The sequence below is a fragment of the Gordonia sihwensis genome (genome assembly GCF_029632925.1).
GTDB lineage: Bacteria > Actinomycetota > Actinomycetes > Mycobacteriales > Mycobacteriaceae > Gordonia > Gordonia sihwensis.
This window is the reverse complement of sequence record NZ_CP121248.1, coordinates 3,302,665-3,415,398: the sequence shown is the minus strand read 5'-3', so window position 1 is coordinate 3,415,398 and position 112,734 is coordinate 3,302,665. Positions and strand designations below refer to the sequence as shown.

General features: G+C 68.3%; 111 protein-coding genes and 1 tRNA gene (2 of these 112 cut by a window edge). 74 read left to right on the top strand and 38 right to left on the bottom strand.

The window, feature by feature from the left end; translation table 11 throughout:
* A protein-coding gene (locus tag P5P27_RS16340; protein ID WP_222111782.1) for an AMP-binding protein crosses the window boundary here: on the top strand, positions 1-1,292 show its 3' portion. It extends 244 nt beyond the left edge of the window; 1,292 of the gene's 1,536 nt are visible here — the last part of the coding sequence; its start codon lies beyond the left edge, outside the window; it ends in the stop codon at positions 1,290-1,292.
* Between the two features lie 60 nt (positions 1,293-1,352).
* On the top strand, positions 1,353-1,706 hold the full coding sequence (locus P5P27_RS16335; RefSeq protein ID WP_231650100.1) for a hypothetical protein: 354 nt from the start codon (positions 1,353-1,355) through the stop codon (positions 1,704-1,706).
* A gap of 19 nt (positions 1,707-1,725) precedes the next feature.
* Here P5P27_RS16335 and P5P27_RS16330 read toward each other — a convergent pair whose 3' ends face one another.
* Positions 1,726-3,270 carry a FadD3 family acyl-CoA ligase gene (locus P5P27_RS16330; protein ID WP_278125027.1) on the bottom strand — a complete coding sequence of 515 codons (1,545 nt, stop codon included), beginning with the start codon at positions 3,268-3,270 and terminating at the stop codon, positions 1,726-1,728.
* Between the two features lie 42 nt (positions 3,271-3,312).
* Between P5P27_RS16330 and P5P27_RS16325 the strand changes: the two genes are divergently transcribed.
* The 9 genes from P5P27_RS16325 (at position 3,313) to P5P27_RS16285 (ending at position 14,751) form a co-directional block, all read left to right on the top strand.
* On the top strand, positions 3,313-4,581 hold the full coding sequence (locus tag P5P27_RS16325) for an acyl-CoA dehydrogenase family protein (RefSeq protein ID WP_222111779.1): 1,269 nt from the start codon (positions 3,313-3,315) through the stop codon (positions 4,579-4,581).
* On the top strand, positions 4,578-5,420 hold the full coding sequence (locus P5P27_RS16320; protein ID WP_278125025.1) for an SDR family oxidoreductase: 843 nt from the start codon (positions 4,578-4,580) through the stop codon (positions 5,418-5,420). The genes P5P27_RS16325 and P5P27_RS16320 overlap by 4 nt, the downstream gene beginning before the upstream one ends.
* 31 nt (positions 5,421-5,451) lie before the next feature.
* On the top strand, positions 5,452-6,606 hold the full coding sequence (locus tag P5P27_RS16315) for an acetyl-CoA C-acetyltransferase (protein ID WP_278125023.1): 1,155 nt from the start codon (positions 5,452-5,454) through the stop codon (positions 6,604-6,606).
* A gap of 385 nt (positions 6,607-6,991) precedes the next feature.
* Positions 6,992-7,738, top strand: coding sequence for a hypothetical protein (locus P5P27_RS16310; RefSeq protein ID WP_278125021.1), 747 nt, complete (start codon positions 6,992-6,994; stop codon positions 7,736-7,738).
* An 89-nt stretch (positions 7,739-7,827) separates the two neighbouring features.
* The gene (locus P5P27_RS16305; protein ID WP_278127456.1) at positions 7,828-8,808 is read left to right on the top strand and encodes an alpha/beta hydrolase; all 981 of its coding nucleotides are present in this window, start codon (positions 7,828-7,830) and stop codon (positions 8,806-8,808) included.
* Positions 8,805-10,577, top strand: coding sequence for an ABC transporter ATP-binding protein (locus tag P5P27_RS16300; RefSeq protein ID WP_278125019.1), 1,773 nt, complete (start codon positions 8,805-8,807; stop codon positions 10,575-10,577). The genes P5P27_RS16305 and P5P27_RS16300 overlap by 4 nt, the downstream gene beginning before the upstream one ends.
* Positions 10,574-12,424 (top strand): ABC transporter ATP-binding protein, encoded by a 1,851-nt coding sequence (locus tag P5P27_RS16295; RefSeq protein WP_278125017.1) that lies wholly within the window; start codon positions 10,574-10,576, stop codon positions 12,422-12,424. Before P5P27_RS16300 ends, P5P27_RS16295 begins: the two co-directional genes overlap by 4 nt.
* 109 nt (positions 12,425-12,533) lie before the next feature.
* Positions 12,534-14,045 (top strand): aldehyde dehydrogenase family protein, encoded by a 1,512-nt coding sequence (locus P5P27_RS16290; protein ID WP_278125016.1) that lies wholly within the window; start codon positions 12,534-12,536, stop codon positions 14,043-14,045.
* Between the two features lie 106 nt (positions 14,046-14,151).
* Complete coding sequence (locus tag P5P27_RS16285) at positions 14,152-14,751, top strand: TetR/AcrR family transcriptional regulator (RefSeq protein ID WP_006896206.1); 600 nt, start codon at positions 14,152-14,154, stop codon at positions 14,749-14,751.
* A gap of 10 nt (positions 14,752-14,761) precedes the next feature.
* Here the strand turns inward: P5P27_RS16285 and P5P27_RS16280 are convergent, their stop codons facing one another.
* Positions 14,762-15,886 carry a class I SAM-dependent methyltransferase gene (locus P5P27_RS16280; protein WP_278125015.1) on the bottom strand — a complete coding sequence of 375 codons (1,125 nt, stop codon included), beginning with the start codon at positions 15,884-15,886 and terminating at the stop codon, positions 14,762-14,764.
* A 66-nt stretch (positions 15,887-15,952) separates the two neighbouring features.
* Here P5P27_RS16280 and P5P27_RS16275 point away from each other — a divergent pair, with 66 nt between their 5' ends.
* Positions 15,953-17,179, top strand: a complete 1,227-nt coding sequence (locus P5P27_RS16275; protein WP_278125013.1) for a multidrug effflux MFS transporter — start codon at positions 15,953-15,955, stop codon at positions 17,177-17,179.
* 16 nt (positions 17,180-17,195) lie between these two features.
* Here P5P27_RS16275 and P5P27_RS16270 read toward each other — a convergent pair whose 3' ends face one another.
* Positions 17,196-18,074 carry a LysR family transcriptional regulator gene (locus P5P27_RS16270; protein ID WP_278125012.1) on the bottom strand — a complete coding sequence of 293 codons (879 nt, stop codon included), beginning with the start codon at positions 18,072-18,074 and terminating at the stop codon, positions 17,196-17,198.
* A 71-nt stretch (positions 18,075-18,145) separates the two neighbouring features.
* On the opposite strand from P5P27_RS16270, the gene P5P27_RS16265 reads away from it, so the two are divergent.
* The 5 genes from P5P27_RS16265 (at position 18,146) to P5P27_RS16245 (ending at position 22,309) form a co-directional block, all read left to right on the top strand.
* Positions 18,146-18,520, top strand: a complete 375-nt coding sequence (locus P5P27_RS16265) for a nuclear transport factor 2 family protein (protein ID WP_278125010.1) — start codon at positions 18,146-18,148, stop codon at positions 18,518-18,520.
* A gap of 4 nt (positions 18,521-18,524) precedes the next feature.
* Positions 18,525-19,055 carry an MOSC domain-containing protein gene (locus P5P27_RS16260; RefSeq protein ID WP_006896211.1) on the top strand — a complete coding sequence of 177 codons (531 nt, stop codon included), beginning with the start codon at positions 18,525-18,527 and terminating at the stop codon, positions 19,053-19,055.
* A gap of 109 nt (positions 19,056-19,164) precedes the next feature.
* The gene (locus P5P27_RS16255; protein WP_278125006.1) at positions 19,165-19,605 is read left to right on the top strand and encodes a VOC family protein; all 441 of its coding nucleotides are present in this window, start codon (positions 19,165-19,167) and stop codon (positions 19,603-19,605) included.
* A gap of 51 nt (positions 19,606-19,656) precedes the next feature.
* Complete coding sequence (locus P5P27_RS16250) at positions 19,657-20,628, top strand: sigma-70 family RNA polymerase sigma factor (protein WP_222111777.1); 972 nt, start codon at positions 19,657-19,659, stop codon at positions 20,626-20,628.
* A 136-nt stretch (positions 20,629-20,764) separates the two neighbouring features.
* Positions 20,765-22,309, top strand: a complete 1,545-nt coding sequence (locus P5P27_RS16245) for an HNH endonuclease signature motif containing protein (protein WP_278125003.1) — start codon at positions 20,765-20,767, stop codon at positions 22,307-22,309.
* A gap of 36 nt (positions 22,310-22,345) precedes the next feature.
* On the opposite strand, the gene P5P27_RS16240 is transcribed toward P5P27_RS16245, so the two are convergent.
* The gene (locus tag P5P27_RS16240) at positions 22,346-23,131 is read right to left on the bottom strand and encodes a TetR/AcrR family transcriptional regulator (RefSeq protein ID WP_278127455.1); all 786 of its coding nucleotides are present in this window, start codon (positions 23,129-23,131) and stop codon (positions 22,346-22,348) included.
* Between the two features lie 142 nt (positions 23,132-23,273).
* Between P5P27_RS16240 and P5P27_RS16235 the strand changes: the two genes are divergently transcribed.
* Genes P5P27_RS16235 through P5P27_RS16215 form a run of 5 tightly spaced genes read left to right on the top strand, consistent with a single transcriptional unit; the run spans position 23,274 to position 27,233 of the window.
* On the top strand, positions 23,274-24,491 hold the full coding sequence (locus tag P5P27_RS16235; RefSeq protein ID WP_346077371.1) for a DUF445 domain-containing protein: 1,218 nt from the start codon (positions 23,274-23,276) through the stop codon (positions 24,489-24,491).
* 60 nt (positions 24,492-24,551) lie between these two features.
* Entirely contained in the window at positions 24,552-25,025 is a 474-nt protein-coding gene (locus P5P27_RS16230; protein WP_006897350.1) for a helix-turn-helix domain-containing protein, read from the top strand.
* A gap of 9 nt (positions 25,026-25,034) precedes the next feature.
* Positions 25,035-25,361, top strand: a complete 327-nt coding sequence (locus tag P5P27_RS16225; protein ID WP_006897349.1) for a DUF2516 family protein — start codon at positions 25,035-25,037, stop codon at positions 25,359-25,361.
* A 19-nt stretch (positions 25,362-25,380) separates the two neighbouring features.
* Positions 25,381-26,157: a MerR family transcriptional regulator gene (locus tag P5P27_RS16220; protein WP_006897348.1), complete on the top strand. Its 777-nt coding sequence runs from the start codon at positions 25,381-25,383 to the stop codon at positions 26,155-26,157.
* On the top strand, positions 26,154-27,233 hold the full coding sequence (locus P5P27_RS16215) for an alpha/beta fold hydrolase (RefSeq protein ID WP_222111006.1): 1,080 nt from the start codon (positions 26,154-26,156) through the stop codon (positions 27,231-27,233). The genes P5P27_RS16220 and P5P27_RS16215 overlap by 4 nt, the downstream gene beginning before the upstream one ends.
* Here the strand turns inward: P5P27_RS16215 and P5P27_RS16210 are convergent.
* Complete coding sequence (locus P5P27_RS16210; protein ID WP_278125000.1) at positions 27,211-28,308, bottom strand: UDP-N-acetylmuramate dehydrogenase; 1,098 nt, start codon at positions 28,306-28,308, stop codon at positions 27,211-27,213. The genes P5P27_RS16215 and P5P27_RS16210 overlap by 23 nt on opposite strands.
* Before the next feature lie 24 nt (positions 28,309-28,332).
* On the opposite strand from P5P27_RS16210, the gene P5P27_RS16205 reads away from it, so the two are divergent.
* The 6 genes from P5P27_RS16205 (at position 28,333) to P5P27_RS16180 (ending at position 33,133) form a co-directional block, all read left to right on the top strand.
* A complete protein-coding gene (locus P5P27_RS16205) occupies positions 28,333-28,821 on the top strand; it encodes a DUF2505 domain-containing protein (RefSeq protein WP_006897345.1) in 489 nt (162 codons plus the stop codon).
* A 22-nt stretch (positions 28,822-28,843) separates the two neighbouring features.
* The gene (locus P5P27_RS16200) at positions 28,844-29,356 is read left to right on the top strand and encodes a DUF2505 domain-containing protein (protein WP_006897344.1); all 513 of its coding nucleotides are present in this window, start codon (positions 28,844-28,846) and stop codon (positions 29,354-29,356) included.
* Positions 29,353-30,141 (top strand): class I SAM-dependent methyltransferase, encoded by a 789-nt coding sequence (locus P5P27_RS16195; protein WP_222111004.1) that lies wholly within the window; start codon positions 29,353-29,355, stop codon positions 30,139-30,141. The genes P5P27_RS16200 and P5P27_RS16195 overlap by 4 nt, the downstream gene beginning before the upstream one ends.
* Positions 30,142-30,248: 107 nt before the next feature.
* A complete protein-coding gene (locus P5P27_RS16190) occupies positions 30,249-31,133 on the top strand; it encodes a hypothetical protein (RefSeq protein WP_278124996.1) in 885 nt (294 codons plus the stop codon).
* 25 nt (positions 31,134-31,158) lie between these two features.
* The gene (locus P5P27_RS16185; protein ID WP_222111002.1) at positions 31,159-31,983 is read left to right on the top strand and encodes a carbon-nitrogen hydrolase family protein; all 825 of its coding nucleotides are present in this window, start codon (positions 31,159-31,161) and stop codon (positions 31,981-31,983) included.
* A complete protein-coding gene (locus tag P5P27_RS16180; RefSeq protein WP_062366032.1) occupies positions 31,976-33,133 on the top strand; it encodes an LmeA family phospholipid-binding protein in 1,158 nt (385 codons plus the stop codon). Before P5P27_RS16185 ends, P5P27_RS16180 begins: the two co-directional genes overlap by 8 nt.
* Before the next feature lie 31 nt (positions 33,134-33,164).
* Here P5P27_RS16180 and deoC read toward each other — a convergent pair whose 3' ends face one another.
* Positions 33,165-33,842, bottom strand: a complete 678-nt coding sequence (gene deoC, locus P5P27_RS16175; protein ID WP_278124993.1) for a deoxyribose-phosphate aldolase — start codon at positions 33,840-33,842, stop codon at positions 33,165-33,167.
* A 27-nt stretch (positions 33,843-33,869) separates the two neighbouring features.
* Here deoC and purU point away from each other — a divergent pair, with 27 nt between their 5' ends.
* On the top strand, positions 33,870-34,757 hold the full coding sequence (purU, locus tag P5P27_RS16170; protein WP_006897338.1) for a formyltetrahydrofolate deformylase: 888 nt from the start codon (positions 33,870-33,872) through the stop codon (positions 34,755-34,757).
* Positions 34,758-34,774: 17 nt separating this feature from the next.
* Here purU and P5P27_RS16165 read toward each other — a convergent pair whose 3' ends face one another.
* The gene (locus P5P27_RS16165; RefSeq protein WP_278124990.1) at positions 34,775-35,533 is read right to left on the bottom strand and encodes an SDR family oxidoreductase; all 759 of its coding nucleotides are present in this window, start codon (positions 35,531-35,533) and stop codon (positions 34,775-34,777) included.
* Between the two features lie 81 nt (positions 35,534-35,614).
* Here P5P27_RS16165 and P5P27_RS16160 point away from each other — a divergent pair, with 81 nt between their 5' ends.
* Positions 35,615-36,748: an ROK family transcriptional regulator gene (locus P5P27_RS16160; RefSeq protein ID WP_006897336.1), complete on the top strand. Its 1,134-nt coding sequence runs from the start codon at positions 35,615-35,617 to the stop codon at positions 36,746-36,748.
* An 855-nt stretch (positions 36,749-37,603) separates the two neighbouring features.
* Here the strand turns inward: P5P27_RS16160 and otsB are convergent.
* Genes otsB through P5P27_RS16135 form a run of 5 tightly spaced genes read right to left on the bottom strand, consistent with a single transcriptional unit; the run spans position 37,604 to position 42,249 of the window.
* Entirely contained in the window at positions 37,604-38,368 is a 765-nt protein-coding gene (gene otsB, locus P5P27_RS16155; RefSeq protein WP_006897335.1) for a trehalose-phosphatase, read from the bottom strand.
* Positions 38,365-39,804 carry an alpha,alpha-trehalose-phosphate synthase (UDP-forming) gene (locus tag P5P27_RS16150; RefSeq protein ID WP_278124986.1) on the bottom strand — a complete coding sequence of 480 codons (1,440 nt, stop codon included), beginning with the start codon at positions 39,802-39,804 and terminating at the stop codon, positions 38,365-38,367. Before P5P27_RS16150 ends, otsB begins: the two co-directional genes overlap by 4 nt.
* A 5-nt stretch (positions 39,805-39,809) precedes the next feature.
* Positions 39,810-39,974, bottom strand: a complete 165-nt coding sequence (locus P5P27_RS16145) for a hypothetical protein (RefSeq protein ID WP_006897333.1) — start codon at positions 39,972-39,974, stop codon at positions 39,810-39,812.
* A gap of 23 nt (positions 39,975-39,997) precedes the next feature.
* Positions 39,998-40,789, bottom strand: a complete 792-nt coding sequence (locus tag P5P27_RS16140) for a MerR family transcriptional regulator (RefSeq protein WP_278124984.1) — start codon at positions 40,787-40,789, stop codon at positions 39,998-40,000.
* Entirely contained in the window at positions 40,786-42,249 is a 1,464-nt protein-coding gene (locus P5P27_RS16135) for a threonine/serine exporter family protein (protein WP_411815890.1), read from the bottom strand. The genes P5P27_RS16140 and P5P27_RS16135 overlap by 4 nt, the downstream gene beginning before the upstream one ends.
* A 181-nt stretch (positions 42,250-42,430) precedes the next feature.
* Between P5P27_RS16135 and P5P27_RS16130 the strand changes: the two genes are divergently transcribed.
* Positions 42,431-42,502: transfer RNA gene (locus P5P27_RS16130), tRNA-Thr, on the top strand.
* A gap of 62 nt (positions 42,503-42,564) precedes the next feature.
* Here P5P27_RS16130 and P5P27_RS16125 read toward each other — a convergent pair.
* Entirely contained in the window at positions 42,565-43,041 is a 477-nt protein-coding gene (locus P5P27_RS16125; protein WP_006897330.1) for a GyrI-like domain-containing protein, read from the bottom strand.
* Positions 43,042-43,116: 75 nt separating this feature from the next.
* On the opposite strand from P5P27_RS16125, the gene P5P27_RS16120 reads away from it, so the two are divergent.
* Genes P5P27_RS16120 through P5P27_RS16095 form a run of 6 tightly spaced genes read left to right on the top strand, consistent with a single transcriptional unit; the run spans position 43,117 to position 49,054 of the window.
* Positions 43,117-44,688 carry a carboxylesterase/lipase family protein gene (locus P5P27_RS16120; RefSeq protein WP_222111001.1) on the top strand — a complete coding sequence of 524 codons (1,572 nt, stop codon included), beginning with the start codon at positions 43,117-43,119 and terminating at the stop codon, positions 44,686-44,688.
* Positions 44,685-45,119 carry a RidA family protein gene (locus P5P27_RS16115; RefSeq protein ID WP_222111000.1) on the top strand — a complete coding sequence of 145 codons (435 nt, stop codon included), beginning with the start codon at positions 44,685-44,687 and terminating at the stop codon, positions 45,117-45,119. The genes P5P27_RS16120 and P5P27_RS16115 overlap by 4 nt, the downstream gene beginning before the upstream one ends.
* The gene (locus tag P5P27_RS16110; RefSeq protein ID WP_062366022.1) at positions 45,116-46,312 is read left to right on the top strand and encodes a winged helix DNA-binding domain-containing protein; all 1,197 of its coding nucleotides are present in this window, start codon (positions 45,116-45,118) and stop codon (positions 46,310-46,312) included. Before P5P27_RS16115 ends, P5P27_RS16110 begins: the two co-directional genes overlap by 4 nt.
* Before the next feature lie 52 nt (positions 46,313-46,364).
* Positions 46,365-47,072, top strand: coding sequence for a response regulator transcription factor (locus P5P27_RS16105; protein ID WP_006897326.1), 708 nt, complete (start codon positions 46,365-46,367; stop codon positions 47,070-47,072).
* Positions 47,069-48,607 carry a sensor histidine kinase gene (locus tag P5P27_RS16100; protein ID WP_006897325.1) on the top strand — a complete coding sequence of 513 codons (1,539 nt, stop codon included), beginning with the start codon at positions 47,069-47,071 and terminating at the stop codon, positions 48,605-48,607. Before P5P27_RS16105 ends, P5P27_RS16100 begins: the two co-directional genes overlap by 4 nt.
* Before the next feature lie 21 nt (positions 48,608-48,628).
* Positions 48,629-49,054, top strand: coding sequence for an HIT family protein (locus P5P27_RS16095; RefSeq protein ID WP_006897324.1), 426 nt, complete (start codon positions 48,629-48,631; stop codon positions 49,052-49,054).
* Positions 49,055-49,071: 17 nt separating this feature from the next.
* Here P5P27_RS16095 and P5P27_RS16090 read toward each other — a convergent pair whose 3' ends face one another.
* Positions 49,072-51,168 (bottom strand): RecQ family ATP-dependent DNA helicase, encoded by a 2,097-nt coding sequence (locus P5P27_RS16090; RefSeq protein WP_278124979.1) that lies wholly within the window; start codon positions 51,166-51,168, stop codon positions 49,072-49,074.
* Between the two features lie 107 nt (positions 51,169-51,275).
* Between P5P27_RS16090 and P5P27_RS16085 the strand changes: the two genes are divergently transcribed.
* From P5P27_RS16085 to P5P27_RS16060, 6 genes are all read left to right on the top strand, one after another.
* A complete protein-coding gene (locus tag P5P27_RS16085) occupies positions 51,276-52,547 on the top strand; it encodes a bifunctional glycosyltransferase family 2/GtrA family protein (protein ID WP_006897322.1) in 1,272 nt (423 codons plus the stop codon).
* Complete coding sequence (locus tag P5P27_RS16080) at positions 52,544-54,667, top strand: ArnT family glycosyltransferase (protein ID WP_062366018.1); 2,124 nt, start codon at positions 52,544-52,546, stop codon at positions 54,665-54,667. The genes P5P27_RS16085 and P5P27_RS16080 overlap by 4 nt, the downstream gene beginning before the upstream one ends.
* A gap of 72 nt (positions 54,668-54,739) precedes the next feature.
* Positions 54,740-55,657, top strand: coding sequence for a LysR family transcriptional regulator (locus tag P5P27_RS16075; RefSeq protein ID WP_278124975.1), 918 nt, complete (start codon positions 54,740-54,742; stop codon positions 55,655-55,657).
* 93 nt (positions 55,658-55,750) lie between these two features.
* Entirely contained in the window at positions 55,751-56,950 is a 1,200-nt protein-coding gene (locus P5P27_RS16070) for a low temperature requirement protein A (RefSeq protein WP_308128695.1), read from the top strand.
* A gap of 79 nt (positions 56,951-57,029) precedes the next feature.
* Positions 57,030-58,283: a phosphoribosylamine--glycine ligase gene (gene purD, locus P5P27_RS16065; RefSeq protein ID WP_278124973.1), complete on the top strand. Its 1,254-nt coding sequence runs from the start codon at positions 57,030-57,032 to the stop codon at positions 58,281-58,283.
* Between the two features lie 95 nt (positions 58,284-58,378).
* A complete protein-coding gene (locus P5P27_RS16060; protein WP_278124970.1) occupies positions 58,379-59,113 on the top strand; it encodes an LppP/LprE family lipoprotein in 735 nt (244 codons plus the stop codon).
* 25 nt (positions 59,114-59,138) lie between these two features.
* Here P5P27_RS16060 and P5P27_RS16055 read toward each other — a convergent pair whose 3' ends face one another.
* From P5P27_RS16055 to P5P27_RS16040, 4 genes are all read right to left on the bottom strand, one after another.
* Complete coding sequence (locus P5P27_RS16055; protein WP_006897316.1) at positions 59,139-60,098, bottom strand: alpha/beta hydrolase; 960 nt, start codon at positions 60,096-60,098, stop codon at positions 59,139-59,141.
* 91 nt (positions 60,099-60,189) lie between these two features.
* Positions 60,190-60,327 (bottom strand): hypothetical protein, encoded by a 138-nt coding sequence (locus tag P5P27_RS16050; RefSeq protein WP_006897315.1) that lies wholly within the window; start codon positions 60,325-60,327, stop codon positions 60,190-60,192.
* Between the two features lie 47 nt (positions 60,328-60,374).
* Positions 60,375-60,779, bottom strand: coding sequence for a DUF302 domain-containing protein (locus tag P5P27_RS16045; protein WP_006897314.1), 405 nt, complete (start codon positions 60,777-60,779; stop codon positions 60,375-60,377).
* Between the two features lie 47 nt (positions 60,780-60,826).
* Complete coding sequence (locus P5P27_RS16040; RefSeq protein ID WP_006897313.1) at positions 60,827-61,087, bottom strand: metal-sensitive transcriptional regulator; 261 nt, start codon at positions 61,085-61,087, stop codon at positions 60,827-60,829.
* 110 nt (positions 61,088-61,197) lie between these two features.
* On the opposite strand from P5P27_RS16040, the gene purB reads away from it, so the two are divergent.
* From purB to P5P27_RS16025, 3 genes are read left to right on the top strand one after another with little or no spacing between them, the layout of a single operon-like run.
* A complete protein-coding gene (purB, locus tag P5P27_RS16035) occupies positions 61,198-62,625 on the top strand; it encodes an adenylosuccinate lyase (RefSeq protein ID WP_006897312.1) in 1,428 nt (475 codons plus the stop codon).
* 9 nt (positions 62,626-62,634) lie between these two features.
* A complete protein-coding gene (locus tag P5P27_RS16030) occupies positions 62,635-63,531 on the top strand; it encodes a phosphoribosylaminoimidazolesuccinocarboxamide synthase (RefSeq protein WP_222110996.1) in 897 nt (298 codons plus the stop codon).
* Positions 63,524-65,668, top strand: coding sequence for a S9 family peptidase (locus P5P27_RS16025; RefSeq protein ID WP_278124962.1), 2,145 nt, complete (start codon positions 63,524-63,526; stop codon positions 65,666-65,668). The genes P5P27_RS16030 and P5P27_RS16025 overlap by 8 nt, the downstream gene beginning before the upstream one ends.
* Before the next feature lie 76 nt (positions 65,669-65,744).
* Here P5P27_RS16025 and P5P27_RS16020 read toward each other — a convergent pair whose 3' ends face one another.
* Together P5P27_RS16020 and P5P27_RS16015 are read right to left on the bottom strand one after the other, a co-directional pair.
* Entirely contained in the window at positions 65,745-67,301 is a 1,557-nt protein-coding gene (locus P5P27_RS16020; RefSeq protein WP_006897309.1) for a DHA2 family efflux MFS transporter permease subunit, read from the bottom strand.
* 12 nt (positions 67,302-67,313) lie between these two features.
* Entirely contained in the window at positions 67,314-67,793 is a 480-nt protein-coding gene (locus P5P27_RS16015; protein WP_222110994.1) for a MarR family winged helix-turn-helix transcriptional regulator, read from the bottom strand.
* Between the two features lie 81 nt (positions 67,794-67,874).
* Between P5P27_RS16015 and P5P27_RS16010 the strand changes: the two genes are divergently transcribed.
* The 4 genes from P5P27_RS16010 to P5P27_RS15995 all read left to right on the top strand — a co-directional run bounded on the left by P5P27_RS16010 (position 67,875) and on the right by P5P27_RS15995 (position 70,684).
* Positions 67,875-68,375 (top strand): glutathione peroxidase, encoded by a 501-nt coding sequence (locus P5P27_RS16010; protein ID WP_062366016.1) that lies wholly within the window; start codon positions 67,875-67,877, stop codon positions 68,373-68,375.
* An 80-nt stretch (positions 68,376-68,455) separates the two neighbouring features.
* Positions 68,456-68,695, top strand: a complete 240-nt coding sequence (purS, locus tag P5P27_RS16005) for a phosphoribosylformylglycinamidine synthase subunit PurS (RefSeq protein WP_006897306.1) — start codon at positions 68,456-68,458, stop codon at positions 68,693-68,695.
* A 7-nt stretch (positions 68,696-68,702) separates the two neighbouring features.
* Positions 68,703-69,383, top strand: coding sequence for a phosphoribosylformylglycinamidine synthase subunit PurQ (gene purQ, locus P5P27_RS16000; RefSeq protein ID WP_006897305.1), 681 nt, complete (start codon positions 68,703-68,705; stop codon positions 69,381-69,383).
* A complete protein-coding gene (locus P5P27_RS15995; RefSeq protein WP_278124957.1) occupies positions 69,383-70,684 on the top strand; it encodes a M18 family aminopeptidase in 1,302 nt (433 codons plus the stop codon). Before purQ ends, P5P27_RS15995 begins: the two co-directional genes overlap by 1 nt.
* 11 nt (positions 70,685-70,695) lie before the next feature.
* On the opposite strand, the gene P5P27_RS15990 is transcribed toward P5P27_RS15995, so the two are convergent.
* Complete coding sequence (locus tag P5P27_RS15990) at positions 70,696-71,553, bottom strand: SDR family oxidoreductase (protein ID WP_278124956.1); 858 nt, start codon at positions 71,551-71,553, stop codon at positions 70,696-70,698.
* 131 nt (positions 71,554-71,684) lie between these two features.
* Between P5P27_RS15990 and P5P27_RS15985 the strand changes: the two genes are divergently transcribed.
* The gene (locus P5P27_RS15985) at positions 71,685-72,080 is read left to right on the top strand and encodes a winged helix-turn-helix transcriptional regulator (RefSeq protein ID WP_278124955.1); all 396 of its coding nucleotides are present in this window, start codon (positions 71,685-71,687) and stop codon (positions 72,078-72,080) included.
* A 12-nt stretch (positions 72,081-72,092) separates the two neighbouring features.
* Here P5P27_RS15985 and P5P27_RS15980 read toward each other — a convergent pair whose 3' ends face one another.
* Positions 72,093-73,403 (bottom strand): outer membrane protein assembly factor BamB family protein, encoded by a 1,311-nt coding sequence (locus P5P27_RS15980; protein ID WP_278124952.1) that lies wholly within the window; start codon positions 73,401-73,403, stop codon positions 72,093-72,095.
* Positions 73,404-73,657: 254 nt separating this feature from the next.
* Between P5P27_RS15980 and P5P27_RS15975 the strand changes: the two genes are divergently transcribed.
* The 3 genes from P5P27_RS15975 to P5P27_RS15965 all read left to right on the top strand — a co-directional run bounded on the left by P5P27_RS15975 (position 73,658) and on the right by P5P27_RS15965 (position 78,184).
* A complete protein-coding gene (locus P5P27_RS15975) occupies positions 73,658-76,198 on the top strand; it encodes an ATP-dependent Clp protease ATP-binding subunit (protein WP_006897300.1) in 2,541 nt (846 codons plus the stop codon).
* A gap of 260 nt (positions 76,199-76,458) precedes the next feature.
* Positions 76,459-77,175 (top strand): hypothetical protein, encoded by a 717-nt coding sequence (locus P5P27_RS15970; protein ID WP_278124951.1) that lies wholly within the window; start codon positions 76,459-76,461, stop codon positions 77,173-77,175.
* Between the two features lie 106 nt (positions 77,176-77,281).
* On the top strand, positions 77,282-78,184 hold the full coding sequence (locus P5P27_RS15965) for an SGNH/GDSL hydrolase family protein (RefSeq protein ID WP_278124949.1): 903 nt from the start codon (positions 77,282-77,284) through the stop codon (positions 78,182-78,184).
* Positions 78,185-78,324: 140 nt separating this feature from the next.
* Here P5P27_RS15965 and P5P27_RS15960 read toward each other — a convergent pair whose 3' ends face one another.
* The gene (locus tag P5P27_RS15960) at positions 78,325-79,782 is read right to left on the bottom strand and encodes an acyltransferase (protein ID WP_082781236.1); all 1,458 of its coding nucleotides are present in this window, start codon (positions 79,780-79,782) and stop codon (positions 78,325-78,327) included.
* 245 nt (positions 79,783-80,027) lie between these two features.
* Between P5P27_RS15960 and P5P27_RS15955 the strand changes: the two genes are divergently transcribed.
* The gene (locus tag P5P27_RS15955) at positions 80,028-81,059 is read left to right on the top strand and encodes an alpha/beta hydrolase (RefSeq protein ID WP_411815636.1); all 1,032 of its coding nucleotides are present in this window, start codon (positions 80,028-80,030) and stop codon (positions 81,057-81,059) included.
* A 24-nt stretch (positions 81,060-81,083) separates the two neighbouring features.
* Here the strand turns inward: P5P27_RS15955 and kstR are convergent, their stop codons facing one another.
* Positions 81,084-81,710 (bottom strand): cholesterol catabolism transcriptional regulator KstR, encoded by a 627-nt coding sequence (gene kstR / locus P5P27_RS15950; RefSeq protein ID WP_085950754.1) that lies wholly within the window; start codon positions 81,708-81,710, stop codon positions 81,084-81,086.
* 168 nt (positions 81,711-81,878) lie between these two features.
* Here kstR and P5P27_RS15945 point away from each other — a divergent pair, with 168 nt between their 5' ends.
* The 11 genes from P5P27_RS15945 to P5P27_RS15895 all read left to right on the top strand — a co-directional run bounded on the left by P5P27_RS15945 (position 81,879) and on the right by P5P27_RS15895 (position 93,329).
* Positions 81,879-84,050, top strand: a complete 2,172-nt coding sequence (locus P5P27_RS15945; protein WP_278124947.1) for an acyl-CoA dehydrogenase family protein — start codon at positions 81,879-81,881, stop codon at positions 84,048-84,050.
* A 116-nt stretch (positions 84,051-84,166) separates the two neighbouring features.
* Positions 84,167-85,258, top strand: coding sequence for an acyl-CoA dehydrogenase family protein (locus tag P5P27_RS15940; protein ID WP_278124945.1), 1,092 nt, complete (start codon positions 84,167-84,169; stop codon positions 85,256-85,258).
* Positions 85,249-86,415: an acyl-CoA dehydrogenase family protein gene (locus tag P5P27_RS15935; RefSeq protein ID WP_006897292.1), complete on the top strand. Its 1,167-nt coding sequence runs from the start codon at positions 85,249-85,251 to the stop codon at positions 86,413-86,415. Before P5P27_RS15940 ends, P5P27_RS15935 begins: the two co-directional genes overlap by 10 nt.
* Before the next feature lie 9 nt (positions 86,416-86,424).
* Complete coding sequence (locus tag P5P27_RS15930; protein WP_278124943.1) at positions 86,425-87,459, top strand: bifunctional MaoC family dehydratase N-terminal/OB-fold nucleic acid binding domain-containing protein; 1,035 nt, start codon at positions 86,425-86,427, stop codon at positions 87,457-87,459.
* On the top strand, positions 87,456-87,857 hold the full coding sequence (locus P5P27_RS15925; protein ID WP_006897290.1) for a hotdog family protein: 402 nt from the start codon (positions 87,456-87,458) through the stop codon (positions 87,855-87,857). The genes P5P27_RS15930 and P5P27_RS15925 overlap by 4 nt, the downstream gene beginning before the upstream one ends.
* Positions 87,857-89,035 carry a lipid-transfer protein gene (locus P5P27_RS15920; protein ID WP_006897289.1) on the top strand — a complete coding sequence of 393 codons (1,179 nt, stop codon included), beginning with the start codon at positions 87,857-87,859 and terminating at the stop codon, positions 89,033-89,035. Before P5P27_RS15925 ends, P5P27_RS15920 begins: the two co-directional genes overlap by 1 nt.
* Positions 89,036-89,075: 40 nt before the next feature.
* Positions 89,076-90,701: an AMP-binding protein gene (locus P5P27_RS15915; protein ID WP_006897288.1), complete on the top strand. Its 1,626-nt coding sequence runs from the start codon at positions 89,076-89,078 to the stop codon at positions 90,699-90,701.
* 134 nt (positions 90,702-90,835) lie between these two features.
* Complete coding sequence (locus tag P5P27_RS15910) at positions 90,836-91,204, top strand: DUF732 domain-containing protein (RefSeq protein ID WP_278124940.1); 369 nt, start codon at positions 90,836-90,838, stop codon at positions 91,202-91,204.
* 35 nt (positions 91,205-91,239) lie between these two features.
* Positions 91,240-91,653, top strand: a complete 414-nt coding sequence (locus tag P5P27_RS15905) for an elongation factor Tu (RefSeq protein ID WP_231650061.1) — start codon at positions 91,240-91,242, stop codon at positions 91,651-91,653.
* Between the two features lie 572 nt (positions 91,654-92,225).
* Positions 92,226-92,921: a hypothetical protein gene (locus P5P27_RS15900; RefSeq protein ID WP_006897285.1), complete on the top strand. Its 696-nt coding sequence runs from the start codon at positions 92,226-92,228 to the stop codon at positions 92,919-92,921.
* 135 nt (positions 92,922-93,056) lie between these two features.
* Positions 93,057-93,329, top strand: a complete 273-nt coding sequence (locus P5P27_RS15895; RefSeq protein WP_006897284.1) for a hypothetical protein — start codon at positions 93,057-93,059, stop codon at positions 93,327-93,329.
* Positions 93,330-93,339: 10 nt separating this feature from the next.
* Here P5P27_RS15895 and P5P27_RS15890 read toward each other — a convergent pair whose 3' ends face one another.
* Both P5P27_RS15890 and P5P27_RS15885 read right to left on the bottom strand, forming a co-directional pair.
* A complete protein-coding gene (locus P5P27_RS15890; protein ID WP_278124938.1) occupies positions 93,340-94,962 on the bottom strand; it encodes an ABC-F family ATP-binding cassette domain-containing protein in 1,623 nt (540 codons plus the stop codon).
* 161 nt (positions 94,963-95,123) lie between these two features.
* A complete protein-coding gene (locus tag P5P27_RS15885; protein ID WP_006897282.1) occupies positions 95,124-95,762 on the bottom strand; it encodes a TetR/AcrR family transcriptional regulator in 639 nt (212 codons plus the stop codon).
* Between the two features lie 117 nt (positions 95,763-95,879).
* Here P5P27_RS15885 and P5P27_RS15880 point away from each other — a divergent pair, with 117 nt between their 5' ends.
* Positions 95,880-97,208 (top strand): flavin-containing monooxygenase, encoded by a 1,329-nt coding sequence (locus tag P5P27_RS15880; protein ID WP_278124937.1) that lies wholly within the window; start codon positions 95,880-95,882, stop codon positions 97,206-97,208.
* On the top strand, positions 97,205-98,347 hold the full coding sequence (locus P5P27_RS15875; RefSeq protein WP_278124935.1) for a serine hydrolase domain-containing protein: 1,143 nt from the start codon (positions 97,205-97,207) through the stop codon (positions 98,345-98,347). Before P5P27_RS15880 ends, P5P27_RS15875 begins: the two co-directional genes overlap by 4 nt.
* A gap of 7 nt (positions 98,348-98,354) precedes the next feature.
* Here P5P27_RS15875 and P5P27_RS15870 read toward each other — a convergent pair whose 3' ends face one another.
* The gene (locus P5P27_RS15870) at positions 98,355-98,807 is read right to left on the bottom strand and encodes a MarR family winged helix-turn-helix transcriptional regulator (protein WP_278124933.1); all 453 of its coding nucleotides are present in this window, start codon (positions 98,805-98,807) and stop codon (positions 98,355-98,357) included.
* 97 nt (positions 98,808-98,904) lie between these two features.
* On the opposite strand from P5P27_RS15870, the gene P5P27_RS15865 reads away from it, so the two are divergent.
* A complete protein-coding gene (locus P5P27_RS15865; RefSeq protein ID WP_006897278.1) occupies positions 98,905-99,288 on the top strand; it encodes a DUF5313 family protein in 384 nt (127 codons plus the stop codon).
* A gap of 5 nt (positions 99,289-99,293) precedes the next feature.
* On the opposite strand, the gene P5P27_RS15860 is transcribed toward P5P27_RS15865, so the two are convergent.
* From P5P27_RS15860 to P5P27_RS15850, 3 genes are all read right to left on the bottom strand, one after another.
* Positions 99,294-99,896, bottom strand: coding sequence for a hypothetical protein (locus P5P27_RS15860; RefSeq protein ID WP_006897277.1), 603 nt, complete (start codon positions 99,894-99,896; stop codon positions 99,294-99,296).
* 100 nt (positions 99,897-99,996) lie between these two features.
* On the bottom strand, positions 99,997-100,848 hold the full coding sequence (locus tag P5P27_RS15855) for an SDR family oxidoreductase (RefSeq protein ID WP_006897276.1): 852 nt from the start codon (positions 100,846-100,848) through the stop codon (positions 99,997-99,999).
* Positions 100,849-100,906: 58 nt separating this feature from the next.
* Positions 100,907-102,454 carry an MFS transporter gene (locus tag P5P27_RS15850; RefSeq protein ID WP_006897275.1) on the bottom strand — a complete coding sequence of 516 codons (1,548 nt, stop codon included), beginning with the start codon at positions 102,452-102,454 and terminating at the stop codon, positions 100,907-100,909.
* Between the two features lie 118 nt (positions 102,455-102,572).
* Here P5P27_RS15850 and P5P27_RS15845 point away from each other — a divergent pair, with 118 nt between their 5' ends.
* On the top strand, positions 102,573-102,710 hold the full coding sequence (locus P5P27_RS15845) for a hypothetical protein (RefSeq protein ID WP_156150444.1): 138 nt from the start codon (positions 102,573-102,575) through the stop codon (positions 102,708-102,710).
* 39 nt (positions 102,711-102,749) lie between these two features.
* Here the strand turns inward: P5P27_RS15845 and P5P27_RS15840 are convergent, their stop codons facing one another.
* From P5P27_RS15840 to P5P27_RS15820, 5 genes are all read right to left on the bottom strand, one after another.
* Positions 102,750-103,181 carry a DUF6918 family protein gene (locus P5P27_RS15840; protein WP_006897274.1) on the bottom strand — a complete coding sequence of 144 codons (432 nt, stop codon included), beginning with the start codon at positions 103,179-103,181 and terminating at the stop codon, positions 102,750-102,752.
* A 14-nt stretch (positions 103,182-103,195) separates the two neighbouring features.
* Complete coding sequence (locus P5P27_RS15835; protein ID WP_006897273.1) at positions 103,196-104,056, bottom strand: MaoC/PaaZ C-terminal domain-containing protein; 861 nt, start codon at positions 104,054-104,056, stop codon at positions 103,196-103,198.
* A gap of 3 nt (positions 104,057-104,059) precedes the next feature.
* Positions 104,060-105,775, bottom strand: coding sequence for a 3-oxosteroid 1-dehydrogenase (gene kstD / locus P5P27_RS15830; protein ID WP_006897272.1), 1,716 nt, complete (start codon positions 105,773-105,775; stop codon positions 104,060-104,062).
* Between the two features lie 134 nt (positions 105,776-105,909).
* A complete protein-coding gene (locus P5P27_RS15825) occupies positions 105,910-106,767 on the bottom strand; it encodes a class I SAM-dependent methyltransferase (RefSeq protein ID WP_006897271.1) in 858 nt (285 codons plus the stop codon).
* A gap of 48 nt (positions 106,768-106,815) precedes the next feature.
* Positions 106,816-107,613: a VOC family protein gene (locus P5P27_RS15820; RefSeq protein ID WP_278127453.1), complete on the bottom strand. Its 798-nt coding sequence runs from the start codon at positions 107,611-107,613 to the stop codon at positions 106,816-106,818.
* Positions 107,614-107,813: 200 nt separating this feature from the next.
* Here P5P27_RS15820 and P5P27_RS15815 point away from each other — a divergent pair, with 200 nt between their 5' ends.
* Together P5P27_RS15815 and P5P27_RS15810 are read left to right on the top strand one after the other, a co-directional pair.
* Entirely contained in the window at positions 107,814-108,437 is a 624-nt protein-coding gene (locus P5P27_RS15815; RefSeq protein WP_006897265.1) for a ClpP family protease, read from the top strand.
* Positions 108,434-109,021, top strand: a complete 588-nt coding sequence (locus P5P27_RS15810; RefSeq protein ID WP_006897264.1) for a ClpP family protease — start codon at positions 108,434-108,436, stop codon at positions 109,019-109,021. Before P5P27_RS15815 ends, P5P27_RS15810 begins: the two co-directional genes overlap by 4 nt.
* A gap of 2 nt (positions 109,022-109,023) precedes the next feature.
* On the opposite strand, the gene P5P27_RS15805 is transcribed toward P5P27_RS15810, so the two are convergent.
* The 3 genes from P5P27_RS15805 to P5P27_RS15795 form a co-directional block, all read right to left on the bottom strand.
* Positions 109,024-109,338, bottom strand: coding sequence for a helix-turn-helix domain-containing protein (locus tag P5P27_RS15805; protein WP_006897263.1), 315 nt, complete (start codon positions 109,336-109,338; stop codon positions 109,024-109,026).
* Between the two features lie 86 nt (positions 109,339-109,424).
* Positions 109,425-109,808 carry a hypothetical protein gene (locus P5P27_RS15800; RefSeq protein ID WP_006897262.1) on the bottom strand — a complete coding sequence of 128 codons (384 nt, stop codon included), beginning with the start codon at positions 109,806-109,808 and terminating at the stop codon, positions 109,425-109,427.
* Entirely contained in the window at positions 109,808-110,974 is a 1,167-nt protein-coding gene (locus P5P27_RS15795) for a 3-ketosteroid-9-alpha-monooxygenase, oxygenase component (protein WP_039867754.1), read from the bottom strand. Before P5P27_RS15795 ends, P5P27_RS15800 begins: the two co-directional genes overlap by 1 nt.
* A 157-nt stretch (positions 110,975-111,131) precedes the next feature.
* On the opposite strand from P5P27_RS15795, the gene hsaA reads away from it, so the two are divergent.
* Both hsaA and hsaC read left to right on the top strand, forming a co-directional pair.
* Positions 111,132-112,316, top strand: coding sequence for a 3-hydroxy-9,10-secoandrosta-1,3,5(10)-triene-9,17-dione monooxygenase oxygenase subunit (gene hsaA, locus P5P27_RS15790; protein WP_006897260.1), 1,185 nt, complete (start codon positions 111,132-111,134; stop codon positions 112,314-112,316).
* 38 nt (positions 112,317-112,354) lie between these two features.
* Positions 112,355-112,734 carry the 5' portion of an iron-dependent extradiol dioxygenase HsaC gene (gene hsaC / locus P5P27_RS15785; RefSeq protein WP_062366003.1) on the top strand. 535 nt of this gene lie beyond the right edge of the window, so 380 of the gene's 915 nt are visible here — the first part of the coding sequence; its start codon is at positions 112,355-112,357; its stop codon lies beyond the right edge, outside the window.

Here is a 112,734-nt window from a genome sequence, read left to right as displayed (position 1 = left end):
GTCGTGCGCTGGTGGTGACGCTGCTCGGGCTGTGGCGGCTCGGCGCAGTGCACGTGCCGCTGTTCACCGCCTTCGCGACCGGGGCCATCGAACTGCGGACCGAGGGCTCGGGCGCCCAGTTCGTGATCACGGACGCCTCGCAGCGCGACAAGGTGGATCCGATCGATGCGGTGACGGTCCTCGACGTCGACGAGCTGGTCGCCGAATCGGTCTCGGCCGAGCCGTTGGCCGAGTCGGTCGCCATCGGCGGCGAGGCCACGCTGGCGCAGTTGTACACCTCCGGCACCACGGGCAAGCCCAAGGGTGTCCCGGTTCCGCTCTTCAGCCTCGCGGCGTTCCAGACGTATCTGCACTACTCGCTCGACGTGAACGCCGACGATGTGTTCTGGAACGCCGCCGATCCGGGGTGGGCGTACGGCCTGTACTACGCGCTGCTGGCGCCCATGGTGGCGGGCCGGACGAGCCTGCTGCTGAACCAGGGCTTCACCCCGGAGTCGACCGTCGCCGTCATCCGCGAGTTCGGCGTCACCAACTTCGCGGCGGCGCCGACCATCTATCGCGCGATGCGTGCGAGTGCCGACCTCGACGGGATCGTCCTGCGACGGGCGTCGTCGGCGGGGGAGCCGCTGACGCCCGACATCGTGTCGTGGGGAGTCGAGAACCTCGGCTGCGAGGTGCGCGACCACTACGGGCAGACCGAGCTCGGCATGGTGATCGGCAACCACTGGCATCCGGAACTGGCCGAGCCGCTCAAGCCGGGCTCGATGGGGCAGGCGATGCCGGGCTTCACCGGCGGCATCGCCGAAGGGCAGATCGCGCTCGACGTGCAGGCCAGCCCGCTGCTGTGGTTCTCCGGCTACGACGCGGCTCCCGAGAAGACCGCCGAACGCTTCACCGCCGACGGCAAGTGGTACCTGACCGCCGACACCGGCAAGGTCGACGACGAGGGCTACTTCTCTTTCACGTCGCGCGACGACGACGTGATCCTGGCCGCCGGTTACCGGATCGGCCCGTTCGACGTCGAGAGCGTCCTCGCGGGCCATCCCGCGGTGAACGAGGTCGCGGTGGTGGGCCGGCCGGATCCGGAGGGGATCCGCGGTGAAGTGGTCGAGGCCTTCGTCGTGCTCTCGGAGGGCTACGCCGCGGGCGACGCTCTCGCGACCGAGCTCAAGAACCTGGTCCGCGACGAGTACTCCAAGCACGCGTATCCGCGGACGGTGCACTTCGTCGACGCGCTCCCCAAGACGCCGAGCGGAAAGATCCAGCGCTTCGTCCTGCGCCGTGAGGGGTGATCACTCGCCGAAGATGGTTACGTACCGGTTGACCGGTTTTGGATGTGGCACAGTTGTCATGTGCAGAATGTCTGGATTCGGACCGGTATCGCCGCGTTGTTCGGATCAGTGGTCGGAGCCATCGCGTCGGTGGGCGGCCTGATCCTGATGGACGACGGGGTCGATCGCTGTCTGCCGGCTCTGCAGGATTCGCATACCGATGCCGCGGCGCGCGGGGCGTGGATCGCGTGGACGGCCTATCTCGCCGTCGTCGTGGTGGGGTCCCTGGCTGCGGTCTCGCTGTCGCAGCGCACGCGGACGTGGGTGATCGTCGGTGTGGTGACACTGATCGCGATGGGCGTCGCCGTCCTCGGGATGCACGACTTCGGCGTCTCGATGTGCGAGACGGAGTTCTCGCGCTCGCAGCGCGGCTGACCGGCCGCGCTGCGAGCGGTCAGTGCATCTCGCGCTTGAGGATCTTGCCCGCGGCGTTGCGGGGGAATGCGTCGACGATCTCGATGACGCGCGGGACCTTGAAGTTCGCGAGGTGGTCGCGAGCGAAGGCGATCACCGCCTCGGGCTCGACCGACGCTCCGGGGCGGACGGTCAGGAAGGCCTTGCCGACCTCGCCGAGGCGCTCGTCGGGGACCCCGATGACGGCGGCCTCGGTGACGTCGGGGAACCGTGAGAGCAGTTGTTCCACCTCCGCGGGGTACACGTTGAAACCGCCGCAGATGTACATGTCCTTGAGGCGGTCGGTGATGGTGAGATTGCCGCGGTCGTCGAGGGTGCCGATGTCGCCGGTGTGCAGCCAGCCGTCGGCGTCGATGGTCTCCGCCGTGGCCTCGGGGTTGTCGAGGTAGCCGCGCATCACCATGAGTCCGCGGGTGAGCACCTCGCCCTGCTCCGACAGTGTCACCTCCATGCCCGAGAAGGCGCGGCCGCAGGTCTCGGCGACGGTCTGCGCGTCGTCGTCCGGGCGGCAGGTGGTGATGAATCCGCTCGTCTCGGTCTGGCCGTACGCGGTGATGACGGTGTCGACGCCGAGTTCGGACTGCAGTCGCTCCACCAGCACCACGGGAACGATGGTCGCACCGGTCACGATGAGCCGCAGGCTCGAGAGGTCGAAGTCCGCGCGAGCCGGGTCGTCGAGAATCGTCTGGAAGATGGTCGGGGCGCCGGGGAACACCGTGATCCGCTCGCGTGCGACTGACTCCATGGAGGCGCTCGGCGAGTAGACGGCCAGGGGGAACATCGTGGCGCCGAACAGGATCGACGGCAGAATCCCCGCCTTGTAGCCGAAGGTGTGGAAGTACGGGTTCACCATCAGGTAGCGGTCGGTGTCGCGGAGGCCGCCGTTGTCGCCCCAGGCATGTGATCCGTGCAGCGTCTGGCGGTGCTCAGCCATCACGCCCTTCGGGGCCCCGGTGGTTCCGGAGGTGAACAGGATGTCGGAGAGGTCGTCCTCCCGCACGGCCTCAGCCCTTGCCCGGGCCTGTCGGACGAGGTCGTCGGTCGCGGACTCCAGCAGCGACTCCCACGGCACCGCGCCCGGACTCTCGGCAGCGTCGCCGAGCGGGATCGAGATCACGGTACGACCTTCGGGGATCGACGACGACAGCACTTCGCCGAGGCGGTCGATGCCGGCGAACTCACCGGAGACGACGACGACGCTCGCGCCGGAACGGTCGATGATGTCACCGGCCTCGCTTGTGGTGTAGCGAGTGTTCAGCGGGACCAGAACGGCGCCGGCGTACTGAATTCCGAGCGCGGCGATCGGCCAGTGGTGACTGTTGGGCGCCCATACCGCGACCCGGTCGCCGTGTTCGACGCCGAGTCCGATGAGGCCCGCCGCGAACCGCCGGACGCGGTCGGCGAACTGCGGCCAGGTCAGCGAGACGCGCTCGCCCCACTGGTCGTCGACGATCGCGACGCCGTCGGGCCACTGCCTCTCGGCGCGATGCAGGGCGGCGGGAGTGGTGAGCGGATTCGGGAGCATATCCAAAACCTAGCAAATGCTTGGTAGGTTAAGCTAGCGGTCATGACGACGATCAATCTCGCCGATCGCAGCGTCGATCTGGGCGAATGGGCAGCGGCGACGCCGAACGCCGCGGAAGTCTTCGCGGCAGCGGTTCGGGACTGGCTCGAAGCCAATCTCGTCGGCGACTTCGCCGAGCTCCGCGGTCGCGGCGGCCCCGGAAGCGAACACGAGTTCTTCGCCGAGCGGCTGGAGTGGGATCGCCATCTCGCAGCGGCGGGCTGGACGTGCCTCGGCTGGCCGGTGCGCCACGGCGGCCGCGGCGCGACCATCGAGCAGCGCATCATCTTCCACCAGGAGTATGCGCGTGCCAACGCTCCGGCGCGGGTGAACCATCTCGGCGAGGAACTCCTCGGCCCGACGCTCATCGAGTACGGCACACCGGCCCAGCAGGCGCGCTTCCTGCCCGGCATCGTCGACGTGACCGAACTGTGGGCGCAGGGCTACTCGGAACCGGGCGCGGGAAGCGACCTCGCCGGGGTCGCGACCACCGCGGTTCTCGACGACGCGTCCGGCGAGTGGGTGGTCAACGGCCAGAAGATCTGGACCTCGCTGGCGCATCTGTCGCAGTGGGCGTTCGTGATCGCCCGCACGGAGAAGGGCTCGACGAGGCACCGGGGACTGAGCTTTCTGCTCGTCCCGCTCGACCAGCCCGGCGTCACCATCCGGCCGATCCAGCAGATCACCGGAACCTCGGAGTTCAACGAGGTGTTCTTCGACGACGCGCGCACCAGCGCCGACCTGATCGTCGGCGAACCCGGCGACGGATGGAAGGTCGCGATGGGACTGCTGCAGTTCGAGCGCGGCGTCTCCACACTGGGTCAGCAGGTCGGCTTCCGGAGGGAACTCGACGACATCGTCGCCGTCGCCCGGGCCAACGGGTCGATCGACGATCCGGCCGTCGCCGAGCGGCTGCGCCGGGCCAAGGTCGGCCTCACCGTGATGGAGGCCAATGCGCGGCGCACGCTCGCCGGCGACATCGTGTCGGAGGCCGGCGCGGCGTCGGTGACCAAGCTGCTCTGGGGCAACTGGCATCGCGACCTCGGCGAGCTCGCGGTCGCGGTGGTCGGTGCGCCCTCGTTGATCGGTCCGCCCGCCACCACCGAGGGTCGCGCGAACGACATCACCGACCCCGAGAACGTCGAACTCGACGAGTGGCAACGACTTCTGCTCTTCACCCGCGCCGACACGATCTACGGCGGCTCGAACGAAGTGCAGCGCAACATCATCGCCGAGCGAGTGCTCGGCCTTCCCCGAGAGGCACGCGCATGAGTGATACCCGACCTGTCTCGCCGCTGGCGACCGCGCCCGAGGAGGTCGGCGGCCACGGCCTGCTGACAGGCAGAAAGGTGATCGTCACCGCGGCCGCCGGCACCGGTATCGGGTTCTCGACCGCACGTCGGGTCCTGCTCGAAGGCGCCGACGTCCTCGTCTCCGACTTCCATGAGCGCCGCCTCGGCGAGACGGTGGAGAAGCTGTCGGCCGAGTTCCCCGAGCAGCAGGTGGCCTCCTTCGTCTGCGACGTCTCGAGCACCGGACAGGTGGATGCGCTGATCGCCGATGCCGCCGAGCAACTCGGCCGCATCGACGTCCTGGTCAACAACGCCGGCCTCGGCGGCGAGACACCCGTCGCGGATATGACCGACGAGCAGTGGGACCGCGTCCTCGACATCACGCTGAACAGCACGTTCCGCGCCACGCGCGCCGCACTGCGCTATTTCCGCGACGCGGCGCAGAACGACGCGGCGCAGTCCCGGTCGCCTCGGGGCGGGGTGATCGTGAACAACGCCTCAGTTCTCGGCTGGCGGGCGCAGCGCGGTCAGGCCCACTACGCCGCGGCCAAGGCCGGCGTGATGGCGCTGACCCGCTGTTCGGCCGTCGAGGCCGCCGACTACGGAGTCCGCGTCAATGCGGTCTCGCCCTCGATCGCCAAGCATCCCTTCCTGGCGAAGGTCACCAGCGACGATCTCCTCGATGAACTCGCCGCGCGGGAGGCCTACGGCCGCGCCGCCGAGGTCTGGGAGATCGCGTCGGTGATCGCGATGCTCGCGAGCGACTACACCACGTACATGACCGGTGAGATCGTGTCCGTCTCCAGCCAGCGTGCCTGACCCGACCCCGTGATTCTCTAGGAGCTCTCCCATGACCACTTCCGCTTACATCGTCGACGCGGTCCGCACTCCCGTCGGCAAGCGCAACGGCTCACTCGCCGCCGTCCACCCCGCCGACATGGGCGCACACGTCATCAAGGCGATCGTCGACCGCACCGGCATCGACCCCGAGGTGGTCGATGACGTGGTCTTCGGCTGTGTCGACACCATCGGTCCGCAGGCCGGCAACATCGCACGTACCGCATGGCTCGCGGCCGGACTGCCGCTGGGAGTCCCCGGCACCACCGTCGACCGCCAGTGCGGCTCGAGCCAGCAGGCCATCCACTTCGCCGCACAGGGCGTGATGAGCGGGACGCAGGACGTCGTCATCGCCGGCGGTGTGCAGAACATGAGCGCGATCCCGATCAGCCAGGCGATGATCGCCGGCCAGCCGTTCGGCTTCACCACTCCCACGGCCGAGTCGAAGGGCTGGACGCAGCGCTTCGGCGATAAGGAGATCAGTCAGTTCGTCGGAGCCGACATGATCGCCAAGAAGTGGGACATCAGCAGGCGGGAGATGGAGGAGTTCGCGCTCGCGAGCCATCAGCGCGCCAAGACGGCCATCGCCGAGGGTCGCTTCGACAACGAGTACGTGCCGCTGGGCGACTGCGTGGTCGACGAGTGCCCGCGCGAGACCTCCCTGGAGAAGATGGCTTCGCTCGACGTCCTGGCCGAGGGGTCGCAGCTCACCGCGGCCGTCGCGTCGCAGATCTGCGACGGAGCGTCGGCCACTCTCGTGGTGTCCGAGCAGGCGTTGAAGCAGTACGGTCTCACCGCCCGCGCGCGCATCCACCACATGTCGGTGCGCGGCGACGATCCGGTGATGATGCTCTCGGCGCCGATTCCGGCCACCGAGTACGCGCTGAAGAAGACCGGAATGAGCATCGACGACATCGACGTCGTCGAGATCAACGAGGCCTTCGCGCCCGTCGTGCTCTCGTGGCTCAAGGAGACCGGAGCCGATCCGGCTCGGGTGAATCCGAACGGCGGCGGGATCGCGCTGGGGCATCCGCTCGGCGCGACCGGAGCCAAACTGTTCGCCACCATGCTGAACGAGTTGGAGCGCACCGGCGGCCGATTCGGACTGCAGACCATGTGTGAGGGCGGCGGTACCGCCAATGTCACCATCATCGAGCGCCTCGGCTGAGCTGAGACGGCGCACGGATTTGATGTTCCGCGCTCTCGGGCGTGTCTCGAGCGCACGGCGGCGAAACGCCGGTGTTAGCCAAGATTTGTGACAATTCATCGTGTCTTAATCACGTCCGATTTACCGGCCGAGCCCTACTCGTGAGTATCGTCCGAACAGATGCTTTAGAAGTGAGTCACAGCGCACCACTGCGCCGTGTATCGCGTGCATCACGTACGAAGTCTCCATTTGAAAGGAAACCACGATGGGCAACATCGACCCGCTGCTCGACCTCGCGAAGACCATCAACGCGGTGCTGGCCGACGCCGGCTCCACCAACGAGGGTGGCAGCTACGGCATCAGCAACGACAACGGCAAGGCCTGAGGCCTCAGTCGCGGTAACGCCATGATGTCCACGGACAGCCGGGCCGTGACTCCCACGCGGAGTCACGGCCCGGCCGCGTGCGCAGTCGCGCGGCCGGCGGCGACAGTACTGACCCCGGACGCACTGCCGGAGGCCGCTGCACTGGTCGGGGACGCGCTCGGTGAGGTGCCGATCTTCAACTGGGTGCTCGGCGATACGGTCGACGACCCGACAGTCCGGAGGTTGCTGGCGACGGTCCTGCTCCGGCCGATGGTCCGGTCGGGATGCGCGGTCGGCGTCCGCGGTGACGAGCGCGATGACGAGTGCGCCGGACGACTCCGCGGAGTCCTCGGCTGGTACCCCGCGGACGGCAGGGATCCGGCGGATCCGGTCGAACTGCGCGCCGACGCCGAGCGGCTGGCCGCTCATCCCGCCGTGGCGCGCCGCCTCGTCGAGCTGTCGCGTATGGACCTCATGCCCGCGCCCGAGGAGGGCTCGGTGAGCATTCCGATCGCCGCACTGACACCGGATTCCCGCGGAGCGGACCTGTTGCCTGCTCTGGTGCGGCCCGTCGAGGAGTACTGCTCACTGCACGGTTGCTCGTTCTACGTCTGGACCGGTGTCGAACGACTGCGGGATGCGTTCTTCCGGGGATGGCGGCTGAGGCAGTTCGCCACAGCGGAGTTCCCTCCCGCCGGACCGAGCGGCGCGCATCCCGGCGGGACCACGCTGTACGGCCTGATCTGCGAACCGGGACCGACAGGCTTCCGGCGCGCGGCGGACCGATGAGATCGACAGGTCTGCGCGGCGTCGCTGCCGCGCGGGGCCGTGAGAAGGAAGTCACGCGACACGTCGCGAGGAGGAGAGAAACAGTGAAGTTGACCGAACGCCGACGGATGTCGGTCGCGCTGGCAGCCGCAGTCGCACTTGCGGGCTCGATTGTGAGCGGAGGCGTAGCCCACGCCGCGCCCGGTGCCTCGTCTGCGGTCACGAGTCCGCGGGAGTCGAACATCAGCGTTCACTCGGCGGCGATGGGCCGCGACATCCCCCTGACCGTGCTCTCTCCGAAGGACACCTCGCGGCCCGCACCGGTGCTGTATCTGCTCAACGGAGCAGGGGGCGGCGAGGATACCGCCACCTGGCAGCGGAACACCGACGTGGTCAAGTTCTTCCAGAACAAGCACGTCTACGTGGTCATTCCGATGCAGGGCGCCTTCTCCTACTACACGGACTGGATCAAGCCCGACGAGAAACTCGGCGTCAACAAGTGGTCGACCTTTCTGGCGAAGGAACTGCCCGGCGCCATCGATGGCCGGTACCGGACCACGGGAAAGAACGCGATCGCCGGCATCTCGTCGTCCGCCACCTCGGTGCTGAACCTCGCCATCCAGAACAAGGGGCTGTACAAGGCGGTCGGCTCGTACAGCGGCTGTGCCAGCACCTCCTCGCAGCACGGCCAGCTGTTCATCCGGATCGTCACCGAGGTGCGCGGTGAAGCCGATGCCCGCAACATGTGGGGACCGTACAACGGTCCCCTGTGGAAGAAGAACGATCCGCTGATCCACGCGGCCGGTCTGCGCGGACTGTCGCTGTACTTGAGCACGGCGACCGGCCTGCCCGGCTCCCACGACAACCTCACTGAGGTTCCAGATCCGCAGGTGCTCGGTGATCGGTTGCTGGTGGGCGGTGGGATCGAGGCCGCGACCAAGTTCTGCACCGAGGAGCTGGCGGCCCGGTTGCAGCAACTGCACATCCCGGCCACCGTCGACCGTCCGCTGGGCGGAACCCACTCCTGGCCGTACTGGCAGGACCAGCTCCACAAGTCCTGGCCACAGCTCGGCCGCGCCATCGGCGCGTGACCTCCGGGCACGCCGCCGTCGCGCTCGTCCGGTCGGCGATCTCCGACCATAAACGGCTGTGCGCGGGGATCATCGCCATGCAGTTGGTCTCGATGATCGCCGTGCTCAGCCAGCCGGCGCTCAACGCACGGATCGTCGATTCGGGCGTCATCGCCGGAAACGTCGGCTACATCGAGCGAACCGGTCTGCTGATGGTCGCGATCGTGGCCTGCGGAGCCCTCTCCTCGGTGGTGGCGGTGGCGCTGAGTTCGCGGCTGGCGGCGGACGCCTCGGCCGAACTGCGGTCGCGGATGTTCCGGAAGTCGGCGCGCATGGACGCCGAAGAGTACCGCGGATTCGGAACCCACTCGCTGCTGACTCGGTCCACGGTGGATGCCAACGCGGTGGGGCAGGCGGTGTTCGCGTTCGCGGCGACGGCGGTCACCGCCCCGCTGATCACGGTGGGCGCGGTGGTCGGATCGTTCCGCCAGTCGTGGCGGCTGATGCCCGTCGTCGCGCTCACCGCGGTCTTCCTGGCCCTGGTCATCGGAGGCTTCGTCCTGGTGGTCGCACCGCTGGCGGCGCGACTGCAGCGCGCGATCGACCGGGTCAATCTCACGCTCCGCGAACAGCTCGTCGGCGTCCGGGTGATTCGACTGTTCCGGAGGGAACGGACTGTCGGCGTCCGATTCCGGGAGGCGAACGACGACCTCACCGGGTTGGCGCGCCGGGTGGGAGCAGCGCAGGCGCTGCTGTTCCCGGTGGCGCTCGCGATCACCAACATCGCGGTCGCCATGACCACGATGTGGTCGGCGGACCTGATCGGTGCCGGGAAGATGACGATCGGTGATCTCACCGCGTTCACCGGCTACCTGTCGCAGGTGGTCTCGGGGCTGGTCTTGTTTCTGCCCGTGATCATGCTGTGGCCGCGAGCCCAGGCCAGCGGCGGGCGCATCCGCGAAGTCCTCGATTCCGCGGAGGCGGACGCCGGAGGCACGGCCCAGTCGCCGGCCTTCGGTGAAGCGGTGCCCGTCGACTTCGCCGGGGTCGGGGTCCGATACGCCGGGGCGCACCAGTCGTCGTTGGCCGAGATCACCGTCGACTGTCCGGCGGGCGGTATCACCGGCGTGGTGGGCGGCACCTCCAGCGGCAAGTCGACCCTGATGGCGATCGTGGTGCGGCTCGTCGACGCCACGTTGGGACACGTCGATCTCGGCGGTGTCCGGGTGACCGATCTGCCCCTGGCCGCACTGCGGCGAGACGTGGTGCTGATCCGCGGCGATCATCAGCTCGTCGCCGGAACTGTGCGGTCGAACCTGCGTCTCGCCGACGGCGACGCGGCCGATGACCGATTGTGGCGGGCCCTTGACGCGGCTCGGATCGGGGGCGCGCTACGCGACCGCGACGGACTCGACACCGCTGTCGCGCAGGGCGGACGTAACTTCTCCGGCGGACAGCGGCAGCGGTTGGCTCTCGCCCGCGCGATCGTCCGAGCACCCCGTGTCCTGTTGCTCGACGACGCGCTGTCCGCGATGGACCGGCCGACGGCGGCCGCGGTGCTGCGTGGCCTGCGTGAGGCCCTGCCTGACACGACGCTGCTGATCGCGGCGCAGCAGGTCGCGACGGTCGCAGACGCCGACCGGATCGTGGTGCTCGACCGGGGCCGCACGGTGGGCGTCGGCACTCACGGAGAACTCCTCGACAGCTGCGAGGTGTATCGCGAACTCGCCGCGGCCCAGGGGCGTCGAGTACCGGACGCCGACGCTCGGGTGCCGGAGGCGGCACGATGACCGGGCCGATCCGCGTCTACGGGATGCTCATGCGGGAACTCGGTCGCGTCTGCGGGCGGGGCCGCAGGCAGCTACTGCTCGCGCTGCTGTGCTCCGTGATCGGGACGCTGTGCGGCGTGCTGCTGCCCGCGGCGCTGGCCAAGCTCACCAATGCGGTCTTCGCCGGCGCTCTCGGAGCCGCACTGCCTGCCGACCGCACTACCGAGCAGGTCGTCGCCGAGTACCGTGCCGAGGGCGACACGGCGACGGCGAATCTGATCGAGCGCAGCGGAGCCGTCCCCGGCCACCGGATGAACTGGGACGTCATCGATCACTGGGTGGGCTGGTCGATCGTCCTGATCATCGTCATCCTCGTCGCTCGTTCGGCCGGCGGACTGCTCCTCAACTCGTTCGTTCAGGACACGGTCCGGGGTCTGCGTACGGAATTGGAGCAGAAGATCCATCGGCTGCCGCTCAGCGCGGTCGACGGCGGGCGTCGGGGTCACGTCGTCAACACCACCACGGTCGACGTCGACAATCTGGCGACGATGATCGGTCCTGCGTTCGTCGCAGTACCGGTGATCGTGCTGACGTGCCTCGCGGTGATCGTGGCGCTCGGACTGGTGTCGCTGTTCTTCCTGGGCGTGGCTCTCGCGGTGATTCCGGTGATGGTCGCACTGTCGGTGTTCGTGATCCGGCGCGCCCGTCCGCACATGCAGACGCAGTGGGCCACCACATCGTCGCTCACCTCGCACATCGAGGACGTCTACAGCGCGCGGGAGATGCTCACGGTGTACGACGCGTACGAGCGACCAGTGCGCGAGTTCGACCGACTGAACGGCCGACTCGCACACGCCACTCGGTCGGGGCAGACGTGGAGCGGCACGTTGTCTCCTGCGATGTCGCTCTGCAATGCCCTCGTCTTCGTCACCATCGCGGTACTCGGCGCACTGAAGATGCTCGACGGTGCGCTCACCCTCGGTGCGCTGCAAGCGATCGTGATGTACACCCAGCAATTGTCGAATCAGGTCTCCGAACTGGCGTCGAACCTTCCGCGGATCCAGTCCGGGATCGTATCGTTCACTCGAGTCCGCGAGTTCCTCGGCGCTGCCGATGAGGTCGGTCCGGCCGTCGACGACGTCGCACCGTCGCCGGTCACCGACGACGCACCGCCGCCGCACATCCGCTTCCGGAACGTGTCGTTCGAATACGAACCCGGCGGCCCGGTTCTGCGCGGGGTGGACCTCGAACTCCCGCCGGGACGGACGCTGGCGCTGGTCGGTGCCACCGGGTCGGGGAAGACCACACTGACGTCGTTGCTGCAGCGCTTCTACGAGCCCTCCGGCGGGGAGATCACGATCGACGGCGTCGACATCACCACGATGAGCAGGTCTCAGGTGAGGTCGCAGATGGCTGTCGTGGCACAGGAGCCCTGGCTCTTCACCGGGACGGTCCGCGAGAACATCGCGTTCGGTTCCGCCGACGGAGGCACGCCGACGTCGTCGGTGATGGAACGGCTCGTCGGTGCTCTGCCGAACGGCCTGGACACCGAGGTGTCGGGAGACCACGAGAGTCTCAGCTCCGGGGAGAAGCAGTTCGTGACGGTGGCCCGGGCGCTCGCCGCACGCCCGCGCATTCTGATCCTCGACGAGGCGACGAGTTCGGCCGACCCGCGGTCGGAGGTCCTGATCCAGGAGGGCGTCTCAGCGCTGCGTGAACACACCACGACCATCGTGGTGACCCACCGCATGTCGACTCTCGCGATCGCCGACGTCGTCGCTGTGCTCGTGGACGGCCGTGTCGCAGAGGCCGGGACAGTCGATGAACTCCTCGCCGCGGACGGCGAGTTCGCCAGGATGTACCGCTGACCGGCGCCGTACCGCCCGCCCTGTGATTCGCGCCACCCGGTGGCTACACTTGGGATGACTACGAGAATTTGTCTCACAGAACGTCAGTGACTCACGAGTGGAGAGTGGAATGACCAAGCCGGCAGATGTGGCAGTGCGTGCGGGAGACAAGGTGTCGTCAGAGGCGCACACCATGGAAGAACTGGTCGACATCCAGAAGGCCGCATTCCTGCGCGACGGCATTCCGGATGCGAAGACGCGCATCGACCGGATCAATCGCCTGGGCCAGTTGCTGCTCGACCACGCCGACGAGATCACCGCCGCCCTGACCGAGGACTTCGGGTCCCGGCCCGCAGATCTCTCGATCGCGGCCGACGTGGCCGGCTGCATGATCGACCTCGCGCACCAGCGCCGCAGTGCCGAGAAGTGGATGCGCGAGACCAACGTGGCGAGGGTGGCCGGGATGGTCGGATTCACCCAGCGGCTGCGCCGCGACCCGCTGGGTGTCGTCGCGATCATGGGGCCGTGGAACTTCCCGCTGCAGCTGACGATCGTGCCCGCCGCGTCCGCGTTCGCCGCGGGCAACCGCGTCCTCATGAGGCCGTCGTCGATCACCGCGAAGACCACCGACGTCATCGCCCGGGTGGCCCCCGACTACTTCTCGATCGAGGAGCTCGCGGTCATCACCAGCAAGCACGGCGGCGGTTCGGACTTCGCGAAGCTGAAGGTCGACCACATGTTCTTCACCGGTTCGCCGGAGGTCGGTTCGTCGGTGGCGCAGGAGGCCGCGAAGAACCTCGTTCCGGTCACTCTTGAGCTCGGCGGCAAGAATCCGGCGATCGTCGACCGCGGCACCGACATCACCAAGGCGGCGCACTTCCTGGCCGACGCCCGCATGATCAACGGCGGCCAGGTGTGCCTGTGTCCCGATTACGTCTTCGTACCCGAGGACAAGGTGGGCGAGTTCACCGACAAGGTGATCGCGCGGTGGACGGCGAACTTCCCGACGATCGTCGGGAACGGCGACTACACCTCCACCATCAACGAGAAGAACTACCAGCGGATCGTCGGCCTCATCGACGACGCGGTCAGCCTCGGCGCCACCAAGCGGCAGGTGGTGCCCGCCGGCGAGGAACTGCCGAACGCGCAGGAGCGCAAGATTCCGCCGACTCTGCTGACCGGAGTGAAGCCCGGAATGAAGATCGAGGACGACGAGGTCTTCGGCCCGGTCTTGACTGTCTACCCGTACCGCGAACTGTCGGAGGCGATCGACAAGATCAACTCGGCGGGTCACCCGCTGACCCTTTACTGGGCCGGGGACGACAACGCGAATCTGCGGACGGTCGCCGACAACACCCGCAGCGGTTCCATCTCCGGCAACGACTTCGGACTGCACATGCTCTCGCAGGGCCTGCCCTTCGGCGGCGTCGGACGGTCGGGCATGGGCAACTACCACGGTGAGTTCGGGTTCAACACGTTCAGTCATGCCCGCGCCGTCACCGTGTCGTCGCTGCCGATTTCCTTCGCCGAGGTCATGACTCCGCCGTTCACCAAGCGGGACGCGCGGATGACCGCGATGCAGATGAAGGTGTGGCGGTTCCTCAACCGTCGCGCGATCAAGAAGTCGAACAAGAAGCGCTGAGCCGGCGGCCGCGCGCGCAGCGTGTTCGCGCGCGGCCGTATCCCGGCGACGTTCCCCAGCCAAACAAGCACTTGCTAGGGTGGGGGAAGTCGTACGAGGAGGCACGTTGGCGTCGAAGACATCCACGACCGGACCCACCCGCCGCGACGAACTGCTCGGGATCGCCGGTCAGCTCTTCGCCGAACGCGGGCTCCGCTCGACGACGGTCCGTGACATCGCCGACGCCGCAGGCATCCTGTCCGGCAGCCTGTACCACCATTTCGACTCCAAGGAGTCGATCGTCGACGAGTTGCTCCGGAGCTTCCTCGACGCGTTGTTCGCACGCTATCGGGAGATCACCGAAGCCGGGCTGTCCGCGACAGATACTATCCGTCGGCTCGTGATCGTGTCCTTCGAGGCCATCGACTCCCAGCACACCGCCGTGGCGATCTACCAGAACGAATCCCGGCAACTGATCGGGCAGGAGCGGTTCGACTACATCGCCGAACGGAACGTGGAGTTCCGCGCCCTGTGGGCGGCGGTCCTGCGGCGCGGCGTCGAGGAAGGTGACTTCCGCGAAGACCTCGACGTCGAACTCGTCTATCGGTTCATCCGCGACACGGTCTGGGTGGCGGTGCGCTGGTACCGGCCTGGGGGTGCCAAGACCGTCGAGCAGATCGCCGACCAGTACCTGTCGATCGTGCTCGACGGAATCCTTCCGCGCTGAATCGGGCGGGTCAGCGCGCTACCGACGCGGTGACGGTGAACTTCGGATTCCGCGCGATCTGCCTTGTGGGGCCGACGATCTGCTCGAGTGACCGGCGGTAGCGCAGGTGCGAGTTCCACACGCACCACAGCTCGCCACCGGACCGCAGGGCGCGGGCGGCCTCCGCGAAAAGGTGATGGGCGATACCCGTCGAGAGAGCGGCGTCGCTGTGGAACGGCGGATTCAGCACCACGAATTCCTCGGTCCCGTCCGGGGTCGTCTCCAGACCGTCGGCCTGAACCGCGAGGACGCGGTCGGCGAGGCCGTTCGCTTCGGCCGTCGCTCGTGCGCTCGCCACCGCGGCGGCCGACCGATCGGTCGCGAGAACGGTGAGTCCGGGCCGCGACCGCGCGAGCGCGGCGCCGACCACGCCGTTGCCGCAGGCGAGGTCCACCGCGGTGGCCGCATCGGGTCGTGCGCCGTCGAGTACCGAGAGCAGGAATCGAGTGCCGACGTCCACGCGGGCTCCGGCGAACACGCCGCCGTGGGCCGCGACGGTGAGACCGAGGTCGCCGTCCCGCCGGGTCTGCGGCCACGAACGGGCTCGTTCGTCGGCGAGCCGGGCGCGCGGTCGGCGGGCGAACAGAACTCGCGACTTCTGCCGGGCGTGGCTGACGTCGACGCGATCGAAGAACTCGCCGAGCACGTCGTTCATCGCGACCGACATGTGCTTGATCCGGCCGCCGGCCACCACGGTCACGTCCGCGTCGGCGTGGGCGGCGATCAGCGCAGCCACCTCGGCGAGCCGGTCGAGGCCGCGGGGCAGGCGTACCAGCACCACCCGGGCGCCGGCGACGGCGTCGGCGACAGAGGGCAGACGGCGGATGTCCGCACCCGCACCCATCGCCTCGGCGTTGCGCTGCAGAGCGCGTTCGCCGGTGATCAGGTCCTGATGACTGCGGACGTCGGTCGCCCCCGCGCCGACCGCGCCGAGTGCGAGGGCGCCGTAGGCGTCGTCGATCACCGCCACCGTGCCGTCCGGTGCGGCCGCGAGCAGATCGGCCGCCTCGTCCAGGATCAACCGGTCGGCGGCATCGGCTGCGACGAGACCGGGGCCTTCGACGTCGGGGGCACGTCGCAGCAGGGAGAAGTCCACGCCCGCAGGTTACCGGCCCGCGGCGGCGGATCCGGCATCACCGGCGGTGGCCGGTAGCTTCGACTCATGTCATCGGATACGTCTGACCGGACGTCCCGCCTCGACGGTGCGAGCGCTCCCGGCAGCGGCATCGGTCTGGCGATGCTGCTCAGCCTCGCCCTGCTGTCGGCCATCGCTCCGCTCGCGACGGACATGTATCTGCCCGGACTCCCGCGGGTGGCGGACGATCTTCAGGCGTCGCCGTCGTCGGTTCAGCTCACGCTCACCGCCTTCATGCTCGGGCTGGCGGCGGGGCAATTGCTGGTGGGACCGCTCTCGGACGGACTCGGACGCCGCGGGCCGCTGATCGTCGGTACCGTTCTGCTGGCCGTCGCGGGGCTCGGGTGCGCACTCGCACCGTCGATCATCGTCCTCATCGCCTGCCGCTTCCTGCAAGGAGTCACCGGCGGGATCGGTGTCGTGGTCGCTCGTGCAGTGATCGCGGACCGGACCTCGGGGGACCGCTCGGCGAAACTGTTCAGCGTGATGATGATCATCACCAGCGCGGCGCCGGTGGTCGCGCCGCTGCTCGGCGGAGCGCTGGTGGGGCCGATCGGGTGGCGCGGTGTGTTCTTCGTCCTCGCCGGCCTGGCGGCGGTGATGCTCATGGCCGTCGTCGCCTTCGTCCCCGAGACGCTGCCCGCGCCGCGCAGGCATCCGATCGAGCCGCGGGCGATCGGCTGCGGCATCGGGGCGGTTCTCGGCAACCGCCGTTACCTCGGCTACACGTTGACCTTCGGCATCGGGTTCGGTGCGATGTTCGCGTACATCTCGGCCTCGCCGTTCGTGATCCAAGAGGTGATGGGATTCTCGCCCGGGATGTACTCGGTGCTGTTCGCCGTGAACGCGGTGGGCATCGGTATCGCGGGGTGGACCAACAACCGGCTTCTCGGGCGGTTCCGCCCGCACGCCCTGCTCGCCGCGGGAGTGGCCGTGCTCTCGGCTGTGGGCGTCGCGATGCTGGTCGTCGCACTGGCCGCGCCCGGCGTCCACTGGCTGCTGCTCGTGCTGATGTTCTGCCTCACCTCGAGTTTCGGTTTCACTGCGGGCAACGCGACCGCGTTGGCACTCGGCGAGGTCCGGGAGCGCGCGGGCACCGGCTCCGCGGTCCTCGGGTCCCTTCAGTTCACAGTCGGTGCGATCGTCTCGCCTCTGGTCGGTATCGGTGGGGAGGCCAGCGCGACGCCGATGGCGATCGTCGTGTTCGGCTGCACCGTTCTGGCCGCGGGGTCGTTCGCGACTACGATCCGCTGACCGCCGGGTCCGGAGATCACTGCGCGGGGGTGAGCCGGCGGGCGAGCGCTGCGGTCATGGCCCGGGCTGCCGCGGAGGGGTCCGGTCGGCGGGCCAGCGAGAGCGACGTCCGCCGCGAGCGCGCCACCGGGATCGCTACCACCCCCGGATGGCCGGCGGCCATCGACGCGGTGAGCAGTCCGACGCCGCTGCCGAGTTCGGCGAGCGCCAGCACCGCGGAGGGCGAATGCGCTGCCACGGCCGGAACGATGGGCACCTGCTCGGCTGCGGCGGTCTCGGCGAGGGCCGCCCGGACACCGGTGCCCTCGGGGAGCGAGAGCACGGTGACGTCGGCGAGTTCCGACAGCGGGACACGGTCGTAGTCGGCCCACGGATGACGGTTCGGAACCACGGCCGCCAACGGCTCGCGAATCAGGGTGCGAGGTCCGAGGGCGGCCGGCAGCGGTTCGGCGTGCGCCACCACCGCGACGTCGAGCCGGCCGCGTTCCAGACCGGCGATCAGCCGGTCGGAGTTGTCCTCGGTGACGGTGACCGAGACGTCGGGATGGGCACTCCGGAAGTCGGCGAACCCACGCAGGTAGCCGGGGATGGTGCAGCCGATCACGGTGCCCAGCCGAACGTGCCCGCGGACGAGACCGGTGAGCTCGTCAGCGGTGGTCCGGACCGCCTGGACCGCCCGCGCGACTGCGCGCGCGTGGACCAGGATCTCATCGCCTTCCGCGGTCGGGACGACGGTCCGGCCGGAGCGGTCGAGAAGGCGATGCCCGAGTTCCTTCTCCAGCTTGGCGACCTGGGCGCTGACTCCCGATTGGCTGACCAGCAACTCCTCGGCGGCGGCGGTGAACGAGCCGTGGTCGGCGACCGCGACGAGATATCGCAGCTGGTGCAGCTCCATAATCAGTGATTCTAGTTCGCAGAAGTACCAGCTGTTGGACGTATACCCGTTTGCGGGCGGACAGTGAAGACATGACTGATACATCATCTGCCGTCCCCGCACGCACTCCGCTCCAGATCGCGGAACTCTACGTCGACTGCTGGCGGCGCAAGGACTTCTCCGACCTGCGGCCTCATCTGGCGGATGACTGCGAGTTCGTCGGAGTTCTCGGCACGGCATCCGGACCCGATGAGTTCCTGCAGGGGCTGAACGGCATGGCGGCCGGGACCGACAGCCTCGAGATCCGCAAACGGCTCGCCGACGACACCGACGTCATCACCTGGTTCGATCTCGGCATGGCCGGGGCGCCTCCGACCGCGGTCGTGAACTGGACGCATGTCGAGGCCGGCCTCATCACTCGTGTGAACGTCACCTTCGATCCCCGGGAGATCCTCGCCGTAGGCTGACCGCATGGCCGAAGTCACCGCGATCTGCGTCGTAGCAGCCCTGCATCCCGATCCAGGCAGTGTGGGGACCACGGCCATCGACAAGCGGCCGGTCAGCGGGCCGGTCCGGATCGGCGAATACGGGGCGTTCGCCGATGTGCAGGCCGATCGCAAGCATCACGGCGGCCCGGACAAGGCGCTGTACGTCTATGCGCAGGAGGACGCCGACTACTGGGCGGCCGAGCTCGGCCGGGAGATTCCGCCCGGCTTCTTCGGGGAGAACCTGCGGACGGTCGGAATCGATGTGAACGGTGCGCGGATCGGTGAGCGATGGCGTATCGGCGAGAAGGTGATCGTCGAGGTCACGTCGCCGCGCATCCCCTGTCAGACGTTCGCACGATGGATGGGCGAAGACGGCCGTGGGTGGGTGAAACGATTCGCTCAGGCCCGCCGCGTGGGGCCCTACCTGCGCGTCGTCGAGCGAGGAACGATCACCGCGGGCGATCCGATCGAGGTGCTGACCGTCCCGGACGCCCCCGCGATCCGGGATCTGTGAGCTCTTCGCGGAAATAGATCTCGCGTCGACCGATCAGTTCTGCCGGGCCGGGCTGTCTATCTCTATGACGGCCTCCGAGAGGGACGCCGCAGACTGCAAGGAGACCCCGATGCACAAGATGATCTTCGTGAACTTGCCCGTCGCCGACCTGGACGCGTCCCGGGAGTTCTTCGGGAAGATGGGATACACGTTCGACGACCGCTTCACCGATGAGAACGCCGCCGCGATGGTGCTGGGCGAGACCATCGTCGCGATGCTGCTGCGCCGCGGCTTCTACCAGAGTTTCGTGCCCACCAAGCAGATCATCGACGCCACGACCACCAGCGGCGCGATCCTGTGCCTGAGCGCGGAGAGCCGTGAGGAGGTGGACGGCATCGTGAGCAAGGCCCTCGAAGCCGGTGCGACGGCCGGGGACGTGGAAGACCACGGGTTCATGTACGGAAGCTCGTTCTACGATCTCGACGGCCACGGCTGGGAGATCATGTGGATGGATCCGGCCGCGGTGGAGACCGGACCCGAGGCGTACGCCGCGCAGCAGCAGGCGCAGTGACGACCGGGACATCAGTGGCCGCCCAGGAGCGGCGGAGGAGTTGACGAGGCGATGACCGACGACCGTGACTTCGAAGCGGCCACCGGTGCCCTGCGCGCCGAGCTTCTCGTGCACTGCTATCACATGCTGGGATCGGCCACCGACGCCGAAGATGTGCTGCAGGACGTGTATCTGCGTGCGTGGCAGGCCTTTCACAGCTTCGAAGGACGGTCGTCGGTCCGCACGTGGATGTATCGGATCGCGACCAACACCTGTCTCAACGCCCTGGAGAGCCGGGCGCGGAGGCCTCTGCCGAGCGGGTTGGGCACCGAGGCCTCCGATCCCCGTGAACCGGTGATCCCGAACCATGAGATCCCGTGGCTGCAGCCGCTGCCGGACGGCGCGCTGGGCGATCCCGCGTCGACGGTGACGGCGCGGGAGTCGGTGGGGCTGGCGATGGTCGCCGCCATGCAGGAGCTTCCGGCGCGTCAGCGCGCGGCGTTGATTCTGCGCGACGTGCTCGCGTTCAGTGCGGCCGAGACCGCCGAAGCACTCGACATGACAGTCGCGGCGGCCAACAGCGCGTTGTCGCGCGCACGCAGGGCGGTCGGCGAGGGCACCCGGCTCGAGGGCCGGCGCGTCGCAGAGCTGTCCGACCACGAGCGGCAGGTGTGGGACGAGTTCTGCGCTGCTTTCGAGCGGCACGACATCCCCGGCGTGGTGGACGTGCTCGCCGCCGATGCGGTGTGGGAGATGCCGCCGTTCCCGGGCTGGTATCTCGGCGCCGAGAACATCGGAGTGCTCACCCTCAGCCAGTGCCCGGCCAAGGAAGCCGGCGACATCAGGATGATCAAGACGTCCTGCAACGGGTTGCCGGCGGCCGGGATGTTCATGCGCGACGGCGACGTCTGGCGTCGTTTCCAACTCGATGTCCTGACGATCGTCGACGGTCGGGTGGCGCACGTCGGTGCCTTCTTCGAGCCCGAACTGTTCTCGCTGGCGGGCCTGCCGGAGACGCTGTCGGGCGCCGCTGAGGACCGGTGAGGGTGGGGACTGGCTGAGGCAGATTGGCACATATGATCGATTCCCTAATGTGTTCTGTCATACCCCGTTGGTAGAGTTCTGGTAGGTCAAGAAAACATGGTTTGACCAGCTGAAACACTCGGGGGAGGTGGCAGTGATGAGCGGTCCGATCACCGATTCGATCGCGACTGTCGTTGCCACCGGTGCGCTGCCGGAGCGGCCCGCCGAACTACTCGCACTGATCGATGCCGCGGCGGTCAAACTCGCCGAGACCTCCCTGTCGCCGGAGACCGAACCGGAACTGCTGGCCCACACACAGACTGCCGAACGGATCCGGCGACGCTGGGACGGCATCTCCGCAGCACTCCTGGTGGAAGTCTCCGACCGCAACGCGCACCGCACCGCCGGCTATCTGAATCCGCACCAATACCTCTCACAGGGCTTGCGGCTCGGAACCCGCGAGGCGGGTCGGCGGTCGCGGATGGCTGAGGCGATCGGCGAGTTCTCGAACTTCCAGGGGCAGACGCTGCCTCCGCGGAAGCCGGCGACTGCTGCGTCGGTGGCGGCCGGGACTGTCGGTGCCGAACACGCGTTGGTGATCTCCGCGGTGTTGGCGAAAGTACCGGGCTGTATCTCGCCGGAGGTCAAAGCGCGTGCTGAGGCGGAGTTGGCCGACGCTGCGGCTGGGTTGAATCCGGATGATTTGGGCAAGGTCGGTGAGCGGCTGCTCGCTCACCTGGACCCCGATGGTCAGGAGAGCGATCACGTCGACCGGCAACGCCAGCGCGGAATCACGATCCTCCCGCAGGATCGTCAGTTGATGAGCAGAGTCCGTGGCGCGATGACTCCGGAGTTGCGGGCGAAGTTCGAGGTGATCTTGACCGCCTGGGCCGCACCCGGGATGAACAATCCCGCCGACCCGGATTCGCCCACCGGAACGATTGACGCCGACGGCATCGACGCCGAGGCTTTGGCGGCGGCGCGGGGTCGGGATCTGCGTAGTGCCGCTCAGCGCACGCACGATGCGTTGCTGGCGTTGTGTGATTACGTTCTCGCCCACGGCGGGCTGGGTGCACCGAGTCGGATACCGGCGGAGTTGGTCATCACCGTCACCGATCAGGAACTCGCCGCGCATGCCGGAATCGCGTTGACCGCGACAGGTAGCCGTGTTCCGATCGGTGAACTCGTGCGGCTCGCTGCCGAGGCTGTGCCGCATTTGGCGGTGTTCCGGAATCACACCAGCGAGGTCCTCTACCAGGGCCGCGGGGCTCGGTTTGCGAGTAGAGCGCAGCGGTTGGCGTTGTTCGCCCGCGACCGCGGTTGCACCGCCCCCGGCTGCGACCGCCCCTTCGCGCAAACTCAAGCCCATCACGCACCGGACTGGATCACCCCGGGAGGGCGCACCGACATCGATGCTCTCGGCGCCGCGTGCGGGCGCCACAACCGCGCCGTCGGCACCAACCGCGGCCAATGGGAGACCACCATCCTCACCGACGGACCCGATGCCGGACGCATGGGCTGGCGACCGGCCACCACCGATCAACCTTGGCGCCTGAACCCCGTCCACCACGCCGGGCAGGTACGGCATCTGCACCCACGGGAAGATCAACAAGTTCCCGTTCCGCATCGCCGCGAGCATCCGCCGCCGGAGGCCGCGGCCCAACCCGATCGCGAGTCCCGGCCGGGACACGCGGCGGCCTGAGCCGTGGTCGCGGAGAGCCTCCCGGTCTGCGCCCGGTCACCCGGCGGGCGTCTGCCCTTCGTCCGGAGGGAGCTGTGGGGGATCGGCTGCGAAGCAGGCCGGATCGCCACCCGCGCCCACCACGCCGACGATGCCGCCCCAGACGAGCATCGTCAGTTCCTCGGCCAGATCCTGCGAGGTCCGGTCCGGGACGGCGATCCACTCCTCAACGGCGACGGTGGTGGCCCCGACCATCGCGCGTGCCCAAGTGCGGGCGCCGCGAGTCTGGGCGCCGCGGGCCGCGAATCGCGCCTCGAGCGTCGATTCGAGGGCCCCTGCGAAGATCTTCTCGGCCTCGGCGGCGACCGGACGGCTGCCCGACGGCCGCGCCATCGTGAACCGGTAGACATTGGGATCCGACGACACCGTCTCCACGTACACGCTGATGACGGCCTGAACCAGGCGGTAGTCGCCGATGTCGCCCGACAGCGCGTCGATGAGTCGCGGCATCACGGTCGTCTCCACATACCAGAGCGTGACGGCGGCGGCGAGGTCGTTCTTGTCGGCGAAGTACCGGTAGAGCACGGTCTTCGACACCCCGATGTGGCGGGCGATGTCGTCCATTCCGACCTCCGGGCCGAGAGCCCGGATCGCTTCCACCGTGCCCGCGGTCAGCTCGGCGCGTCGCTCCTGCTTGTGCTTCTCCCAGCGCTGCTTACGGCCGTCGGAGGCGACGGCTTCCACCGCAGGCGTCAGGATGCGTTGTTCGAGCTCGCGCGTCAGCGTCGCCGCCGCGTTGACGGCGGCGCGCGCGGCACTCGTGGGTATCGGAGGGTTCGGCATCACCTGGAAACCCTAGTAGCTCGTACGGAACACTGGACGAGTGTCGTCAACCTTGGACCATCGACAGCGCACCCCGAAGTCTCCGGCGGTGCCCGCGGGACTGACGCAGGCGGACGCGAAACGAGCCCACGACCTGCGGCGGATGAAGATCGTGGCGACCGGCCTGCTGGTCGGCGCCGCGGTGATCTACTTCTGCATGCGCTGGCTCGAACACCGGGACGGAGCGGACGTGGCCGCGTGGGTCGGATTCGTCCGCGCCGCATCCGAGGCCGGAATGGTCGGTGCGTTGGCCGACTGGTTCGCGGTCACCGCGCTGTTCCGTCAGCCGCTCGGACTGCCGATTCCGCACACCGCGCTCATCCCGCGGAAGAAGGACCAGATCGGCGACCAGCTCGGCGGCTTCGTCCAGGAGAACTTCATGACCCGCGAGGTGATCGAGGATCGTGTCGCCTCGCTCGACCTGCCGCGCAGAGTCTCCACGTGGTTCGCCGACCCGGCGAACAAGCCGCGGGTGAACGACGAGGTCTCGAGGATCTTCAAGCTCTGCTCGGAGATGCTGCGCGACGAGGACGTCGAACGCCTCATACAGGCCGCCCTCAAATGGGCGGCGGAACCGCTGTGGGCACCGCCCGCCGGGCGCATCCTCGAGCAGCTCGTCGCCGAGAACCGTCTCGAACCGGTGATCCAACTCGCCTGCGACCGCGCGCACGAGTGGGCGCTGGGCAGTCAGCCGCTCATCGACCGCGTGGTGGACCGCGACGGTCCGGCGTGGGCACCGCGCTTCGTGACCCATCTCGTCGGCGACCGGATCTACCGCGAACTGACCGAGTTCACCTACAAGGTCCGCGCCGATCCGCAGCATGAGCTGCGGATCGCCATGCACGATTTCGTCGAGGACTTCGCCCGGGAACTGCAGGAGGACGAGGCGACGATCGCCAAGTTCGAGAACCTCAAAGAGGAACTCCTCGGACGAGACGAGGTGACCGGAGCGGCGTCGACCGCGTGGCAGGCGGGCAAGGCGGTCATCGAGCAGATGCTCGACGACCCGGAGTCGACGCTGCGTACCTCGCTCTCCGACGCGGTGGTGCAGTTGGCGGAACGGATCCGCGACGACGAACCGCTGCAGGCCAAGCTCAACGGCTGGGCGGTGCGGGCGGCCCGTCACGTGGCCGACAACTACTCGGCGGAGATCATCTCGGTGATCACCGAGACGGTCCGGGGATGGGATGCCGCGGAGACCAGTCGCAAGATCGAACTGCAGGTCGGGCGTGATCTGCAATTCATCCGCATCAACGGCACGGTGGTCGGATCGCTGGCCGGCCTGGCCATTTACACGGTCTCGGTTCTGCTGTTCCCCTGACGCGCTTGCACTTGTTAGCGCCCGGTGCGGATAATGGAATCCGGGAGGCACGAGTTTCGTATGACATCCGAGCATGATCACCAGGACGGCCAGTCCGAGACGGGAACCGTCGAGGCCATGGCCACCGCTGCGCAGGACATCGGCGAGTTCATCCGCAGTCAGCGGCTGTCCGCCAAGGTCTCACTCCGGCAGCTGGCCGAGCGAGCGGGCGTCAGCAACCCGTACCTCTCTCAGATCGAGCGCGGGCTGCGTAAGCCGTCGGCCGACGTGCTCTCGCAGATCGCCAAGGGACTCCGCGTCTCCGCGGAAGTGCTCTACGTGCGCGCCGGAATCCTGGAGGCGCGGCCGGCGAGCCCGGTGCGCGACGCACTGCTCGCCGACAGTTCCATCAGCGAGCGGCAGAAGCAGATGCTGCTGGAGATCTACGATTCGTTCCGCCGAGAGAACGGAGCGAGCGAGCAGTCGGACGGAGCGTCCGCGGCCGGCACGGTCGACGTCCTCCGGGCCGATTCGGCCGAGCCGGCGCGTGATTAAGGTGGAGTCGTGAGCGCAGCGAGTTTCGTCATCTACGCCCAGCAGTACATCCTGCTGGCCATCACCGTCATCGCGGGCGTCACCGCGGCCGTGGCCCTGGTGCACGCCGCGATCACGCGACCCGATGCCTTCACCGCCGTCGATGCGCAGACGAAGACCTTCTGGGTGGCCGTCCTCGCGGTGTCGACGCTGCTGATCTGGCTGGTGCAGGCATCGCTCGGCTTCGGACTGATGTTCTTCCTCGCCGCGATCACCGCGGTCCTCGTCTACGTCGTCGACGTCCGGGTTCGGACCGACGAGATCCTGGGCCGCTCGTGGTTCCGGAAGAACGCGTAGGGACGCGGGGACCCCACCGGTGAGCGAATACCGCATCAACGACCTCGCGCAGGTCTCCGGAGTCAGCGTCCGGAACATCCGCGTCTATCAGGACCGGGGACTGCTCCCGCCGCCGACGATCCGTGGGCGCACCGGCTGGTACTCCGACGAGCACCTCGTCCGGCTCAACCTGATCTCACGCATGCTGGAACGCGGCTACACGTTCGCGACGATCAGCGAACTCCTGCATGCCGCGCATTACGGAATGAAGGTGGAGCACGTGCTGCGCGCGGCTCCGAAGGGCGGAAGGTTCCGCAACATCAAGCGGGCCGCCACCATCACCTTCACCGAATTGAAGAAGACGCTGGGCGCCGACGAGCGGTCGATCAATCTCAGTCAGAAGCTGGGACTGCTCACGAAGGACGGCGCCCACTACGCAATCCGCAATCCGGAGCTGCTCGAAGGCGCCGAAGTGCTGGTGAAGGGCGGCATCGACATCGATGACCTGCTCGATCGATGGATGCGAGTCGAGTCGGATCTGACCGATGTCGCTCGGAGCTTCGTATCCATCATCACCGACAAGTACTTCGACGAGAATCTGCCGAACCTCGGCGAGGAGAAGCTGGCGAAGATGGCCGAGCTGATCCAGACCGTTCGGCCGATGGCCCACGAGATCGTCGAGACCACCTTCAGCCGGGCTCTCGATAAGGAGATCTCGCGGGCGATCGGCGAGGCCAGTACCTATTTCGATGCGACGCAGCAGCAGTCTGCGCAGAGCAGCCGGGCGACCGGCGGCCAGACGGAGGTCGACGAATGACGACGAAGAATACATGGACGCGAGCGCGCCGTTGGGCGACGATCGGCGCGGTGGGCGCCGCTGGAGTGGCGGCTGCCGAACTGGCGGTCGCCGGCGGATTCATGGTCCGCGAGGTGTTCAAGTACCCCGATCCCGTTCAGGACGGCCCCGACCCGATGCTCGCTCCGCCGACGCACCCCATGCGGTCGTCGGTGGTCGGCACCCCGGACGGCACGCTGCTGCACGTGGTGGCCTCCGGTGACGTCGAGGACGCCGACGAGATCGTCGTGCTGATTCACGGCTGGACCTGCAACACCGGATTCTGGAACGCACAGTTCAACCACTTCGGCAGCGGCCGCCCGATGGTGGCCTACGACCAGCGCGGCCACGGCCTCTCGGAGATGGGAACGGCCGCGGCGACCATCGAGATGCTGGGTCAGGACCTGCAGGCGGTCCTCGAAGCGATGATCCCCGAGGGCAAGCGCGCGGTGCTGGTGGGACACAGCATGGGCGGCATGACGATCATGTCGTGGGCCAAGCAGTTCGGTGCGGGCATGGAGGACCGGGTCTCGGCCATCGTCCTGTGTTCCACGGCTGCACGCGGAGTGGTGCAGCGACAGCATCTGATCCCCGAGGACATGCCGGCCGTGGCCGGTCCGGGCAAGCGAGTGCTGGAGCGGACCTTCACCTCCTCGCGGCTGCCCCTGCCGAGCAACTCGTTGACCGAGAAGTTCTCCCACTATGTGACGACCGGTCCCGTCGCCCGCCAGGCCCACGTCGACTTCACCGACGAGATGATCGCTTCCTGCTCGCCGAAGGCGCGCGGTGCGTGGGGCTCGGCGATGTACTCGCTCGACGTGCTGTCCGGACTCGACAAGGTGACGGTCCCGACGGCGGTGGTCGTCGGCAGCGCCGACCTCCTGACGCCGGTGGAACACGCCCAGGAGATGGCCAAGGTGCTGAGCCGTCGCGGTTTCCTGTACTCGTACAACGTGTACGAGGGTGCGGGACACATGGTTCCCTACGAGCGGTCCGCTGAGTTCGACGCACTGCTCGACGATCTGCTCTCCGGAGTCAGCGCGGCAACCGGCAGTTGACGAAGACGGGTTCGGGGTGCAGTTCGACGCCGAAGACGTCCCGCACCCCGTCCCGCACCCGCCCGGCGAGTTCGAGTAGGTCCGCCGTGTCGGCGCCGCCGCGGTTGGTCAGCGCCAGCGTGTGCTTGGTCGACAGCCGGACGGGCGCTCCGTCGCCCGGGAAGCCCTTGGTGAAACCGGCGCGTTCGATCAGCCACCCCGCCGACAGCTTCACACCGGCGTCCGCCGGATAGCGGGGGACCGCGACGTCGGCGCCGACGTGCGCCGCGATGCGCTCGAGAATCGCCTCCACACGCTCTTCGGGAACGATCGGGTTGGTGAAGAACGATCCCGCGCTCCAGGTGTCGTGATCGGCGGGGTCGAGCACCATGCCCTTCGCGGCGCGGAGCCCGAGCACCCGGTCGCGCACGTCGCGGGCGCCGGCGGTGCCGCCCTCGTCCACGCCGAGCGTGCGGGCCAGTTCGCGGTACCGGATCGGCGCCGATACGCCGCCCGGATTGAGCCAGAACGAGACGGCCAGCACCACCTGATCGTGGCGGCCCTTCAAGTCGCTCGTCCGGTAGGCCAGGCCCAGTGTGTCGGGCGCGGCCCAGCGGATGTCTCCGGTGGCGCGGTCGAGCAATCGCACGCTCCGCAGAACGTCGGCGACCTCGACGCCGTAAGCGCCGACGTTCTGAACCGGTGTGGTGCCTGCGGCGCCGGGGATGCCCGAGAGGCACTCCAACCCGCCGAAGCCCGCGGTGACGGTGTCGGCGACCAGGGCGTCCCAATCGGTTCCGGCCTCAGCCGTCACGTACGGCCGTCCGTCCTCGTCTCCGTACTCGATTCCGGCGCTCGCGATGACGACCGCGGTGCCCTCGAAACCGTCGTCGCCGATCACGAGGTTGGAGCCGCCACCGATCAGCAGCACCGGCTCGCGCCGGGCGTCGAGACCGGCGACCGTCGCGACCAGTGAGTCGGTCGTCTCGCACCGGACGACGGCGCGTGCGGGTCCACCCAGCCGCAGGGTGGTGAAGTCGGCCAAGAGGACGCTCGAGGCGTCGCGCACACGGGTGGTCTGCTGTGGGTCGGTCACGTCAGTAACGGTAACCTGGCTGCCATGTCGAGCAAGTTCGAGCATTCGGTCAGCTATCCGTTCTCCGTGTCCGCACTGTGGTCGCTGATCAGCACCGAACAGTACTGGCGGGACCTGGTGCAGGCGACCAACGCCGGGCACGGCTCGATCGAGTCGTTCGCACTCGACGGCGATCAGGTGACGGTGGTGAGCAAGCAGGGCGTCGGTGCGGAGAACCTGCCGTCCGTCGTGACCGCAGTCCGGCCCGGCGACCTGGAGATCCCGCGGACCAGCGTGTTCCGGCTGGCCGGAGAGCAGATCACCGGCTCGATGGAGGCGGCGGTCTCCGGTGCTCCGGCGAAGATCCACGGTGACATCGTCATCAGCGGGGACCCGGCGGTCGCGCGGTATTCCGGACAGGCCGATGTCTCGATCCCGTTCGTCGGCGGCAAGATCGAGAAGGCGATCATCGAGCAGGTCGGACTGCTGCTCGACGCCGAACGTGACGCATCCGTCGAATTTCGGCAGGGTTGAATCTGACGTTACGCTGTCCCACATGGCACGACGGCTCAGCTACTCAGCTCGGTACCCGCACTCGGCCGAGAAGATCTACCAGGCACTGTCGCAGAAGAAGTACTGGGAAGATCTCATGGTCGAGTTCCGCGAGCTGACCCCGATCTCGAACGTCGAGGAGTTCGAGACCGGTGACGACGGGATCCGCGTGGTCCTGCAGCAGACCATCACGCGGGACATGCTGCCGCCCATCGCCCAGACCGTCATGCTCAAGGACATGATGATCACGCGCACGGAGAACTACGGCGTGTTCGATCCGGTGAACACCGACGGCAGCTACAGCGCGTCCATCCCGGCCGGTCCGGGTTCGCTCACCGGGCGTCAGGAACTGTTCCCGACCGACACCGGGTGCACCATCCGCAAGACGACCGAGGTGAAGGTGTACATCCCGTTCGTCAACGCCAAGCTCGAACAGCTGATGCTGGTGAATCTGGTGGACCTGTTCCGCGGCGAAGCCGAGTTCACGTCGACCTGGGTCGAGGACAACCTCGCGTGAGAGGCGCCGGCCTCGCGGCCGGACGGCCCAGCGGGCGCATCACCCGCGGTACCACGAACATCAATCGGCTCCGTCGCGTCGACCGCGCGATGGCCGCCGACCCCCGTGTCCGTGCCGCCTGCGACGTTCCGCGGCCGCTGGCCGTCGACCTCGGATACGGCGGCCGCCCCGACACCGCGGTGGAGATGGCGATCCGGCTGCGCCGGGTGATACCCGACCTGGACCTCGTCGGCCTGGAGATCGACCCCGCCCGGATCGTGGAACCGCGTCACGGGGTGCGCTTCGCGCTCGGCGGCTTCGAACTCGCGGGTCTGCGGCCGCATCTGGTTCGGGCGTTCAACGTGCTCAGGCAGTACGGCGAGGACGAGGTGCATGCGGCGTGGGCGCAGATGCGGAGCGCGCTGGCCCCGGGCGGCCTGATCGTGGAGGGCACCTGCGACGAGATCGGCCGCCGATGCTGCTGGATCCTCCTCGACCGCGACGGACCGATCGAACTGACTCTCGCGTGGTCGCCCGCACACACCCGTCGCCCGTCGGAGCTGGCCGAACGGCTGCCGAAGGCGCTGATCCACCGCAACGTGGACGGTGAGGCGATCCATCGGCTCCTGGAGACCGCCGATCAGTGCTGGGACCGGGCGGCCGGGCGCGAGGTCTTCGGCCCGCGCGACCGCTGGCGGTACGCGCGTGACATGCTCCGGGACTCGGGGGTCGACGTCCGCGTGCCTCGCGGCCGTCGCGTGGACAACCTGCTGACCGTGCCGTGGGGCGTCGTCGCTCCCGCTTGACCTGACGAGTTCCGCACGCGGCGGAAGCCCCGAGGCCACGCACTGCGACTGTCGTCCGTTCGGTCGGGTTTCCCGAAGATGTCGGAGTTCGCCGATACGCTTCCGGCATGTCCACAGATGGCCGGCCGGATGACCCCGCACGGAATGACCCCGCACGGAATGACACCGCACGGAATGACCCCGCACAGACTGCGCCCGACGTCGATCACTACGCCGAGACGATGTCGCGGCCGGTGCCCGACCCTCCGTCGGTGCCGCCGCTGCGGGAGCCGACCAGAACCTACGACACCCCCGGTCTCGAGGACCCGTACCGCTCGGGTCCGCACTACGCCGGCCCCGCATCCTCGGGACCGCTCTACGCTCCGACGCAGTATCCGAGCGGCCCGTATCCGCCGCCCGGCTACGGACCGGCACCGGCCGGCGGGGCGGGCCGTGCGGTCCTTCTCGGTCTGGCGATCGCCTGCGTGATAGGTCTGGCGGTGGCCGCCGTCGTCGTCTGGATGAAGGTCGTGAACGCCCCCGATGAGAAGACCGCGGACCCGGCCCCGACGGTCGTCACGCAGGCACCTCCCACGCACACCGTGACATCGGTGGTGGCCGATCCGGAGACCGATGCCGCCGGGCGCCTGCGCGATCAGGCGACGGCCGACGCCGCCGATTTCCGAGGTGCCCTCGCCGATCGCTGGGCTGCGCAGATCAGTGCGAAGCGCCCGGGCCTGTACGCCGACGGCCGTACTTGGGACAACCAGGCCATCCTGGCGGAGTTCGAGTCGTCTCGGTCCCGGTACCCGCAGGTGCGGCTGCTCGACTCGAGTGAGTGGCCGGTGTTCTCCGAAAGCGGCTGGTGGGTGACGGTGTCGGCCCAGGGCTTCGCGAGCGCGGACGACGCACTGGCCTGGTGCCGCGGAAACGGGCTCGACAAGGACCACTGCTTCGCCAAGCTCATCAGCAGCAGCCGCGGGCCGGAGGGATCTACGCTTTATCAGAAGTGATGTTCTCGTGCCCGAGGGAGACTGCATGCGACTGGCGATGGCCCAGATGAGTTCCACCGACAGCCCGGACACCAATCTGGAGATCGTGCTCGACGGCGTGCGGGACGCCTCCGCGTCCGGAGCCGACCTGGTGGTGTTTCCAGAAGCGGCCATGTGCCGGTTCGGAGTCTCCCTCCGCGATGTGGCGCAGCCACTCGACGGCCCGTGGGCATCGGCGGTCGCGGCCGCCGCGGACGCTCACGGAGTCGCGGTGGCGGCGGGGATGTTCACGCCCGCGCCCGACGGCCGGATCTGCAACACGGTCCTGGTGGCACGACCCGGACGCGCACCCCTCGCTTACGACAAGATCCACCTGTACGACGCCTTCGGCTTCGCCGAGTCGCGGACCGTGGCGCCGGGACACCGGCCGCTCGTCTTCGACGTCGGTGACTGCACGGTCGGCGTCGCCACCTGCTACGACATCCGGTTTCCCGCGCTGTTCACCGAACTCGCCCGACGCGGAGCACAGATGATCGTGGTCCCCACGTCGTGGGGTTCGGGACCCGGCAAACTCGAGCAGTGGGAGATCCTGACTCGCGCTCGGGCGCTGGACTCCACCGCCTACGTCGCGGGCGTCGGTCAGGCCGAACCCTCCGACCCCGCCATCAGAGACTCCTTGGCTCCCACCGGGATAGGTCATAGCCGACTCTCAGATCCATTCGGTAGCGTGATCGCCGACTATGACTCCGCGGTGCAGATGGGTGTCCATGACATCGATCTCGCCCTGACAGACAAGGCGCGCAGCGCGTTGGCCGTGCTGGCCAATGCCCGTGACATTCCCCGCCTGGATCGGACGAACCCGCATGACTGACTCTCCGCGCTCGTCGCATTCCTCCGACGACGAAGCCTCCGACGAGGCCGCCGTCGGCGAATCCGAGACCCGGGAGCACGTCGCTCCGGAGTCGGATGCGGCGAGGGAGCCCGCCCGCGCCGCGGGGTCCGACGAGTCCACAGGGGCCGAGGAGCCCGCGGCGACGGGCAAGCACAGCGTCTCGGACACCGACGGCGCTCTTCCCGACGACACCCCGACCGGGGAGGTCATCACCGGGCCGATCCGCTACACCTCGGACCCGGCCACGCACGCCTACTCGGAGTCCGGCAAGCCGCCGACCAAGCAGATGGACGCACTCGACTCGGGGGCGTTCACTCCGGTCGCGGCAGCTCCGCCGCCACCGCCGCCGCCGTCGTCCGGTGCGCCGGTGATGTCGTCGCCGTCGGCCAAGCGCGGACGCGGCCGGACGATCGGCCTCATCGTGGCCGCCGTGGTACTGCTCGTGGTGATCGCCGGCGTCGGATCCGAACTGTACGTCCGGCACAAGGTCACCAGCTGTCTGCAGACCTCCTTCGAGAACCTGACCGGAACCGGAACCGACGTCTCGGTGTCTCGGCGACCGATGCTCATGTCGGTGGTCGACGGCGACGTCCCGTGGGTCCAGGTAGACACCACCGGTGGCGGCGACTCCACCATGCAACTGCACGCCCGGGCCGAGGGGATCAGCACCGACGGCGGCACCGTGCAGTCACTGCAGGGCAACGGGTTCCTTCCCTACGAGCGCATTCAGACGATGAGCCAGGAGGGCCAGAACGGCAGCCCGACCATCGAGTCCATCAGCGCCGATCCGTCTGCGGGGACCATCAAGATCTCCACGACGGTCAACATCACGATCATCCCGATCCCCGCCACCGTGACGCTCAAGCCGGTGGTGAAGGACGGTGCGGTCTCGTTCGAGGTGAAGGACGCGACGGCGCTGATGTTCGGTCTCCCGTCCGACTTCGCTCAGCCGATCGTCGATCAGGTCACCGCGGCGATGTTCGGTCCGCTGTTCAAGCAGATCCACGTCACCAAGCTCGACGTCGGCAAGTCGGGCATCGACTTCGCCTTCGCCGGCGACGATGTGAACCTGAAGTCGGCCGCGGAGTCGACCAACGCGTCCAGCGGTTCCGGAGGCTGCGCGGTCTAGCCGTGCCGCTCGGCAGCCGTTCTGCTGCGGCCTACTCGGGGAAGCCGTCCAGCACCGCGCGGGTGCCCGACAGCCCGAGGCGATTCGCGCCCGCGGCGATGAGATCGGCGGCTGCTGCCGCCGTGCGGATGCCGCCGCTGGCTTTGACACCGACGCCGTCGCCGACTGTCGCTCGCATCAACTCGACCGCGCGGACGCTCGCACCGCCCGCCGGATGGAAACCGGTCGAGGTCTTGACGAAGTCGGCGCCCGCTTCGACGGCGCGCCGGCAGACCTGCACGAGACAGTCGTCGCCGACCGCGTCGAGCAGGACCGCGGACTCGATGATCACCTTGAGCACCCGGTCGCGGCCGATCGCCTCGCGGACGGTCAGGACGTCCGCGAAGACCTCGTCGTACCGGCCGTCGACCGCGGCGCCGACGTCGATCACCATGTCGATCTCATCCGCACCGGAATCCACAGCGAGGCGTGCCTCGGATGCCTTCACCAGCGAGTGATGCTTGCCCGACGGGAATCCCGCCACGACGCAGGTGTGCGCGGACCCGGTGTCGATGGGCAGCATCGACGGTGACAGGCAGATCGAATACACGCCGAGCTCCAGACCGTCGATGATGGTGGTCTGCGCATCGGCCCGGGTCGCTTCGGGCTTCAGCAGCGTGTGGTCGACCATCGCTGCGACATCCGCTCGGGTCAGGTTGGTGTTCGTCACGGAATCGAGCTTGGCACACTGAGAACTGTGAGCAACTCGCAGATCTCCTCCGGCGACGACCGTCGCTTCGTCCTGACCCTCGGCTGCCCCGACCGCACCGGCATCGTCGCGGCCCTCTCCGGCTTCCTCGCCGGCGTTGGCGGGTGGATCACCGAGGCGGCGTACCACTCGGATCAGACCACCGGCTGGTTCTTCACCCGGCAGGCCGTCCGTGCCGATTCGATCGGGATGCCGGTGGAGGAGTTCCGCAGCCGTTTCGCCGAGGTGGCCGCGATGTTCGGGCCCGAGGCCGAATGGCAGGTGTCCGACACCGGTGCCGAGAAATCAGTGGTGCTGCTGGTCAGCAAGGATAGTCACTGTCTCACCGATCTCCTGTCCCGTGCCGAGCGCGGCGAGTTCCCGGCTCGGGTCAGTGCGGTGGTCGGAAATCACCGGGACCTGGAGACCATGACCACGCGCTTCGGTGTTCCGTTCCACCACGTGCCCTTTCCCGCCGGTGGCAAGGAAGAGGCGTTCGCGGACGTGCGGGCGATCGTCGACGGTTACGACCCCGACGCGATCGTGCTCGCGCGCTTCATGCAGATCCTGCCCGCCGACCTGTGCGAAGCCTGGGCCGGCAAGGCCATCAACATCCACCACAGTTTCCTGCCGAGCTTCGTGGGGGCCCGGCCGTACCATCAGGCGTTCGACCGCGGGGTGAAGCTGATCGGCGCCACCTGCCACTACGTCACCGCCGATCTCGACGCCGGCCCGATCATCGAGCAGGACGTCAGCCGGATCAACCACGAGTACTCGGCGGCCGACATGGTGCGTCAGGGCCGAGACATCGAGACGCTCGTGCTCGCCCGCGGCGTGCGCTGGCACCTGGAGCACCGCGTGCTGGTGCACGACCGCAAGACGGTCGTCTTCCAGTAGTCCGCGACTCCCGGCGCCTATCCGGTCTTGATGTTGCGGCGCGAGGTGGCCTGATCGCGGGGGCGGACGACGATCTGATCGAGGTCGACGTGCGACGGCCGGGACGCGGTGAAGGACACGATTTCGGCGATGTCCTCGGCAACCATCGGCGTCAGCCCCTCGTACACCGACTCGGCCTTCGCGGCGTCGCCGCCGAAGCGGACGAGGGAGAACTCGGTCTCGACCATCCCGGGGCAGATCTCGGTCAGCCGGATGGGCTTGCCGAGCAGTTCCAGGCGCAGCGTCCGGTGAAGGACGCCCTGCGCGTGCTTCGCAGAGGTGTAGCCCGCGCCGTTGTCGTACGCTTCGAGTGCCGCGGTGGAGGTGATCGTGATGATGAGACCGTCGCCCGATGCCTCGATCTTCGGAAGCAGGGCCTTGGTGACGCGCAGTGTGCCGACCACGTTGGTCTCCCACATCCAGCGCCAGTCCTCGAGGTCCGCCTCCGCCACCGGGGCCAGGCCCTTGGCACCGCCCGCATTGTTGACCAGAACGTCCACGCGGTCGAGCGTCGCGGCGAAGCGTTCCACCGAGGCGGCGTCGGTGACGTCGAGGTACATGGCGCGGCCGCCGATCTCCTGGGCGAGCGCGTCGATGCGGTCGACGCGCCGCGCGCCCAGCACCACGGTGTAGCCATCGCGGGCCAGGCTGCGCGCCGTCGCCGCACCGATACCCGAACTCGCCCCCGTGACGACCGCGATCTTGCCCTTGCTGCTGGAACTCTCGGAGCTAGTCATGGCATCGAGTCTAGTGGCGGCGGGTGCCGGCGATGCCCGGAGTCCGCGGGCCCCGAACTCGTCTGCTGATAGGTTCGACGCATGACCATCGCCGGCGTGGTGGCCGCGCCACTTCGTTTCGGATCCGGCCCTGCCGCCGCCGTTCTCAACGCTGTCCGTATCAGTGCTCCGGCGACCCGGGACCGACTTGTCGCCGACACCGGGCTCTCGGCCGCCACCGTCAACCGGCAGGTGAACGCACTCCTGGAGGCGGGCCTGGTGATCGAGCGACCCGATCTGCTCGGGCACAGCGGAGTCGGACGGCCCAAGCTGCCACTGACCCTGGACCCCGACCGGTTCTGCGTCGCGGGCATGCATATCGGTGCCCGCCGGACGGCGCTCGTCATCGCCGACGTCGGAGGCCGCACGCTGTACAGTCACGCGATCCGTACGAAGGAACTCGCGAACGCCGACGCCGCGTCGGCCGTCGATAGATTGTGCGAACTGCTCGCCGAACTCGCGGGGCGCTTCTCCGGTCGGCGGGTCCTCTGGGCGGGCGCAGCGCTCGGTGGGGTGGTCGACGACGCCACCGGCCTCGTCGACCACACGATCCTGCGCTGGCATCGGCAGCCGCTGGGGGAGCGTCTGCACGCGGCCCTCGGCGTGCCGGTGTCGGTGGCCGAACACGTTCAGGCGATGGCGGCCGCGGAACTACTGCTGGCGTCGACCGTTCAGCGCAGCGGATCGAGCCTGTTCTTCTACGCCCGTGAGACGGTCGGCATGGCCCTGATCATCGACGGCGAAGTGCACCAGCCCGCGCACGGCGCGGGGACCATCGCCGGGCTCCGGGTGGAGCCGGGGGTGCTGGCCGTCGAGCCGGTGGCGCCGTTGCAGTCGGTGATCGGCACGGCGGCGGTCAAGGCCGCGGCCGCCCGGCTGGACGTGGACGAGTCGGCCGGCGTGGTCGCCGACGATCGCGCGCGTGTGCTCGGCGAGGCGGTGGCGATGATGCGTGATGTGCTGAATCCCGATGCGATCACGGTGGCCGGCGACGCCTTCTCGGCCCATCCGCACGGGCTGGCTCCGGTGCAGGCGGCGTTCGACGCGGCCAGCCTGTTGCCGAGACCGCTCGAGATCGTCCCGACCTGCTTCGGGGTGCACGTACCCGAGGCAGCGGCCGTGGCCGTGGCGCTCTCCGCGGTGTACGCCGATCCACTGGGTGTCGTCGGCGGCTGAATCCATCCGGCTCGTCGAGTAGGCCGTATCGAGACCGTCTGTGTGGGGTTTCGACTCGCTGTGCTCGCTCAACGGGCCTGGAGGGTTGCTCGGTGGTGTTTGTCTGTTTAGGGTTGTCGAGTAGGCCTGTGAGCGTAGCGAGCATGCTGTATCGAGACCGTCTGTGTGGGGTTTCGACTCGCTGTGCTCGCTCAACGGGCCTGGAGGGTTGCTCGGTGGTCTGTTTCAGGGTTGTCGAGTAGGCGTGTGAGCGTAGCGAGCATGCTGTATCGAGACCGCCTGTGCGGGGTTTCGACTCGCTGTGCTCGCTCAACGAGCTTGAAGGGTTGCTCGGTGGTCTGTTTCAGGGTTGTCGAGTAGGCGTGTGAGCGTAGCGAGCATGCTGTATCGAGACTGCCTGTGTGGGGTTTCGACTCGCTGCGCTCGCTCAACGAGCCTGAGGGGTCGCTCGGTGGTCTGTTTCAGGGTTGCCGTATCGAGACGGCCTGTGTGGGGTTTCGACTCGCTGTGCTCGCTCAACGAGCTTGGAGGGTCGCTCGGTGGTGTTTGTCTGTTTCAGGGTTGTCGAGTAGGCGTGTGAGCGTAGCGAGCATGCCGTATCGAGACTGCCTGTCTGGAGTTTCGACTCGCTACGCTCGCTCAACGAGCTTGGAGGGTCGCTCGGTGGTGTTTGTCTGTTTCAGGGTTGTCGAGTAGGCGTGTGAGCGTAGCGAGCATGCCGTATCGAGACTGCCTGTCTGGAGTTTCGACTCGCTACGCTCGCTCAACGAGCCTGAAGGGGGCCGCTCAACGGGCCTGGAGTGGGGCCGGTCCGTAAGCCTGGAGGGGGCTCGCTCAGTAGCCTTCGCACGACCGTCAGCGGCGCAGAGCGGCCACGGTCTCCAGGACTGTCGCGACCCCGTTCGGATCCGCAACGCGGAAGTGCGCCGCCGTCGGGCCGTCTCCGACCTTGACTCCCACATCGTCCGGACCGAGGCGCGCGAAGGCCTTCTCGTCGGTCACGTCGTCGCCGAGGTAGAGCACGGCGTCCACCTCGAGCGCCGCGCGCAGGCGGTCGAGGGCGTGTCCTTTACTGGTCTCGATCACCGCGAGTTCGATGACCGCTTTGCCGTGGGTCACCTGCACCCCGTCCCACGACGCCGGACCGGACTCGGCGAGAGCGAGCGCGGCGTCGGCGTCGGCGGGGGAGGCGTTGCGCACATGAAGGGTGGTGCTGACCGGCTTCACCTCCACCGAGGTGCCGGGGAACCGGGCACTCAGACCGCGGAACTCGGCGACGATCCGCCGCAGCAGTTCGCGTTGTCCGTCGGTGACCGGATCGTCGAAGCCTTCGGCGAACTCGGCGCCGTGGCTGCCGACCAGCGTGATGTTCTCACTTGCTCCGGAGAGCGCGCGCAGGTCGGCGCGGGCCCGGCCGGACACCAGTGCCGCCGCGGTCCGCGGCGCCGCGGCGCACTGCTCCAGCGCGGCCATCGAGCGCGGTTCGGGGACGGCGTCCTCGGGCCGCGCCACGATGGGTGAGACGCACCCGTCGTAGTCGGAGGCGACGAGCACCCGCGGACGGGCGGCGAACGCTTCGAGCGCGGCCCGCAGGGCGTCGTCGAGCATCGTCTCGGTCATGCGTCGGCGGCGAGGGTGTCGAGGAAGCTGGTGGCCCACAGATCCACGTCGTTGGTCATCACCTGATCGTGGAGGATGCGCATCCGCTCACGGCGGGCCTCGGCGGGATCGGTGACGGCGGCCTCGATCGCGTCGTCGACGTCGCGGTCGTCGTACGGATTCAGCAGGTAGGCCTCGCCGAGTTCGGCTGCGGCGCCGGTGAACTCGCTCAGGACGAGGGCGCCGCCGAGATCCGCGCGCGCGGCGAGGTACTCCTTGGCGACAAGGTTCATCCCATCGCGCATCGGGGTCACGAGCATGACGTCGGCCGCGCGGAAATAGGCGAGCAACTCGTCGCGGGCCACCGGCTGCAGCAGGTAGCGGATCGGCGGGCGCGCGACGGTCCCGTATTTGCCATTGAGGTGACCGACCATCTGCTCGATGCGATTGCGCATGTCGATGTAACTGTCGACGCGCTCGCGGCTGGGGCTGGCGAGCTGCACCATCACCGTCTTCGCGGGATCGAGCCGGCCGGAAGCGAACAGCCGCTCCAGCGAGGCCAGCCGGACGTCGATTCCCTTGGTGTAATCGAGCCGGTCGACGCCGAGCAGGAGCACCTCGGGGTCACCGAGTTCGGCGCGGATCGCGACCGCGCGGTCGGCGGCGGCCGTGGCCTGCGCCGCTACATCGGCCGAATCGATGGAGATGGGGAACGAGCCGACCTTGACGGTGCGGCCGTCGTACTCCACCGCTCCGAAATCCTCCCGCGCGGTGATCGGGCCGTTCGAGGTGCGAGTGCCGAGGAGCCGGCGCGCGAGTGTCAGGAAGTTCTCTGCGCCTCCGGGCAGGTGGAAGCCGAGCAGGTCGGCGCCCAGCAGGCCCTCGAGAAGATCGGTGCGCCAGGGGAGCTGGCTGAACAGCTCGGTCGGCGGGAAGGGGATGTGCAGGAAGAACCCGATCCGCAGGTCGGGACGCGTCTCGCGCAGCATCGCGGGGACCAGGAGCAGCTGATAGTCCTGAACCCAGACCATCGCATTCGGGGCCGCAGCACTCGCGGCGGTCTCCGCGAACCGGCGGTTCACCCGGACGTACGCCTCCCACCAGTCATGCCGATACTCGGGCTTGACGAGTAGATCGTGGAACAGCGGCCACAGAGTGGCGTTCGAGAACCCCTCGTAGTAGTCCTCGACCTCTGCGGCGCTCAGCGGCACCGGGTGGATGTCGATGCCCTCGACGTCGGGCTTCTCCTCGGGGGACCCGTCCTGCGACGCGCTGCCCGACCACCCCACCCAGGCGCCCGACCGGGTCTCCAGGGTGGGGGTCAGTGCCGTCACGAGTCCGCCCGGCGAACGCTTCCAGACCACGGAGCCGTCGGGCCGGACCTTCTTGTCGACCGGAAGACGATTTGCGACGACGACGAAATCCGCACCCGTCGCAGGGTGCCCGGGGGCCGTCATCCGCGTCAGGCGGACTCGCCGGGAGCGATTCCGAGCATCGACAGCAGCATGCGGCATTCGTCGGCGTCGGTGGCGTAAGCGGCCACCACGCGGCGGGCCTTGTGTGCGGTCTCGTCGGTCACCGGCTCCAGTTCGTCATCGGCGATGTCGTCGGTCGTCTTAGCTGCCATGGCCGGGATTCTACCCGAGCCGATCAGCGGTGCCGGTCGGCGTTCGCGACGATCGCATCCCGTACGTACCGAGCCAGTCCGGGCTCGATCTCCTCGTACGAGGCGGTGAACCGCGGGTCGCTCACGTACATCTCGCCGAGGCAGGTGTGGAACTCGTGGCTGCACTCGTAGAAGCGCTCGTCGATGTGCTTGCGCGCCCGTTCTGCGGCGTCCATGGCGGCCGTGCTGTCGGCGGGTTCGCCCGCCCGCATGGCCGCGGCGAACGCCGCGTGGATCGCGTCGGTCTCCGCCTTGATCTGTTCCCAGTCGGCCTTGGTGTAGTCGCGAGTGCGGCGGGCCGACTGCTTCCACGCGTCGGTCTGCCCCCACCGCTCCTCGGCTTCGGCCTGGTACTCGTCGCGGAATCCGTCGCCGAAGATCTCTCGCATCTCGTCGGCGGTCGCTGGTCGTTGCTGCATCTGCGTCTCCATCGCTCGATCGATGGCTGCGACGAGTTCGGTCAACTCGCCCAGCCTGGACACGACGGCCTCGCGTCGCCTGCGCAGGTGATCGACTGGGTCGCCGTCGCCGTCGAGCAGTGCCGCGATCTCGTCCAGCGGCATCTCCAGCCGCCGGTAGAGGACGATGCGCCAGAGCCGGTCGAGGTCCGCCTCGGTGTAGAGGCGGTAGCCGGCTCCGGTGCGCTTGGCGGGCGACAGCAGTCCGATCCGGTCGTAGTGGTGCAGAGTGCGCACCGTGACTCCGGTCAGATCGGCCAGACGTCCCACCGTCCAGGTGGTCGTCCCCGTGCCGTCGGCCCCGTTCGTCGCCGTCATGGATTCCAGCGTGGAGGCTTACGTCGCGTGAGGGTCAAGCCGTGCGGCCGGCCGTCGCGCAGCGCGTCGCGTTGGCGCGCGAGCGCCGCGGGTAGCCGGGGCCGTTTGAGCGTGCGTGCGATGAATTCGCCGAGGGTGACTCCGGCGGCGATGGAGCAGCCGACCGCGATGGCTGTGGCCAGTTCGCCGAAGCCGGCCAGCGTCTCGCCGCTCATCACACCGTAGAGACCGCGGTACATCGCCAGACCGGGCAGCAGCGGGGTGATGCCGGCGACGGCGACCACGAGTGGCGGGACGAGGGCTCGACGAGCGGCGAGACCACCGATGAGGCCGACGACGATCGCGGCGACCGCACCCGAGACGATGGCTCCCGCGTCCGTGAGCGAGAGCCCGCTGATCACCCCGGAGGCCAGCACGCCCGCGCCGAGCGCGACCGGGATCGCGCGACGCTCGGCGTAGCTGGCGAGTGCGAAGGCGCCCGCGGCGATCGCTCCGCCGATCACGGTCGCGGCCACGTCCGACGGTCCGAACGGAGACGTCGTCGTCAGGCCCGGCAGACTCCCGCCCAGCGACTCGACCAGCCGGATCGCCATGGCGACGCCCGCCAGGATCCCGCCGGTCATCAGCACGACCTCGGAGAATCGGGCGGTGCCGGTGATCGGCGCCCCGGTGATCGCGTCCTGCACCGATCCGACCAGCGATAGTCCCGACAACAGTGCCACGATCCCCGCCGCGATGATCTGCGACGGCGCGAAACTCACGTCGAGCGCCTCGCGCCAGTGGTACAGGCCGGCCGCGGGGAGCACGGCGATGAACCCGCCGAGCATCTGCTGGAAGAAGATCGGGGTTCCGATGCGGGCCAGCCGCCGGTTGAGAGCGACGATGACGACGGTGGTCAGGAAAGCCGTCAGCACCACCAGCGTGGTACCGCCGAGAAGGATCGAGATACCCAGCGCCAGAACGCCCCAGGCCAGATTCGCGAGCCAGTACGGGTAGGGGTGAGGGGCGCTGACGATGCCGTCGACGATCCGGTGCGCGGTTCCGGGGGTGATGGCCAACTGCCGGATGCGCCGCACCAGGCGGTCGACGTGCGCGAGCCGGGTGAAGTCGAGCGACCGGTAGTGGACCGTGCGCACGGTGGTGACCGGCGGCAGAGTGGGGCCCCGCCGGGCGCTCACCAGGATGCGGTTGAACGTGACGTCCACGACGACATCCTCGAGACCGTAAATGCTTGCGACGAAAGCGATCTGGTTGCCGGTGTCGATGGCGCCGGTACCCGAGTCGAGGAGCACCGCGCCGATACGTGCGGCGAGATCGAGGACTTCGGTGATCGCGGCCTCGTCGTCGAGCGGGATCGGTTTGCGGGGTGCGACGACGATGCTGCCCGGCTCGATCGTGTCGATCGTGGCCGTGGCGTCGCCGAGAATCTTGTCGAGTCCCTGACGGAACATCGCTTTCACACGCACCCTGCCTCCTCACAGGTCAGTCGCGGAGGCGGTCCGGTGGGGCCGCCGCCTTCGATCGTGGCATCGCACGCACCGGCCCGCGAGGGTTGTCCCGCGGAGGTGCCCGAGGTAAGTCGTCGGCCCGGGGACCGGGCGTTACTGGTTCGCGGTGTGACCCTATATACTTCCGCCGCAGGCCTCCTTAGCTCAGTGGTAGAGCACTCGCCTTGTAAGCGAGCGGTCGTCAGTTCAATCCTGACAGGGGGCTCCGCCGCGGGCCTGACGCATCCGATGCGTCGGGCCCGCTGCACTCTCCCGGCGGTGCGGTCCTCAGAGGAGGACCAGCAGATCGGTCCGCAGGTCGTCGTGTGCGACGACGCTGGGATCGGTCACGTAGATCTCGACCACCGCGCGGGGCACCGCACCCCCTTTGGCGAAATGGGTCTCCATGAGCAGCTCCCACGCCGACCCGAGACCGTCGAAGCCGCCGAGGTGCGACATCACCAGGGCGCGGCCGGTGGGGAAGGTCCCGTTGTCGATGCCCTCGAGGTCGGTGGGCTCGGCTACGGGGAAACCGATCGTGACGTCGAACTCGTCGGTGACGTCGCCCTCGTAGACGGCGAAGCCCGGTCCGATCGGCCGAGCCTGCGCCAGCAGGTGGAAATGGCCGTCGAAGATCTCCGGCAGGTCGTCCATGCGGACCTCGGGAAATTCCATGGTCACCACCCGCACCGCGTCCGGCAGGGACACCTCGGTGGCTTCGAAGAACGGCTCTTCGCGCAGGATCAGGGGCAGTGAACTGGTCATGAATCCATGCTACGGCCGCGCGGCCCGGAGTCGGCACATGCTGCACACCGGTCCATCGCCCGGCAAGATGGAGGCGTGACTGACACCGTTCACGTCGTCGACACCGTCTACGGTCCGCTGCGGGGCACCAGCACACCATCGGCCGACCTGTGGCTGGGAGTCGCGTACGCGGCTCGTCCGACCGGGCCGCGACGCTGGCTGCACGCGCAGCCGCCCCGTGAGCGCAGCGAGGTCATCGACGCCCGCAACTTCGGCCCGGTGTGCCCGCAGCCGGTGATGCAGGTGATCGATCTCGGGCCGGAGGCCTTCGCCAACGAGGACTGCCTGTATCTGAATGTCGGGACGCCGCGCGGCGTGGCCGGCACCGACGCACGCCTGCCGGTGATGGTGTGGGTCCACGGCGGCGCCTACCTCTGCGGATCGGGGTCGCAGCCGCTGTACGACCCGGGGTCCCTGGTGCGGTCGTCCGTCACCCGCGGGACGCCGACGATCATCGTCACCCTCAACTACCGGATGGGCGCGTTCGGGTTCGCCGATCTGCGTCATCTCTCGTCCGGCGACGAGACCTTCCAGGCCAATTGCGGTCTCTCGGACGTGCTCGCGGCGCTGGGCTGGGTGCGCGACAACATCGAGCGTTTCGGCGGAGATCCGGGCAACGTCACGCTGTTCGGCGAATCGGCCGGCGCCGGTGTGGTGACCACGTTGCTGGCCTCGCCCGCGGCGAAGGGACTGTTCCATCGGGCGATCGCCCAGAGTTCCCCGGCCACCACCGTGTACGACGCCGAGCGTGCCGAGCGCTACGCGAACATGCTGCTGGCCGAGCTCCCGCCCGAGTACGTGCGGCCGAGCGAACTGCGCCGGACGCCTGCGCTGGATCTGGTGAACGCGTCGTCGGCGATCTTCAACCTGGTACCCAACCGGTTCCCCGGCACCATCGCGTTCGCCCCCGTGGTGGACGGCGATCTGGTGCCGCTGGATCCGATGGAGGCCATCGTCTCGGGTGAGGCGCACCGGGTCCCGCTGCTCATCGGAACCAACCGGCACGAGACCTCGCTGTTCCGCTGGATGTCGACGCCGCTGCTTCCGGTGAAGAACGACGGTGTGGACGCGATGTTCACCCTGATCGGCACCGAGCGGCCGACGCTGCGCGTCCCCGAACCCGACCGCCTCGACTCCTCCTACCGTCACGTGCCCTCGGGAGTGCGCAGCATGGCCATCTCCCGCGACATCGGATTCCGGATGCCCGCGGTGTGGATCGCGGAGTCGCACGCCCAGGTGGCGCCGGTATACCTGTACCGATTCGACTGGGCGACACCGCTCCTCCGCGTCCTCGGCTACGGCGCCGCGCACGCCACCGAGGTGCCGTACGTGTGGGGCAACCCGGCGTCGAGCCGGCGTGATCCGATGTACGCGCTCGGCGGACGGGCCACCGGCGAGAAGGTGCGGCACCGGATGCAGTACCGCTGGCTCGGTTTCGCCGCGGACGGCGACCCGAACACCGGGGAGGACGGCGACGCGCTCTGGGAGGCGTACGTGCCGCAGCGCCACAGTTCGCTGTTGATCGGCGGCACCGAGGACACCTCGGTGACCGGACTGGACGACAGCACGCTGCGCGCGTGGGGCGACGAGGTGCTGAGCTTCCGATGACCGAACCCGAGTACTTCCGGTCCGCGACCCTGCACGACGGCGGATTCGCCTACGGCGCACAGACGGCGCCCGGAGCGCTGATCTTCACCGCGGGAATCTCGCCACTCGACGCCGACGGCGCGATCGTGGGCGCGAACGACCCCGAGGCGCAGGTCCGCCGCGCCGTCGAGTGTCTCGACGTCCTGCTCGCGGAGCGGGGCGCCGCGCGATCGGGAATCGTGAAACTGACCGTCTACGTCGCGGCCGCCGGTGCCGACGAGCTCGGCGCCGTGTGGCTCGCGCTGGACACCGCGTTCGACGCGACTCCGCCGTCGATAGTCCTCGGGGTGTCGGCGCTGCCCTACCCGGGGCAGCGGGTCGAGATCGAGGCGGTCGTCGCGGTCTCGGGCGGCCACATCCCGCGCGCCCCGGTCGAGCGGGGCTCGGTGTGACCGCCCGACCGCGCGTCGGCGACAGTCAGCGGCGCGCTCGGCTGCTGCGTCGCCATCTGCTGGACGGCTCCGCCGGACACCGGGTCACCGAGGTCGCCGACGCCGTCATCGGACTTCATGCCACCGTGCCGTCGACGGTCCACCTGGCGGCGTGGGCCCGGGGTGCGGCGCCCGACCCGCAGACGGTGGAGACCGCGTTGTACGACGAGCGCTCGGTGGTCAAACAGCTCGTGATGCGCCGGACGCTGTTCGTGATGACCCGGCCGGTGCTCGCCGAGGCGGTCGGCGCGATCGGGCCCCGGGTGGCAGCTTCGGAACGGACGAACATCCTTCGCGATCTGCGTCGCGACGACGGTCCGGACCATCCGGAGGCCTGGATCGAGCGGGCGCGCGAGGCGATTCTCGCGGAGCTCTCCGACGGGGCCGCACTTTCGGCACCGGAGTTGCGGAGACGGTTGCCGGAGTTCGACATCGAGATCATGCGCGACCACGGCAAGTCGTACGGCGGACCGTCGCCGATGCTGCCCCGAATGCTCAACCATCTGGCCGCGCGGGGAGAGGTGGTGCGCGGCCCGAACGCCGCCGACTGGCACCGCTCGCGGCCGTCGTGGACGTCGATGTCGTCGTGGCTGGGGGCGCCCCTGCCGCATGTCGACGAGGCGGCGGGGCACGTCGCACTGGTGGAGCGGTGGCTGCGCCGGTACGGTCCGGGCACCGAAGCCGATCTGGTGTGGTGGCTCGGCACCACCAAGACCGCGGTGCGCGCCGCACTGGCCTCGCTGCCGGTGACCGAGGTGGAACTGGACTCGGGTGCCACGGGCTATCTGATGTCCGACGATCTCGCGGAGGTGGAGCCGGTGCCGCCGCGGGCACTGCTGCTGCCCGGCCTGGACCCGGCCACCATGGGCTGGCGGGAGCGCGACTTCTATCTGGGATCCCACGGTCCGGAGCTGTTCGACCGTACCGGCAACGGAGGACAGACGGCCTGGTGGGACGGGCGGATCGTCGGCGGCTGGGTGCTGACCGAACAGGGGGTGAGGGTGGTTCCGCTCGAAGACCTTCCCGCCGAGGCCCGCGACGCGCTCGCCGAGCGGGCCGACGAGCTCACCCGGTGGCTGGGGGACGATCGGCCGGCGCCGGGATTCCCGTCGCCGCTGATGCGGCAGCACGGCCGGGCGCGACCCTCACAGTGATCTCCCAGGTTCTTGCCAGTCGGACCGCCGGAGGGGCAGGCAAGCTGGAACCATGACTTCTGCTGACAAACCCGCCAAGGTCCTCGTCGTCGACGATGAGGAGAACATCAGGGAACTGCTGTCGGTGTCGTTGAAATTCCAGGGATACGAGGTCGTCGCCGCCGCCGACGGACCGCGCGCGCTCGACGTCGTCCGTACCTTCAGGCCGGACGTCCTGGTCCTCGATGTGATGATGCCGGGGATGGACGGGTTCGGCCTGCTCCGGCGCCTGCGGGCCGACGGTGTGGACGCTCCGGCCCTGTTCCTCTCGGCCCGGGACTCGGTGGAGGACAAGGTGAACGGACTCACGATCGGCGGCGACGACTACGTCACCAAGCCGTTCAGTCTCGAGGAGGTGGTGGCGCGGCTGGCCGTTCTGCTGCGGCGCAGCGGCTTCGGCGAAGGCGAGGCGGAACCGACCCGAATCGTCTTCTCCGATCTGGAACTCGACGACGAGACGCACGAGGTGTTCAAGAACGGTGAACTGGTCTCGCTCTCACCGACCGAGTTCACCCTGCTCCGGTACTTCATGGTCAACGCCGGGACCGTGCTGTCGAAGCCGCGGATCCTCGACCACGTGTGGAGCTACGACTTCGGCGGTGACGTGAACGTCGTCGAATCGTACGTCTCCTACCTGCGCCGCAAGATCGACACCGGGCCCAAGCGGCTCATCCACACGCTGCGCGGCGTGGGATACGTGATGCGTGAGCCCCGCGAATGACGATGAATCCACCCGGCGTCGGCCCCGCTCCGCAACCGCCCGGGCCACCCCCTCCGCATCCGCACCTGCCGCACCGTGGCGGGCGCCGCGGCGTGCCGCTGCGGATCTCGCTGGTGGTGCTGACCGCCGTCCTCGTCGCCCTCGGTCTGGTGTTCTCCGGTTTCGCGGTCACCTCGGCGATGCGCGGCAACCTCATCTCGCGTACCGACGCCGGGCTGGACGATGCCGTCAACGGCTGGGCCCGGCCCCGCGATCTCTCCACCGACCACCGGACCGGCCCGCCCGGCCCCAAGCGCCCGCCGTCGCAGTACTACGTGTCCACGGAACTGCCGACCGGAATGACCCTGACGATCAGCGACTTCTCGTCGAGCCCGGACCTGAGTTCACTGCCCGACGGCGACGCGGCGCCGACGACCGTCGACTCCGCCGGCCCGGGGCCGCAGTGGAGGGTCATCAAGCGGCAGTCGGACTTCGGGTCCACGGTGGTGGCGATCCCGCTCACCGACGTCCAGGAGACGATGAACCGTCTCATCTGGCTGCAGGTGGGGATCGGCGCCGTCGTGGTGATCGTGATCGGCGTGCTCAGCTCGCTGCTCGTACGGTCGAGCCTGCGCCCGCTGCGCCGCGTGGAGGAGACCGCGCACGCGATCGCGGGAGGCGACCTGCACCGGCGAGTCGCCGAAGCGCCGGAGAACACCGAGGTGGGCAGTCTGGGCCGGTCGGTGAACGCCATGCTGACGCAGATCCAGGCGGCCTTCGCGGCGACTGCCCGATCCGAGCAGCAGGCCCGGCGGTCGGAGGAGAAGATGCGCCGGTTCGTCGCCGACGCATCGCATGAGCTGCGGACACCGCTCACGTCCATCAAGGGGTTCTCCGAGCTGCTCTCGATGGGCGCGGTGGACTCCGGCGACGCGGTCCGCCGGATCTCGTCGGAGGCCGACCGGATGAGCCTGCTCGTGGAGGACCTGCTGATCCTCGCGCGGCTCGACGCCCAGCGCCCGCTGAACCGCGGCGAGGTGGAGATCGTGCCGTTGGTGGCCGACGCCGTCGAGGGGGCGCGGGCCGGCGCGCCCGGATCGGACATCGCCTTCGACGTTCCGTCCGCCACCGGCGATCCGGTGGTGGTCGGCGACGTCGCCCGGCTGACACAGGTGGTGCGCAATCTGGTCGGGAACGCCGTCGCCCACGCGGGGCCGGACGCGCACATCCGGGTGGTCGTGGAATCGTCGCCGTCGGACGTGCGGGTCACGGTGGCCGACGACGGACCGGGAATGACGGCCGAGGACGCCGAGCATGTCTTCGAGCGCTTCTACCGGGGCGATCACTCCCGCCACCGGGAGGTCCCGGGGGCCGGGAACGGACTCGGCCTCTCGATCGTGGCGGCGCTCGTCGACGCGCACGGCGGCCGGGTCGGGGTCGACACCGCACCGGGCGAGGGCGCGCGATTCTGGTTCATCCTGCCCCGGATCGACACCGCGGGATTCGCCGGCGCCGCCGGAACCGACGAGCCGGACCACCCGCCTGCGGAGGTCTGAGGCTCGTCCTACACTCGGTTCATGCCTTCGGTCTTCACGCACATCATCAACGGCGATCTGCCGGGCCGCTTCGTTTGGAAGGACGGCGTCTCGGTCGGCTTCATGACCATCGCGCCGGTCACTCCGGGGCACGTGCTGGTGGTGCCGCGCAAGGAGATCGATCACTGGGAGCAGATCGACACGCCCACGTTCACGCATATGACCGACGTCTCGCAGAAGATCGGCCGAGCGGTCAAGGACGCCTTCGACGCCCCGCGGATGGGCATGCTGATCGCCGGTCTGGAAGTGCCGCACCTGCACATCCACGTGTTCCCGGCGCACTCGCTGGAGTCGTTCGATCTGACCAAGGCCGACCAGAATCCCTCGCCGGAGTCACTCGACGACGCCGCCGAGCGGATTCGCGTCAGCCTGCGCGCGCTCGGCTACGGGGAGAACGTCCCGGACTGAGGCGTCGCGGCCGCGCCTCACGCGGTCTTGTGGACCACCAGCGGCAGGACGGCGGAGGCCCCGGACTCGCGCAGTGCCGCGGCGGCGAGGGTGACCGGCCAGCCGGACCCGGTCTCGTCGATCACCAGGAGCACCGCGCCCGACACAGCGGGCATGGGCCCGAGGTGATCGCGCCAGTACGCCGCCTCGTCCGCGCCGGTGGCCTCTCGGCCGGGCCGCGGGCCGGGCTGCACCGGGAGCGCGTCGCCGGTGCGGCGGCCCACCTCGCGCAGTCGTTGAGCGAGGGTAGCGGCCAGCGTGCCGCCCGTGAGGTCGAGCGAGTAGATCACGTCCGGCCGCACTCCCGACGACCGTCCCCACTGCGCGACCACGGTCACGGCGGCTTCGGCGAGCGCGCTCGACGCCTCCGGGTCGCCCGCCTTCGCGGCGTCGAGGACATCGCGCCACTGGGGTGCGTCGGCGAAGGCCAGCACCCGTCCCGGTTCGGCCATGGCGCCGGGCGGGATCCGGCCGCGGCTGCCGAAGGCGCCGCCCGGCCACATCTTGCGGGGTTCGAGGAGTTCGGCGTCGCGCCGCAGCACGGCTCCGACCTCGGCGACGACCCGGGTCTCCGGTGCCTCGGCGAGCCCGGGGGTGATCTCGCCCCGGCACACCGAGCAGCGCCCGCAGTCCTGGGAGCGAGGATCGTCGAGGGACTCGGTCAGCAGCCGCATGAGGCACTTCTCGCCGCGGATGAACGAGCGCATGATGTCGGCCTCGCGACGCCGGACGGCGAGGACGCCCTCGTAGTGCTCGGCGTCGTACACCCAGGGCTTCCCGGTGACCGACCACCCCTCGCTCGATCGCTCGACCACTCCGTCGACCGCCAACTGTTTGCACATCAGTTCCACGCGGCCGCGGCGGATACCGGTCGCGGACTCCAGGCCCGGGACCGTCATCGGGCCGTCGGCGTCGCCCAGCGTCTGCAGCAGTCGTTCCATGCGCGCCGGGTCGGGGATCGTCGCGGTGGCGAAATGCTCCCAGATCGCGTCGTCGAGCCGGGAGGCGAGGAGCATCACCACCGCCTCGTCGAGCGCACGGCCGGCACGGCCCACCTGCTGGTAGTACGAGACCGGAGACGGCGGGGCTCCCACATGCACGACGAACCCCAGATCCGGTTTGTCGAAACCCATCCCGAGCGCCGACGTCGCGATGAGAGCTTTGACGCGGCCCGCGAGCAGATCGTCTTCGAGGCGATGCCTTTCCTCGGCGGGCAGTCCGCCGGTGTAGGCCGCGACCGCGAGTTCGTCCCCGTGGACGGCGCGGATCGCCCGGACAAGGCGATCGGCGTCCGCGACGGTGAGCACGTAGACGATTCCGGAACCGGGAAGCATCGGTAGTTCCTGTGCCACCCAGGCGTACCGCTGCAGTGGGTCGAGTCCATCGATCACGTTGAGATGCAATGACTTCCGTGCCAACGGGCCGCGCAGGACAAGCGTGGCGTCGCCGAGCTGCGCCGCGACGTCGTCGGTGACGCGGGCGTTGGCGGTGGCAGTGGTCGCCAGCACGGAGGTCTGCGGATTCAGCCGCTGCAGCACGTCCGACACGCGCCGGTAGTCGGGACGGAAATCGTGTCCCCAGTCGGAGATGGCGTGGGCCTCGTCGATCACGACCAGGCCGAGCCGCCCGGCGAGAGCTTCGAGCACGCGGCGACCGAAACCCGGATTGGCGAGCCGTTCGGGCGACACGAGCAGTACGTCGAGCGAACCGTCGAGCAACGCGCCCTCGATGGCCGACCATTCGTCGATATTCGCCGAATTCACTGTGGCAGCACGCAGTCCGCCGCGCGTGGCCGCCGCCACCTGGTCGCGCATCAGCGACAGCAGTGGCGAGACGATGAGGGTCGGTCCGCCGCCGGCCGCACGGATGACGGCCGTGGCCGCCCAGTACACGGCGGACTTGCCCCAGCCGGTGGCCTGCACCACGAGCACGCGGGCGCCGGGCGCGGCCAGGGCTGCCACCGCAGTCTCCTGGTCCGCCCGCAGCCGGGCGTCGGGGCCGGCGAGCGAGGTGATGACCTGATCGGCGATCTCCCGCTGCGGGGGAGTGAGCTGCTGCGGTGGGGACGTGACCATGGCGCCCAATGTATCGCCGCTCCCGGACTGTAACGACTCCGTCATCCACAGGAATCTCCCAGCAGTGGCCCAGGGCCGCGGGAGCGAACCGCACGATTCTCGTAGCCATGACAGAAGTTCTGAGCCGGGCATCGACCGAGGGCGAGTCGGTGCCCGACCGACCGGTCCTCGATGTGGTGATGCCGGTCTACAACGAAGAAGACGATCTGGAGCAGTCGGTTCGCCGGCTGCACCGCCATCTGGCCGACAGCGTGCCGTATCCGGCGCGGATCACCGTGGCCGACAATGCGAGTACGGACTCGACCCTCGCGATCGCGCTGAGGCTGCAGGCGGAGATCCCGGGCGTTCGCGTGGTCCACCTCGACTTGAAGGGGCGGGGGCGGGCGCTCAACCACGTCTGGCGCGACAATGACGCTCAGATCGTCGCGTACTGCGACGTCGATCTCTCCACCGACCTCAATGCGCTGATGCCGCTCATCGCCCCCTTGATCTCGGGGCACTCCGACATCGCGATCGGCACTCGGCTGTCGCACTCGTCCCGGGTGATCCGGGGCGCCAAGCGGGAGTTCATCTCGCGCTCGTACAACCTGATCCTGCGCACCGCGATGGGCGCCCGCTTCTCCGACGCGCAGTGCGGCTTCAAGGCGATGCGCACCGATGTGGCCCGCGGACTGCTGCCGTACGTCGAGGACACCGGATGGTTCTTCGACACCGAACTGCTGGTTCTCGCCGAACGCGTCGGTCTGCGAATCGCGGAGGTTCCGGTGGATTGGATCGACGATCCCGACAGTTCAGTCGACATCGTCGCCACCGCGATCGCCGATCTGCGCGGGTGCGCACGCGTCGGCTGGGCGCTCGCCACCGGTCGGATCCCGGTGGCCGAACTGCGCAAGACACTCGGACGGGATCGATTGCCGGGGCCGGTGATCGACGGTGTGCCGCACGGAATGGTCGGTCAGCTGGCCCGGTTCTGCGCCGTCGGCCTGGTGTCGACGGTGGCGTTCGCGCTTCTGTATCTCCTGTTGCGGCCGGCCGGTGCACAGGCCGCCAACTTCCTGGCGCTGGCGATCACCGCGGTGCTGAACACCGCGGCCAACCGCCGCTTCACCTTCGGCGTCCGCGGGCGCCAGGACCGGGCGCGGCACCACCTGTTCGGGTGGGGTGTGTTCCTCTTCGGCTGGGCGGTGACGGCGGGTTCGCTCTTCGCGTTGCACCGCTGGAACCCGGATGCCGGCCGCGCACTGGAACTGGCCGTCCTGGTCGCCTCCAACCTCGTCGCCACCGCGACACGTTTCGTCGGGCTGCGGTGGGTGTTCCGCCGGCGCCCCTCCGTCGCGGCGCCGGCCGAGCAGACCTCTATCGAACGGAGTGCCGCATGACTGCGACCGTCCTCGATCGGCCGCAACCGGCCGAACCCCTGCCCGATGATCCCGACCGGACGCGCAGTGCGCTGTGGCGCCGGCTGTCGCTGGCGGCGCTGCTGGTGGGGACCACCGTCCTCTACCTGTGGAATCTCTCGATCAACGGTTGGGCGAACTCCTTCTACACGGCTGCGATCCAGGCGGGTTCGCAGTCGTGGAAGGCGTGGTTCTTCGGGTCGTCCGACATGGCGAACTCGATCACCGTCGACAAGCCGCCCGCATCCCTGTGGATCCCCGCGCTGTCGGTGCGAGTCTTCGGCCTCAACTCGTGGTCGGTGCTGGTCCCCGAGGTGCTGATGGGTGTCGGGTCGGTGGCGCTGCTGTACTTCATCACCCGCCGCTACTTCGGCCACTGGGCCGGCATCGGTGCGGGCGCCGTGTTGGCGCTGACCCCAGTGGCCGCGATGATGTTCAGGTTCGACAACCCCGAGGCCCTGCTTATCCTGCTCATGATCGCGGCGTGCGGCGCGGTGCTGCGCGCGATGGAGCCCGGCGCGAAGAGCGTGTGGTGGATGGTCGCGGCAGGCACGGCGGTCGGATTCGGTTTCCTCACCAAGCAGCTGGAGGTGATGCTGATCGTTCCGGCGATGGCCGTGACCTACCTGGCGTTCGGTCCCGGACGGTGGCTGCGTCGCATCGGGCATCTGTTCGCCTCACTGGGTGCGCTGATCGTGAGTGCCGGCTGGTGGGTCCTGGCCGTGGAGCTCTGGCCGGCGTCGAGCCGTCCGTACATCGGCGGTTCGCAGAACAACTCGATCCTCGAGCTGACGTTCGGCTACAACGGTCTCGGCCGGCTCGACGGGAACGAGAAGGGCAGCGTGGGCGGTGGCGGACGCGCTCGCGAGATGAGCGGCGCGGCAGCCGAGATGTTCGGCCAGGGCGGTCCGGGGGGTCCCGGCGCCGGCGGCCCGGGCGGCGGCATGTGGGGCTCCACCGGCTGGCTCCGGATGTTCGAGCCGGCGCAGGGCGGTCAGATCGCCTGGCTGATCCCGTCGTCCCTGATTCTGGGAGTGGCGGCGCTGGTTCTGATCGGGCGGGCCTCACGTACCGATCTGCGGCGTGCCTACTTGAGCGTCTTCGGACTGTGGATGCTGATCATGGTCGGCGTCTTCAGCTTCATGGCGGGCATCTTCCACAGCTATTACACGGCGGCCATCGCTCCCGCTCTGGCGGCGGTGATCGCGGTGTCGGCGGTCGTGTGCTGGCGCGAACGGGCCGCGTTGTGGGTTCGGCTGGTGCTGGCCGCCGCGACGTGGACCGCGGCGATCTGGGGATTCGTGCTGCTGAACCGCTCGGCCGATTTCGTCCCGTGGCTGCGGTTCGTCGTCCTCGTCGTGGGGATCGTCGCGGGAGCGCTGATGCTGGGGGCTCAGCGTGGCGTGCTCGCCGCGGTCGCAGCGTCGCTCGCGGTTCTCGCCGGCCTGGCGGGTCCGCTCGCCTACACGGTCGACACGGTGACCACGGCTAAGCAGGGCTCGATCATCAGCGCCGGTCCCCAGGTCGAAGGCGAATTCGGGCCGGGGGGCGGGCACGGTCGGCACGGCCGGTTCAACGGCGCGTTCGGGCCACCGGGAGCGGGCCGGACGCAGGCCGGTGCACGTGGCGGATTCCCCGGCATGGGCGGTGCGCCGGGCATGGGCGCCCCGGGCCAGGCGGGCGGAGGTCCCGGAGCCTCACCGGCGGGCGGCCTGCTGAACGGATCCACGCCGTCTGACGAGATGGTCGCGGTCCTGCGGAACGACGCCGATCGGTACACGTGGGTCGCGGCGGCCATCGGTTCCAACGAGGCCTCCGGCTATCAGATCGCCAGCGGATACTCGGTGATGCCGATCGGCGGGTTCAACGGGACCGACCCGTCGCCGACCCTGGACCAGTTCAAGCAGTACGTCGCCGACGGCAGGATTCACTACTTCATCTCGGGCGGCCGGGGTGATCGCGGGGGTGAGGGCTTCGGCGGAATGCCCGGCATGGGGGAGAGCGGGACGTCGTCGGAGATCAGTTCGTGGGTCAAGGAGCACTTCACCGCCACGACGGTCGACGGTGTGACTCTCTACGACCTCACGTCGCCGAAGAACTGACCGATGGTGCTCCGGGGACGCCGCGTCGCCGGAGCACCGTCGTTCTTCTCGCCCGGGTGGGACGATGGTTGTGTGTCGTCCACCAGACGCCTCTCGCAGGATCACCTGCGCACGATGCTGGCCGTGTACCGGTCGGGGTCGTTTCATGCGGCCGCTCGGCACCTGGGGGTCTCGGCACCGACGGTCGCCAACCACATCCACCTGGTCGAGGACCATTTCGGCGTCCGGATGTTCGAGCGGAGCGCCGACGGCACGGTGCCGACGGTCGCGGCTCACGAGATCGCCGCACAGATCGCGACGCATCTCGACGAGATCGACCGCCTGATCGCCGGTGATCTGCGTCGGTCTCCGACCGGCGGTCTCATGGTCTCGCTGGGCGGACCGTGCGAGTTCGTCACCGAGCAGTTGCTTCCGGCGCTCGCCGGCGACACTGCGCGTCTGCCGCGAATCGCCTTCGAATTCGGTGATTCGCGGCGGATGCTTGCCGAACTCGACGCCGGGCGGCTCGACCTCGCGGTGGTCTCCGGGATCCGGCCGAGCGGAGCCGGAGTCCGGGCGTGGCCGGTGGCCCGGGAGCGGTTCTGGCTGGTCGCGGCACCGGGACTGACCGACGGGACCGAGCCGCCCGCCGAACTGGATGCGGCCGGTCTGATCGCTTACGACGATCACCTCCCGCTGCTGCGGCGGTATTGGAACACGGTGTTCGGAGTCGATCCGCGGTTCGATCCGACGATCGTCCTGCCCGATCTGGTGGCGATGAAGGCCGCGGCGCTCGCCGGGCTCGGCGTCACCGTCCTGCCGAGCTATCTGGTTCACGAGGAGGTCCGGAGCGGGGCCCTGGTGCGACTGGACCGCCGTCGGGACCCGCCGAGCAGCACGGTGTTCCTCGCCGCGGGCGAACCCGCGCTCGCGGCTCGCCCACCACTGCTCCGGTTCGCCGAACTGCTGGTGGATCGGATCACCGGGTACCAGGAGAACGTGACGCAGTAGCGCGATCGGCGGATGCGGGGGCGACCGCGCGCGGCGCGCAGTCGCTCCGCCGGTTCCTTGGCCCCCGATGCGGTGGGCTCTACGGTGTTCGACGTGAGCGTGTCGACCACCATCCGGCGCATGTCCGGACGCGATCCGGCCGAGGACGGCCGGGCCGCCAGCGATCTGGAGGTCTTCTACGACCTCGTCTTCGTCGTCGCCTTCTCGATCGCGGGCGCCCAATTGGCGGAGTACCTCGCCGAGGGGCACTACCGTGCGGCCGTGATCGGCTACGCCATCGCCACCTTCGCCGCGGTGTGGGCCTGGATCAACTTCGCCTGGTTCTCCTCCGCCTTCGACACCGACGACTGGGTGTACCGGCTGCTGACACTGGTGCAGATGGTCGGCGTGGCGATCATCGCGATCGGGTTGCCGCCGGTGTTCGCGTCGATCGACGCGAACCGCCACGTCGACCTCGCGGTGGTGGTGATCGGCTACATCGTGATGCGCGCCGGAATGATCGTGCAGTGGCTGCGGGCGGCCGTACAGGCTCCCGAATACCGCGCCACGTGTCTGACGTACGCGCTGATGACGACCGTCGCGCAGGTGGGCTGGGTGGCGGTCGCCGCGGTCTCGATGACGCTCGGGCCCACGCTCATCGCGATCGCGGTGTGCATGGTGGCCGAACTGCTGGGGCCCGCGATCGCCGAGACGCGGTTCCGGGCCACTCCCTGGCACCCCGGGCACATCGTCGAACGGTATTCGACGCTGGTGGTGATCACCCTCGGCGAAGGTGTGGTCGGGACGGTCGCGGTGTTGCAGGCGGTCATCGGACGAACCGGCTGGAGCACGGAGACCGCGGTGCTGGGCCTGACAGCGATGGGCGTCACGTTCGCCATGTGGTGGCTGTACTTCCAACTCGAGGTGGGGCGCCCGCTGGCGGCGCGGCCGGGAATGGCCTTCGTTTTCGGCTACGGCAGCATGCCGATCGTCATCGGCTGCGCGGCCGTCGGCGCCGGCCTGCACGTGGTGGCGATGTGGCTGGAGGGCGAGGCCGAGATCTCCCAAGCTGCGGTCTACGGTGCCGTCGCGGTGCCGTTGGCGGTGTTCTGCCTGGGTACGATCGTCATGTTCTATCTGCTGGCCGGCGCCGACCGGCTGCTGATCCCGCTGTTCCTCGCGGCGTCGGTGCCGCTCATCGCCGGCGGGGTGCTGGCCGTGTCCGGCGTGGGGCTGCTCGCCTGCGTGGTGGTGGGGTGCCTGACTCCGGTCCTGCCGTTGCTGTTGGTGGAGGCGTCGGCTCGCCGACGCTGATCCACCCGGTCGACGGCATCGCGCCCCCGTCGCCGGGCGGTGGCATCGCCGTCGGGCCGGACCCACTACCCTGAACGGCGTGCGCGTACTCGTGATCGGCTCGGGCGGCCGCGAACATGCCCTTCTCCTCGGACTCGACCGCGATCCGTCGGTGACGCAGTTGCATGCGGCGCCCGGCAACGCCGGTACGGCCGCGCTGGCCACCAACCACTCCGTCGACGTCGCGTCGGCCGACGCCGTCGTGGCACTGGCTCGGGAGATCGACGCGGATCTGGTGGTGATCGGCCCCGAGGTCCCGTTGGTCCTCGGGGTGGCCGATGCCCTGCGCGAAGCAGGCTTCGACACCTTCGGTCCGAGTGCCGCGGCCGCGCAGATCGAGGGGTCCAAGGCCTTCGCCAAGGACGTGATGGCCGCGGCGGGCGTGCGCACCGCCCGAGCGGAGATCGTCGACAACCCCGCCGACCTGGAGGCCGCGCTGGACCGCTTCGGTCCCACCTGGGTGGTGAAGGACGACGGTCTGGCCGCAGGCAAGGGCGTCGTGGTGACCTCCGACCGCGATGCGGCGCGTGCCCACGCGGCCGACTGCCTCGAACACGGACATCCGGTGCTGCTCGAGAGTTTCCTCGACGGTCCCGAGGTGTCGCTGTTCTGCCTGGTGGACGGTGAGACGGTGGTCCCGCTGCTGCCCGCGCAGGATCACAAGCGCGTCGGCGACGGCGACGCCGGACCCAACACCGGCGGAATGGGCGCGTACACGCCGCTTCCGTGGCTGCCGCAGTCGATGGTCGATCGGATCGTCGACGAGGTGTGCGAACCCGTCGCCGCGGAACTGGTCCGGAGGGGCACGCCGTTCTCCGGTCTGCTGTACGCCGGCCTGGCGATCGGCTCCGACGGGCCCGCAGTGGTCGAGTTCAACTGCCGCTTCGGCGACCCCGAGACACAGGCGGTGCTCGAACTGCTCGAATCGCCGCTGGGCGAGGCGCTGGCCGCGACCGCTCGCGGTACGCTCGCCGATCTGCCGCCGCTGCGGTGGCATGACGGTGCGGCCGTGGTGGTGGTCCTCGCGGCGGAGAACTACCCGGGCCGCCCCCGGACCGGCGACGCGATCACCGGCGCCACAGCCGAAGGCGTACTGCATGCGGGAACAGCGGTCTCCGCCGACGGCCGGATCGTCTCCTCCGGGGGGCGTGTGCTGTCGGTGGTCGGCCGCGGCGCCGATCTGGCGTCCGCGCGGGCGCAGGCCTACGAGCGGCTGGCCGGAGTGCGGCTGCCGGGCGCGCATTTCCGGACCGACATCGGCAAGGCCGCCGAAGACGGACTCATCTCCATCTGATCGCGCCGCGTCCACCGCCCGAATGACGCGGGGTCACGCCGCTTCGCATGCCGTCGATCTATCCCGTGAGGTCGGGAGATTCGAGGGAGGCGACGATGAGGATCAGTCAATCGGTGCGAGGGGTGACCGCGGTGGCGGCGCTCGGCCTGGCATTGACCGCATGCACCACCGCCGGCACGGCGACCGACGCGGCACGCTCTGCGACCACCGCGGAGTCGACGGTGCCGAGCCAGTCGCGACACGGTTCCGCCCCGAAGCCGGATGCACAGCAGCCGACCGCACAGCAGCAGGAGACGGTCGACGAACCCGGCGTGCAGCCGCCGGCGGGGTCCGACCGGGACGTCCGGAGCACGCCCGTCGCCCAGACCACATCGGTCGCCGATACCGATTCCGATACCGACGCCGGCCGGCCGGGCAGTGGTCACGGGCTGTGCTTCGACCTGAACTCGGCGCTCGCCCGGGATGCGATCGCGACGCTGGGACCGGACTCGAACGGCGGATCGTGGGTGCCGCGGGGTGCCAGCGAGCACCCGCTGGCGCACGGCTGCGGACTGGACTGGATGCTCGTGGACGGCAGCGGATTCAACGACGCCACCTACACCTCGAGGGTTCTGCTGTTCGCCGGCGGCCAGTATCTGGGGACCGTGGAGCCGCACGAGTACTCGTACACCTCGGTCGCCGGCGACACCCTGAACTCGGTCACCGTCCGGTACCGGTGGCTGCGCGACGACGATCCGTTCTGCTGCCCGCAGGGCGGTCCGACCGATGTGACCGCGACACTGTCCGGCGGGGCAGTGGTTCGAAGCGGCCAGTTCCCGCCCTCGGTCTGACGCCGGGGCCGCTCGTCGATCTCGATCAGCGCGCGAGATTGCGGCCGAGGAACTCCACCTGATCGGGCAGCACCGACCGCCAGAACCGGTTGGTGTGTCCGCCGGGCGTGGTGGAGAAGGCGGCGGGAGGATGCAGGTCTGCGGCCCATTGCCGGGTGTAGGTGTAGAACTGGTCGGCCATGCCGATCGAGATCATCAGCGGGATCTTGCTGAACGCGTGTTGCTGCCCGAACAACGAATTGGCCTGGTAGTCGGCGTAGGAATCGAACGCCCGGGGCGGGAAGTTCGCGGGGTCGGCCCACATCGCCGGGGAACTCACGGCGATCGCCGCGACCCGCGGTGCGCCGATGAGAGCGCCGAGTCGGAGCGCGCCGTATCCGCCCATCGACCAGCCGTAGAGACCGATGCGGTCGGTCCGGAGGTTCAGCCGCTGGTCGCCGTCCAGCATCGGAATGAACTCGTCGACGATCATCGCGGCGCCGTCGGTGCCGTCGGTGCGAGCGTGGAAATAGTTGCGTGCCACGTCGACGCTCGCCACCGCGAACGGCGGGTTCCCCGCGTCCACGTACTGCTGAACCACGCCCTGGATGTTGAGCGCCTTGCTGAAGATGCTGCGCTCGTCGGTGTTCAGCGCGTGGGCCACTACGACCACCGGGAGTTCGCCGGTCACACCGTTGGGGCGGCTCACCGCCCACCGGGTGTCGCGGCCGGCCATCTTCGTCGAGACGAAGCTGCCGGTCAGTACGGGCGGATCGTTCGGGATCTCCGGGGGATCGGTCTGCACTGGAAGTCGGTCGTCGCCGCCGACGTTCGCGGCATCGCGAGGGACCAGCGGATCGGAAGTGCTGCAGGCCGCGACCCCGCCGAGCGCGGCCAGCCCGGCGACCCCGGTCAGCAGCGAACGCCGGGACAGCGCACGCCGCGACGTCGCCGAATCGTCGGCGACAGTCGCGGCGGATTGGCGGGAGGGATCGCGCAAGACCATGTCGGGAAGCGAGTCTACCGCGTGGGGCGACTCGGTTCCGACGACGAACGAGCGGTCCCTCCCAGCCCTCGGCGCTCGGACGCGGGCCGGCTCAGTGAGCGGCCGACCGCGGATCGGGGCAGGTGCAGCGGCGGTCGGCGGGGACCGGGCCCATCACGTCGGCGACGTGTTCACCACAGCCGTCCCAAGTGATCTTTCCGCACTTACCGCAGGTGACGGGGAAACACATGTCGAGTCCTTTCAGGGGGTGTCTGCTGATCGTTGACTACTGCTCGTTCAGGCGCCGGCCGACAGCGATTCGACGGCGGCGGTGAGCCTGGCGGTCGCCTCGTCCGCAACGTCGGCGAGGCCGGGGTTGTCGACCACGGTCACCATCAGTTGCGGGTTCATCGCCTCGACGATGCTGCGTCCCGGATCGTCGGTGTCGGCGCGGACGACGACGTTACAGGGCAGGAGGAGCCCGATCTGCCGCTCGGCGGTCACCGCTCGGTGGGCGAGGGGAGGGTTGCACGCGCCGAGGATCACGTAATCCTCCATCTCCGCGCCGATCTTCGTCTTGAGGGTGGCCGCCATGTCGATCTCGGTGAGGACGCCGAAGCCCTGGGCGGACAACGCTTCGCGCGTTCGGGCGACGGCCTCGTCGAGCGGGGCGTCGACGGTGGTGGAGATGGCGAGTTTCATGTCTTCCTCCGGGGTTCGGTCGGTGCGGTCGGGGCAGGGCGGGTAGTTCAGGCGAGGGTGAGGAAGAGCTTCTCGAGGGTCTCCATGTCGGGAGCGTCGTCGTTCTGGTCGCTCAGGCACTCGCGCAGGTTGGTGGCGATGATCTTGAAACCGGCGCGGTCGAGGGCGCGGGAAACCGCTGCGAGTTGCGTGACGATGTCCTTGCAGTCGCGCCCGTCCTCGATCATCGCGATCACGCCGCCCAACTGTCCCTGCGCGCGGCGCAGCCGGTTCAGTACGGCCGTGGTCGACTCGTCGTCACTGCGCATGCTGTTCTCCTGGAGTCCGGTTGAGTACCGTCTCCAGCATACCCCGAGGGGTATCTGTCGTGCACTGTCGTTTTCCGGGGGCGCCCGTCCGGGCACTACACTGCGTAGACGTGGGTAAACCTGCCATCAGCAATGTCCTGGCCAACCGTTACGCGTCTGCGGACCTCGCCGAGATCTGGTCGCCGCGCAACAAAATCGTTCTCGAGCGCCGCCTCTGGATCGCCGTGATGAAGGCGCAGCGCGACCTCGGGATCGACGTCCCCGCCGAGGCGATCGCCGACTACGAACGAGTGGTCGGCGACGTCGACCTCGATTCGATCGCCGACCGCGAGCGGGTGACCCGCCATGACGTGAAGGCGCGGATCGAGGAGTTCAACGCGCTCGCCGGTCACGAGCAGATCCACAAGGGCATGACCAGCCGCGACCTCACCGAGAACGTGGAGCAGCTGCAGGTGCTCGTCTCGCTGCGCCACGTCCGCGACCACGCCGTCGCCACCCTCGCGCGCATCACCGAGCGGGCCGCGCAGTACTCGTCGATCGTGATGGCCGGCCGCAGCCACAACGTCGCCGCGCAGGCCACCACCCTCGGCAAGCGGTTCGCCAGTGCCGCGGACGAGCTGATGACCGCGCTGACCCGCCTGGACGAGCTGATCGCGCGGTACCCGCTGCGCGGAATCAAGGGCCCGATGGGTACCAGCCAGGACATGCTCGATCTGCTCGACGGCGACGCCGCCAAGCTCGCCCGGCTCGAAGGGGAGGTGGCCCGGCATCTCGGCTTCGCGAACGCCTTCACCTCGGTGGGCCAGGTGTACCCGCGTTCGCTCGACTACGACGTCGTCTCCGCGCTCGTGCAACTGGCGGCCGGGCCGTCGTCGCTGGCCACCACCATCCGCTTGATGGCCGGCCACGAACTGGTCACCGAGGGCTTCCAGCCCGGCCAGGTGGGCAGTTCGGCGATGCCGCACAAGATGAACACCCGCAGCTGCGAGCGCGTCAACGGTCTCACGGTGATCCTCCGCGGCTACGCGTCCATGACCGGCGAACTCGCGGGCAACCAGTGGAATGAGGGCGACGTCTTCTGCTCGGTGGTCCGCCGCGTGGCGCTGCCGGACGCCTTCTTCGCGATCGACGGGCTGATGGAGACCTTCCTGACGGTCCTCGCGGAGTTCGGCGCGTACCCCGAGGTGATCGCCAACGAATTGGACCGGTACCTGCCGTTCCTCGCGACCACCAAGGTGCTGATGGCGTCGGTGCGCGCGGGCGTCGGCCGCGAGACGGCGCACGAGGCGATCAAGGAGAACGCCGTCGCCGTGGCACTCGCCATGCGCGAGGAGGGCCGCGAACCGGATCTCCTCGACCGGCTGGCCGCCGACGACCGGATCCCCCTCGACCGCGCGGCACTCGACGAGCTCATCGCCGACAAGTCCGCCTTCGTCGGTGCCGCGGAGGCACAGGTCGCCCAGGTGATCGCGAATGCCGCGGCCTGGATCGACGCGAACCCCGCCGCCGCGGCGTACACGCCCGCCCCGATTCTCTAGGAGCCCCGCATGCGTCCCACCCTCGCCGACTACCGGCACATCGCGTCGGGCAAGGTCCGTGACATCTACCAGATCGACGACGCCACGTTGCTGTTGGTCACCTCCGATCGCATCTCGGCGTACGACTTCATCCTCGACACCCCGATCCCGGACAAGGGCCGGATTCTCACGGCGGCCAGCTTCTTCTGGTTCGAGCACCTCGGGGTGCCGAACCATCTCGACGGCGGACCCGCCGACGAGCGCATCCCGGCCGAACTCGTCGGCCGGTCGATGGTCGTCAAGAAGCTGCCGATGGTGCAGGTGGAATGCGTCGCTCGCGGCTATCTGACCGGTTCGGGCCTGGCCGACTATCAGGCCACCGGCGCCGTCTGCGGCGTGCGGCTGCCCGCCGGGCTCGGCGAGGCCGACAAGCTCCCGGAACCGATCTTCACCCCGGCCACCAAGGCGGCCGTGGGTGACCACGACGAGAACGTCAGCTTCGACCAGGTGGCCGAGACGGTCGGCGCCGACCTGGCGGAACGGCTGCGCGACGCGACGCTCGACATCTACGGCCGCGGATCCCAGCTGGCCGCTGAGCGCGGAATCATCCTCGCGGACACCAAGTTCGAGTTCGGACAAGCGGCCGACGGTTCACTGATCCTCGCCGACGAAGTGCTGACCCCCGATTCCTCCCGCTACTGGGACGCCGCGACCTACGAGCCGGGCAGAGTGCAGCCGAGCTTCGACAAACAGATCGTCCGCAACTGGCTCACCGGACCGGATTCGGGTTGGGACCGCACGGGCGAACAGCGGCCGCCGGCCCTGCCCGCCGACGTCGTCGAGCGGACTCGGGCGCGGTACATCGAGGCGTACGAACGGATCTCGCAGCAGAGTTTCGCCGATTGGCCGGACGCCCAGCATGGCTGATCGGGTGGCCCCGCCGGTCGCGAAGAAGGTTCCGACGCCGCGCGTCCACCACGGTGACGTCGTCGTCGACGATTACGAGTGGATGCGCGACAAGGAGGACCCGGAGGTCATCGCCTACCTGGAAGCCCAGAACGCGTTCGTCGAGCAGGAGACCGCGCACCTGGCGCAGCTCAGGCGCGACATCTTCGGCGAGATCAAGTCGCGCGTCCAGGAGACCGACATGAGCGTGCCGACGCGCAGCGGACGCTTCTGGTACTTCACCCGGACCACCGAAGGACAGCAGTACGCCGTCAGCTGCCGCTGCCCGATCGCCTCGCCCGACGACTGGACGCCGCCCGAGGTGACTCCGGGCGTCGCGCTGCCCGGCGAGGAGATCGTCTTCGACGCCAACGCCGAGGCGAGAGGTCACGACTTCTTCAGCCTGGGCGCCACGTCCGTGAGCCACGAAGGCGACTGGCTCGCCTACAGCACCGACGTCAAGGGCGACGAACGCTACACCCTCCGCATCAGGAATCTGGTGACCGGGGAACTCCTCCCGGACACGATCGCCGGCATCGCGGCCGGCGCCACCTGGTCGCGCGATGCGAGGTACGTCTTCTACTCCACGGTCGACGACGCCTGGCGTCCCGACACCGTCTGGCGCCACGAGGTGGGATCGGCGGAGCCGGACGTGCAGGTGTTCCACGAACCCGATGAGCGCTACTGGGTGGGCATCGGCACCACGCAGAGCGAGGACTACCTCGTGCTGAGCGTGGGCTCCAAGGTGACGTCCGAGGCGCTGGTCCTGAGTGCGGACGATCCGACGGGCGAGTTCGTGTCCGTGGCGGGGCGTACCGACGGAGTCGACTACTCGGTCGAGCACGCGCGGATCGCGGGCCAGGACTGGTTCGTCATCGTCCACAACGGCGAGCGCGACGGCGTCAAGGCGATCGACTTCGCGGTCGACCTCGTTCCCGTGGGAGACTTCGGCGCGCGCCGGGAATTGATCCCGCACCGTCCCGGCCGCCGTATAGAGGACGTCGACTGCTTCCGCGACTACCTCGTGCTGTCGTACCGGGCGGACGCGCTGCCGCGACTGGCCATCGCCGACCTGCGGCGGGTGGACGGCATCCCGGCGCCCGACGACTTCGTCGAGGTGACCTTCCCCCAGGAACTGCGTTCGGCAGGGCTCGGCGCCAACGCCGAGTGGGACACCCCCCGGTTGCGGATCGTGTACACCAGCTACGTGGATCCGGCCGAGGTGTTCGACCTCGACGTCGCCACCGGTGAACGGACACTGCTGCGGAGGCAGCCGGTGCTCGGCGGGTACGACCCCGACGACTACACCGCGGTCCGGGAGTGGGCGGTGGCAGGCGACGGCACCCGGGTGCCGGTCTCGCTGGTGTTCCGCCGCGACCTCGACCGCTCCGCGCCCGCGCCGATGCTGCTGTACGGCTACGGCTCCTACGAGACCTGCCTGGACCCCGGTTTCTCGGTGGCACGGCTGTCGATGCTCGACCGTGGAATGGTCATGGCCTTCGCGCACGTGCGGGGAGGCGGCGAAATGGGACGGCTCTGGTACGAGAACGGCAAGACGCTCTCCAAGAAGAACACCTTCACCGACTTCATCGACGTCGCCCGGCACCTCATCGACACGGGCTGGACCTCGCCGGACCACCTGGTGGCAGAGGGCGGCAGTGCCGGCGGTCTGCTCGTCGGTGCCGTGGTGAACCTGGCTCCCGAACTGTTCAACGGAGTACTCGCCGCGGTGCCCTTCGTGGACGCTCTCACCTCGATCCTCGATCCGTCGCTCCCGCTGACGGTGATCGAGTGGGACGAGTGGGGCGATCCGCTCCACGATCCCGAGGTGTACGCGTACATGAAGTCGTACTCGCCGTACGAGAACGTCGCGCCGCGGCCGTATCCGGCGATCCTCGCCGAGAACTCTCTGCACGACACCCGCGTCCTCTTCGTCGAGGCCGCGAAGTGGGTGGCGCGATTGCAGGAGTGCACCACGTCGGAGAACCCGGTGCTGCTCAAGACCGAGATGACCGCCGGCCACGGCGGCGTCTCCGGCCGGTACAAGCAGTGGGAGGAGACCGCCTTCGAACTGGCCTGGATCCTCCAGCAGTCGGGGGCGCCGGCCGGTCGAGGCTGACAATCGGCCGGCAGGGTCCGCAGACGAGTGACGCCCCCGTCTCCCGGGGGCGTCACTGTCGGTCGGCTGATCGCGATCAGTGGAGCGCGACCGGCACCGGCTGCTCCTCGGTGTCGGCGGCGACCATCTTCTTGCGGGGCAGGAAGAAGGCGGGGATCAGAGTCAGGGCCACCAGCGCCGTCGCCACGATGAACGTGTTGCCGTACGTGGACGCGATGTCGGAGATCACGTTCTGGCCTGCCGCGCCGACCGCGGCGGGATCCCGCACATCGACGCCGTTCTCGATCATCGCGTTCATCGTCTTGGTCTGGTCGCCTCCGGCCTGCATGATCGCCCGCGACAGCGGGGCGAGCATGGTGGTGAAGATGACCGTGATGACGGCGGTGCCGATGGACGACGAGGTCTGCTGAATCGCGTTCATCAGAGTGGAGCCGTCGGCGATCTCCGAACCCCGCAGGGTGGCCAGCGACGCCGACATGATCGGCATCATCGTCATGCCCATGCCGAGGCCCTGGACGAACAGCGCGAGGCACAGGAACCAGTACGAGGTGTCGGTGCCCAGCGTGATGAACGCTGCCACGCCGACGGCGATGAGGACCAGGCCCGCGAGGACGAACTTGCCGGGACCGATCTTGTCGGTCATCTTGCCCGCGATCGGCATCGTCAGCATCGCGCCCAGGCCCTGCGGCGCCAGGAGCAGGCCCGCCATCAGCGTCGACTCTCCTCGCACCACGATGAAGTACTGCGGGTACAGCAGCGACGCGCCGAAGAAGGCGATCGCGAACAGCGACATCGTGATCACCGATACGCGCAGGGTGGAGTTGCGGAACAGGCGCAGGTCCAGCAGCGGGTTGGTGGTGCGGAAGGCGTGCCAGACGAAGGCGATGATCAGAATCGCGCCGACGATCATCGGGCCGTACACGCGCGGCGTGCCGAAGGTCCGCTCCTCGGCGCTCGAGGAGACGCCGAACAGGAACAACGCCAGACCGGGCGAGAGCATGAGGAGGCCGGGGAAGTCGATCTTCTTGCCGGGCTCGGCGCCGCCGCCGGGCAGCGCGAAGAAGGCGTACACGAGGGCGATGACACCGATCGGGACGTTGATCAGGAACACCCAGTGCCACGAGGCGATCTCGATCAGCCATCCGCCGAGGATCGGGCCCATGATGGGGCCGAGCAGCATCGGGATGCCGAGAACTGCCATCACCGAGCCGACGCGCTCGGGTCCGGCCGCGCGGGTCATGATCATCATGCCGATCGGCATGAGCAGACCGCCGCCGAAGCCCTGGAGCACGCGGAACGCGACGAGCGAGCCGATGTTCCAGGCCATCGCGCACAGGACCGAGCCGATCAGGAACAGGATGAGCGAGGCCATGTATACGCGTTTGGTGCCGAAACGCGATGCGGCCCAGCTGGCGGTCGGGATCACCGCGGCCAGCGCCAGGGTGTAACCGGTCATCGACCACGCGGCACCGGCCGAGGTGGTGTCGAACTCGGACATGAAGGTGGGCTGAGCGACGGCGACGACGGTCACGTCGAGGATCGACATGATCGCGCCGAGCACCACCACGCCGGCGACGATGAAGACGTCACGTCCCAGCTTGTCGCTCGCGGTCCCCGGTGGGGATGAGGTCATGAGGTTCTCTTTCTAGGTTCGTGAAGAGTCGGCGAAGGATGGGGTGGGAGGAAGCGCCTCCAGTGCGCTCGACAGCGCCGAGGCGAGGTCGCCGCGGACGTCGCCGGGAATCTCGGCGACGAGGTCGGCGAGGTCGTCGTCCCGCATCCGGAACTGAGTCGCGATCATCTCGCGCCCGTGATCGGAGAGGGACAGGCGCTTCACCCGGCGATCGCACTCGTCCTCCCTGCGGGTGACGAGATCGAGCACCACCAGCCGGTCGGCCCCGCGGCCGGCCGCGGCGAGCGACAGGCCGACGGCGTCGGCGAGTTCGTTCACCGACAGGTCGTGATCGCAGCGGGACAGGACCATCAGCATCCGGAGCTGCGAGAGGGTCATGTCGGTGGCCGCCACGCGGTCGACGGTGTTGCAGGAGGCGCGTGCCGCGACCCGCTCGAGAAATGCCACAAGAGCTCGGGTGCAGGCCTCGACGGAAGTATCGGATTCGGACACCTCGAAGAACTTACGCTGGCGCAACTATTGCTGCAACGCAATGAGTGGTGAGTTGCCTCACCGGTGTTTAGGCTGTGGGACATGGGTCACTCCAATATCAAAGACATCCCCGTCCGTGCCCTCGACGGCAGCGATTTCAGCCTCGCCGGCCTGCCCGGCCCGCTGCTCGTGGTGAACGTCGCCTCCAAGTGCGGTCTCACTCCGCAGTACACGGCGCTCGAACAGTTGCAGAAGGACTACGGTCCCCGCGGGCTCACCGTGGTCGGCGTCCCGTGCAATCAGTTCATGGGTCAGGAGCCCGGCAGTGCCGACGAGATCGCGACCTTCTGTTCCACCACGTACGGCGTCACTTTCCCGCTGCTGGAGAAGACCGACGTGAACGGCGCCGATCGGCATCCGCTGTACGCCGCGCTGACCCAGACACCCGACGCGGACGGCGAATCCGGCGACATCCAATGGAACTTCGAGAAGTTCCTCGTCGACGCCGACGGCACGGTGCTGCGCCGCTTCCGTCCGCGCACCGAACCGGACTCCCCGGAAGTGATCGGGGCCATCGAGGCGGCGCTCAGCGACGCCTCTTGAGCCAGGTAGAGTAGGCGCGTAACCGTTCTGCCCGCGTGGGTGGGACATTCGAGACCATCGGTGTGAGGAGCAGTGCCCGAATGGCGCGTGTAGTGGTCGATGTGATGCCCAAGGCCGAGATCCTGGACCCGCAGGGCCAGGCCATCGTCGGAGCGCTGGGGCGCCTCGGATTCGCGGGCGTGGCAGACGTCCGCCAGGGCAAGAGGTTCGAGCTGGAGGTGGACGGCACCGTCGACGACGCCGCCCTCGAGCGGATCGCCGAAGAGCTCCTGACCAACACGGTCATCGAGAACTTCAACGTCACCCGCGTCGCGGAGTAGCGGCCACATGACTGCTCGCATCGGAGTCATCACCTTCCCCGGCACCCTCGACGACGTCGATGCCGCTCGCGCGGTCGACGCGGCCGGCGGCGAGGCCGTGAGCCTGTGGCACGGCGACGCCGACCTCAAGGGGGTCGACGCCGTCGTCGTTCCCGGCGGCTTCTCGTACGGCGACTACCTGCGCTGCGGGGCCATCGCCAAGTTCGCCCCGGTGATGGGCGAAGTGGTGGAGGCCGCTCAGCGCGGCATGCCGGTCCTGGGGATCTGCAACGGTTTCCAGATCCTCTGCGAGGCCGGGCTCCTGCCGGGAGCGCTCACCCGCAACGAGGGACTGCACTTCATCTGCCGGGACCAGTGGCTCCGTGTGGAGTCGAACACCACGGCGTGGACCTCGCGCTACGAGGTCGGCGCTGAGATCCTCATTCCGCTGAAGTCGGGCGAGGGACGCTACGTCGCCTCCCAGCGCCAACTCGAAGAACTCAAGGGCGAGGGCCGGATCGCGTTCACGTATGCCGGCGACAACCCGAACGGTTCGAGCCTGGACATCGCGGGCATCGCGAGCGCCGACGGTCGCGTGGTGGGTCTCATGCCGCACCCGGAGCACGCCATCGAGGCGCTCACCGGCCCCAGCGACGACGGTCTCGGTCTCTTCTACTCGGCACTGGACGCGGTGCTCGCGGCCGTCTGATGACGGTCGACACGACTGCGACGGCGGCGGGGCTCGGTGACTTCATCGACGCCTCGCCGTCGCCTTTTCACGTCTGCGCGACCGTCGCCGCGACCCTGGACGCCGCCGGGTATCAGCGGCTGTCGGAGACCGATTCCTGGGCCGGACCGGACGGAGCCGCGTCGAATCCCGCCTCGGGCAGGCACTACGTGGTCCGCGGCGGCTCGATCATCGCCTGGGATGCCTCGGCCGCCGCTGACGACCCGCGCTTCCGGATCGTGGGCGGCCACACCGACAGCCCCAACCTGCGCGTCAAGCAGAATCCCGATCGCGTCAGCGCGGGTCTGGCGACCGTCGCGCTGGAACCGTACGGCGGCGCCTGGCTGAACTCGTGGCTCGACCGCGACCTCGGTCTGTCGGGCCGGCTGGCCTACGACGCCGGCGGAACGGTGGCCTTCGAGCTGGTCCGGATCGACGAGCCCATCCTGCGCATCCCTCAGTTGGCGATCCATCTGTCGGAGGACCGCAAGGGCGTGAGCCTGGACCCGCAGCGGCATGTCGACGCGATCCGCGGCGTCGGAGAGGCGCAGCCACTGCTGGCCTTCGTCGCGGACCGTGCCGGGCTCGACGCCGACGCGGTGCTCGGCTGGGAGTTGATGACGCACGACGTCGCGCCGTCGCGGATCGTCGGTGCGGCGGGGGATCTCCTGAGCGCGCCGCGACTGGACAATCAGGGCACCTGCTACGCCGGACTGCGCGCACTGCTCGACGCGGGATCGGGCGAGCGGTCGGGTGCGATCTCGATGCTGGCGCTGTTCGACCACGAAGAGGTCGGCTCGGGGTCGGAGCGCGGGGCGTCGTCGGACTTCCTCGTGACGGTGTGCGAACGGATCGTCGCCGCGTCCGGAGGTGATCGCGACGACTTCCTCCGCACGATGGCCGCCAGCGTCTGCGTGTCGGGCGACATGGCGCACGCGACGCATCCCAATTACCCCGATCGCCACGAACCGTCGCACCGCATCGCGGTCAACGGCGGTCCGGTGCTCAAGGTGAATCAGAATCTGCGGTACGCCTCCGACGCCATCGGCGAGGCCGAGTTCGCGCTGGCGTGCCGAGACGCCGGCGTGCCGCTGCAGCGATACATCCATCGCGCGGACCTCCCGTGCGGTTCGACGATCGGGCCGGTCACCGCCACGCGTACGGGGCTGCTGACCGTCGACGTCGGCGCACCTCAGCTCGCGATGCACAGCTGCCGCGAGTTGATGGGAGCCGACGACGTTCCGATGTATTCGGCGGCGTTGGCGGCCTTCCTGCGTCGGTAGCCGCCCGGGGCTCAGTTCAGTGCGGCCTCGATGACCTCGGTGAACGGTGTGCCGGGTCGGCCTCGGAGGTCGGCCAGATCCGTCGAATCGGAGTCGAGGGCGCCCTTGCCCGCCCCGGTGTCGGAATCGGCGAGGACGGCGGCGAATCCGGCCGGAACGCCGGCCGATTCCAGCGCCGCGGCGTATTCGGCCTCCGGGAGATCCCGGTAGGTCACCGGGCGACCGGAGACCGCCGCGAACGTCGCCGCGATGTCGGCATACGTGAGGTGCTCGCCGCCGGCGAGTTCGTACACCGCGCCCGCCGGAGCGTTGATCAGCGCCGCGGCAGCGGCGTCGGCGTAGTCGGCACGCGCCGCGGGTGCGACCACACCGTCTCCGGCGCTGCCCGCGAAGACTCCCGACTCGACGGCGGGCGCCAGCGAGCGCGCATAGTTCTCCGAGTACCAGCCGTTGCGCAGCAGCACCGTGTCGATACCGCTCGCCGCGAGGAGCTTCTCGGTCTCGCGGTGTTCGTCGGCCAGGACGAGTGGTGACGAATCGGCGCGCAGGATGCTCGTGTAAGCGATCAGGCCGACCCCGGCGTGCGTGGCCGCCTCGATCACGTTGGTGTGTTGCGGCAGGCGTCGACCCACCTCCGAACCGGACACCAGCAGCAGCTTGTCGACGCCCGCCAGCGCGGTGCGCAGGGCCGGCGGATCGGCGTAGTCGGCGACGCGCACGGTGACGCCCGCAGCCGCCAGGCCGCTCGCCTTCGTCTCGTCGCGGACCACGGCGACGATGTCGGAGGCCGTGACGCCTCGCTCGATCAAGGAGTGGACGGCGGCGGAGCCGAGTCCGCCGGTCGCGCCGGTCACTGCGTACCTGGTCATGGGGAGTCCTCTCGTGGTCGGCGTAATGATGACGCCGATGAATTTGCGCTGTCAATTCATCATGCACTTACGAAAAGTAATGTGCAACGGTGATGGTAAGCACATAGCGTCCAGGAGGGTAGAATGGCCGCATGAACGACGCGCAGCCCACGGAGAACATCGTCGACCCGTCTCTCGAGGCCGACGTCTTCTCGCGGAACTGCTCCTCGCGCGAGATCCTCCAGAACGTCACCAGCAGGTGGGGCCTGCTCGCACTGGTGGCGCTGCTCGACGGCGAACTCCGATTCAACGCGCTCCGCAGGCGGGTGGACGGCGTCAGCGAACGAATGCTGTCGGTGACCCTGCAATCGCTCGAGCGAGACGGCTACGTGCGGCGGGAGATGCTGCAAGCCATTCCGCCGCGGGTGGAGTACTCGCTCACCGAGGCGGGCACGCAGGTGGCGCAGCGGCTCTCCGGGTTGATCGAACTCGTGGAGGCGCAGGTGGACGAGGTCGCCGAGGCGCGTGCCGCCTACGACGGGCGCTGAATCCGCGTCTACTCAGTTCGGTCGCAAGGCGGTGAGTGTCGCGCCCTCGCTCAGCACGATGTAGCCGTCGACGTCACGGGCCGATCCCAGCACAGTCCGGTTCCAGAGCTGCGCGCCCGAGTCGATGTCGTAGGCCGTCAACTGGTTGGGGTTCGCGAACACGGCCACATCGTCGGAGGCGCCCACGCAGGAGGAGGCGTCGATGGCGGCGTCGGGATCATCGAGCGCCGGAGGAGGCATCGAGCCGCGCCGCGCACCGTCGGCGAGGTCGAAGAACACGCGTGAGCGATCCTTGCGCGCCACTGACAGCACTCGGCCGCACGGCCGGGCGTTCGCCTTCGACAGTTCGGGATCTCCGATCTGCCAGAGCCCGTCGCCGGTCGCCGGATCGACGATCTCGTAGTGCCCGGCGGCGTCGAGAGACGACCCCTCGCCGGCGGGGGCGATCACCGGGAGCGTCGACGGTCCGCGGAGCACACGCATGCGCCGCGCCGTTCCGACGGCCTCGTCGCTGACGCCGGCCTCGGTGAAGGGATGGAACGAGACCGACTCGGCGCCGTACGCCGTGTCGGTGACCGCGATGCCGGATTCGAAGACGTCCACCGTGCACTGGGTGCAGGAGATCCGGTCGGTACCGTCGGCGGGGTCGATGACGTGATGAGCGTCGTCGGAGGTGTCGACGATGAGAGCGCCGTGCGCCTTGCGGACCTCGGCGGCGCCGGCGAAGGTGCGGCTCCACGCGGTTGCGCCGTCCGGTGATCGCAGACTGACCTGGTAGCCGCTCTGATTGACGTGCACGAAGTCGGGACCCAGGCCGAGAACCGCGGCGGTGTCGTCGCCGTCGGCGGTGCGGGTGAGGGATCCGTCGTGTTGATCGACGAGGTAGAATCCGTTCTCCGGCCCGTCGATGCGCAGCCGAACGGCGCAGCCGATCTGACGGCGGTCGTTGATCGAGCAGTCGCCGAAACCCGCGTCGACCGGGGAGTCCCACTGCGGCTCGCCCGACCGTGCGTCGATGAGCATGAACTCGTGCTTGATGCCGACCGGGTACGAGATCAGCCAGCGGTGGCCGTCGGTGGCCGCGACCGTCGCCGGCCCACTCATTCCCGGCAACGTGCCGTCGTCGAGCGTCCACGCCGCGTCGGGTTCGGCGGAGTACGAGCGCAGCACGCCTTCGATCGAGGCGTCCGGTGCGGATTCCGGGGCACCGGAGAGGACTACCCCGGCGGTGACGACCAGCGCCGCGGCGCTGAGGGCTGCGACCGCCGCCATGCCTCCGGGCAGGTGTGGCAGGCGGCCCGCGAACGAGGAGCGCGAGGACATGCAAGACAGTCAATCACGGGCTCCGGCCGGGTGGTCGGAGCACCGTTCGCTCAGGGCGTATCGGGCCGGGAACATCCCCCTTGAGCGTTGCGTTGTCAACCACAGAACCCCGTCGCAGTACACAGCCGAGGACTGAGGACAGATGTAACTGCCTCGTCGCCTCCCGGGACCACTACAGTGGAGGCAGGGCTGGTCGCCGGAGTACGTCACACTTTCGTGACAGCGGCCGGGGCGCAAGCAATAGAGGGAGAACAATGTTCGAACGGTTCACCGACCGCGCACGCCGGGTTGTCGTCCTGGCGCAGGAAGAAGCGCGGATGCTCAACCACAACTACATCGGTACCGAGCACATCCTCCTGGGACTCATCCACGAGGGTGAAGGCGTCGCGGCGAAGGCGCTCGAGTCGCTCGGCATCTCGTTGGAGGCGGTTCGCAGCCAGGTCGAGGAGATCATCGGCCAGGGCCAGCAGGCGCCGTCGGGTCACATCCCGTTCACTCCGCGCGCCAAGAAGGTGCTGGAGCTGAGTCTGCGCGAGGCCTTGCAGCTCGGTCACAACTACATCGGCACCGAGCACATCCTGCTCGGTCTCATCCGCGAGGGCGAAGGCGTCGCCGCGCAGGTGCTGGTGAAACTGGGCGCCGACCTGAACAAGGTCCGCCAGCAGGTGATCCAGCTCCTCTCGGGCTACCAGGGCAAGGAGCCGGCCGAGGCGGGTACCGGCGCGCGGTCGTCGGAGTCGGGCACACCGTCGACCTCGCTGGTCCTCGATCAGTTCGGCCGCAATCTCACGACCGCCGCGAGCGAGGGCAAGCTCGATCCGGTGATCGGCCGTGAGAAGGAGATCGAGCGGGTCATGCAGGTCCTCTCGCGCCGCACCAAGAACAACCCGGTGCTCATCGGTGAGCCCGGCGTCGGCAAGACCGCCGTGGTCGAGGGGCTGGCGCAGGCGATCGTCAACGGCAACGTCCCGGAGACGCTCAAGGACAAGCAGCTCTACACGCTCGATCTCGGGTCGCTGGTCGCGGGCAGCCGCTACCGCGGCGATTTCGAGGAGCGCTTGAAGAAGGTGCTGAAGGAGATCAACACCCGCGGCGACATCATCCTGTTCATCGACGAGCTGCATCAGCTCGTCGGCGCGGGCGCAGCCGAGGGCGCGATCGACGCCGCCAGCATCCTGAAGCCGAAGCTGGCGCGCGGCGAACTGCAGACCATCGGTGCCACCACTCTGGACGAGTACCGCAAGTACATCGAGAAGGACGCCGCGCTGGAGCGCCGCTTCCAGCCGGTGCAGGTCGGCGAGCCGTCGGTGGAGCACACCATCGAGATCCTCAAGGGTCTGCGCGACCGCTACGAGCAGCACCACAAGGTGTCGATCACCGACGGTGCCCTCGCGGCTGCGGCCACCCTCGCCGATCGGTACATCAACGACCGCTTCCTGCCGGACAAGGCCATCGACCTCATCGACGAGGCCGGCGCGCGGATGCGCATCCGCCGGATGACCGCTCCGCCGGACCTGCGCGAGTTCGACGACCGCATCGCCGAAGCGCGCAAGGAGAAGGAATCGGCGATCGACGCCCAGGACTTCGAGAAGGCGGCGAGCCTCCGCGACAAGGAGAAGCAACTGGTCGCCGAGCGCGCCGAGCGCGAGAAGCAGTGGCGGGCGGGCGACCTCGACGTGGTCGCCGAGGTCAACGACGAGGAGATCGCCGAGGTCCTCGGCAACTGGACCGGTATCCCGGTGTTCAAGCTCACCGAGGAGGAGACCACCCGTCTGCTCCGCATGGAGGACGAGCTGCACAAGCGGATCATCGGCCAGGAGGACGCCGTGGCGGCGGTCTCGCGTGCGATCCGCCGTACTCGTGCCGGACTCAAGGATCCGAAGCGTCCGTCGGGCTCGTTCATCTTCGCCGGACCGTCGGGTGTCGGTAAGACCGAGCTGTCGAAGGCGCTCGCGAACTTCCTGTTCGGTGAGGACGACGCACTCATCCAGATCGACATGGGTGAGTTCCACGACCGCTTCACCGCGTCGCGACTGTTCGGAGCCCCTCCCGGCTACGTCGGTTACGACGAGGGCGGCCAGCTCACCGAGAAGGTGCGCCGCAAGCCGTTCTCGGTGGTCCTGTTCGACGAGATCGAGAAGGCCCACCCGGAGATCTACAACACGCTGTTGCAGGTGCTGGAGGACGGTCGCCTGACCGACGGTCAGGGCCGGACCGTGGACTTCAAGAACACGGTGCTGATCTTCACGTCCAACCTGGGCACGTCCGACATCTCCAAGGCTGTCGGCATGGGCTTCAGCAAGGACGACGGCCGCGGTTCCAACTACGACCGGATGAAGCAGAAGGTCAACGACGAGCTCAAGAAGCACTTCCGGCCCGAGTTCCTCAACCGCATCGACGACATCATCGTCTTCCACCAGCTGACGCAGGACGAGATCATCAAGATGGTCGACCTGATGATCGGCCGCGTGGAGGCGCAGTTGAAGAACAAGGACATGGATCTGGAGCTGACGGAGAAGGCCAAGAACCTCCTGGCCAAGCGCGGATTCGACCCGGTGCTGGGTGCGCGGCCGCTGCGCCGCACCATTCAGCGCGAGATCGAGGACCAGCTGTCGGAGAAGATCCTCTTCGAGGAGATCAAGGCCGGCCAGATCGTCGTCATCGACGTCGAGGGCTGGGACGGAGAGGGAACGGGCGAGGACGCCACGTTCACCTTCACCGGATCCGACCGCCCGCGGGCGATCCCGGATGCCCCGGCGGAACTGACCGAGGCAGCCGACGGCGAGGCGGGCTGACAACCGTCTGATACAGAATTTCGGCTCCCGCACGGGTCTCACAGACCGGTGCGGGAGCCGAAATTTTTGCGTCCGCGGCCGGGGAGCTCATGACTTTCGGACAGCAGCCGTTCCAACCTCCGCAGCCGCCGCCCGCGCAACCCGGAACACCGGTCGCCGCTGTCGGGGCTCTCGTTCTCATTGTCTGCAGCTTCTTGGCGTGGGTCTCGGGGTCCGCTAAGAGCGAGCAGAGCCTCGGTACGGCGAGGATCGCCGTGGGAATGGACTTCACGGTGACCGGCATGGGCTCGGGTGACGCGTCGTTGTACGTCATCGAAGCGCCCGACATCGCCCGCGCCGCGATGGAGAACCAGATCTCGGCGCAAGAGGACTCGTTCTCCTCCGATGCCGATGAGAAGGCGAAGAAGCCGGGTATCTGGATGATCGTCTTCGGAGTCATCGTCGCGGTGGGCGCGGTGCTGCTGCTGATCGGGCGCTACTCCGGCATCGGCGCGCTGGTGGCCGCGGTGGGCGGTCTCGCGGCCACGATCGCGGGCATCGTGTTCGTCGCCGACCCGACGGGCGCGGTCGGGATGAAGACGAGCAGCGAGATGCCGCCCGGCGCCGAACTCGGCGCTGCGTACGGGTTGTGGCTCGTGCTCGCGGGCGCATTGGTGACGTTGGCGGCGGGGGCCGCTGCGGTGCTGCTCACGATCCGTCCGGGCCTGTTCGGCGGTAAGCCCGCCGCAGGCGCTGCCGGTCCGGCACAGTCTTTCGGTCAGCCCCAGTACGGTCAGCCCCAGCAGCCCGGACCCCAGCAGCCGGGACCGGGGCCCTACGGGCAGCCGCAGCAGGGCTACGGACAGGCTCCGGGTGGATTCCCGCCGCCGCAGCCCGGCCCGTACCCGCCGGTGCAGCCGCCGCAGCCGGGCGCGTATCCGCAGCAGCCGCCGCAGACACCGCCGCACGGACAGGGTGGCGTTCCGCCGCGGCAGTAGAGCCCGGACGTCTGATGACGAACCGGGGGTGGGATTGCTTACACGGAACGGCGACAACCGGATCCGATTAGGGAATTCCACAGCTGAATATGTGAAACTCTCCTCCATGCGCTCTTCGGTCAATCGTCCCGCGGCGGTCGCCGCTGTGGTCGTCGCGGTCGTGGTGACCGCGGTGGTCGGATTCGCCCTGTCGAACTCCCGGGGAGCGGCCGGCCCGAGCTCGGCATCGGTGGTCGGAACGGCAGGTCGTACCGCGCCGCCGGTCAACTACGTCGCGATGGGCAGTTCCTTCGCGGCGGGCCCGGGTGAGGGTCCGGTGGTCGATCGGCGTTGCCTCCGTACCGGCGACAACTATCCGCACCAGGTGGCCGCGCGGCTCGGTATGCGCCTGATCGACGTGACGTGCTCGGGTTCCACCGCGGCGGAACTGGTCACCGGACCGGTGCGTAAGCACGGCAAGATCCGTCCGCAGGTGGAGGCCGTCGATCACAACACCCGCTTGGTCACCATCACGACGGGCGGCAACGACATCGACTTCGTCGGCCGCATCATCGCTCAGGCCTGCAATAACATGCGTGCGCTCGGACTGGCTCACTGCGGGTCGGGCCGGATGCCTCCGCCGCCGCCCGGCCCGGCCGACTTCGGCCGTCTCGAGCAGTCGCTGGTGAACGCGGTGGAAGCGGTGCGGGCGCGCTCTCCGCTGGCTCGCGTGGTGCTCGTCGACTACACGCCGGTGGTGGCGATCGATGCACCGCCCTGCCGGCTGTTGCCGCTGCTGCCGTGGGAGGTGGAGCAGGACGCCCAGATCGCCGCTGAGATGTCCGCGGTGAATCAGCGGGTCGCCGACCGTACCGGCGCCCAGCACGTCACGACCGCCTCGCTCGCGCCCCTGCATTCGGCCTGCGCGGCCGAACCGTGGATCCGCGGCTACGGCAACAAGATGGTGTTTCATCCGAATGCCGCGGGAAAGACCGGCATCGCCGATCTCGTGGCCGCGGCCGTGCGTTGACTCGTGATGACCACGATGTGGGCGCACCCAGCGTGAACGCCCGGGGGAAGCGGGAACTGCCCGTTCAGTGAAGAACGTTCAGCGAAGAAGGACCCCGGCTCGCCGAGCCGGGGTCCTTCTCGATGCAGTGGATCAGGCCGTCAGGGACGCGCGGGCTTCGCGTCGTGCGCCGCGTTGCTCTGCTTGACGCCCACGACGATCGCGGAGAGCAGCAGCAGCGCGCTGGTCGCCGTGATCAGGACGCCGAGTTCGGTGTTCACCGACTCGTACACGCCGAACCCGATCGCTCCGCCCACCACTGCGACGAACGACGACCGGCCCCAGCGCTGGATGCGCCAGTCGATCCGTTCGCGTCCGGTGGTGATGAGGCTGATCGGACTGCGGCGGAGTACCTCGACGAGGTAGACGGTGCCGAGAACGGTGACGAGGTAGGTCAGCAGGAGATTGATCCACAGCGGGGCGTCGAGGTGCTCGCGTGAGCTGACCAGGACGGTCGAGAGCACGATGACGTGCGCCAGATAGATGCCGAACGACCGGTCCGCCGCGGTTCGCATGAACCTGTCGGCGATCGAGCCCGAGCTCCGCCTGTCCTGCCAGATGGTTCCGCAGACGTACAGGATCACGATGATCGCGACGAAGGCGAACGCGTTGTGCACCATGAAGACGTTGGTGGCGCGGAACATCTCTTCGCCCTGGTCGACGTTGTAGACGAAGTACACCAGGGTCACGATGATCGTCACGAGGGCGACGAGCACCAACGGCCGGCGGAAGCGCCTCATGAAGCCGCTGAAGGCCTCGTAGTGATACGCGGCCAGGCAGCCCGCGAGGATGAAGAACTGATACGGGAACAGCGTGACGCCGAGGTAGCGCCAGATCAGGCCGGGCACACCGCTCTCGAAGAAGGAGAGCGGTGGACGCACCATGTGGAACAGCAGCCAGATGTGGAACGTCAGGCTGGCCGCGAGCAGGTACCGGTGGTATCCCCAGGTCCGCTTCAGAACCCACAGGACCGCCGGGAACACCAGATAGATCTGCATGCTCACGGACAGGAAGTACAGGTGGTAGGCGGCGTTGCCGGTGATCAGGTCGTACGCGAGACTCTTGAGTGCGAGGCGCTCGGAGGCGCCGTCGGTGAAGATGCCGCGGATCGCGTCCCAGCCGCCCTGCTGGTAGTGGCGATTGGTCCAGTAGAACAGCGACCACACCACGAAGGGCAGGCCGATCAGCTTGTAGCGTCTGCGCCAGAAGGTCGGTGCGTGCAGTTCGCGGTTGCGGTACTGGTAGGTGAGGACGAAGCCGGTGAGCGCGAAGAAGCAGTAGCGCGTGTACCGCAGGAGCAGACCCAGACCCTGGGCCGCCATCGCCGTCGCGGGGGCGAGCCCCAGGATGACGTGGTCGAGGATGACGCCGCCGAAGGTGAAGAGACGGACGAAGTCGATCTGGTAGAGATGCCCGTCTTTCTTCTTCTTGACGGGGGCCGGCACCTCAGCGGTGTCCGCGGGCTGCGGTGTCTGCGTGTCCGTCGGCGCCGAAGGCTCCTCGATTGCGTCGGGCCGACGCTCGGGCGCGTCGTCGATCTTCGGTTGGGCGTTTACCACCTGGCTACCCTGTCTTGTCGTTCATTCACCTGGCTCTGGTGCTGCTGCTGTGGCGAGGGTACTAGCCCAGGCTGGGTAAACACACATCAGCAACGGCGTCGATGTCCGTTCGGTCACGTTCGCCGGGCCCGTCCCTGGGGATTTGCAACGTTCTGATTCCGAAACGTCCGCTCAGGGTTTCGGTATGTCGGCCATGACGGGATACTCTGTGACAGAAGTGATTGGTGGGGCAAAAGGGGTTTGCAGTGCGACGATTCAGTTCACGAGCCGCGGTGGTCGCGGGAGTCTGCGCGCTCTTCTTGACGGGCGCCGGGGTGGCCTCGGCCGATCCGGCGACGTCCGCACCGAAGGAACCCGCCACGGCTCAGCTTCCCGCGCGTGTCGTGTCGCTGACGAACGTGGCACCCCAGGAGTCACTCCTGGAGGTGTACTCCGCCGCGATGGGGCGGACTATCTCGCTCAACGTGCTCCGGCCCGAGGACGATGCCCCGGCGCCGGTCCTGTATCTGCTCAACGGTGCGGGAGGCGGCGAGGACAGCGCCACCTGGCGCGCCAAGACCGACTACAAGAAGTTCTTCGCCGATAAGCGGGTCAATGTCGTGACGCCGGTGGGCGGGGCCTTCTCGTACTACACGGACTGGCAGCGCGACGATCCCGTGCTGGGCCGGAACAAGTGGCAGACCTTCCTCACGGAGGAACTGCCGCCGCTGGTCGACAAGGCCTTGAACACCAGCGGTGCGAACGCGATCGCGGGCATCTCCATGTCGGGGACCTCGGTGTTCAACCTCGCGATCGCGGCGCCCAAGCTGTACCGGTCGGTGGCTGCGTACAGCGGATGCGCACGGACCAGCGATCCGCTGGGCCAGGCGTACATCCGCACCGTCATCGGCGACCGCGGCCGCGGTGACATCACCAACATGTGGGGACCGCTCGACGGGCCGGGATGGCGGGCCAACGACCCCTACCTGCACGCGGCGGCACTGCGCGGTGTGAAGGTCTACATGACCTCCGGCAGCGGACTGCCGGGCCGGTACGACACCCTGGATGCGAGACTGATCAAGGGGGACCCGGCGGTTCTGGTGGATCAAGTGGTGATGGGCGGCGTCATCGAGGCCGCGGTCCGCAGCTGCACCGTGCAGATGGAGCAGGCGCTCAAGACGGCCGGCGTCGACACCGAGGTGATCTCGCGGCCGCTGGGCACCCACTCCTGGGAGTACTGGCAGCAGGATCTGCACACCACGTGGCCGATGATCGCCAAGGATCTGGGAACGGCCTGATCGGCACGAGTGTGTGGCGCGGTGTCAGTCGCGGTCGAGTAGCAATCGGACGGTCAGTTCCATCCGGTTGGTGACGTCGGTGGCCGATGCGCGCCGGGTCAGCCACTGCACCAGATTCGACATCCACACGTCCGAGATGACGCGGGCGATCGCGAGATCCTGGGCGGTCGGCTCGGCCGCCGGGTCCGCGTCGTCGATCATCGCGCCTGCGAGCAGTCGGTCGATGATGGTGGCGACTCGGTTGACCTCGCTGGTGGCCGAGGCGTCGGCGAACATGAAGGCCCGCGTCATCGCTTCGGTGAGCAGCGGATCCTTCTGCATCGCGAACGTGATCATGTCGAGGACGAAGCGCAGTCGCTCCACGGCGGTGTCACCCTGCAGGACGCTGCGGTCGGCGCGCGACTCCACCTTCTCGAGTTCGCGAGCGAGTGCGGTCACCAGCAGGTGCACCTTGGACGGGAAATAGCGGTACAGCGTGCCGACGGCCACGTCGGCCTTGTCGGCGACGGCTCGCATCTGGACGGCGTCGTATCCACCCTTCGACGCGAGCGCCAGGGTGGCGTCGAGGATGCGCCTGCGTCGTTCACGCTGTGCGGCGGATCCGACCTCGGCACCGGACAGTTGAGCGGGGGCTGGAGGCGGCGCCGGCATATCGGTCTCGGTCTTCGTCGTTCCCGCGCCAGCCATAGGTTTCCGTCTCCTCCGTTACGTCACGTCCATCGGCCGCCAGTTGGCAGCCGCCCTCCGATGGTGTACACCCAATGGATATTAGAACAGGTTCTAATTGACGTTACCAACAAAATCTCGGAGGAGGTCTCGGTGACAATCGCCACGTCAGCGGACCAAAGGGTTGTAAGTGACAGTATCGCTGCTTGGGCTCAGGCGCGCGATGTTCGCTCCGCGGTGCGGGGCGATCTCGACCACTCGGCGGACTCCTGGCGTCCGCTGTGGACGCAGATCGCGGACCTCGGGCTGTTCGCCGCCGGTGTTCCGGAGAGTGCGGGAGGTGCAGGCGGCAGCGTCGAGGACGTCGCCGTGATGTTCTCCGCCTGCGGTTCGGAGCTGGTTCCCGGTCCGCTTGCGCCGACGATGGCCGCCGGATACGTGCTGGCCACGCAGGGTGCGGAACTCGCCGACGAGGTGATGGCCGGACAGCGCCCGGTGGTGGTGCCCGCCACCGCGGTCGCCGAGTCCGCGGGCTTCGGCGTGGTCGACGGCTCAGTGGACCTCGGTCTGATCCCCGCGTACGTGTCCGACGCACTCGTCGCCGCACCGCTGACATTCGACGGCGGCACCGTGCGGTGGCGCCTCATCGATCCGGCGTCGTGCCGCATGGAGACCGACGCGGTCGCCGGGCCCCTGGACGGCACGGCGGTCCCGGTGCGGGTGCGGGTGTCGGAGCTCTCGGAGGAGGAGACACTCGCGCTGGACGACGGTGAGCGGTTCGTGGCCCTCCTGCACGTCGGCGTGATCGCCTATCAGGCCGGGGTCGCCGCGCACGTCCTGGACCTGGCGGTCGAGTATGCGAAGGTCCGCACCCAATTCGGTGCGGTGATCGGGTCGTTTCAGGCGATCAAGCAGATCTGCGCGGACATGCTCTGCCGGAGCGAGCAGCTCGCCGCCGCCGCATGGGACCTCGCTCGCGCGCTCGACGACGCGCGGACCGGTACCGGTGATCAGGATCGTGACCAGGTGGAACTGAGCAGACTGGCGGCCGCGGTGCTGACCGCGGATCTCTCGCCCGCCAACGCGAAGGACGCCATTCAGGTCCTCGGCGGCATCGGCTTCACCTTCGAGCACGACGCGCACCTGTATCTGCGTTCCGCGCTCGCCGCGCGCACGCAGCTCGCCGCCGGGGAGCCCCAGCGCGCGGCGTTGGCCGAACTCGGCCGTGCCGGCGGCCGCCGAGAGTTCTCGCTCGACCTCGCCGACGCCGAGGCCCGCAGGCCCGCGATCGCGGCCACCGCCGAGGCGATCGCGGCGGTACCGGAGTCGGAGCGACGCGCCGAGCTCGCTCGCACCGGATTCCTCGCCCCGCACTGGCCGGAGCCCTACGGATTGTCGGCCGATCCGGCGTTGCAGCTGCTCATCGACGCGGAGCTCGACCGGGTCGGCGTGGTCCGCCCCGACCTGGTGATCGCCGGATGGGCGCTGCCGACCATCCTGGAGCACGGCACCGACGAGCAGCGCGAGAAGTTCGTCTCGCCCACCCTCGCGGGCGAGATCCGCTGGTGCCAGCTGTTCAGCGAACCCGAGGCGGGCAGCGATCTCGCATCACTGCGCACGCGCGCGGTCCGCACCGACGGCGGCTGGCTGCTGACCGGACAGAAGATCTGGACGTCGGAGGCGCACATGTCGCAGTGGGCGGTGTGCCTGGCGCGGACCGATCCGGACGTGGCCAAGCACAAGGGCATCACGTATTTCCTGGTCGACATGTCGGCACCGGGCATCGACATCCGTCCGCTGCGGGAGCTGACCGGCCGGGCGATGTTCAACGAGGTCTTCCTCGACAACGTTTTCGTGCCCGATTCCATGGTGGTCGGCGACGTCGGCAACGGCTGGCGCCTGGCGCGCACCACCCTCGCCAACGAGCGTGTCGCCATGGGCGGGTCCGGGCTGGGCAAGGAGGTGGATGCGCTGCTCCGGCAACTCGACAGCAGCGGCGTCGAACTGACCGGGGCCCAGACGCTCGAACTGGGCCGGATCATCGCCGACGCCCACATCGGACGGGTGCTCGACGCGCGGTCGGTGGCTCAGCGGCTCAGTGGCACCGACCCGGGCGCCACGTCGAGTGTCCGGAAACTGATCGGTGTGGTGCACCGGCAGTCGGTGCCCGAGTTCGCCACCGATCTGCTGGGGTGCGAGGGGCTGGGCGCCACCGCCGCCACTGACCTGCTGCTGCTGAATCGCTGCCTCTCGATCGCCGGTGGAACCACCCAGATCCTGAAGAACGCAGCGGCTGAACGGATTCTAGGTCTACCCCGCGGCTGAGCGGGAAACGCGTCGACAACGGCACGAAAATCGCAGGGCATCGGCAAGATGTGACACCGGTCTCTGGGTCTCTGATAAACTAGAACAAGTTCTAATACTGCTGGAGGAGGAGCCGGGTGGATTTCACCCTGGAGCCCACCGCTGCTGCGGTCCGCGACGTCGCCGACGAGGTGATGCGCCGACTGCAGCCGGACTGGGAGAGCAAGTTCACCGAAGGAGCCGGCGGCTTCGATGCCGCCGCATGGGAGGCGCTCACCGGAGCCGGAGTGACCGTGCTTCCGCTGCCCGAGTCGCTCGGAGGCGACGGGCTGGCGATCGATTCGCTGGTGCCGCTGCTGACCCGCGCGGGTCACGACGCCGTCGTGGCTCCGCTGATCGGGACCCTGGTCTCCGGACTGGTGCTGGCTCGGTCGTCCTCGGCGGCCGAGCACGCTCGCACCATCGCCGAGGGCGGCTGGCACGCCGTCGCGATCGGCGAACGGGGTCGCGCACTGGGTGAGGCGCCGGCGGTCACGCTCACCGACACCGTCGACGGTGCCCGGCTCGACGGTGTCAAGACCGGCGTGCTCGCGGCCGAAGGCGCATCGGCGCTGCTGGTGGTGGCCGACAGAGGCGTCGCCGTGGTGACGCCCGACGCCGCCGGCGTCGAGATCAGCCGCACCACCGCGTCGTCGGGCTGGGGCGAGTACACGGTCGTGTTCGACGGTGTCGCCGTGCCGCACTCGCACGTCGTCGCCGACGATCCCCGCCCGGCCGTCGACGCGTACCGGGCGCTGTTCGCCGCGTACGTCGACGGACTGGTGGCCGGTGCTGTCAAGCGGACCGCCGAGCACGTCTCGACCCGCCACCAGTTCGGCAAGCCGATCGCCGGATTCCAGGCCGTCGGCCAGCAGTTGGCGGACGTCTACGTGATCTCCCGGACCATGAATCTGGTCGCCACGGCGGCGGCGTGGGACATCGCGAACGGCGTCGATCCCGAGCAGGATCTCGCCACGGCGATGTATTGGATCGCCGCCGAACTGCCGGCCACTCTGCGCACCATGACGCACCTGCACGGCGGCGTCGGCGTGGACGTGACCTACCCGCTGCACCGCTACTTCTCACTGGTCAAGGACGCCGCTCGTCTGGCGGGCGGCGCACACGCCACGCTCGACAAGCTGGCCGACGAGACCGTTCCCGCCGGACAGGAGGCGCTCGCATGTTCGTAGCGTTCACCGACGAGCAGATCGCCTTGCGCGACGAATTGCGCGCCTACTTCGCCGGCCTCATCAGCCCGGACGAGGAGCGCACGATGCGCACCGAGCGGCACGGTCCGAGCTACCGCAACGTCATCTCCCGCATGGGTGCCGACGGCTGGCTCGGTGTCGGGTGGCCGAAGGAGTTCGGCGGCAAGGGCTTCGGCGAGATCGAACAGCAGATCTTCACCAATGAGGCGGTGCGGGCCGACGTTCCGCTGCCGTCGGTGACTCTGCAGACCGTCGGCCCCACCCTGCAGCGTTACGGGACTCAGGAGCAGAAGGACTTCTTCCTGCCGAAGATCCTCGCCGGCGAGGTGCACTTCGCGATCGGCTACACCGAACCCGACGCCGGTACCGACCTCGCCTCGCTGACCACGCGGGCCGTCGTCGATCCGGCCACCGGCGACTACATCGTGAACGGTCAGAAGATCTTCACCACCGGCGGCCACGACGCCGATTACATCTGGCTCGCCTGCCGCACCGATGCCGAGGTGCCGAAGCACAAGGGCATCTCGATCCTCATCGTCGACACGAAGGATCCCGGCTTCACCTGGACGCCGATCATCACCGCCGACGGTGCGCACCATGTCAACGCCACCTACTACAACGACGTCCGCGTGCCCGCGAGCATGCGCGTCGGGGAGGAGGGCGACGGCTGGAAGCTGATCACCACCCAGCTCAATCATGAGCGCGTCATGCTCGGGCCGTCGGGGCGCATCGGCGGGCTGGAGGACCGGCTGCGCGCGTGGGCCCGGTCCGCCCAGTACGAGGGCGCCCCGGTGATCGAGCAGGAACAGGTGCGACGGCTCCTCGCGCAGATCGGCGCATACGAGCGGCTCAACGAGCTGCTGAACTGGCAGGTCGCGTCGAACGGAGAGATCTCCATGGCGGATGCCGCGGCGACGAAGGTCTTCTCCACCGAGCGGCTTCAGACGATCTACCGGCTGATCGACGACGTCGTCGGACGCTTCGGCGACTTCACCGAACCGGTCACGTCGGAGTTCGCCGAATGGCTCGACATGCAGGCGAAGCGCAACGTCGTCATCACCTTCGGCGGCGGTGTCAACGAGGTGATGCGCGACATGATCGGCACGGCCGGCCTCGGCCTGCCGCGGACGAAGCGATAAGGGGGCGGGATGACGATCACCCGAGAGGCGATCACCGGGCAGTCGACGCCTGAGCAGATCCGTGCCGCGGCGGCTGAGATCGCCGCCCGGGGCGCCAGCGCTCCCCGGACCGGCCGGGACCCGATCAACCAGCCGATGGTGAACAACTGGCTGGAGGCGATGGGCAATGAGAACCCCATCTACGTCGACGACACCGCAGCGCGCGCCGCCGGTCATCCCGGCGTGGTGGCGCCCCCGGCGATGGCGCAGGTGTGGACGATGCGCGGGCTGCACGGTGTCCGTACCGACGACGATCCGCTGGGTCTGGCGACTGAACTCTTCGACGCGGCCGGTTACACCTCGGTGGTCGCCACCAACTGCGACACGGTGTACCACCGGTACACCCGTCCGGGTGAGGAGGTGACGATCACCTCGGAACTGACCGAGGTGGTGGGGCCGAAGCAGACCGCACTCGGGGAGGGCTGGTTCTTCACCACGCGCAACACCTGGCGTGTGGGCGAGGAGACCGTCGCCGAGATGGACTTCCGGATCCTCAAGTTCCGTCCCGCCGCACCGGTGTCGGAGACACCGCGGGAGCAGACCGCCGACTTCGCCGGTCTCGATCCGGCCAAGCTCATTCGACCGTCGGCCTCGCGCGACACCCGCTTCTTCTGGGACGGCGTGGCCGCCCACGAACTGCGCATTCAGAAGGTGCAGGACGGCTCGCTTCGGCATCCGCCGATTCCCGCGGTCTGGACCGAACGCGGCGCCGACGGCGAGTACCCCGACACCGCCTACGTGGTCGCGGCCGGGACCGGCACCGTGTACAGCTACGTCGTCCACCACGCGCCGCGGGTCCCGGGACGGGAACTGCCCTTCGTGGTGGCGCTCGTGGAGCTCGACGAGGGCGTCCGCATGCTGGGACAGCTGCGCGGCGTCGATCCGGACGCGGTGCGGATCGGAATGCCCGTCGAGGTGGAGTTCCTCGATTTCCCGGGAGACGACGACTCCGGCGGCGAGCCGTGGTCGCTCTATGCATGGCGAGCGAAGGAGACGGCGAAGTGACCGTGCAGACCATCCAGGTGGGCCAGACGCTGCCCCCGCTGGTGATCGACGCGTCGCCGACATTCGTCGTGGCATCGGCGATCGCCACCCGCGACTATCAGGACGTCCATCACGATCGAGACCTGGCCCAGCAGAAGGGCTCGAAGGACATCTTCGTGAACATCCTGACCGACACGGGTTTGGTGGAGCGCTTCGTGACCGACTGGGCGGGTCCGCGGGCGCGGATCGGCGCCATCGAACTCAAGCTCGGGGTGCCCTGGTACGCCTACGACACGCTCACCTTCACCGGTGAGGTGACGCAGGTGGACGACGTCGCCGTCACTGTCGCGGTGACCGGCACCAATTCTCTTGGCAAGCACGTGATCTCCAAGGTCACCTTCACCCGCGAGGAGGCGTGATGACGGACCGGACGCTCTCCGGCAAGGCCGCGATCGCCGGGATCGGCGCCACCGACTTCTCGAAGAACTCGGGCCGCAGCGAACTCCGGCTGGCCGCGGAGTGCGTGAACGCGGCCCTGGCCGACGCCGGCCTGTGCGCCACCGACGTCGACGGCCTGGTGACCTTCACGATGGACACCAATATGGAGATCGCGGTGGCTCGGGCGACGGGCATCCCCGAACTCAAGTACTTCTCCCGCATCCACTACGGCGGCGGCGCCGCGGCGTCGACGGTGCAGCAGGCGGCGATGGCGGTCGCCACCGGCGTATGCGACGTGGTGGTCGCCTATCGCGCCTTCAACGAGCGGTCGGGCAACCGATTCGGCCAGGTCAACGCGGCTGTCGCCAACCAGGAGAATTCGTCGGGCACCGACAACGCCTTCTCGTACCCGCACGGACTCTCGACGCCCGCGGCGTTCGTCGCGATGGTCGCGCAGCGGTACATGTACGAGTACGGGGCCACGAGCGAGGACTTCGGGCGCATCGCGGTGGTGGACCGCAAGCACGCGGCGACCAATCCGAACGCCTTCTTCTACGGCAAGCCGATCACCCTCGAAGACCATCAGGCCTCGCGCTACATCGCCGAGCCGCTGCATCTGCTCGACTGCTGCCAGGAGTCCGACGGCGGTGTCGCCATCGTCGTCGTGTCGCCCGAGCGAGCGAAGGACCTCAAGCAGAAGCCGGTGACGATCGCCGGTGCCGCATCGGGCAGCGGTACCGACCAGTTCATCATGACCAGCTACTACCGGGACGCGCTGCCCGAGCTGGCGGAGATGGGACTGGTCGGGCGGCAATTGTTCGCGCAGTCCGGACTCACGCCGTCCGACATCGACATGGCGGTGCTGTACGACCACTTCACGCCCTACACGCTCATTCAACTCGAGGAACTGGGTTTCTGCGGACGCGGAGAGGCGAAGGACTTCGTCTCACAGCCCGGTGCACTCGAAGTGGGCGGTGTGCTGCCGCTCAACACACACGGCGGCCAGCTGGGCGAGGCGTACATCCACGGTATGAACGGCATCGCCGAAGGGGTCCGTCAGCTGCGCGGTACCTCCGTCAACCAGGTCGACGGCGCCGAGCACGTCCTCGTCACCGCGGGCACCGGCGTGCCCACCTCGGGCCTGATCCTGTCCGCCTGACCCCGACCCCGTCGGTTCCCTCCCAAGGAGATCAACAAAGATGAAGTTCAACCTCGCAGACGTCTTCGAGACCGTCGTCGACGCTGTTCCCGAGCGCGTGGTCCTCACCTGGGAGGGCCACGACTACACGTACGCCGAGCTCGACAGGCTCGCCAATCAGGTGGCGCATCACTTCGCCGCGCACGGGGTCGGCAAGGACGACAACGTCGCGCTGTTCCTGAAGAACAGCGTCGAGCACGTCACCTCGCTGATCGGCCTCATCAAAGTCCGTGCGGTGCCGGTGAACGTGAACTACCGCTACACCGACTCCGAGCTGGAGTACATCTTCGACAACTCCGACTCGGCCGCCATCGTCGTGGAGCTTCCCGAACATCAGCGCAGCGTCGCGAACCTGATGGCTTCGCTGCCCGAACTGCGTACCGTCTTCGTGATCGGAGAGGCGGTGGACGAGCTGACCGCCGCGGCGGCCGCCCTCGACGGCCGCACCGTCGAGATCGTCGATTTCAACGGCTACATCGCCCGGTCCACCGAGCGCGACTTCGAGAAGCGGACCGGTGAGGAGCTGTACCTGATCTACACGGGCGGCACCACGGGTTATCCGAAGGGCGTCATGTGGCAGCATGACGACTTCTTCCGCAAGCCGATCTCCGGCGGCAACCCCTACGGACCGCCGCGCGCGGATCTCGCGGAGCTGGCCAAGGAGGTCCAGAACTTCCCGTCGCTGTCGTTCCTGATCGCCGCGCCGCTCATGCACGGAGCCGCCTCGTACTCGCTGTTCACGTTCATTTCGCTGGGCGGGCGTCTGATCCTGGAGCGCGACTTCGACGCCGCCAAGATCGTTCGCAACATCGGCAGGGACAAGACGCAGATGATTCTGATCGTCGGCGATGCGATGGGCATGCCCTTGGCCGACGAGATGGAGAAGCAGAAGGACACCGCCGACTTCTCGACCCTGTTCTCGATCACCTCGGGCGGCGCGCTGTGGAGTCAGAGCGTCCGGGAACGGATGCTCGCGGTGAAGCCGGATCTGATGCTGCGTGACAATTTCGGCGCCTCGGAGTCGGGCAACGACGGCGAGATCAAGATGGACGAGAACGGCAACCTCATGGTGCCGCCGACCGACCGGATGATGGTGGTGGACGAGAAGTTCAACAAGATCACCACTCCCAACGAGGTCGGTCACATCGCCCGCATCGGCAACATCCCGATGGGGTACTACAAGGATCCGGAGAAGACCGCGCGGACCTTCCCGACGCTGGCCGACGGCACACGCATCTCGGTGCTCGGCGACATGGGGTACCTGCGCGAGGACGGCAGCATCGTCTTCCTCGGCCGTGGCAGCCAGTGCATCAACACCGGCGGTGAGAAGGTCTACGCCGAAGAGGTCGAAGGCGCTCTGCACGCGCATCCGGCCGTGGCCGACGCCCTCGTGGTGCCTGCACCGGATCCCAAGTACGGCCAGCGCGTCGCCGCAGTCGTGTCGCTGAACGAGGGCTTCGACGAGCCGTCTCTCGAGGAGATCCAGGAGCACTGCCGCCAGACGCTGGCCGGCTACAAGGTTCCGCGCACGGTGGTCTTCGTCGACGAGGTGAAGCGGACGCCGGCCGGCAAGGCCGACTACAAGTGGGCCAAGGCCACCGCCGCTGAAGAAGGCGCGGCCGTCTAGCTCTTTTCGTCGGTCAGCGGACCCTCATGCCTCGTCCTCGATGCGGTGTGAGGGTCCGCTGACGTGAGGCCTGTCGGGCGATACTGTTCAAGACGACCGCTCGATGCACCCACCCACGACCGAACGGACTGTTCATGCGACTTCGATACCTCGTCATCGCCCCGCTGGTCGCGGGCGCGGTCTTCCTCTCCGCGTGCAGCGGCGATGACAGCAGCAACAGCAGTTCCAACGAGTCGACGTCGGAGGCGCGGACCAGCGTCTATCTCCAGGTGGTGAAATCGTCGGGGTCGTCGTACAAGGACGACGACGCGGCCGTCGCGGCAGGCAAGAAGGCGTGTTCGGAACTGGCGTCGGGCAAGTCGATGATGGAGGTCATCGATTCGATGAACACCGAGGCGGGAGGCAAGGGGCAGGCCGCCGCGGTGGTCGGCGCAGCCATTCCCGCGTTCTGCCCGGATCAGAAGGACAAGACTCTGCCGAGTCAGCTGCGACCCAGCAGCTAGTTCCTCGCGGCGTCTCGGATCGTTAGGGTCGGAGGATGCGATTCTTCAACCGGCAGTCGGAGTCTGCGGCAGCCCAAGCGGACGTGGTCGGACCGTTCCAGTTCCGGATCGAGGACATGTTCACCGTCACGGGCAAGGGACGGCTGTTCACCGGGACCGTGGAGTCCGGGACGGTGGTGACCGGTGCGGCGGCCTCGCTGGTGATCGGCGACAGCGTCGTGTTGGTGCAGGTGGCTCGGGTGGAGACTCGGCGTCGCCGTGCGCCGGCCGTTCTGGAGGAGGGGACGGCCGGCGCGATCGGGCTCGACGGACTGCGGATGGATCAGCTTCCCACCAAACCGTACGGCGGTCAGGTGATCGTCGACATCGATGCGCTCAAGGGCGGCGTGATCCGATCGAGGCTGGCCTCGGACGTCCCGCCCGCCGGGGACGTCGCTGACGGTCAGTGAAACCGGGGGGGAGCGTTCGGGGTAGGCGGATCGGCGATCGGACGGCGAACTGTCTTTCATGTCGCCCACATCTACGACTCACAGGTCATCGTTCCCTTCGTAGGGAAGCGCCGCATCCCTACGATCCTCTGATATGTCCGTCTTGACCAGGAGTAGTCGCCCAGGAGGAATTACGCCTGGGTAGAATTGGTAGCCTTGCGTCGATGTGAGCAACTGCGAATCGTCCACGCCTTCGACCAGCCATATGTCGACAGGGCGCGTTTACGCGGGCCACGAGCCATCTCGGTGAGGGCATCGTCTCCATCGATCACTATGGAAGTGAAGGCGTAGTCAACGTTTCGTGAGGATCCACGCGCGATCTGCCGGCCAGATTAATGCACGCCGCGTCGAGAACCTCTGCGCAGCACGCTCGACGTCGGCGCGGTTTCTCCGGCGTCGATAACGTCTCGTTCACCGGCTCCACTCAAGAGGGCAAGGCCGCAGCCAGTAGCCGAGTTCTCGCTCCCAAGCGGACAAGTCCGTACTCGAATCGGACTACGCTCCAAGTAGACAGTTGCCGAGGGGAGTAGCCAATGGCTTCTGAGTGGGCTCGAGATGAAGTGATTCACGATACCGAAGTGGCTGAATGGGTTGACTCGCTGCTCTTTCAGCCATACTCGGGCACTGTCGGATCACTTGTCCCCGGCGGATACGAGAGGTATCTTCGTGTGTTGCACCCAGCGGAAAGGGTCGTCAACGGTGCTCTGATCGGGAACTATCGATGGTCCGACGTTGCGCGAGTCAATGGCAAGGTAGCTCATGCCGAGATGCAATGGTCAAAGATCTCGCAGGGTGAATTCGAACCCCGCGGGGGATGGTGGAATGAAGGCCCTCATCGAATTAACTCTCTTCGGCCGATGGTGACCGACGAGATCGCACATCATCTGGGGCGCGGACTGAACACCCGTTGTGTATTTGCCTTCTGGGAAGGAAATACGGCGTTTCAAGAGATTTCGTCGATGTGTCCGACCGTCCGGATCGGTGCATTCAACTACTACCTCACCATGGGGGATGTGGGCCGTGCGTCAGAGGTACTTGAAGGGATCCGTCCGAACATGTGGTGGGCCGTCGACCAAAGTTGGTTCGTATGCTCGAACGTCGAGCTGGACTCGACGTATATCGGCGCAGATTCGGCTCGTGCTGAGGAGATTGTTCTCAGCCGTTCTCTTGAGTCCTGGCCCACCCTGCGAAGCCATCGAATCACGATAGACGGCGATCGGTTCAACTGAATGCACCAACGACGGGCTGATTACCCGCGGCATACCTGGTTCGCTCGTACCCGAGGTCCCGGGATCGCTTGGGCATGGCTGTTTGCACTCTTGCTGGCTACTCTTACCGCTGTATTCGCGGCAGCAGAGCCCCTGATGCAAGTCACCGACTGTGAGGTATGGAACGCGAGCGATCCCGATTGCAAGGGAAGCGTTCTCGATTTCTACGGCGGCTACTTCCTTGTCAGGGCCTCTGTGCCGCCATTGGCATGCGTGTTGGCGCTGGGGATCCGAACGCCCGCGTTCTCCGTCATCGCCTGCCTCGTCATCGGGTCCAGCATTCTCATTGCTTCATTCATGCTCTACTTCCTCCCAGTCCTTCTCGTCGTCGCGTGCCTCGCCGGGTATCAGGTGGTCGTGTCTCATTGAGGATCGAGTCTCACTCCGGCAGATCGTCCCGCTGCCTCAGGGTCCCGTCCCCGGGCAGTTCCACGACGGTGTCGAGGCCGAGCCTGTTCAGGAACGGGTAGTCGTGGCTGACGACGATCAGGGCACCGCGGTAAGCATTGAGAGCGTCGGCGAGCTGGTCGACGCTCGTCGTGTCCAGATTGTTGGTCGGCTCGTCGAGAACGAGCACCTGGTGCGGAGGATCGGCGAAGAGCAGCTTCGCCAAGCAGACGCGGAACCGTTCGCCGCCCGAGAGCGTCGACACCGGCCGGTCGACGGTGTCGCCACGCAGGAGGAGCCGCGCAAGGTGATTCCGGATCTGGCCGGTGGCGGTGCCGGGTACGGCGGCTTGGAGGTTCGCGAGTGCCCCGGCACTCTCGTCGAGACCGTCGAGCCGCTGGGGGAGGACGCCGACACGGTCGGTGAACAGGCGTCCGCCGGGGCGGCCGGCAGTGGGTTCGGCGCCGCTGATCATGTGCCCGAGCAGCGTCGACTTGCCCGACCCATTCGGTCCGACGATGGCCAGGCGTTCGGGTCCCTGGACGAACACCGACCGCTCGCCGGCGGTGAGTTCGGCGATGCGCCTGCTTCGCGGAACCGCCGGGTCGGGGAGGTCGAGACTGATGCGGTAGTCGTCGCGAACCCGGGCGTCGGCCGCGTCGAGTGCGGCCTGCGCGACCCGGACCTTCTGGTCGAGTACCGAGCGCATGGCACCGGCCGATCCCTGCGCGCTGTCGGCGAGCATGCCCGCGACGATCCTCGGGACGCCGCCGTCGCGCTGGGCCTTCTTCGCCGTCCGCTCACGCCTGGCCAGCTTGGTCTCAGCCTCCGCCCGCTGCCGCTTCTCCGTCTTCAACACCTGTTGCGCCGCTCGCGCGGCCTGTACGGCGGCAGCCTGCTCCTGGTCCGCGTGAGCCTTCCACGCACTGTAGGGACCGCCGAAGGTCTCCAGCGCGCCATCGTGCAGTTCGGCGGTCGCATCCATGTGTTCGAGGAGTTCGAGGTCATGGCTCACCACGATCAGTGCACCCGGCCAGTCGTCGATCATCTCAGCGAGGCGAGCGCGCGTCGGGCGGTCGAGGTTGTTCGTGGGCTCATCGAGCAGAGTGATGGCCGTGCGGTGCATCCGCAGACCGGCCACCGCTATCAGCATCGCCTCCCCGCCGGACAGTTCCGCGACCGAACGGTCGACGTCGGCGGCGGAGAATCCGAGACGATCGAGCGATTCGGCCGCGCGCGCTTCGACGTCCCAGTCATCACCGATCGTCTCGAAGTGGCGCGCATCCGCGTCGCCGGACTCGATCGCTCGCAGCGCTTCGAGTACGTCGGCGATGCCGAGGAGTTCGGCGACGGTGGAGTCGCCGGTCAGCGTGACGGTCTGCGGCAGATAGCCGACGTCGCCGGCGGTCTCGATCCGGCCGGACGACGGCGTGAGCCTCCCGGCGATGAGCCGGAGCAGGGTGGATTTGCCGGAGCCGTTGCGGCCGACGAGACCGGTGCGGCCGGCGCCGAACGAGCCGTCGACGCCCGACAGCGCGACGCTGCCGTCGGGCCAGGAGAACGAGAGCGAGACGATCGTGACGGACGATTCAGGCGTGGTGGATGTGTGAGGCATGGTGGAGCTCGATTCACGAGAGTCGCCGCGCGAGGTGATGCGCCGGCGAGGCGGATGAGGACACACTGGTGCCGGAGAACCGGCTTCAGGCCCTGTCGACCTCGATCTCGCAATCCACGACGGTGAGGCTACTCGTGTCGGGTGCTCGGCGCATCCGAGATTCAGCGGGTGCCGGGAGGCTGGAGCGCCGGGTACCAGATGTCGGTGAGGACGTCGGCGGCTCGGTCCGGCGCGAACTCGATGGTTCGCTGGACGGTGGAGCGTGTGAAGTACCGCTCCAGCTGGGTCACGAGCAGTTCGATGCGGAAGCGGGCCTCCTCCCGGCGGTCGTCCGGCCACCGCGACAGGTAGTCGGGCATCGCATCGGTCAACGCGGTGATCGACGCGCGGCCCACGCTCCGGAACTCGGGATCGGCGGAGAGGGCCTCGTCCCAGGCCGGGAGGATGTCGCGATTGGCGTCGAACCACTCGAGGGCCCGTTCGATCCACGCGGTGAACGCCGCTCGTGAACCGTCGCGGAGGACGGCGTCCAGGTCGCCGTACACCGACGCTGCGCGCTGCTGCATGGTCTCGGCGCTGATCCTCGCCAGGATGTCCGTCTTGTTGGTGAAGTGCAGGTAGAACGTGGCACGACTGCATCCGACCGCTCGCGTGATGTCGTCGACGGTCACGTCGGCGTAGCCGTTCTCGGTGAACAGACCGCGCGCGGCCTCGAGCAGGGCCAGCCGGGTTCGGCGTTTCTGTTCGTCCCGCAGATTGGGCCGCTGCGCCCCGACCGTGTCCTCCCGCATGAAGACCATGATGCTCGCCGCTCATCTCGATTGACAATGTGACCACTGACTAGACACGTGTCAGTGAGATCCCTACCGTGGGTCTGTGACGGTCGACACGTACGGCCGCTGACGAGAGGACAGAGCATGACACGCGATCGCGTCGCCATCATCGGCGCCGGCTGCTCCGGCTTCACCACGGCCAAGCGACTCAAGGACGAAGGCATCGAGTACGACTGTTTCGAGATGTCGGACGACGTCGGAGGCAACTGGTACTACGACAACCCGAACGGAATGTCGGCCTGCTACCAGTCGCTCCACATCGACACGTCCACCAGCCGGCTGGAGTTCGACGACTACCCGGCGCCGCGCGACTGGCCGCATTTTCCGCACCACACGCTGATGCACCGGTACTTCCGCGACTACGTCGACCACTTCGGGCTGCGCGAGACCATCACGTTCAACACGGCGGTGGAGAAGGCCGACCGTGAACCGGGAGGCGGCTGGACGCTGACCCTGAGCACCGGGGAGCGCCGCGAGTACGGTGCCCTGGTGGTCGCCAACGGTCACCACTGGAATCCGTTCGTCCCGGAGTACCCCGGCAGCTTCGACGGGCAGATCATCCACAGCCACGACTACCGCAGCCCGTTCGCTCCGATCGACATGCACGGTCAGCGCGTGATGGTGGTCGGGATGGGCAACTCGGCGCTCGACATCGCCTCCGAACTCTCCAACCGCTCCGTCGCCGAACACGTCTGGGTCTCGGCGCGGCGTGGCGTATGGGTGCTGTCGAAGTACCGCGGCGGCAAGCCCGCCGACAAGATGATGATGCCGCCGTGGATGCCGAAGAAGCTGGGTCTGGCGATCGCGCGACGGTCGATCAAGAAGTCGATCGGCAGGATGCAGGACTACGGTCTGCCCGAGCCCGATCACGAACCGCTGTCGGCGCACCCCTCGGTGAGCATCGACTTCCTGGCCAAGTCCGGTTCCGGTGACCTGACCTGCGTACCTGCGATCGAGCGTCTCGACGGTGACGCCGTGATCCTGACCGACGGCCGCCGGGTGACGGTCGACGTGATCGTGATGGCGACCGGCTATCGCATGGCGTTCCCGTTCTTCGACGATCCCGCGCTGATGCCCGATGCGCAGCATCGTTTCCCGTTGTTCAAGCGGATCGTTCATCCGGACGTCGACGATCTGTACTACGCCGGCCTGGCGCAGTCGTCTCCCACGATCGTCAATCTGGCCGAGCAGCAGAGCAAACTGATCGCCGATCATCTTCTGGGCCGGTACGTGCTGCCGTCCCGCGCCGAGATGCGGAAGGCGATCGTCGAAGACGAGCGTCGTCACCTGGGGCAGTACTACAACGCGCCGCGCCACACGATTCAGGTCGATTTCGCGCGGTACAAAGTGGATCTGCTGGCCGAACTCGCGGCCGGGCGAGAACGCGCCAAGCGCCCGGTGGCCGCACGATGACGGTCTCGGGAACGTGCGTGTCCGCGTTCGAGCCGGTGCGGGATCTGTTCGCCGCCAAGCTCGAGTCGGGCGAAGAGGTGGGTGCCTGCCTCGCTGTGGTCTCCGGTGACGACATGGTCGTGGATCTCTGGGGCGGCACGGCCGACGTGCCCTCGGGACGTGTGTGGGAACGCGACACCCTCGCGAACACGTATTCGCTGACCAAGACGATGACGGCGCTCGCGGTCCTGCTGCTCGCCGATCGCGGGGAGGTGGATCTCGATGCGCCGGTCGCCCGCTACTGGCCGGAGTTCGGGGCGGCGGGCAAGCAGAACGTCCTGGTCCGGCAGGTGCTGGGACATACGAGCGGCGTCGCAGGCTGGGATGCGAACATCAGCCTGAGCGACATCTACTCGCACGAGGAGGCGGCGGCGCTGCTGGCCGCGCAGGAGCCCTGGTGGACGCCCGGCGCGGGTTCGGGCTACCACGTGCTCACCTTCGGGACCCTGCTCGGGGAGGTGGTCCGGCGTGTCACCGGCTCGAGCCTCGGACGGTTCTTCGCCGAGGAACTCGCCGGTCCGCTCGGCGCCGACTACCGCATCGGAGTGACGGACGAGGCGCCGGAGCGGTTCGCCTCGATGGTCGCTCCGTCATCCGCGGCGGCGGACTACTCGTCGATTCCGCCCGACAGCCTGATCCGCCGAACGCTCCTGAACCCGGCGTTCGCGCCGTCGATCGTCACCGACCCCGATTTCCTCGCGGCCGAGATCGGAGCGGCGAACGGCCAGGGGAACGCCCGGTCGGTGGCTCGGCTCGCGTCGCTCGTCTCCGGAGGCGGTGCCGTCGGCGGGCGAGCGGCGCTGTCGCGCACCACTCTCGAGCGGATCTTCGACGTCCAGGCGGACGGCGTCGACAGAGTCCTCGGTGTACCGGTGCGTTTCGGTCTCGGCTGGGCGCTTCCGGGTGCGGTGATGCCAGGCGTCCCGGAGGGACGGGTCTGCTGGTGGACCGGGTTCGGCGGTTCGGTGGTGGTCGCCGATCTCGACCGCGACCTCGCCGTGGCCTACGTGATGAACAAGATGTCGCCGGAACTCGTCGGCGCTGCGAAGCCCAACGAGTATCTGGCGGCGGTGTACGACTGCGTCGGTCGCGGTCGGTGATCTCCGGTCAGCCGGCTTCGGCGGCCACCGCAGCCGCGTTCACCTTGGTCAGAACGGCGTGGAGTTCGCCGAGCAGTTCCAGGTCTCCGCCCAGGGCGTCGACCACCTGCGGCGGGATGTCGAGTGCCTGCTCGCGCAGTGCCACACCGGCCTCGGTGAGATGGATCTCCACCTTGCGTTCGTCGTCGTCGCTGCGTCGTCGTTCGATGACGCCGTCGGCTTCGAGGCGCTTGAGCAGCGGGGACAGAGTCGCCGAGTCGAGCTGCAGTAACCGGCCGATCTCGTTGACCGGCAGCGGTGCGTGCTGCCACAGCGCCAGCATCACCAGGTACTGGGGGTGGGTGAGGCCGAGCGGTTCCAGCAGCCGTCGATACACCCGGAGCACCGATCGGTTGGCGAGGGCGAGCGCGAAGCAGACCTGCCGTTCCAGCAGGAGGGGATTACCGGGGATGTGGGCCATGACACGAGTCTACGACTATTTCATAGGGCGCTATTGAATCGCGTGATAGATAGTGCAATATTGAGTAGTGCACGATCTAAAGACGGAGGTTTTCAGGATGAGCGGTCGCCCGAATCCGATTCAATGGGTTGTCTACGCCTACGGGGGCACGCTCCCCGAGTCGAAGCGCGAGTGGGTGCGCAACGATCTCACCGGCCGGACCGCGACCCTCCGTCACCTGATCCGTTCGCAGTTCTGCTTTCTGCCGCTCTACCTCGTCATGTTCTTCGCGTTCGGCGGCGAGATGTGGATCCGCGGCCTGATGGTTTTGCTGGCGGTGCTGCTCGCGCTGATCTTCTCCGCGTCGTACATGGATCAGAACCGGGTTCTCCGCATGCGTAAGCACGGGCTCGGCAACTCACCGCTGACCCAGCGACAGCAGGCGCGAGCCGATCGGGAGAAGGAGCGCTACGAGGCCGTCTACGCCGACCGCCGTGGCTGATCCGCTCAGGACGTGGTCAGCACGCCGTTCGCGACGGTGAACCAGCCGTCCGGTGAGGTGCACGTGATCGCGTCGCCGGGCAGCGCGGTGCACGAGAGGTCGCCGAAGGTCAGCCGGTGTCCGGCCGTCAGCGCGGGGGCCGGGGTCGGCCCGCCTTCGGTGATCGTCGGTTCGGTTCCCTGCGCGGTCAACGTGATCGCGTTCGGTGGCCCGTCGAATGCGCCGATGCGGATACTCGGCGCGTCCTCGGGGTAAGGGGCGGCGCAGGTGATGCGCTGCGGCAGGCGGGACCCCGCCGGCTGCAGTACGCATTCGCGAAGGGGATCTCGCGCATAGCTCCATCGGTAGCTTCCCGGTTGCCCGGAAACGGCGTAGGGGGCCGTGTCGACGGTGGTGGCCGACGAGGTGGTCTCGCCGGTGAGCGGGATCGACGTGACGATGACGGTGGAGGTGCGCGCCGGCGGCGGTGCGATGGCCGAGATGCCGCTCAGCGAACTGGTCGGTGCGGACTCGTCGCCCGGTGTGCATGACGACAGCGCCGCTGCCGTCAGGAGTGCCAGTGCGGTGATCGTGAACGCTCGCGCGTCGGCCGTGAAGGTGCACTTCATCCGTGCCCCCTGAAGGTCGGTGCCCCTGCGATGCCCGTCAGATTACCCGCAGGAGCAGGTCGATTCGGACGATCCTCTCCGTCATGTCATCGGCCGGACGTCACTCGCCGTCCGTGAGCGGCTTCTCGTACGCCGACCGCACCGAGGATCCCGTCACCGCGGCGACCTGGTTCGGCACCGTGGCACGCAGGGCGCGGTCGCGCACCGATTGCGGCAGAACGCCGGAGATCGCGACCAGGGCTCCGACGGTCCGCGGCACCCATACCTGGAAGCGCCTGGTCTCGATCGCCGACACCACCGCGGCCGCGACGTCGTCCGGACTCAGCCGCTTCACCGATCCCGAGGAGGTCCCGGCCGCCAACTCGGTGTCGACCACGGTCGGCATCACCGCGGTGATCGCGACGCCGGTGCCGCGCAGTTCCTCCCGTACGCCGGTGAGGTAGCCGAGAACCCCGTGTTTGGTTGCGGCATAAGAGGATTCGCCCGGCGGAGCGAGACGCGACGCCGCTGAAGCCACCGTGACGATGTGGCCGCGTCCGCGGTGCCGCATCTCCGGCGCGGCCAGGCGCACACCGCGGATCACTCCCAGCAGGTTCACCGCCACCATCCGCTCGGCGGCGATCGCGGGTTCGGTGTCGAAGGGGCCGACCCACATCACGCCCGCGTTGTTGACGAGCACGTCGATCGGACCGAGGTCGGCTGCCGCATCGGCCAGGAAGGCGGCGAACGAGTCGTCGTCGGTGACGTCCAGGCGGTAGCCGCGGGCGGTTCCGCCGAGTCTGTCCGCCGCACGGTGAGCCGCGTCGGCGTCGAGGTCGCCGATCGCCACGCGAGCGCCGAGGGCCGTCAACCGGTCGGCGATCGCGAAGCCGATACCCCGCGCGGCGCCGGTGATCGCCACGGTGGTGCCTGCGATCTGAACGGGTCGGTGCCGGCGGAACGAGAAGCGCATGAGTCCAGTCTGCCCCTCGGCGACCGTCGAAGCGAGAGGCCCCGGCGGACGGAGGTGCTCAGTCGTCGAGGCGGGGTTCGGGTGCGAGGACCGCGCGAGGAGCGAACCAGCCGAGGAAGGCCGCGCCCGCGAGCAGGATCGAACCGAGCACCAGACAGGCGGACTGCAGCGGAGGCAGGAACGCCGCATACGCGCCCTCGGTGATCTTCTCGGCGAGCGAAGACGCCTGCGGTGGCAGGTGACCGGCCACCTCCACGGCACCCGCCAGCGAGCCGCGCACCCCGTCGGCGGCGCGTTCGGCGGCGTCCGGGTCGATCGTCGCCAGCTGGTCGTGGACGTCCTGCGCGGTGCCGGTGATGCGTCTGTCGTACCCGGCCGCCAGGATGCTGCCCGCCAGGGCGATACCGATCGCCGCACCGAGTTCGCGGGCGGTGTCGTTGACAGCCGATCCGACGCCTTGGTTCTCCAACGGGGTATTGGACATGATCGCGGTGGTGGACGGGGCCGTCGCCAGCCCGATACCGACAGCGCACACGCCGAGCATCACGCCCAGCTTCCAGTACACGTCGGCGTCGACGATCCCGAGCGCGAGTACGCCGGCCGCGGCGATCGCGATGCCGGTGGCGAGAACCGCACGCAGCGAGTAGCGGACCGCCACGAGGTTCCCGATCATGGCGAAGACGCCGACGCCGACCACCATCGGGAACAGCGCGACCGCCGACTTGAGTGCCGAGTAGCCGAACACCAGCTGCAACTGCAGGAGCAGCAGATAGAAGACGCCGAAGGAGGCGAGGAACTGCAGCGCCACCGACAGGGAACCGGCGGCGAAAGCGCGGTTGCGAAACAGGTTCACGTCGAGCAGAGGCGAGGATCTGCGCAGTTCGATCACGATGAACGCGGCGATCATCGCCGCGCCACCGATCAGGCAGATCAGGATGAGCGGGTTCGTCCATCCCCGATGCGGCGCCTCGAGCAGGCCGTAGACGACGGCGGCGATCGCGGTCATCGACGTCAGCGAGCCGATGTAGTCGAACCGTCCCGGGGCGTCGTCCTTCGAACTGCCGATCGTGACGGTGAGCAGGAGGGTGGCCGCCGACGACGCCGCGAACGTGATGAAGACCGAATGCCATCCGAAGAAGTTGAGCAGAACCCCGGTGACGAAGAAGCCCATTATCGCGCCGGCCCCGGCCACGCCGGCCCAGATGCTGATCGCGAGCGCGCGCTTCTCACGCGGGACACCGGCCGTGATGAGCGACAGTGTGGCCGGCATGATCATCGCGGCGCCGACGCCGGCGACCACGCGGGTGAGGATGAGCTGGGTGGGGGTGTCCACCCAGACCGCGGCCAGTGAGCCGATTCCGAAGACCACCAGACCGATCATCAGAACCGGCTTGCGTCCGATCCGGTCGCCGATCGCACCCGCGGGCAGCAGCAGCGCGGCCAGTACCAAGGTGTAGCCGTCGATGATCCACGTCATCTGCGCGGTGGTGGCGCCGGTGGCGCGGGCGATGTCGGGCAGCGCGGTGTTGAGCGCGGCCATCGCCGCCACCACCAGGCTCACCGCGAGACAGGCGACGAGGATCAGCCACGCCGTCGCGAAGGTCATCGAATCGTTGCTGGTTCTTTGCCCGACACGCACAGTCTGTTCATCGCCTTCTTTTGTAACTTGTGACACATTGGTCACACGGACAACAGATCACGATCTCGAGGGAGAGTTGATCACCATGGCTTCCAACCAGCTGACGTCCGGCGTCACCGAGATCCGGCAGGGCCGAATCCACATCTGGCGTCTGCTCGCGATGGTCGCGGTTCTCGCCGCGATCCTCACCGTCCTGCTCCTGATAGTCGCAAGCGCGGCTTGATCGTCTTCACGATCAAGCCGCGCTCGCGTCGTCACTGAACTAGCCCGCGTACTTCTCGACGACCGCGCCCACCGGGTCCAGAGCGTCGATGACGTGGCCCTTGGCCTTGCCGCGGACGCTCTTGTACGCCTTCGCGAGGACCGACGGGGCGCTCTGCGCCTGTCCGTCGGTGACGGCGAGCAGCGCCTCGGCGGCCTGGTCGCCGTTGGCTGCCAGGTGAGCGCCGAAGGGCGTGCCCGCGGGCCTCGAATCCCACAGCGGCGAGAGCGCGGTCATGAAGTCGGGCAGCATCTTGTTCGTCGCCACCTGGACCACGCCCGGCTTGAACTTCTGAGCCGCGGAGTACGCGGTCTTGATCGCCGCGCCCGACAGGCCGGACTGCTTCTTCACCTCCGCGTCGATGACGTCGGCGAAGTCGGAAGCCATGGCTTCGCGGTTGGCGTCGAGCAGGGGCAGGAGCGAGGCGGTCATGCAGAGCCTTTCGGTCAGGATTCGAGGAACACGACGTTGCTCAGGGCCGGTGCGTCGTCGCGGTCGACGACGGTGGTGGCCACGAGCAGTCGGTCGCCATCTTCCCAGGCGCGGACTCGGAGCGTCTCGCCGGGGAACACAACTCCGGCGAAGCTCACACCGTAATCGGCCACGGCCGAGACGTCGCCGCCGAAGACCTCGTCGACCACGGCCCGGCAGACGCTGCCGTACGTGCACAGCCCGTGCAGGATCGGCCGCGGGAAGCCGGCCTCGGACGCGAATTCCGGATCGCTGTGCAGGGGGTTTCGATCACCGCACAGTCGGTAGAGGAGCGCCTGGTTCGGCTGGGTCGGCACCAGGATCTCGCGGTCGGCGGCGCGGTCGGGGAGATCCACCCGGGTCGACGAGCCGCGCTCGCCGCCGAATCCGCCCTCGCCCTTGGCGAAGATCGACGATCGTGCCGTCCAGAGCGGCTCGCCGTTCTCGTCGCGAGTGACCGATTCCTGGATGACGACCGCGGCCGAGCCCTTGTCCTGCACCTCGGCGATGCGCGTGCGGGTGGTCGCGGTGCCGGTCGCGGGCAGCGGCCGGTGCACCCGCACCTGCTGGGCGCCATGAACCACCTTCGACAGGTCGATGTCCACTCCGGGGAACGACACCTTCGGTGCCTCGGTGGCGTTGAACGTCGCCGCGACGGTGGCGAACGACGGCAGTACCTTCGGCTCCGAGTCGTGGACGTACTGCAGACCCGCGGTGTCCAACGGGTCGTGGGCCCCGCCCACGGCGAGGTTGTAGAGCGCCACTTCGCGCGGCGTCCACGAGAACGTCACTTCACCGAGGTCGGCGCCGGCGGCGACTGAGGGATCGATGGGCATGAATCAGGCTCCTGCGTGCGAGACGGTGGCGTTCTTGGCCTTCTCGACGGCGTCGAGCGCGGCGAGATATCCGAACACCATGGCCGGGCCGATCGTGGCGCCGGGACCGGCGTAGGTATGGCCCATCACCGGCGCGCTGGTGTTGCCCGCGGCGTAGAGGCCTTCGATCACGCTGCCGTCGGCTCGCAGTGCGCGTCCCGCGGTGTCGGTGTTGACGCCGCCCTTGGTGCCCAGATCGCCCGGAACCATCTTCACGGCGTAGAAGGGCGCCTTGTCGACGACGCCGAGGCTCGGGTTGGGCTTGTTGGTGATGTCGCCGTAGTAGTGGTCGTAGGCGCTGTCGCCGCGGTGGAAGTCCTCGTCCTTGCCGCTGCGGGCGAATCCGTTGAAGCGCTCGGTGGTGGCCTGCAGCTTGTCCGCGGGCAGGCCGGTCTTCTCGGCGAGCTCGGCGATGGTCGTGGCCTTCACGACGACGCCCGACTTGAGCCAGCTCTTCGGCAGCGGCTGTCGTGCGGTGACGCCTGCGAACAGGTATCGGTTGCGGCAGCGCTGATCGAAGATGAGCCAGCCGGGCACGTTCTCGCCTGGGCCGTCGCCCTGGCCGAACTGGCCGCCGTACATCTGGTGGACGGCCTCGACGTAGGGGAGCGATTCGTTCATGAAGCGCTCGCCCCGGGTGTTCACGATGAAGGTGCCCGGCACCGAGCGTTCCGAGAGCGCGAACCACGGACCCTTGGGCAGCGGAATGGTGGGTCCCCACCAGGCGTCGTCCATCAGGGAGACGTCGGCGCCGACCGCGAGCGCGGCGTTGATGCCGTCGCCGGTGTTGGTCGGTGCACCGGTGGTCCACTCGCTGCCGATCGGCGCGCGCTGGTACTTCGCGCGCATCTCGGCGTTGTGCTCGAAGCCGCCGCTGCCGAGGATCACACCGTAACGGGCACGCAGTTCGGTGGCGGCGCCGTCACCCGTCCCTACCTTGACTCCGACCACGGCGCCGTTGTCGGTCACCAGATCGGTCAACGGAGTGTTGAGCCGGATGTCGACGCCCGCCTGCCGGCAACCGAGCAGCAGCTCCGCGGCCAGGGCGGCTCCCATGGCGATCATCTTCTTGCCGCGGCTGCGGGCCCAGAAGAAGCGTGCACCGACCTTCGCCATTCGGACGGGGCCGCGCCAGTGCCGGAATCCGGTGTTGAGCCAGCGGTAATCGGACTGCAGGACGACCATGTTCAGCGGTGCCTTGGTGTACTGGGGATGCAGCGTCGCGAGATCGTCGCCGAGGCGTCGGGCGTCGAACGGCTTGGGCTCCACCGAACGTCCCATCGCACGACCGCCGGGGGCCTCGGGGTAGTAGTCCGAGTATCCCTTGACCCACTCGAGTTCCAGTGGTGCATGGGCGATCAGATAGTCGAGAGCCTCCGGTCCGCGGTCGATGTAGGTGTCGATCCGCTCGGCGGGAGCGTGCTCGCCGATGATGGCGTGGGCGTACTTGCGTGCTTCCTCGGGGGTGTCCTCGACGCCGTCTCGGCGCAGGATCGAGTTGTTCGGAATCCAGACGCCACCACCGGACCGCGACGTGGATCCGCCCCAGTACGGCGACTTCTCGATGAGGACGGTCTTGAGGCCTTTGCTGGCCGCGGTCAGCGCGGCCGCGAGACCGGCGCCGCCGGCACCGACCACGATGACGTCGAACGTCTCCGGCTCGCCGGCTTCGGTGTTCATGGCTTCGGTGGTCATTTCCTGCCCTTCGTCTGCATGCTGCGCTCATCGCGCCAAAGTAGAACGTGTTGCAGAACAGCCTAAACTAGAACACGTTCGCACTGAAAGGGCGGCTCGAGACTGACGGTGGCCGTGACTCAGGCGGCGGCCGTCACCAGCCAGCAGTGATTCGGGTGCTTCACCGCACCGTCGACGAGGTTGGCGCGCAGATCGGCCCGGACGCGGTCGAGGAGTTCGGCCCAGCCCGCCTCGCCGAGCGTGCCGCGGACTCGGTCGGAGACGAGTTGTCCGCTGCTGGTGGCGAGGATGACGGCGAGACGTTCTTCGACCCCGTCCGTGCGACCGCCCGCGCCGTCGGGAGTCGAGTAGTCGCTCTCGAATGTGAAGGGGTCGATGGAGATCTCCGACCAACCGGAACCGTCGAGAATCGATCGGAGGTAGTCGCGGTCGGCGAAGGCCAGCGGGCCCGGTGTGCCCGGCGCCGGACGTTCCGGCGGCTCGTCGAGCGCGGAGACGAGTGTCTTGGTGCCGAGACTGAAGATCCGGTTGCTTGAGCCCTCCTGCCAGCAGATGAACGCGAGTCGACCGTCCGGCACCGCCGCTCGGCGGATGTTCTCGAACGCTTCGACCGGACGGTCGAAGAACATCACGCCGAATCGCGACACGATGCGGTCGAAGCCGCGGTCGCCGATGAGCCCGCGCAGATCCGCGGTCTGCGCGTCGGCGACCACAGCCCGTGCGCCGGGAACCCGACGGTTCGCTGCGTCGACCATCGCGGGCGAGATGTCGACGCCGACGGCATCCGTGCCTGCGGCGACCGCCGCCTCCAGGAGCGTGCCTCCGCCGCATCCCACATCGAGAACGGAGCCGGTCAGGTCGGCGGCTTCCACGAGCGCTCGGGTGGCCGGAGCGAAGATCGCATCGAAGATCGCGTCCTGTTCAGCCCACGCCGCCCCGTGCTGAGTCCAGTCGGGTCGCAGAGAGTCCTTCGCCATGTCTGGGACGCTATCGGCGGCGACACTCGGTCCGCAACGGATCGTGAGTCACATCCCGGGGGGCGGGGTCGCGACGCAGATGGCTGCGCCCATCGGGTCCTTGAACGAGGCGAGGACGCCGTACGGCGTGTCATCGGCGGGCATCAGGATCTCGCCGCCCAGCCTCCCGACAGCGGCGAGCGTGGCGGGGACGTCGTCGACGGTGATGTACACCTGCCAGAACGACGGGTGCCCGTCGCCGAGCATCCCGGCCGCGTCCATGATCCCGGCGGTGCCTTCGCGGCCGTCGCCGCCGGTCACCATCACCTGCGCGTAGCGGCCCGGCCCGTCTGAGCCGCCGCCGATCTCCTCCAGTTCCCAGTCGAATACCCGCGGGTAGAACGCCGATGACGCGGCGTAGTCCATCGACATCTCGTCGAACCAGTACGGTGTGCCGGGCTCGCCGCGCCGCACGAAGCCGGGGTGCGTTCCGGGCTGCCAGACGCCGAACGCCCCGCCCGCCGGATCGAGATACACGGCCATGGTCCCCATGTCGCCGACCGGCATCGGCGGCACGACCACGCTGCCGCCCGCCGCGGTCACCGAGTCGGTGGTGGCACTCGCGTCGTCGCTGCGGAAGTACACCGACCAGACATTCGTGGGCCCGTTGTCGGAGCCGCTCATGGGCATCAGGCCGGCGACGCGCGACCCGCCGGCGGTGAAGTTGCGGTAGCCGCCGAAATCGGCGGACGGTTCCTCGGTCGACCAGCCGAACAGCGTGCCGTAGAAGTCGGAGGCGCGGTCGACGTCGCTGGTCATCAAGTCGAACCAGATCGGGGCGCCGGGCGCGGCGGAATAGGAGGGCATGACGGTCTCGCTTTCGTTCGCGGTGGCTGTCGCTGAAATGGACGTCACCTGTAGATCCTTCTCCATCGCCGCTTCGGTGTCCACGGTCACGCTGCCTCGCCTTGCGTGCCGACGGTCGCGGGGGCCGGGTCCGCCGTCGGCGGATCCGCTGCGGGCAGATCCGCATGTACCGGCACCGTCCGACGGCGCACGCTGGTGCCATGACGAAACCCGATGAATCCCAACACTTCACCCGCGACGACCGCCAAGACCTGTATCGGCGGCGGGTCGTGGTACTCGACGGCCAGTTGGACGACGACAACGGCACCCTTCTCGCGACGCAGATGCTCTCCCTGGCCGCGGCCGACGACAGCGCCGACATCTCGCTCTGGATCCACTCACCCGGCGGGTCGGTTCCGGCGATGCTCGCGATCCGGGACGTGATGAACGTGGTGCCGTGCGATGTCTCGACCCTGGCTCTCGGGATCGCCTGCAGCGCGGGACAGTTCCTGTTGTCGGCGGGGGCCCGGGGCAAACGCCGGGCCATGCCGCACGCTCGCATCCTCATGCACCAGGGGTCGGCGGGTATCGGCGGAACCGCTGCCGATGTGGAGTTGCAGGCCGACGACCTGCGGTACACGCGGGACACGGTCCTGGGCCTGATCGCCGAGGACACCGGCCGCCCGCTGGAACAGATCTTCGAGGACTCGATCCGCGATCGGTGGTTCAGTGCGGAGCAGGCACGCGACTACGGTTTCGTCGACGAGGTGGTCGGGAACTTTACGGACGTGGTCCCGCACGCCGATCGGACCGGTTTCGGCCTCACGGGGAAGGCTGCGCGATGAGCTCCTACCCGATCCCGAACGTCGTCGAGCGGACGCCCGCCGGCGAACGGTTCACCGACGTCTACTCGCATCTGCTCGCGAGCCGGATCGTCTATCTCGGCACTCCGATCGACGCGGGCGTCGCGAACGCCCTCGTCGCGCAGTTGATCTACCTCGAAGCCGACAACCCCGACCGGGATATCGAGCTGTACATCAACTGCGAAGGCGGCGACCCGGCGGCGATGCTCGCGATCTACGACACCATGCAGTACATCCGGCCGCCGGTGGCCACGACGTGCGTGGGGCAGGCGGTGTCGGTGGGAGCGGTGCTCCTCGCGGCCGGGGCGCCGGGCAAGCGGTCCGCGACGCCGCATTCGAGGCTGGTGCTGCATCAGCCTGCGGCGGAGGGACGCGGCACGATCCCCGACTTGATCATCCAGGCCGACGAACTGGTGCGCGTGCGATCGCAGATGGAGCGAATCCTGGCGCGCCATACCGGGCACGACGAGGCGGAACTGCGCGCCGACACCGATCACACGCGGGTGTTCACCGCCGCCGACGCCGTCGGCTACGGGTTGATCGATCAAGTGGTCGACGAGCGGTGACCTCAGGCCGCGCAGGCCAGCGCGGTCGGACGCGACGGCGCCGGGGCCGTCGCGGTCGGCTGCGTCTCGCGGAGATGCTCGCCGACCGCTACGGTCACGTCGCCCAATGTGGTGTCCAGGGCGCCGACCACGGCGGCGATCATCTCACTGGAGGGATCCTTTCGTCCACGCTCGATCTCCGACAGATACTGCACCGACACTCCGGCGCGGGCGGCGGTGTCGGCGAGACGTTCGCCCCGCCGGAGCCGAAGGCTGCGCAGATGTTCTCCGAGCGCTTCCCGGAGCAATGGTGTGCGGACGATCGCGACGACTCCCATGACTCCAAATTAGGCCAGGCGGCGAAGATGACGCCGCCGACTCTGCTCAGAGCAGAATCGGCGGCGTGGCTGTGGGGAGACCGACCTCACCAGTAGCCGTCGGGATCCTCTTCCGGGGACTCGCTCGGGATGATGCCCTCGGCGACCCCGTGATCGATGCTCGCCGACAGCCGCGGGCACGTGGGCAGCAGTGCGGCATTGCCGCCCGAGGCCCGGATCTCGGAGATCTGCGAGCACCGGGCCAGCGCGTCGTCGTTCCACTGGACGCTGGTGTGGTGCGCGCTGGTCTTCTTCACCATCACGTGTGCGTGGCATGTGCGGCACTCGATGTCCGTCATGCCGCCGGTGAGGTAGTGCTTGCGGTCCCGGGCGGTGGCGTCGGCGATCGCGGCGACGCGCTCGGGATCGCCGGCCCACTGCGGGGCCTTCGCCCAGCCGGGGACCGCGGCCCGCTCGTCGGCGCGAGTCATCAGACCGACGCGCCCTCGGAATCGTTGGCCTCGGCCTCGGCGGCCTCCTTCTCGGCCTGGATCCGCAGGTTCTCCTGGACTTCCTTGTTCCAGGTCTCCTGAGCCTTGGCGGTGTCGATCTCGTACTCGAAGCGGCCCGTCATCTCCTCGGTGACGTCGGCGACGTCCACGTAGAACTGCTCGTACCAGCGTCGCAGCTGGTAAACGGGTCCGTCCTCCTCCACCAGCAGCGGATTGTCGATGCGGGTCTTGCGCTTCCAGATCGCGACGTCCTGCATGAACCCGACTTCGACGCCCTTGGTGATCGTCTTGACCATGCCGTCGGTCTGCTCGGGCGAGAGCCCCTGCGGGATCTTCGCCATGACGCCGAACATGAGGACGAACGAGTTCGAGTCGATGGGGTAGTGGCAGTTGGTCAGAATCGTCTCGACCGAGTACTTGCCGTAGTACTGCACCATCGGGTTCAGCATGTAAGACGGGCCGTAATACGCGGCGATCGACTCCAGGCGGGTGTCGCCGTAGGCGGTCGAGATGCCGACGTCGGGGCGGCCGTGGCTGTTCATGTATTGCGCCGCGGTCTCACCTTCGAAGACGTTCTTGAAGTAGTCCGGCAGCGCGTAGTGCACGTAGAAGAAGTGCGCCATGTCGACCACGTTGTCGATGATCTCGCGGCAGTTGGAGCCCTCGATCACGAGCTTGTTCCAGGTCCACCCGGTCCACTCGTCGGTGCCGAACTCGGCGAGTTCGGGAATGATGACGTCCTCCGGCGGCGGGTTGCCCTCGGGATCGTTGTAGACGAAGACCTGGCCGTTGCGGATCATCGTCGGCCACGTACGGGTCTTGGCCAGCTTCGGGTGCCGCTTCGCGTAGGGCACCTCGGCGCAACGTCCCTTGCCGTTCCACTGCCATCCGTGGAACGGGCACGCCACGTTGTCGCCCTTGACGGTGCCCATGGACAGGTCGGCGCCCATATGGCGGCAGTAGGCGTCCAGAGTGTGGATGTCGCCCTTGCTGTCGGCCCACACCACCAGCTTGGTACCGAAGATCTCCAGCGAGTGGGTCTCGCCGTCGTTGTACTCGTCCACCAGGCCGATGCAGTGCCAGCCTCGCGCGAATCGGGTGGGGGGCGTGCCGGTGTCGATCTCCCGGATGTCGGTGTCAGCCATCTTCTCGGCCTCCTCGTCGGTCTCGTTTCGGGCTCTGGCCCGTCTGACTCGATAGTAGAACATGTTCCACTAGAATGAGAACGTGTTCTAGTCCAAAACGAGAACGTGTTCTAATATTGGTCGTAAGTCGATGACGGCACACGAACAGGAGTGACTCATGTCAGCACAGCGGAGCGAAGCCGCGCAGCAGGTTCTGGACAAGATCGATGCATTGCTGCCGGATCTCGCGCAGCGCGCGCAGTCCACGGAGGATGCGCGACGCATCCCCGCGGAGGTCGCGGACATGCTCCAGGAGACCGGCTTCTTCAAGCTCCTGCAGCCCGCGCAGTGGGGCGGTCACGAGACCGACCCCGTCACCTTCTACGAGGCGGTGCGCCGTCTGGCCACCGCCTGCGGTTCCACCGGGTGGGTCGCGGGCATCGTCGGCGTCCACAACTGGCATCTCGCGCTGTTCAGCCAGCAGGCGCAGGAAGACGTCTGGGGCGAGGATCCCAATGTCCGCATCTCGTCCTCGTACGCACCGATGGGCATGGGTGAGGTCGTCGACGGCGGCTACAAGGTCAACGGCTCCTGGGCATGGTCGTCCGGCTGCGACATCGCCGACTGGGTGGTCGTCGGCGGACCGGTCATCAAGAACGGCAAGCCGGTCGACTTCGTCAGCTTCCTGATCCCGCGGACCGACTACAACATCAAGGACGTGTGGAACGTCGTGGGCCTGCGCGGCACCGGCTCCAACACCATCGAGGTCAAGGACGTCTTCGTTCCCACGCACCGGGTTCTGAGCTTCGGCGTCATGAGCAAGGGCGCCGCTCCCGGGCTCGAGCGCAACACGGCGCCGGTCTACAAGATGCCGTGGGGCACCATCCACCCATCGACCATCTCGACCCCGATCGTCGGCATGGCCTACGGCGCCTACGCCGCCCACGTCGAGCATCAGGGCAAGCGCGTCCGCGCCGCCTACGCGGGCGAGAAGGCCAAGGACGATCCGTTCGCCAAGGTTCGCATCGCCGAGGCCGCCTCGGACATCGACGCCGCGTGGCGTCAGCTCTCGGGCAATCTGCAGGCCGAGTACGACCTGATCGTCGCCGGTGAAGAGGTGCCGATGGAACTGCGTCTGGCCGCGCGCCGCGACCAGGTCCGAGCGACGTCGCGTGCGATCGACTCCATCGATCTGCTCTTCGAGAACTCCGGCGCGCACGCACTGGAGAACGGGACGCCGATCCAGCGTTTCTGGCGCGACGCCCACGCCGGCCGCGTTCATGCGGCCAACGACCCGGAACGGGCCTACCAGGCCTTCGGCAACGGCGAGTTCGGCATCCCCATCGGCGACACGATGGTATAGCGCGACGGCCCGACTACTTGACGAGGAACGACGAACACATGACTGACGACCAGAGCCCGATCCGGTCTCTCGGCTACATGCGGATAGACGCCACGGACATGGACGCGTGGCGTGAGTACGGGCTGAAGGTGCTCGGCATGGTGGAGGGTTCGGGGTCCATCCCGGGCGCCCTCTATCTGCGGATGGACGACTTCCCGGCGCGCCTGGTGATCGTGCCCTCCGATCGCGATCATCTCGCGTGCTCGGGCTGGGAGTGCGCCACCGCGGCCGGGCTGCAGGAGGTCCGTGACCGGCTCAGCGCCGCGGGCGTCGAGTTCCGGGAGGGCACCCCGGAGGAGATCGCCGACCGCCGCGTCGACGAGTTGATCGTCTTCTCCGATCCCGACGGGAACGTCCTCGAGGCCTTCCACGGGGTGGC

Excerpts from the sequence above, each read along its gene's own strand:
- P5P27_RS16330 (WP_278125027.1), bottom strand. The coding sequence starts at position 3,270 with ATGCTCCCGAATCCGCTCACCACTCCCGCCGCCCTGCATCGCGCCGAG.
- P5P27_RS16325 (WP_222111779.1), top strand. The coding sequence starts at position 3,313 with ATGACGACGATCAATCTCGCCGATCGCAGCGTCGATCTGGGCGAATGG.
- P5P27_RS16320 (WP_278125025.1), top strand. The coding sequence starts at position 4,578 with ATGAGTGATACCCGACCTGTCTCGCCGCTGGCGACCGCGCCCGAGGAG.
- P5P27_RS16315 (WP_278125023.1), top strand. The coding sequence starts at position 5,452 with ATGACCACTTCCGCTTACATCGTCGACGCGGTCCGCACTCCCGTCGGC.
- P5P27_RS16310 (WP_278125021.1), top strand. The coding sequence starts at position 6,992 with ATGATGTCCACGGACAGCCGGGCCGTGACTCCCACGCGGAGTCACGGC.
- P5P27_RS16295 (WP_278125017.1), top strand. The coding sequence starts at position 10,574 with ATGACCGGGCCGATCCGCGTCTACGGGATGCTCATGCGGGAACTCGGT.
- P5P27_RS16290 (WP_278125016.1), top strand. The coding sequence starts at position 12,534 with ATGACCAAGCCGGCAGATGTGGCAGTGCGTGCGGGAGACAAGGTGTCG.
- P5P27_RS16275 (WP_278125013.1), top strand. The coding sequence starts at position 15,953 with ATGTCATCGGATACGTCTGACCGGACGTCCCGCCTCGACGGTGCGAGC.
- P5P27_RS16270 (WP_278125012.1), bottom strand. The coding sequence starts at position 18,074 with ATGGAGCTGCACCAGCTGCGATATCTCGTCGCGGTCGCCGACCACGGC.
- P5P27_RS16265 (WP_278125010.1), top strand. The coding sequence starts at position 18,146 with ATGACTGATACATCATCTGCCGTCCCCGCACGCACTCCGCTCCAGATC.
- P5P27_RS16260 (WP_006896211.1), top strand. The coding sequence starts at position 18,525 with ATGGCCGAAGTCACCGCGATCTGCGTCGTAGCAGCCCTGCATCCCGAT.
- P5P27_RS16255 (WP_278125006.1), top strand. The coding sequence starts at position 19,165 with ATGCACAAGATGATCTTCGTGAACTTGCCCGTCGCCGACCTGGACGCG.
- P5P27_RS16250 (WP_222111777.1), top strand. The coding sequence starts at position 19,657 with ATGACCGACGACCGTGACTTCGAAGCGGCCACCGGTGCCCTGCGCGCC.
- P5P27_RS16245 (WP_278125003.1), top strand. The coding sequence starts at position 20,765 with ATGAGCGGTCCGATCACCGATTCGATCGCGACTGTCGTTGCCACCGGT.
- P5P27_RS16240 (WP_278127455.1), bottom strand. The coding sequence starts at position 23,131 with ATGCCGAACCCTCCGATACCCACGAGTGCCGCGCGCGCCGCCGTCAAC.
- P5P27_RS16235 (WP_346077371.1), top strand. The coding sequence starts at position 23,274 with ATGAAGATCGTGGCGACCGGCCTGCTGGTCGGCGCCGCGGTGATCTAC.
- P5P27_RS16230 (WP_006897350.1), top strand. The coding sequence starts at position 24,552 with ATGACATCCGAGCATGATCACCAGGACGGCCAGTCCGAGACGGGAACC.
- P5P27_RS16215 (WP_222111006.1), top strand. The coding sequence starts at position 26,154 with ATGACGACGAAGAATACATGGACGCGAGCGCGCCGTTGGGCGACGATC.
- P5P27_RS16205 (WP_006897345.1), top strand. The coding sequence starts at position 28,333 with ATGTCGAGCAAGTTCGAGCATTCGGTCAGCTATCCGTTCTCCGTGTCC.
- P5P27_RS16200 (WP_006897344.1), top strand. The coding sequence starts at position 28,844 with ATGGCACGACGGCTCAGCTACTCAGCTCGGTACCCGCACTCGGCCGAG.
- P5P27_RS16190 (WP_278124996.1), top strand. The coding sequence starts at position 30,249 with ATGTCCACAGATGGCCGGCCGGATGACCCCGCACGGAATGACCCCGCA.
- P5P27_RS16185 (WP_222111002.1), top strand. The coding sequence starts at position 31,159 with ATGCGACTGGCGATGGCCCAGATGAGTTCCACCGACAGCCCGGACACC.
- P5P27_RS16180 (WP_062366032.1), top strand. The coding sequence starts at position 31,976 with ATGACTGACTCTCCGCGCTCGTCGCATTCCTCCGACGACGAAGCCTCC.
- P5P27_RS16165 (WP_278124990.1), bottom strand. The coding sequence starts at position 35,533 with ATGACTAGCTCCGAGAGTTCCAGCAGCAAGGGCAAGATCGCGGTCGTC.
- P5P27_RS16160 (WP_006897336.1), top strand. The coding sequence starts at position 35,615 with ATGACCATCGCCGGCGTGGTGGCCGCGCCACTTCGTTTCGGATCCGGC.
- otsB (WP_006897335.1), bottom strand. The coding sequence starts at position 38,368 with ATGACCGAGACGATGCTCGACGACGCCCTGCGGGCCGCGCTCGAAGCG.
- P5P27_RS16150 (WP_278124986.1), bottom strand. The coding sequence starts at position 39,804 with ATGACGGCCCCCGGGCACCCTGCGACGGGTGCGGATTTCGTCGTCGTC.
- P5P27_RS16145 (WP_006897333.1), bottom strand. The coding sequence starts at position 39,974 with ATGGCAGCTAAGACGACCGACGACATCGCCGATGACGAACTGGAGCCG.
- P5P27_RS16140 (WP_278124984.1), bottom strand. The coding sequence starts at position 40,789 with ATGACGGCGACGAACGGGGCCGACGGCACGGGGACGACCACCTGGACG.
- P5P27_RS16125 (WP_006897330.1), bottom strand. The coding sequence starts at position 43,041 with ATGACCAGTTCACTGCCCCTGATCCTGCGCGAAGAGCCGTTCTTCGAA.
- P5P27_RS16115 (WP_222111000.1), top strand. The coding sequence starts at position 44,685 with ATGACCGAACCCGAGTACTTCCGGTCCGCGACCCTGCACGACGGCGGA.
- P5P27_RS16105 (WP_006897326.1), top strand. The coding sequence starts at position 46,365 with ATGACTTCTGCTGACAAACCCGCCAAGGTCCTCGTCGTCGACGATGAG.
- P5P27_RS16100 (WP_006897325.1), top strand. The coding sequence starts at position 47,069 with ATGACGATGAATCCACCCGGCGTCGGCCCCGCTCCGCAACCGCCCGGG.
- P5P27_RS16095 (WP_006897324.1), top strand. The coding sequence starts at position 48,629 with ATGCCTTCGGTCTTCACGCACATCATCAACGGCGATCTGCCGGGCCGC.
- P5P27_RS16090 (WP_278124979.1), bottom strand. The coding sequence starts at position 51,168 with ATGGTCACGTCCCCACCGCAGCAGCTCACTCCCCCGCAGCGGGAGATC.
- P5P27_RS16085 (WP_006897322.1), top strand. The coding sequence starts at position 51,276 with ATGACAGAAGTTCTGAGCCGGGCATCGACCGAGGGCGAGTCGGTGCCC.
- P5P27_RS16080 (WP_062366018.1), top strand. The coding sequence starts at position 52,544 with ATGACTGCGACCGTCCTCGATCGGCCGCAACCGGCCGAACCCCTGCCC.
- P5P27_RS16060 (WP_278124970.1), top strand. The coding sequence starts at position 58,379 with ATGAGGATCAGTCAATCGGTGCGAGGGGTGACCGCGGTGGCGGCGCTC.
- P5P27_RS16055 (WP_006897316.1), bottom strand. The coding sequence starts at position 60,098 with ATGGTCTTGCGCGATCCCTCCCGCCAATCCGCCGCGACTGTCGCCGAC.
- P5P27_RS16050 (WP_006897315.1), bottom strand. The coding sequence starts at position 60,327 with ATGTGTTTCCCCGTCACCTGCGGTAAGTGCGGAAAGATCACTTGGGAC.
- P5P27_RS16045 (WP_006897314.1), bottom strand. The coding sequence starts at position 60,779 with ATGAAACTCGCCATCTCCACCACCGTCGACGCCCCGCTCGACGAGGCC.
- P5P27_RS16040 (WP_006897313.1), bottom strand. The coding sequence starts at position 61,087 with ATGCGCAGTGACGACGAGTCGACCACGGCCGTACTGAACCGGCTGCGC.
- P5P27_RS16030 (WP_222110996.1), top strand. The coding sequence starts at position 62,635 with ATGCGTCCCACCCTCGCCGACTACCGGCACATCGCGTCGGGCAAGGTC.
- P5P27_RS16025 (WP_278124962.1), top strand. The coding sequence starts at position 63,524 with ATGGCTGATCGGGTGGCCCCGCCGGTCGCGAAGAAGGTTCCGACGCCG.
- P5P27_RS16020 (WP_006897309.1), bottom strand. The coding sequence starts at position 67,301 with ATGACCTCATCCCCACCGGGGACCGCGAGCGACAAGCTGGGACGTGAC.
- P5P27_RS16010 (WP_062366016.1), top strand. The coding sequence starts at position 67,875 with ATGGGTCACTCCAATATCAAAGACATCCCCGTCCGTGCCCTCGACGGC.
- purS (WP_006897306.1), top strand. The coding sequence starts at position 68,456 with ATGGCGCGTGTAGTGGTCGATGTGATGCCCAAGGCCGAGATCCTGGAC.
- purQ (WP_006897305.1), top strand. The coding sequence starts at position 68,703 with ATGACTGCTCGCATCGGAGTCATCACCTTCCCCGGCACCCTCGACGAC.
- P5P27_RS15995 (WP_278124957.1), top strand. The coding sequence starts at position 69,383 with ATGACGGTCGACACGACTGCGACGGCGGCGGGGCTCGGTGACTTCATC.
- P5P27_RS15990 (WP_278124956.1), bottom strand. The coding sequence starts at position 71,553 with ATGACCAGGTACGCAGTGACCGGCGCGACCGGCGGACTCGGCTCCGCC.
- P5P27_RS15985 (WP_278124955.1), top strand. The coding sequence starts at position 71,685 with ATGAACGACGCGCAGCCCACGGAGAACATCGTCGACCCGTCTCTCGAG.
- P5P27_RS15980 (WP_278124952.1), bottom strand. The coding sequence starts at position 73,403 with ATGTCCTCGCGCTCCTCGTTCGCGGGCCGCCTGCCACACCTGCCCGGA.
- P5P27_RS15975 (WP_006897300.1), top strand. The coding sequence starts at position 73,658 with ATGTTCGAACGGTTCACCGACCGCGCACGCCGGGTTGTCGTCCTGGCG.
- P5P27_RS15970 (WP_278124951.1), top strand. The coding sequence starts at position 76,459 with ATGGACTTCACGGTGACCGGCATGGGCTCGGGTGACGCGTCGTTGTAC.
- P5P27_RS15965 (WP_278124949.1), top strand. The coding sequence starts at position 77,282 with ATGCGCTCTTCGGTCAATCGTCCCGCGGCGGTCGCCGCTGTGGTCGTC.
- kstR (WP_085950754.1), bottom strand. The coding sequence starts at position 81,710 with ATGCCGGCGCCGCCTCCAGCCCCCGCTCAACTGTCCGGTGCCGAGGTC.
- P5P27_RS15935 (WP_006897292.1), top strand. The coding sequence starts at position 85,249 with ATGTTCGTAGCGTTCACCGACGAGCAGATCGCCTTGCGCGACGAATTG.
- P5P27_RS15930 (WP_278124943.1), top strand. The coding sequence starts at position 86,425 with ATGACGATCACCCGAGAGGCGATCACCGGGCAGTCGACGCCTGAGCAG.
- P5P27_RS15920 (WP_006897289.1), top strand. The coding sequence starts at position 87,857 with ATGACGGACCGGACGCTCTCCGGCAAGGCCGCGATCGCCGGGATCGGC.
- P5P27_RS15915 (WP_006897288.1), top strand. The coding sequence starts at position 89,076 with ATGAAGTTCAACCTCGCAGACGTCTTCGAGACCGTCGTCGACGCTGTT.
- P5P27_RS15910 (WP_278124940.1), top strand. The coding sequence starts at position 90,836 with ATGCGACTTCGATACCTCGTCATCGCCCCGCTGGTCGCGGGCGCGGTC.
- P5P27_RS15905 (WP_231650061.1), top strand. The coding sequence starts at position 91,240 with ATGCGATTCTTCAACCGGCAGTCGGAGTCTGCGGCAGCCCAAGCGGAC.
- P5P27_RS15900 (WP_006897285.1), top strand. The coding sequence starts at position 92,226 with ATGGCTTCTGAGTGGGCTCGAGATGAAGTGATTCACGATACCGAAGTG.
- P5P27_RS15895 (WP_006897284.1), top strand. The coding sequence starts at position 93,057 with ATGCAAGTCACCGACTGTGAGGTATGGAACGCGAGCGATCCCGATTGC.
- P5P27_RS15890 (WP_278124938.1), bottom strand. The coding sequence starts at position 94,962 with ATGCCTCACACATCCACCACGCCTGAATCGTCCGTCACGATCGTCTCG.
- P5P27_RS15885 (WP_006897282.1), bottom strand. The coding sequence starts at position 95,762 with ATGGTCTTCATGCGGGAGGACACGGTCGGGGCGCAGCGGCCCAATCTG.
- P5P27_RS15880 (WP_278124937.1), top strand. The coding sequence starts at position 95,880 with ATGACACGCGATCGCGTCGCCATCATCGGCGCCGGCTGCTCCGGCTTC.
- P5P27_RS15875 (WP_278124935.1), top strand. The coding sequence starts at position 97,205 with ATGACGGTCTCGGGAACGTGCGTGTCCGCGTTCGAGCCGGTGCGGGAT.
- P5P27_RS15870 (WP_278124933.1), bottom strand. The coding sequence starts at position 98,807 with ATGGCCCACATCCCCGGTAATCCCCTCCTGCTGGAACGGCAGGTCTGC.
- P5P27_RS15865 (WP_006897278.1), top strand. The coding sequence starts at position 98,905 with ATGAGCGGTCGCCCGAATCCGATTCAATGGGTTGTCTACGCCTACGGG.
- P5P27_RS15860 (WP_006897277.1), bottom strand. The coding sequence starts at position 99,896 with ATGAAGTGCACCTTCACGGCCGACGCGCGAGCGTTCACGATCACCGCA.
- P5P27_RS15855 (WP_006897276.1), bottom strand. The coding sequence starts at position 100,848 with ATGCGCTTCTCGTTCCGCCGGCACCGACCCGTTCAGATCGCAGGCACC.
- P5P27_RS15850 (WP_006897275.1), bottom strand. The coding sequence starts at position 102,454 with ATGACCTTCGCGACGGCGTGGCTGATCCTCGTCGCCTGTCTCGCGGTG.
- P5P27_RS15845 (WP_156150444.1), top strand. The coding sequence starts at position 102,573 with ATGGCTTCCAACCAGCTGACGTCCGGCGTCACCGAGATCCGGCAGGGC.
- P5P27_RS15840 (WP_006897274.1), bottom strand. The coding sequence starts at position 103,181 with ATGACCGCCTCGCTCCTGCCCCTGCTCGACGCCAACCGCGAAGCCATG.
- P5P27_RS15835 (WP_006897273.1), bottom strand. The coding sequence starts at position 104,056 with ATGCCCATCGATCCCTCAGTCGCCGCCGGCGCCGACCTCGGTGAAGTG.
- kstD (WP_006897272.1), bottom strand. The coding sequence starts at position 105,775 with ATGAACACCGAAGCCGGCGAGCCGGAGACGTTCGACGTCATCGTGGTC.
- P5P27_RS15825 (WP_006897271.1), bottom strand. The coding sequence starts at position 106,767 with ATGGCGAAGGACTCTCTGCGACCCGACTGGACTCAGCACGGGGCGGCG.
- P5P27_RS15820 (WP_278127453.1), bottom strand. The coding sequence starts at position 107,613 with ATGCCCTCCTATTCCGCCGCGCCCGGCGCCCCGATCTGGTTCGACTTG.
- P5P27_RS15815 (WP_006897265.1), top strand. The coding sequence starts at position 107,814 with ATGACGAAACCCGATGAATCCCAACACTTCACCCGCGACGACCGCCAA.
- P5P27_RS15810 (WP_006897264.1), top strand. The coding sequence starts at position 108,434 with ATGAGCTCCTACCCGATCCCGAACGTCGTCGAGCGGACGCCCGCCGGC.
- P5P27_RS15805 (WP_006897263.1), bottom strand. The coding sequence starts at position 109,338 with ATGGGAGTCGTCGCGATCGTCCGCACACCATTGCTCCGGGAAGCGCTC.
- P5P27_RS15800 (WP_006897262.1), bottom strand. The coding sequence starts at position 109,808 with ATGACTCGCGCCGACGAGCGGGCCGCGGTCCCCGGCTGGGCGAAGGCC.
- P5P27_RS15795 (WP_039867754.1), bottom strand. The coding sequence starts at position 110,974 with ATGGCTGACACCGACATCCGGGAGATCGACACCGGCACGCCCCCCACC.
- hsaA (WP_006897260.1), top strand. The coding sequence starts at position 111,132 with ATGTCAGCACAGCGGAGCGAAGCCGCGCAGCAGGTTCTGGACAAGATC.